107 protein-coding genes, 1 tRNA gene and 1 rRNA gene are annotated in these 115,343 nt (G+C 42.8%); 51 read left to right on the top strand and 58 right to left on the bottom strand.

Annotated elements, in window-relative coordinates; genetic code table 11:
- Positions 1 to 195: 195 nt before the first annotated feature.
- Positions 196 to 307: ribosomal RNA gene (rrf, locus tag ACVW0P_RS00545) — 5S ribosomal RNA — on the top strand.
- A gap of 320 nt (positions 308 to 627) precedes the next feature.
- The gene (locus ACVW0P_RS00540) at positions 628 to 1,701 is read left to right on the top strand and encodes an AAA family ATPase (protein ID WP_457130344.1); all 1,074 of its coding nucleotides are present in this window, start codon (positions 628 to 630) and stop codon (positions 1,699 to 1,701) included.
- Between the two features lie 65 nt (positions 1,702 to 1,766).
- On the opposite strand, the gene ACVW0P_RS00535 is transcribed toward ACVW0P_RS00540, so the two are convergent.
- Positions 1,767 to 5,492, bottom strand: coding sequence for a YobI family P-loop NTPase (locus tag ACVW0P_RS00535; protein WP_457130343.1), 3,726 nt, complete (start codon positions 5,490 to 5,492; stop codon positions 1,767 to 1,769).
- A gap of 228 nt (positions 5,493 to 5,720) precedes the next feature.
- Here ACVW0P_RS00535 and ACVW0P_RS00530 point away from each other — a divergent pair, with 228 nt between their 5' ends.
- Both ACVW0P_RS00530 and ACVW0P_RS00525 read left to right on the top strand, forming a co-directional pair.
- A complete protein-coding gene (locus ACVW0P_RS00530) occupies positions 5,721 to 6,068 on the top strand; it encodes a hypothetical protein (RefSeq protein ID WP_457130342.1) in 348 nt (115 codons plus the stop codon).
- Positions 5,989 to 6,852, top strand: coding sequence for a sugar phosphate isomerase/epimerase family protein (locus tag ACVW0P_RS00525; protein ID WP_457130341.1), 864 nt, complete (start codon positions 5,989 to 5,991; stop codon positions 6,850 to 6,852). The genes ACVW0P_RS00530 and ACVW0P_RS00525 overlap by 80 nt, the downstream gene beginning before the upstream one ends.
- 124 nt (positions 6,853 to 6,976) lie before the next feature.
- Here the strand turns inward: ACVW0P_RS00525 and ACVW0P_RS00520 are convergent, their stop codons facing one another.
- The 7 genes from ACVW0P_RS00520 to ACVW0P_RS00490 all read right to left on the bottom strand — a co-directional run bounded on the left by ACVW0P_RS00520 (position 6,977) and on the right by ACVW0P_RS00490 (position 17,636).
- The gene (locus ACVW0P_RS00520) at positions 6,977 to 7,753 is read right to left on the bottom strand and encodes a GLPGLI family protein (RefSeq protein ID WP_457130340.1); all 777 of its coding nucleotides are present in this window, start codon (positions 7,751 to 7,753) and stop codon (positions 6,977 to 6,979) included.
- A 31-nt stretch (positions 7,754 to 7,784) separates the two neighbouring features.
- Complete coding sequence (locus tag ACVW0P_RS00515; RefSeq protein ID WP_457130339.1) at positions 7,785 to 10,613, bottom strand: outer membrane beta-barrel protein; 2,829 nt, start codon at positions 10,611 to 10,613, stop codon at positions 7,785 to 7,787.
- A gap of 107 nt (positions 10,614 to 10,720) precedes the next feature.
- A complete protein-coding gene (locus tag ACVW0P_RS00510; RefSeq protein WP_457130338.1) occupies positions 10,721 to 13,528 on the bottom strand; it encodes a S8 family peptidase in 2,808 nt (935 codons plus the stop codon).
- A gap of 71 nt (positions 13,529 to 13,599) precedes the next feature.
- Positions 13,600 to 14,436: a M57 family metalloprotease gene (locus ACVW0P_RS00505; protein WP_354428330.1), complete on the bottom strand. Its 837-nt coding sequence runs from the start codon at positions 14,434 to 14,436 to the stop codon at positions 13,600 to 13,602.
- A 255-nt stretch (positions 14,437 to 14,691) separates the two neighbouring features.
- Positions 14,692 to 15,249: a dTDP-4-dehydrorhamnose 3,5-epimerase gene (gene rfbC, locus ACVW0P_RS00500; protein WP_457130337.1), complete on the bottom strand. Its 558-nt coding sequence runs from the start codon at positions 15,247 to 15,249 to the stop codon at positions 14,692 to 14,694.
- Between the two features lie 2 nt (positions 15,250 to 15,251).
- Positions 15,252 to 15,554, bottom strand: coding sequence for a DUF4286 family protein (locus ACVW0P_RS00495; protein ID WP_354428333.1), 303 nt, complete (start codon positions 15,552 to 15,554; stop codon positions 15,252 to 15,254).
- Between the two features lie 240 nt (positions 15,555 to 15,794).
- Positions 15,795 to 17,636, bottom strand: a complete 1,842-nt coding sequence (locus tag ACVW0P_RS00490; RefSeq protein ID WP_457130336.1) for a tetratricopeptide repeat protein — start codon at positions 17,634 to 17,636, stop codon at positions 15,795 to 15,797.
- Positions 17,637 to 17,739: 103 nt separating this feature from the next.
- On the opposite strand from ACVW0P_RS00490, the gene ACVW0P_RS00485 reads away from it, so the two are divergent.
- The 3 genes from ACVW0P_RS00485 to ACVW0P_RS00475 are packed head-to-tail and all read left to right on the top strand — an operon-like array spanning position 17,740 to position 21,981.
- Positions 17,740 to 19,629, top strand: coding sequence for a prolyl oligopeptidase family serine peptidase (locus tag ACVW0P_RS00485; protein ID WP_457130335.1), 1,890 nt, complete (start codon positions 17,740 to 17,742; stop codon positions 19,627 to 19,629).
- Positions 19,630 to 19,635: 6 nt separating this feature from the next.
- Positions 19,636 to 21,279 (top strand): sensor histidine kinase, encoded by a 1,644-nt coding sequence (locus ACVW0P_RS00480; RefSeq protein WP_457130334.1) that lies wholly within the window; start codon positions 19,636 to 19,638, stop codon positions 21,277 to 21,279.
- 15 nt (positions 21,280 to 21,294) lie between these two features.
- Entirely contained in the window at positions 21,295 to 21,981 is a 687-nt protein-coding gene (locus ACVW0P_RS00475) for a response regulator transcription factor (protein WP_354428340.1), read from the top strand.
- Between the two features lie 201 nt (positions 21,982 to 22,182).
- On the opposite strand, the gene ACVW0P_RS00470 is transcribed toward ACVW0P_RS00475, so the two are convergent.
- The 9 genes from ACVW0P_RS00470 to ACVW0P_RS00430 all read right to left on the bottom strand — a co-directional run bounded on the left by ACVW0P_RS00470 (position 22,183) and on the right by ACVW0P_RS00430 (position 29,431).
- Positions 22,183 to 22,374, bottom strand: a complete 192-nt coding sequence (locus ACVW0P_RS00470; protein ID WP_457130333.1) for a putative toxin-antitoxin system toxin component, PIN family — start codon at positions 22,372 to 22,374, stop codon at positions 22,183 to 22,185.
- Entirely contained in the window at positions 22,374 to 22,571 is a 198-nt protein-coding gene (locus tag ACVW0P_RS00465; protein ID WP_457130332.1) for a hypothetical protein, read from the bottom strand. Before ACVW0P_RS00465 ends, ACVW0P_RS00470 begins: the two co-directional genes overlap by 1 nt.
- 39 nt (positions 22,572 to 22,610) lie before the next feature.
- Positions 22,611 to 23,234 carry a class I SAM-dependent methyltransferase gene (locus tag ACVW0P_RS00460; protein WP_457130331.1) on the bottom strand — a complete coding sequence of 208 codons (624 nt, stop codon included), beginning with the start codon at positions 23,232 to 23,234 and terminating at the stop codon, positions 22,611 to 22,613.
- Positions 23,224 to 24,117, bottom strand: a complete 894-nt coding sequence (locus ACVW0P_RS00455) for a UbiA family prenyltransferase (protein ID WP_457130330.1) — start codon at positions 24,115 to 24,117, stop codon at positions 23,224 to 23,226. The genes ACVW0P_RS00460 and ACVW0P_RS00455 overlap by 11 nt, the downstream gene beginning before the upstream one ends.
- A gap of 60 nt (positions 24,118 to 24,177) precedes the next feature.
- A complete protein-coding gene (locus ACVW0P_RS00450; RefSeq protein ID WP_457130329.1) occupies positions 24,178 to 25,449 on the bottom strand; it encodes a metallophosphoesterase in 1,272 nt (423 codons plus the stop codon).
- A 26-nt stretch (positions 25,450 to 25,475) separates the two neighbouring features.
- A complete protein-coding gene (locus ACVW0P_RS00445) occupies positions 25,476 to 26,975 on the bottom strand; it encodes a sigma 54-interacting transcriptional regulator (protein ID WP_457130328.1) in 1,500 nt (499 codons plus the stop codon).
- 114 nt (positions 26,976 to 27,089) lie between these two features.
- Entirely contained in the window at positions 27,090 to 28,190 is a 1,101-nt protein-coding gene (locus ACVW0P_RS00440; protein ID WP_457130327.1) for a vWA domain-containing protein, read from the bottom strand.
- Between the two features lie 118 nt (positions 28,191 to 28,308).
- Entirely contained in the window at positions 28,309 to 28,533 is a 225-nt protein-coding gene (locus tag ACVW0P_RS00435) for a hypothetical protein (protein ID WP_457130326.1), read from the bottom strand.
- A 13-nt stretch (positions 28,534 to 28,546) separates the two neighbouring features.
- Entirely contained in the window at positions 28,547 to 29,431 is an 885-nt protein-coding gene (locus ACVW0P_RS00430; RefSeq protein WP_457130325.1) for a carbohydrate kinase family protein, read from the bottom strand.
- 242 nt (positions 29,432 to 29,673) lie between these two features.
- Here ACVW0P_RS00430 and ACVW0P_RS00425 point away from each other — a divergent pair, with 242 nt between their 5' ends.
- Entirely contained in the window at positions 29,674 to 30,096 is a 423-nt protein-coding gene (locus ACVW0P_RS00425) for a YybH family protein (RefSeq protein WP_457130324.1), read from the top strand.
- Between the two features lie 11 nt (positions 30,097 to 30,107).
- On the opposite strand, the gene ACVW0P_RS00420 is transcribed toward ACVW0P_RS00425, so the two are convergent.
- Positions 30,108 to 30,779 carry a hypothetical protein gene (locus ACVW0P_RS00420; RefSeq protein ID WP_457130323.1) on the bottom strand — a complete coding sequence of 224 codons (672 nt, stop codon included), beginning with the start codon at positions 30,777 to 30,779 and terminating at the stop codon, positions 30,108 to 30,110.
- Positions 30,780 to 30,916: 137 nt separating this feature from the next.
- Here ACVW0P_RS00420 and ACVW0P_RS00415 point away from each other — a divergent pair, with 137 nt between their 5' ends.
- Together ACVW0P_RS00415 and ACVW0P_RS00410 are read left to right on the top strand one after the other, a co-directional pair.
- Positions 30,917 to 31,174, top strand: a complete 258-nt coding sequence (locus tag ACVW0P_RS00415; protein WP_457130322.1) for a hypothetical protein — start codon at positions 30,917 to 30,919, stop codon at positions 31,172 to 31,174.
- Between the two features lie 184 nt (positions 31,175 to 31,358).
- Entirely contained in the window at positions 31,359 to 35,180 is a 3,822-nt protein-coding gene (locus ACVW0P_RS00410; RefSeq protein WP_457130321.1) for a two-component regulator propeller domain-containing protein, read from the top strand.
- Here the strand turns inward: ACVW0P_RS00410 and ACVW0P_RS00405 are convergent.
- The 4 genes from ACVW0P_RS00405 to ACVW0P_RS00390 form a co-directional block, all read right to left on the bottom strand.
- Positions 35,177 to 36,058 (bottom strand): cupin-like domain-containing protein, encoded by an 882-nt coding sequence (locus ACVW0P_RS00405; protein ID WP_457130320.1) that lies wholly within the window; start codon positions 36,056 to 36,058, stop codon positions 35,177 to 35,179. The genes ACVW0P_RS00410 and ACVW0P_RS00405 overlap by 4 nt on opposite strands.
- 463 nt (positions 36,059 to 36,521) lie before the next feature.
- Positions 36,522 to 37,070 carry a fasciclin domain-containing protein gene (locus tag ACVW0P_RS00400; RefSeq protein ID WP_354428358.1) on the bottom strand — a complete coding sequence of 183 codons (549 nt, stop codon included), beginning with the start codon at positions 37,068 to 37,070 and terminating at the stop codon, positions 36,522 to 36,524.
- Positions 37,071 to 37,180: 110 nt separating this feature from the next.
- Entirely contained in the window at positions 37,181 to 38,302 is a 1,122-nt protein-coding gene (hemW, locus tag ACVW0P_RS00395) for a radical SAM family heme chaperone HemW (protein WP_457130319.1), read from the bottom strand.
- Positions 38,303 to 38,390: 88 nt separating this feature from the next.
- A complete protein-coding gene (locus tag ACVW0P_RS00390) occupies positions 38,391 to 39,203 on the bottom strand; it encodes a hypothetical protein (RefSeq protein WP_457130318.1) in 813 nt (270 codons plus the stop codon).
- Between the two features lie 271 nt (positions 39,204 to 39,474).
- Between ACVW0P_RS00390 and ACVW0P_RS00385 the strand changes: the two genes are divergently transcribed.
- The 7 genes from ACVW0P_RS00385 (at position 39,475) to porN (ending at position 46,722) form a co-directional block, all read left to right on the top strand.
- Complete coding sequence (locus tag ACVW0P_RS00385; RefSeq protein WP_457130317.1) at positions 39,475 to 39,921, top strand: DUF1569 domain-containing protein; 447 nt, start codon at positions 39,475 to 39,477, stop codon at positions 39,919 to 39,921.
- Between the two features lie 73 nt (positions 39,922 to 39,994).
- Positions 39,995 to 40,981: a DUF4271 domain-containing protein gene (locus ACVW0P_RS00380; RefSeq protein ID WP_457130316.1), complete on the top strand. Its 987-nt coding sequence runs from the start codon at positions 39,995 to 39,997 to the stop codon at positions 40,979 to 40,981.
- Positions 40,982 to 40,989: 8 nt separating this feature from the next.
- A complete protein-coding gene (locus ACVW0P_RS00375) occupies positions 40,990 to 41,754 on the top strand; it encodes a uroporphyrinogen-III synthase (protein ID WP_354428366.1) in 765 nt (254 codons plus the stop codon).
- 258 nt (positions 41,755 to 42,012) lie between these two features.
- Positions 42,013 to 43,341: a T9SS ring complex lipoprotein PorK/GldK gene (gene porK / locus ACVW0P_RS00370; RefSeq protein WP_354428368.1), complete on the top strand. Its 1,329-nt coding sequence runs from the start codon at positions 42,013 to 42,015 to the stop codon at positions 43,339 to 43,341.
- 43 nt (positions 43,342 to 43,384) lie between these two features.
- On the top strand, positions 43,385 to 44,194 hold the full coding sequence (porL, locus tag ACVW0P_RS00365; protein ID WP_354428369.1) for a type IX secretion system motor protein PorL/GldL: 810 nt from the start codon (positions 43,385 to 43,387) through the stop codon (positions 44,192 to 44,194).
- A 34-nt stretch (positions 44,195 to 44,228) separates the two neighbouring features.
- Positions 44,229 to 45,746, top strand: coding sequence for a type IX secretion system motor protein PorM/GldM (porM, locus tag ACVW0P_RS00360; RefSeq protein WP_457130315.1), 1,518 nt, complete (start codon positions 44,229 to 44,231; stop codon positions 45,744 to 45,746).
- Positions 45,747 to 45,753: 7 nt separating this feature from the next.
- Positions 45,754 to 46,722 carry a type IX secretion system ring subunit PorN/GldN gene (gene porN, locus ACVW0P_RS00355; RefSeq protein ID WP_457130314.1) on the top strand — a complete coding sequence of 323 codons (969 nt, stop codon included), beginning with the start codon at positions 45,754 to 45,756 and terminating at the stop codon, positions 46,720 to 46,722.
- Between the two features lie 196 nt (positions 46,723 to 46,918).
- Here the strand turns inward: porN and uvrC are convergent, their stop codons facing one another.
- From uvrC to ACVW0P_RS00330, 5 genes are all read right to left on the bottom strand, one after another.
- Complete coding sequence (gene uvrC / locus ACVW0P_RS00350) at positions 46,919 to 48,742, bottom strand: excinuclease ABC subunit UvrC (protein ID WP_457130313.1); 1,824 nt, start codon at positions 48,740 to 48,742, stop codon at positions 46,919 to 46,921.
- 100 nt (positions 48,743 to 48,842) lie between these two features.
- Positions 48,843 to 51,080 carry a penicillin-binding protein 1A gene (locus tag ACVW0P_RS00345; RefSeq protein WP_457130312.1) on the bottom strand — a complete coding sequence of 746 codons (2,238 nt, stop codon included), beginning with the start codon at positions 51,078 to 51,080 and terminating at the stop codon, positions 48,843 to 48,845.
- 7 nt (positions 51,081 to 51,087) lie between these two features.
- A complete protein-coding gene (gene porW, locus ACVW0P_RS00340; protein WP_457130311.1) occupies positions 51,088 to 54,015 on the bottom strand; it encodes a type IX secretion system periplasmic lipoprotein PorW/SprE in 2,928 nt (975 codons plus the stop codon).
- Positions 54,016 to 54,025: 10 nt separating this feature from the next.
- Positions 54,026 to 54,352 carry a type II toxin-antitoxin system RelE/ParE family toxin gene (locus ACVW0P_RS00335; protein WP_354428379.1) on the bottom strand — a complete coding sequence of 109 codons (327 nt, stop codon included), beginning with the start codon at positions 54,350 to 54,352 and terminating at the stop codon, positions 54,026 to 54,028.
- On the bottom strand, positions 54,342 to 54,548 hold the full coding sequence (locus ACVW0P_RS00330) for a hypothetical protein (RefSeq protein WP_354428381.1): 207 nt from the start codon (positions 54,546 to 54,548) through the stop codon (positions 54,342 to 54,344). Before ACVW0P_RS00330 ends, ACVW0P_RS00335 begins: the two co-directional genes overlap by 11 nt.
- Before the next feature lie 68 nt (positions 54,549 to 54,616).
- Between ACVW0P_RS00330 and ACVW0P_RS00325 the strand changes: the two genes are divergently transcribed.
- From ACVW0P_RS00325 to atpG, 8 genes are all read left to right on the top strand, one after another.
- Positions 54,617 to 54,847 carry an AtpZ/AtpI family protein gene (locus tag ACVW0P_RS00325; protein WP_354428382.1) on the top strand — a complete coding sequence of 77 codons (231 nt, stop codon included), beginning with the start codon at positions 54,617 to 54,619 and terminating at the stop codon, positions 54,845 to 54,847.
- Positions 54,844 to 55,230, top strand: a complete 387-nt coding sequence (locus ACVW0P_RS00320; protein ID WP_457130310.1) for a hypothetical protein — start codon at positions 54,844 to 54,846, stop codon at positions 55,228 to 55,230. Before ACVW0P_RS00325 ends, ACVW0P_RS00320 begins: the two co-directional genes overlap by 4 nt.
- Positions 55,231 to 55,262: 32 nt before the next feature.
- On the top strand, positions 55,263 to 56,339 hold the full coding sequence (gene atpB / locus ACVW0P_RS00315) for a F0F1 ATP synthase subunit A (protein WP_457130309.1): 1,077 nt from the start codon (positions 55,263 to 55,265) through the stop codon (positions 56,337 to 56,339).
- Positions 56,340 to 56,386: 47 nt separating this feature from the next.
- Positions 56,387 to 56,596: an ATP synthase F0 subunit C gene (gene atpE, locus ACVW0P_RS00310; protein WP_191173613.1), complete on the top strand. Its 210-nt coding sequence runs from the start codon at positions 56,387 to 56,389 to the stop codon at positions 56,594 to 56,596.
- A gap of 102 nt (positions 56,597 to 56,698) precedes the next feature.
- Entirely contained in the window at positions 56,699 to 57,193 is a 495-nt protein-coding gene (gene atpF / locus ACVW0P_RS00305) for a F0F1 ATP synthase subunit B (protein WP_354428388.1), read from the top strand.
- Positions 57,194 to 57,274: 81 nt separating this feature from the next.
- Positions 57,275 to 57,823, top strand: coding sequence for an ATP synthase F1 subunit delta (atpH, locus tag ACVW0P_RS00300; RefSeq protein WP_457130308.1), 549 nt, complete (start codon positions 57,275 to 57,277; stop codon positions 57,821 to 57,823).
- A 32-nt stretch (positions 57,824 to 57,855) separates the two neighbouring features.
- Positions 57,856 to 59,430 carry a F0F1 ATP synthase subunit alpha gene (gene atpA / locus ACVW0P_RS00295; protein ID WP_457130307.1) on the top strand — a complete coding sequence of 525 codons (1,575 nt, stop codon included), beginning with the start codon at positions 57,856 to 57,858 and terminating at the stop codon, positions 59,428 to 59,430.
- A gap of 85 nt (positions 59,431 to 59,515) precedes the next feature.
- Positions 59,516 to 60,424, top strand: a complete 909-nt coding sequence (gene atpG / locus ACVW0P_RS00290) for an ATP synthase F1 subunit gamma (protein ID WP_457130306.1) — start codon at positions 59,516 to 59,518, stop codon at positions 60,422 to 60,424.
- Positions 60,425 to 60,801: 377 nt separating this feature from the next.
- Here the strand turns inward: atpG and ACVW0P_RS00285 are convergent, their stop codons facing one another.
- Positions 60,802 to 61,467 carry a basic secretory protein-like protein gene (locus ACVW0P_RS00285; RefSeq protein ID WP_457130305.1) on the bottom strand — a complete coding sequence of 222 codons (666 nt, stop codon included), beginning with the start codon at positions 61,465 to 61,467 and terminating at the stop codon, positions 60,802 to 60,804.
- 63 nt (positions 61,468 to 61,530) lie between these two features.
- Positions 61,531 to 61,974, bottom strand: a complete 444-nt coding sequence (locus tag ACVW0P_RS00280; protein ID WP_457130304.1) for an SRPBCC domain-containing protein — start codon at positions 61,972 to 61,974, stop codon at positions 61,531 to 61,533.
- Positions 61,975 to 62,220: 246 nt separating this feature from the next.
- On the opposite strand from ACVW0P_RS00280, the gene ACVW0P_RS00275 reads away from it, so the two are divergent.
- From ACVW0P_RS00275 to ftcD, 5 genes are all read left to right on the top strand, one after another.
- Positions 62,221 to 62,724: a MarR family winged helix-turn-helix transcriptional regulator gene (locus ACVW0P_RS00275; RefSeq protein WP_457130303.1), complete on the top strand. Its 504-nt coding sequence runs from the start codon at positions 62,221 to 62,223 to the stop codon at positions 62,722 to 62,724.
- Positions 62,711 to 64,270: a histidine ammonia-lyase gene (gene hutH / locus ACVW0P_RS00270; RefSeq protein WP_457130302.1), complete on the top strand. Its 1,560-nt coding sequence runs from the start codon at positions 62,711 to 62,713 to the stop codon at positions 64,268 to 64,270. The genes ACVW0P_RS00275 and hutH overlap by 14 nt, the downstream gene beginning before the upstream one ends.
- A complete protein-coding gene (hutU, locus tag ACVW0P_RS00265; protein ID WP_457130301.1) occupies positions 64,248 to 65,921 on the top strand; it encodes a urocanate hydratase in 1,674 nt (557 codons plus the stop codon). The genes hutH and hutU overlap by 23 nt, the downstream gene beginning before the upstream one ends.
- 158 nt (positions 65,922 to 66,079) lie before the next feature.
- On the top strand, positions 66,080 to 67,315 hold the full coding sequence (gene hutI, locus ACVW0P_RS00260) for an imidazolonepropionase (RefSeq protein WP_457130300.1): 1,236 nt from the start codon (positions 66,080 to 66,082) through the stop codon (positions 67,313 to 67,315).
- Between the two features lie 7 nt (positions 67,316 to 67,322).
- Positions 67,323 to 69,008: a glutamate formimidoyltransferase gene (gene ftcD / locus ACVW0P_RS00255; protein WP_457130299.1), complete on the top strand. Its 1,686-nt coding sequence runs from the start codon at positions 67,323 to 67,325 to the stop codon at positions 69,006 to 69,008.
- 367 nt (positions 69,009 to 69,375) lie between these two features.
- Here the strand turns inward: ftcD and ACVW0P_RS00250 are convergent, their stop codons facing one another.
- On the bottom strand, positions 69,376 to 71,295 hold the full coding sequence (locus ACVW0P_RS00250) for a glucosamine-6-phosphate deaminase (protein ID WP_457130298.1): 1,920 nt from the start codon (positions 71,293 to 71,295) through the stop codon (positions 69,376 to 69,378).
- Positions 71,296 to 71,812: 517 nt separating this feature from the next.
- Here ACVW0P_RS00250 and ACVW0P_RS00245 point away from each other — a divergent pair.
- The 6 genes from ACVW0P_RS00245 (at position 71,813) to ACVW0P_RS00220 (ending at position 76,252) form a co-directional block, all read left to right on the top strand.
- Positions 71,813 to 72,505 (top strand): hypothetical protein, encoded by a 693-nt coding sequence (locus ACVW0P_RS00245; protein ID WP_457130297.1) that lies wholly within the window; start codon positions 71,813 to 71,815, stop codon positions 72,503 to 72,505.
- 103 nt (positions 72,506 to 72,608) lie between these two features.
- Entirely contained in the window at positions 72,609 to 74,504 is a 1,896-nt protein-coding gene (locus ACVW0P_RS00240) for a DNA topoisomerase IV subunit B (protein WP_457130296.1), read from the top strand.
- A gap of 43 nt (positions 74,505 to 74,547) precedes the next feature.
- Positions 74,548 to 74,727: a hypothetical protein gene (locus tag ACVW0P_RS00235; RefSeq protein ID WP_457130295.1), complete on the top strand. Its 180-nt coding sequence runs from the start codon at positions 74,548 to 74,550 to the stop codon at positions 74,725 to 74,727.
- Positions 74,715 to 74,999, top strand: coding sequence for a type II toxin-antitoxin system RelE/ParE family toxin (locus tag ACVW0P_RS00230; protein ID WP_457130294.1), 285 nt, complete (start codon positions 74,715 to 74,717; stop codon positions 74,997 to 74,999). The genes ACVW0P_RS00235 and ACVW0P_RS00230 overlap by 13 nt, the downstream gene beginning before the upstream one ends.
- Before the next feature lie 102 nt (positions 75,000 to 75,101).
- Positions 75,102 to 75,596: a cytidine deaminase gene (locus ACVW0P_RS00225; protein ID WP_457130293.1), complete on the top strand. Its 495-nt coding sequence runs from the start codon at positions 75,102 to 75,104 to the stop codon at positions 75,594 to 75,596.
- Positions 75,593 to 76,252 (top strand): GDSL-type esterase/lipase family protein, encoded by a 660-nt coding sequence (locus ACVW0P_RS00220; RefSeq protein WP_457130292.1) that lies wholly within the window; start codon positions 75,593 to 75,595, stop codon positions 76,250 to 76,252. The genes ACVW0P_RS00225 and ACVW0P_RS00220 overlap by 4 nt, the downstream gene beginning before the upstream one ends.
- Before the next feature lie 183 nt (positions 76,253 to 76,435).
- Here the strand turns inward: ACVW0P_RS00220 and ACVW0P_RS00215 are convergent, their stop codons facing one another.
- On the bottom strand, positions 76,436 to 76,861 hold the full coding sequence (locus ACVW0P_RS00215; RefSeq protein WP_457130291.1) for a nuclear transport factor 2 family protein: 426 nt from the start codon (positions 76,859 to 76,861) through the stop codon (positions 76,436 to 76,438).
- A 171-nt stretch (positions 76,862 to 77,032) separates the two neighbouring features.
- On the opposite strand from ACVW0P_RS00215, the gene ACVW0P_RS00210 reads away from it, so the two are divergent.
- Positions 77,033 to 77,548, top strand: coding sequence for a YdeI/OmpD-associated family protein (locus ACVW0P_RS00210; RefSeq protein ID WP_457130290.1), 516 nt, complete (start codon positions 77,033 to 77,035; stop codon positions 77,546 to 77,548).
- Between the two features lie 9 nt (positions 77,549 to 77,557).
- Here the strand turns inward: ACVW0P_RS00210 and ACVW0P_RS00205 are convergent, their stop codons facing one another.
- A complete protein-coding gene (locus ACVW0P_RS00205) occupies positions 77,558 to 77,911 on the bottom strand; it encodes a hypothetical protein (protein ID WP_457130289.1) in 354 nt (117 codons plus the stop codon).
- Positions 77,912 to 78,057: 146 nt separating this feature from the next.
- Between ACVW0P_RS00205 and ACVW0P_RS00200 the strand changes: the two genes are divergently transcribed.
- Both ACVW0P_RS00200 and ACVW0P_RS00195 read left to right on the top strand, forming a co-directional pair.
- Positions 78,058 to 80,880 (top strand): DNA gyrase/topoisomerase IV subunit A, encoded by a 2,823-nt coding sequence (locus ACVW0P_RS00200; protein WP_457130288.1) that lies wholly within the window; start codon positions 78,058 to 78,060, stop codon positions 80,878 to 80,880.
- A 14-nt stretch (positions 80,881 to 80,894) separates the two neighbouring features.
- Positions 80,895 to 82,733 carry a beta-galactosidase gene (locus tag ACVW0P_RS00195; RefSeq protein ID WP_457130287.1) on the top strand — a complete coding sequence of 613 codons (1,839 nt, stop codon included), beginning with the start codon at positions 80,895 to 80,897 and terminating at the stop codon, positions 82,731 to 82,733.
- Between the two features lie 113 nt (positions 82,734 to 82,846).
- Here ACVW0P_RS00195 and ACVW0P_RS00190 read toward each other — a convergent pair whose 3' ends face one another.
- From ACVW0P_RS00190 to msrA, 6 genes are all read right to left on the bottom strand, one after another.
- Positions 82,847 to 83,185: a hypothetical protein gene (locus tag ACVW0P_RS00190; RefSeq protein ID WP_457130286.1), complete on the bottom strand. Its 339-nt coding sequence runs from the start codon at positions 83,183 to 83,185 to the stop codon at positions 82,847 to 82,849.
- A gap of 81 nt (positions 83,186 to 83,266) precedes the next feature.
- Entirely contained in the window at positions 83,267 to 84,133 is an 867-nt protein-coding gene (locus ACVW0P_RS00185; protein WP_457130285.1) for an aldose 1-epimerase family protein, read from the bottom strand.
- 34 nt (positions 84,134 to 84,167) lie between these two features.
- A complete protein-coding gene (locus ACVW0P_RS00180; RefSeq protein ID WP_457130284.1) occupies positions 84,168 to 86,609 on the bottom strand; it encodes a bifunctional YncE family protein/alkaline phosphatase family protein in 2,442 nt (813 codons plus the stop codon).
- Between the two features lie 62 nt (positions 86,610 to 86,671).
- The gene (locus ACVW0P_RS00175; protein WP_457130283.1) at positions 86,672 to 87,487 is read right to left on the bottom strand and encodes a 5'-nucleotidase, lipoprotein e(P4) family; all 816 of its coding nucleotides are present in this window, start codon (positions 87,485 to 87,487) and stop codon (positions 86,672 to 86,674) included.
- Positions 87,488 to 87,493: 6 nt separating this feature from the next.
- Entirely contained in the window at positions 87,494 to 87,997 is a 504-nt protein-coding gene (locus tag ACVW0P_RS00170; protein ID WP_457130282.1) for a hypothetical protein, read from the bottom strand.
- An 8-nt stretch (positions 87,998 to 88,005) separates the two neighbouring features.
- Complete coding sequence (msrA, locus tag ACVW0P_RS00165) at positions 88,006 to 88,551, bottom strand: peptide-methionine (S)-S-oxide reductase MsrA (RefSeq protein ID WP_457130281.1); 546 nt, start codon at positions 88,549 to 88,551, stop codon at positions 88,006 to 88,008.
- A 220-nt stretch (positions 88,552 to 88,771) separates the two neighbouring features.
- On the opposite strand from msrA, the gene ACVW0P_RS00160 reads away from it, so the two are divergent.
- Complete coding sequence (locus ACVW0P_RS00160; protein ID WP_457130280.1) at positions 88,772 to 89,431, top strand: hypothetical protein; 660 nt, start codon at positions 88,772 to 88,774, stop codon at positions 89,429 to 89,431.
- Positions 89,432 to 89,441: 10 nt separating this feature from the next.
- Here ACVW0P_RS00160 and ACVW0P_RS00155 read toward each other — a convergent pair whose 3' ends face one another.
- Positions 89,442 to 90,200 (bottom strand): LytR/AlgR family response regulator transcription factor, encoded by a 759-nt coding sequence (locus tag ACVW0P_RS00155; RefSeq protein ID WP_457130279.1) that lies wholly within the window; start codon positions 90,198 to 90,200, stop codon positions 89,442 to 89,444.
- A gap of 6 nt (positions 90,201 to 90,206) precedes the next feature.
- Entirely contained in the window at positions 90,207 to 91,277 is a 1,071-nt protein-coding gene (locus ACVW0P_RS00150) for a sensor histidine kinase (RefSeq protein ID WP_457130278.1), read from the bottom strand.
- A 295-nt stretch (positions 91,278 to 91,572) separates the two neighbouring features.
- Between ACVW0P_RS00150 and ACVW0P_RS00145 the strand changes: the two genes are divergently transcribed.
- On the top strand, positions 91,573 to 91,950 hold the full coding sequence (locus tag ACVW0P_RS00145; protein ID WP_457130277.1) for a hypothetical protein: 378 nt from the start codon (positions 91,573 to 91,575) through the stop codon (positions 91,948 to 91,950).
- A 351-nt stretch (positions 91,951 to 92,301) separates the two neighbouring features.
- Positions 92,302 to 92,811 carry a hypothetical protein gene (locus tag ACVW0P_RS00140; protein WP_457130276.1) on the top strand — a complete coding sequence of 170 codons (510 nt, stop codon included), beginning with the start codon at positions 92,302 to 92,304 and terminating at the stop codon, positions 92,809 to 92,811.
- A gap of 63 nt (positions 92,812 to 92,874) precedes the next feature.
- Here the strand turns inward: ACVW0P_RS00140 and ACVW0P_RS00135 are convergent, their stop codons facing one another.
- Both ACVW0P_RS00135 and ACVW0P_RS00130 read right to left on the bottom strand, forming a co-directional pair.
- Positions 92,875 to 95,214, bottom strand: a complete 2,340-nt coding sequence (locus tag ACVW0P_RS00135) for a M1 family metallopeptidase (protein ID WP_457130275.1) — start codon at positions 95,212 to 95,214, stop codon at positions 92,875 to 92,877.
- A complete protein-coding gene (locus ACVW0P_RS00130; RefSeq protein WP_457130274.1) occupies positions 95,211 to 95,801 on the bottom strand; it encodes a HupE/UreJ family protein in 591 nt (196 codons plus the stop codon). The genes ACVW0P_RS00135 and ACVW0P_RS00130 overlap by 4 nt, the downstream gene beginning before the upstream one ends.
- 66 nt (positions 95,802 to 95,867) lie before the next feature.
- On the opposite strand from ACVW0P_RS00130, the gene ACVW0P_RS00125 reads away from it, so the two are divergent.
- The gene (locus ACVW0P_RS00125; RefSeq protein ID WP_457130273.1) at positions 95,868 to 96,341 is read left to right on the top strand and encodes a DUF6702 family protein; all 474 of its coding nucleotides are present in this window, start codon (positions 95,868 to 95,870) and stop codon (positions 96,339 to 96,341) included.
- 115 nt (positions 96,342 to 96,456) lie between these two features.
- Here ACVW0P_RS00125 and bshC read toward each other — a convergent pair whose 3' ends face one another.
- The 6 genes from bshC to rpmB form a co-directional block, all read right to left on the bottom strand.
- A complete protein-coding gene (bshC, locus tag ACVW0P_RS00120) occupies positions 96,457 to 98,067 on the bottom strand; it encodes a bacillithiol biosynthesis cysteine-adding enzyme BshC (protein ID WP_457130272.1) in 1,611 nt (536 codons plus the stop codon).
- Positions 98,068 to 98,322: 255 nt separating this feature from the next.
- Positions 98,323 to 99,657 (bottom strand): 30S ribosomal protein S12 methylthiotransferase RimO, encoded by a 1,335-nt coding sequence (gene rimO / locus ACVW0P_RS00115; protein WP_457130271.1) that lies wholly within the window; start codon positions 99,655 to 99,657, stop codon positions 98,323 to 98,325.
- 136 nt (positions 99,658 to 99,793) lie between these two features.
- Complete coding sequence (ftsY, locus tag ACVW0P_RS00110) at positions 99,794 to 100,756, bottom strand: signal recognition particle-docking protein FtsY (protein WP_354428450.1); 963 nt, start codon at positions 100,754 to 100,756, stop codon at positions 99,794 to 99,796.
- Positions 100,757 to 100,925: 169 nt separating this feature from the next.
- Positions 100,926 to 101,087: a DUF4295 domain-containing protein gene (locus ACVW0P_RS00105; protein ID WP_354428452.1), complete on the bottom strand. Its 162-nt coding sequence runs from the start codon at positions 101,085 to 101,087 to the stop codon at positions 100,926 to 100,928.
- A gap of 74 nt (positions 101,088 to 101,161) precedes the next feature.
- Positions 101,162 to 101,344 (bottom strand): 50S ribosomal protein L33, encoded by a 183-nt coding sequence (gene rpmG / locus ACVW0P_RS00100; RefSeq protein ID WP_067063463.1) that lies wholly within the window; start codon positions 101,342 to 101,344, stop codon positions 101,162 to 101,164.
- Positions 101,345 to 101,420: 76 nt separating this feature from the next.
- Entirely contained in the window at positions 101,421 to 101,654 is a 234-nt protein-coding gene (gene rpmB, locus ACVW0P_RS00095) for a 50S ribosomal protein L28 (protein ID WP_067063465.1), read from the bottom strand.
- Positions 101,655 to 102,074: 420 nt separating this feature from the next.
- Between rpmB and acs the strand changes: the two genes are divergently transcribed.
- The 3 genes from acs to ACVW0P_RS00080 are packed head-to-tail and all read left to right on the top strand — an operon-like array spanning position 102,075 to position 104,598.
- Entirely contained in the window at positions 102,075 to 103,976 is a 1,902-nt protein-coding gene (gene acs / locus ACVW0P_RS00090; protein ID WP_354428455.1) for an acetate--CoA ligase, read from the top strand.
- Between the two features lie 3 nt (positions 103,977 to 103,979).
- Positions 103,980 to 104,357: an immunity protein Imm33 domain-containing protein gene (locus tag ACVW0P_RS00085; RefSeq protein WP_457130270.1), complete on the top strand. Its 378-nt coding sequence runs from the start codon at positions 103,980 to 103,982 to the stop codon at positions 104,355 to 104,357.
- A 55-nt stretch (positions 104,358 to 104,412) separates the two neighbouring features.
- A complete protein-coding gene (locus ACVW0P_RS00080) occupies positions 104,413 to 104,598 on the top strand; it encodes a CsbD family protein (RefSeq protein ID WP_117394098.1) in 186 nt (61 codons plus the stop codon).
- 121 nt (positions 104,599 to 104,719) lie between these two features.
- On the opposite strand, the gene ACVW0P_RS00075 is transcribed toward ACVW0P_RS00080, so the two are convergent.
- Positions 104,720 to 105,220, bottom strand: a complete 501-nt coding sequence (locus tag ACVW0P_RS00075) for a DinB family protein (protein WP_457130269.1) — start codon at positions 105,218 to 105,220, stop codon at positions 104,720 to 104,722.
- Positions 105,221 to 105,521: 301 nt separating this feature from the next.
- Here ACVW0P_RS00075 and ACVW0P_RS00070 point away from each other — a divergent pair, with 301 nt between their 5' ends.
- Genes ACVW0P_RS00070 through lpxB form a run of 4 tightly spaced genes read left to right on the top strand, consistent with a single transcriptional unit; the run spans position 105,522 to position 108,880 of the window.
- Positions 105,522 to 106,673 (top strand): acyltransferase family protein, encoded by a 1,152-nt coding sequence (locus ACVW0P_RS00070; RefSeq protein ID WP_457130268.1) that lies wholly within the window; start codon positions 105,522 to 105,524, stop codon positions 106,671 to 106,673.
- Between the two features lie 46 nt (positions 106,674 to 106,719).
- Positions 106,720 to 107,496 carry a 5'/3'-nucleotidase SurE gene (gene surE / locus ACVW0P_RS00065; RefSeq protein WP_354428465.1) on the top strand — a complete coding sequence of 259 codons (777 nt, stop codon included), beginning with the start codon at positions 106,720 to 106,722 and terminating at the stop codon, positions 107,494 to 107,496.
- Positions 107,489 to 107,752 (top strand): hypothetical protein, encoded by a 264-nt coding sequence (locus ACVW0P_RS00060; RefSeq protein ID WP_457130267.1) that lies wholly within the window; start codon positions 107,489 to 107,491, stop codon positions 107,750 to 107,752. Before surE ends, ACVW0P_RS00060 begins: the two co-directional genes overlap by 8 nt.
- The gene (lpxB, locus tag ACVW0P_RS00055; RefSeq protein WP_457130266.1) at positions 107,753 to 108,880 is read left to right on the top strand and encodes a lipid-A-disaccharide synthase; all 1,128 of its coding nucleotides are present in this window, start codon (positions 107,753 to 107,755) and stop codon (positions 108,878 to 108,880) included.
- Positions 108,881 to 108,938: 58 nt separating this feature from the next.
- Here the strand turns inward: lpxB and ACVW0P_RS00050 are convergent, their stop codons facing one another.
- The 4 genes from ACVW0P_RS00050 to ACVW0P_RS00035 form a co-directional block, all read right to left on the bottom strand.
- Positions 108,939 to 109,100 (bottom strand): hypothetical protein, encoded by a 162-nt coding sequence (locus tag ACVW0P_RS00050; RefSeq protein WP_457130265.1) that lies wholly within the window; start codon positions 109,098 to 109,100, stop codon positions 108,939 to 108,941.
- 191 nt (positions 109,101 to 109,291) lie between these two features.
- Complete coding sequence (locus ACVW0P_RS00045) at positions 109,292 to 109,477, bottom strand: hypothetical protein (protein ID WP_457130264.1); 186 nt, start codon at positions 109,475 to 109,477, stop codon at positions 109,292 to 109,294.
- Between the two features lie 320 nt (positions 109,478 to 109,797).
- Positions 109,798 to 109,871: transfer RNA gene (locus tag ACVW0P_RS00040), tRNA-Ala, on the bottom strand.
- Between the two features lie 636 nt (positions 109,872 to 110,507).
- On the bottom strand, positions 110,508 to 110,888 hold the full coding sequence (locus ACVW0P_RS00035; protein ID WP_354428491.1) for a winged helix-turn-helix transcriptional regulator: 381 nt from the start codon (positions 110,886 to 110,888) through the stop codon (positions 110,508 to 110,510).
- 83 nt (positions 110,889 to 110,971) lie between these two features.
- Here ACVW0P_RS00035 and ACVW0P_RS00030 point away from each other — a divergent pair, with 83 nt between their 5' ends.
- Positions 110,972 to 111,913, top strand: coding sequence for an NADP-dependent oxidoreductase (locus ACVW0P_RS00030; protein ID WP_457130263.1), 942 nt, complete (start codon positions 110,972 to 110,974; stop codon positions 111,911 to 111,913).
- 48 nt (positions 111,914 to 111,961) lie between these two features.
- Here the strand turns inward: ACVW0P_RS00030 and ACVW0P_RS00025 are convergent, their stop codons facing one another.
- The 5 genes from ACVW0P_RS00025 to ACVW0P_RS00005 all read right to left on the bottom strand — a co-directional run bounded on the left by ACVW0P_RS00025 (position 111,962) and on the right by ACVW0P_RS00005 (position 114,984).
- Positions 111,962 to 112,222, bottom strand: coding sequence for a hypothetical protein (locus ACVW0P_RS00025; RefSeq protein WP_457130262.1), 261 nt, complete (start codon positions 112,220 to 112,222; stop codon positions 111,962 to 111,964).
- Between the two features lie 240 nt (positions 112,223 to 112,462).
- On the bottom strand, positions 112,463 to 113,131 hold the full coding sequence (locus ACVW0P_RS00020; protein ID WP_457130261.1) for a response regulator transcription factor: 669 nt from the start codon (positions 113,129 to 113,131) through the stop codon (positions 112,463 to 112,465).
- A gap of 2 nt (positions 113,132 to 113,133) precedes the next feature.
- A complete protein-coding gene (locus tag ACVW0P_RS00015) occupies positions 113,134 to 113,937 on the bottom strand; it encodes a sensor histidine kinase (RefSeq protein WP_457130260.1) in 804 nt (267 codons plus the stop codon).
- Positions 113,904 to 114,560 carry a hypothetical protein gene (locus tag ACVW0P_RS00010; protein ID WP_457130259.1) on the bottom strand — a complete coding sequence of 219 codons (657 nt, stop codon included), beginning with the start codon at positions 114,558 to 114,560 and terminating at the stop codon, positions 113,904 to 113,906. Before ACVW0P_RS00010 ends, ACVW0P_RS00015 begins: the two co-directional genes overlap by 34 nt.
- A 49-nt stretch (positions 114,561 to 114,609) precedes the next feature.
- A complete protein-coding gene (locus ACVW0P_RS00005) occupies positions 114,610 to 114,984 on the bottom strand; it encodes a hypothetical protein (protein WP_354428501.1) in 375 nt (124 codons plus the stop codon).
- Positions 114,985 to 115,343: the final 359 nt, after the last annotated feature.

The raw sequence follows: 115,343 nt of genomic DNA, 5'->3' as shown, positions 1-115,343 counted from the left end.
TTTCTCTGATACTTACTTCTTTCAATTATGTTTAAGTTTGCTATAGTAGCAAGTATATGGTATCAAGTAGCAAGACATGGTCTTCTTCCTGAACATATGGTTACTATACTTACAAAATAAAATATTGGTTAGCTTAATAGCGCGTTTAAAGTCTTGATACTTGGTACACGCTACTAAATACTAACTATAAAATATTCAGGTGCCTATATCGGCGGTGTCCACCTCTTCCCATTCCGAACAGAGAAGTTAAGCCCGCCAGAGCCGATGGTACTGCAGTAAAATGTGGGAGAGTAGGTCGGTGCCCAATCTTAAAGTTAAACCCTTCATCCAAAAGATGAGGGGTTTCTTTGTTACATACTTTTCTCATCCGCATACCTGCACATCCCCGCATCTGCACACCCTAATGCCTTCCCTTGTTCACGTTCACGGCCGTGAACGCCGCAACTTTTCCACATACCGCTCGTAATCAACTACTTCCGTTTTTGTCGCTACTGACAATATTGTGTCACCATTAGTCTGGATCATACCCGTTATATTTGTGTATCAGGTGCTGCCTGCACCGTTACAGGCCGGGCTTTTCGAGCTTCGGCCTTCCGTTTCATACACACATCATCATCAACACACAAAATGACTGAGAACCAGCCCGCCCACCGCCCGGAGTTTATTGAAAAACTGCGTGCCGAATCCAGGGGCCAGGTGTACCGCCCGGCTAAAAGGTTAAAACTGATCGCGCCCGAACCGCCCGACCCTGACGATTGCCGCTACTTGTTTACCGTTGCCACCGGCAACCGCTGGATGGAACTTGGCGAACGCGAGCCCGAGCCTAAAATGCTTTTCGGGGAGTTTTGGCACCGGGGAGAATTTTGTATCCTGTTTGCCGATACCAACGTTGGTAAAAGTGTGCTGGCCGTGCAAATTGCCAACAGCATAGCAACGGGTATAGCTATAGCGCCCTTTGCCATGAATGCAAAGCCCGCCACAGTGCTGTATGTAGATTTTGAGTTGAGCACCCTTCAGTTTTACCGGCGCTATACGCAGGAGGGCCATCATCACAACTTTACAGATAATTTTATCCGGGCCGAATTTAATATAAACAGCGACATTGATAGTGGCAGTAATAACGACGATCAAATCTTCGCCGCTATTGAATACCGGCTTAAGCAACTCAAAGCCACAGTGCTGATTATTGATAACATCAGCTGCCTGCGCGGCGGGATCGAAAACTCCACCGTTGCGCTTAACCTGGTAAAAAACCTCAAAGCCCTTAAAAAGGATTATCACCTGTCCATCCTGGTGCTGGCCCATACACCCAAACGCCGTAACCAGGGCTCGCCCATCTCTACCGACGATATGCACGGCAGTAAGCTATTGATAAACCTGGCCGACAGCGCCTTCTCTATTGGTACAAGTGCCGCCGACCCGCACCTGCGTTACCTTAAACAAATAAAGCAGCGCAGCAGCGGGCAGATCTATGGCGAAGACAATGTAAGCCTTTGCCGAATTACAAAGCCCGGTAATTTTATGCAAATGCAGTTTGAGGGCCACAGCCACGAATACCTGCACCTGCGTACCCGCATGTTAAACCAGCATATCTTAGCCCCAAAAGTAGCCGAACTTGCTGCCAACGGCTATAGCCAGCGGCAAATAAGTAAGGAGCTTTGTGTTGCTGTAGGTTTGGTTAATAAATTAATGACGAAGTGAGACCTTTATAATTTAATTTCATAGTCCGAGCCGGGGGGCTGTAGTTTGAAATACGGGTGTCAATGTTAAATATTTTTCTTATTGTAAACTCTGATCCCATTTTTTTCGAATGCAAAACTTTTTAAATACCCTTTCATCTGTAGCTTTTTTACGATGGTTATATTGAAGTTGCTCAAAGGGAGCTTAACTTGTTTACCTCTTTGGGATAATCTTTTATAAGGCTCGTCCAAATATCCGAGTAGCTCATCGGCTAGTGATAGATTTATTTGAGATAAATACTTTTCGAACAAAACGATGCTATCAGATTTGAAAATGCTTTTACTAATTATTATGGATAATAGTGGATTTGTTATAATGTAATTTGGATCTGAAGAAATAACAGATCCTGCATAACTTGCTAAAAGAATATTACCCTCAAATTTGTCTTCAGTTAAATCACCCAAGAGATTTATTTTGTTATCGTTTGAAATAGAAGATTTAAATAAATCTATATAATCTGCGTCCGCCAAAACATATAAATTTTTATTCTTTAAATAAGAAGCGATATTATGAGTAATATATTGCCCCACCAGTTTTGGAAATGTTTCTTTAATCAACTCAAATTGCTCGGTATTTAAAGTTATCTTATTCTTTTTAATCAACTCTTCTACCTTATCATCTGATAGATTGCTTACATCCAATTTGCCAGTATAATGATAGGGATTGCTTTCAATTATAGCGTCGTAAACATCAGTTGAAAATTCGTTTTTTAACAAAGTTTCTAGTGAAAATTTTAAATTTAGTTTATCGCCTTTTTTTACAGTATCAAATTTAATTCCCCGGAGATTGTTATATACCTCGGGATGACTTAAGTAATCAAATAAATGTGAATCCACTTTATCGACATACTCAAAGTAGTTTAAAATATTTAACCAAGTTATCTTTATTTTTTTATTATCGAATAATATCGGCCAAAGATCTTTTTGATCTATACTTTGTATTGTTGAAATACTAACTAATTGGTGTTTGATAAGACTTGTTTTATTTTCGATCGACAAGTTATTCACATTAAAATTGAGAAGTTCTATAACAGCGCTTTCATCTTCTTGTGTATTGTTAACATCACTCAGAATGATTGTTTCGACGTAGGTATTAAGATCTTCAATTACATATTCAAGTAAATTTTTTGCCCCTGACGATTTTATAGTAGTGTAATTTGCAGTATCAAGTAAAGCCGTATCTAGATTGGGATTACTTGCTTTTTGTGTAATCATAATTTTAATCATATCCCTATTTAATTCATACATCCAATTTTCATAGATATATGTTAAAAGTTCCTTTGATGCATCAACGTTTGATAAAATGGGGAAATAGATATTAATATTATCCAATAATTTTTTAGCTCCAGTGAATTCATTCGGCTCTTTAAAAGTCTCTATAAAATCCGGCATGGCAGTTATAAATACAGATAAAGAGCCATTTTTATTTAACGCGTCAAGGTCTTTTCCATCGACATTTGCTGCAATCAATTTCAAGTAATCGATTTGCTTTTCTCGGGAAAAATTTGAATTATCTACGATATAGTTCCAGCCTTCGGGCCAACTTTTAAAAAGTGTTTTAAAAAATTTAGATTTTTGACTTCCGTTATAATTATATGAGTCTATATACATTAAAGCTACGTCGCTTGAGGTGCTGAGTTGTTTAAATAGCTTAGTAAGCTGCTCCTTGTAAATAATAGATTTGTTAAGGATATAATCAGTTAAATTATAATTTAATATTGCCGGTTCGATAAAATCATCTACATCTAATCGACTAATTAATTTTTCCATTTTACTAAGTTTAAAATCAAATTCACGGGGTTCTCTATTGGCAACGCTTAAGGCGAACTCCATGTCGTTGATCGTTAATTGTCCTGGATAAAAATAAGATATGAGGATGTTGTAATGCTCATTTATATAACCGCTCCTGATAAGATAGACCAATAAAGGGGCATTTTGAAATTTGTTATCAAAATAACAAATAGGATCAGAATCGTTCTTGAGAATTTGTCTGACCTTTTGCTTTTGAATCGTGTTTATTTCTAATTTTATTTTTTCAATATCTGACTTTAGTTTGTTTATTCCATTTAAAATATTTTCGTTTACGAGAGTTTCCCTTTCTTTAAACGTAGACTTTGAATTGACTTTAGTTTCAGCACTTGAAAAAGACTTTCCACTTGCAGCTTGCCTATTTTGACCGTAGCTAGGATTGTAATGATAATAAGATATATTAGATTGTTTGGTGAGCCAATCAAAATCAATTTGATTCGATCTAACTTGAGCCAAAGTTTTCATTTCACCATTAATAATTATCCCGATAGCGTCGTCAAATCCAGAAATTATTTCCACAAGATAAGCGGAGCGCAACTCTTCAATGCTTAAGTGTTTATTTTCTTCAATACCAGAAATACTTTTTTCAATTATTCTTATTTCGCTAGTTTTGATTTTAACCATTTCATCTTTGACCGTTTTAACACTTTCAAAAACTCCATAAAGAATTCCAGATTTACTGTGAAGAAATGCAAAATCATTGGGGTACATGTTTTTGTAAACAATCATTGCAAATAGCTCTTCGTCTTTTAGAGTAATATCATTGAGACTTTCACGATACAATAAAAATTCGTTGAAGATATTTTTAAGCACACGCATATCATCAATAAAAAGCGTTACATCACTTAAAAACTTTTCATTTATTTTCAAATTAAGTCCTGTATCTTCAATCTTCTTTATCATAATATCAAAAGAATTTGAAGAGCTAATTACTGGTACTATTGGGATTATGAAATCAAAAAACTTGGTTCGAGTTTTATCTTTAAACATATCATCCTTAATTACATAGATAAATACTATTCTTCTATTTACTTGACCAGATTGATTAATTAAAATGTTTAACTCCCTAAGTTTTGTAAATATTTCAGGGTCATTAAAACGATCCAAATCTTCAATAAAAACCACGTTAAATGGCGTAACTTCGAAGTAATATAATATTTCGTCTAGGTGCTTATTTAAAATCGATGTTTCACTTTTGGGGTCAAATTCTAATTCTCCTTTAGCTAAATTGATCTTATTGAATTTTGAAAAATTGAATAATCTAATAATATATCGACTTAGAAAATATAAAGCTGGCGCCAAAAGAATAAAGGCGAAATATTTAAACCAGTCACAATAAGGATCTGCTAACTTGTTCCACCAAGAAAAACTTTCCCAAAGAGCAGGAGTTAAAAGTATAGAAAGCCCTGTAACTGTAAGAAAAACTATGAAAACGTACGTGGATAATCGAAAATTGCTAAGGCTTTTTATTCTATTGAATCTAGAATCAGGAATATTTCTACCTTCAACTTTGTAAAACATTTGTTGTAGTATACTTAACTCTATAAGCCTGTGTCTTTCATCATAGTTTATTGATTTTATATCAGTTTTTGTGTTTTCAGATACTTCTCCGTCGCGAATCTCAATTTCATCTTGAAACGATGCTAATGAAATATTTAAATAAAAGTATTCTGCGTGAGATTTCTGAAAAGTTTTTAAAATGCTCGTTTTGCCCGAACCATAAGGCCCAGTTAAAGCTATGTTTTGAATGTTTTGATTTTTTAAAGCCCAATCCAATGCGTTCAGATACGGTTCACTTTTTTGTACATCGTTGATAGGAGTTAGGTCTTCGTAGTTAGTTTTTTTTTCAATAAGCGGCTCACTTATGTTTTCTAACAATCTGGAAAGTTTTGTTTGAACCAATGTGATAGTCCAAAACAATATCTTTTTTAGCTTTAATTGCATAAAATTAGGTCTTATGCTAAGTTACTTAGTTTTAATCCAACTAACAATAATTAGAGGCATTATATTATACGGTCCCCCCCTAAACCCGATAGCAGCGGATACCGGCCCTCGCGGTTAAGGCCTGGTGCAGTATAAGCGCATAGCGGGGCTACCGCACCCTAAGTACCACTACAGCACCTTTACTTGTTGGTTTATTGATTCAATTGTTTATTAGTGGATTGTTCATAGATGATAGTTCATAGACTTGAAGCCTTAACTACTAAAATCTACATGCCCCTCTTCGCGGGTACCATCAACCATAACCTGACACAATACCATCCACCGCCAACCGCAGCTACCATCAACTCCCAATACCTCCCGATAGCTATCGGGAAACCAAGATCCCACCCACCCGCCATCCCCGCAGCTACTATGAACTATGATCCATCAACTATCAACCTCCGCAACTACCATCAACTTTCCGCAAAATTCCCTACCTTACATCATAAACCAATTTATGAACAGAAGAGCATTTATATACAGCGGTGGGATGCTGGCGGCATTGTCGGCGTCGGCTGCAATGGCGGCACCCCTTAACGGACGGACGAAACCCGCGCGCGGCATACAGCTTTACATGGTTAAAGAGGATATGGAGCGCGACCCTGTTGGCACGCTGAAACTACTGGGCGCAATGGGCTACACCCAGATAGAAAGTTACGGCAGCGATAAGGGCATTTTTTGGGGCAAAACCAATACGGAGTTCAAAAAGATTGCGGCGGGATACGGCCTAAACCTGGTAAGCACCCACTACAACCCCTGCACCTTACCCGAGTTTGATAAGCTGGCAGCGGATGCCGCGGAGATAGGGATGAAGTACCTGGTATGCCCATGGCTCGGCCCGCAAAAAAGCATCGGCGCGTTTAAAACCTTCGCCGATGATTTTAACCAGCGGGGCGCCATCTGCAAAAAGCACGGGCTTCGGTTTGGTTACCACCCGCACGATTACCCCTACAAACCGGTAGACGGGCAGCTGCCTATTGACGTGCTGCTTGCCGGTACGGATAAGGACCTGGTAGATTTTGAGATGGATGTGTACTACACCGTAACCGAGGGCGCCGACCCTTACGCCTACATGCGCAACCATAAAGGCCGCTTTAAACTGGCACACCTGCGCGATGTGTTGAAGAAACGACTGCCGGCAGGGAGCAAAGAAGAATCGGCATGTGATATGGGCGAGGGGATCATCAACTTTAAAAAGTTTATTGCCACTGGGCAGGATACCGGTATGCGGTACTTTTTTGTAGAGCAAAGCCGCTTTCACCACGAAACACCCCTGCAAAGCGCCAGGAAGAACGCGGGATTTTTGAAGAGAATGAGTTGAAAGTTAGGATTAGAGTCAAGAATCAAGAGACAAGAATCAAGAGTGAAAATAAAGAAAGCCTGTACAGCTTTTAACTGTACAGGCTTTTTGTTGTCTTGATTCTTGGCTCTTGTTTCTTAACTCTCTACAACAGGTAGATCTTAAAGAAGCGTTTACCGTATTCGCCCCAACCTTCCATGGCTTTGGTGAGGGTGGTTTTAAGGGCGGCAGATGTGGTTACTTTGCCTTTTACTGGTGCACGCAGGGCGGCTTCGGCAACGGGCAGGTCGGTAACTTTGGTGGCAAACCAGGTAACGTTTTCGTGCGGCAGGGCAAGGCCCAGGATCATCCCGGGTAAACCGCTAAATGATTCCGGGCCGCCGGATAGCGGGATCTCGTCGCTATAAAAAGCCACCACATATATCGAATCCATCACAATGGCATTGGCACGGCGGCACATGTAACCTGCAATTTCGCGGGTTTCGTCGGTGATTTTCCAGTTGATCTTTCGCGCGGTATCTTTCACCAAAAAGCCTTCGTCGAAAACCTTTTTAGCGGTAACGCTTAGGTTGGTATTAAGATCTGTTTGGGTAGTGTTTATTTGTTGCGCAAGGGGCATATCGCTAAACCAGCTGTTTGATGCCGGGGCGTTATCTGCAACCGGCGAATACAGGGTTTTGTTACTGCCGAAGGTTAGCGTGCTTTTAAGCACTTTAAACTGCGGGTTGTTTTTCTTGTACTGCTCAAAAGCGGGGGCGTACCAGCTTTCGTTATCCTTATTAATTACGGCTTTAATTACACCGTACATGTTCACCCTTTTCTCAAACTCGATAGTGCCGGATGTGGTGAAATGCGCGTTTTGTGCAAATAAAGCGCTGCTGCTTATTAGGCAGGTTAGTAGTAGTAATAGGTGCTTTTTCATCGCTATATATTTCTTATTGTTGATGCTTAACTTATTTTTTTGCAGGTGTGCCGCCGCCCATGCCGCTAAAATCCCAGCTTACCGATAGCATATAATACCTGCGGATGGTAGTGTAACGGTTCTCGGTAATATAGGTGCTTGATGCGCTACGGGTAAAGCCCTGGTTTTGGTTCAGTAAATCGTTACCGCTTAGGGTCACTTTTAAACCTTCACCTTTCAGGAACGATTTGATCAAGCGGGCGTTGATAATGGTTTGGCGGAAATCGTTCGCGAAAGATTGTGTAGCCGCCGTGTATTGGTATTTTCCATCGCTGCTTACTTCTATCTTCCACGGCAGGTAAACCTGCATCCAGTAACTGGCACTAAAGCCACGGCCATTATTGTTGATATCCTTATTAATGGATGATTGCCCAACGGTATAATTAGGGCCGCCACTCAGATATAGCGAATATTTTTTTTCTTTGTTTTTAGACAGTCCTAACTCGCCGCCGTATGTATTTGACTTTGTTTTGTTGAGCACGTTATCCTGCAGGCTGTAATAGGTGTTACCATCGGTATTAAGCCTCGCGTTGATGTTAAGTCCTGCAAAACCGAGTTTACGGCTCATATCAACGTTCAAGTTAAAGTTGTATGGTTTTTCGCCGGGGAGGTTAACTGCCTGGGTGGTACTTTTACCCAATGTTTTATCGGTAACAACGTTGTTAATGATAGGGTTTGTAGTGAACCCGTAGTTGCCATTCAGCCATACTGATTGATCGCTCAGTACCTTGTACATATTGTAATAACCGTAAAAGTTATTGCTGAACGATGGCTTTAAGTTAGGATTACCAATGGTGATATTCAGCGGGTTGGTGTTTACCACAATAGGCTGTAACTGATCTATAGTTGGTTGTTGCTGGCTACCGTAATAGCCTAGGTTAAACCCACTGTAGGTAGAGATCTTGTACGAGTAATTTGCCTGCGGCGCCCAGTTGGTAAAGTTACGGCTTACCGCCATGTTGGTAACCTCGTTCTCCTGCTTGTAATCAACATTGGTAACGCGTGTGCCAAAGCGCAGGTTGCTTTTGCCTTTTTTGTAGTTAAAGTTAATGCCACCCTGGTTTGAGGTTTGGTTAAAAATGTAGTGGTTGCTTAGCGCGGTATTTAGCTGGTCGTACCCGGTGCCTCCAGGGGCTTTATCAAACGATTTCCGATCCGCATCGCTGTTATTTAAACCGAAGCCATAGTTAAACACAATAGCCAAAGCTTTGGTGAGGGGCTCGGTATAGGTTATATTAGTATTTAACCTTGATGTTTTGGTGTTATCTGTTTTACGCTGATCAATGATCTCCTGGGTGGTTGGTAAACCGGTAAGGCCAAAGTAATCTATCTCCGATTTCAGGAAGCCATCCGCTTTGTTTTCGGTGCGGCCCGCGGTTACGTTAAATGAAATGGTACGGCCCGGTTTCTTAAACTTTTTATTGTAGAAGATAGTGGCATTGTACAATTGCTGGTTTACGCTGTTATTGATGCTTTTGCTGTTGGTATTCAGGAGGGTTTCATCTGCGCGCCTGCTGGTAGAAGTATCCCTGGTGTGCGTATCGCTGTTTTTTAGCGTTGCATCCATTGAGATCTTTAGGTTTGATGTAGTATCAAGCTTTACAGAGTATGTAGCATCCAGCTTTTGCCTGAAAATGCTGTTGTTGAAGGTATTGTCGGATACGCTTTTGATCACCCGGTTTGCTGTTGGGTCGGCAGGGTTTTCGGGTAAGTTTTGCTGCGTTCTGTCATTACGGGTACCGTCAACCTCTAACGAGCCTGCTTTGTAATTGGTGTTTAACGCATATTTATCGTTCTTCCATTTATCATCATAGTGCACACCACCCGTATAGGCCTTAGGGATCCCCTGGTTATTATAACGACCATCAAACGAATCCAGTTCGTCACGGTTACCGCTGCTAAAGTACATACCGCCGTCATCACTAAACTGCATGCCATCACTGGTGCCCAGTTTATTGTTATCCTGCCAACTTAGGCCTACCTTACCGGTGTTTGCACCAACGCCGTAAACACTAAATTTCTTTTTACCCTTAAATTTATTGTAAAGGCCTTGTACCTGGTAGTAGCCATCGGTACCAATACCGGCATCTACCTTGCCAAAGTAGCCGTTCTTTTTATCTTCTTTTAGTTTTATGTTGATGGTTTTGGTTTTTTGCCCGTCATCAATACCGGTAAAGGTAGCCTGGTCGCTTTTTTTATCATAAAGCTGCACCTTATCTACCATATCGCCACGGATGTTTTTGGTTACGAGGGTAGGGTCGTCGCCAAAAAATTCTTCGCCATCTACCAGTACCTTTTGTACGGTTTGGCCCTGGGCGGTTATTTTGCCATCCTTATCTACCTGTATACCGGGGAGTTGTTTCAGCAGGTCCTCAACCTTAGAGTTTGGTTGGATGGTGTAAGCCTTGGCGTTAAACTCGGTTGTATCGCCTTTTATCTTTATGGCGGCAACCGTGCCCTTAATAATAACTTCGTTCAATAACCTCGATTTAAGGTTCATGGCGATGCTGCCAACGTTAAACGTGGTTTTTGCAGAATCTAACGTGAAGTGTTCTACATAATCGGCATAGCCGGGGTAGGTCACCAACAGGATGAATTTGCCTTTGTTAAGGTTATTTAAACTAAAAGAGCCGTTTGCCGACGCCCTTGTAAACTTACGAAGGGTGGAGTCTTTAGCATTTAATACGCTGATAGATGTATTAACCAGTTTTACATGGGCAACGCTATCAACAGATACGCCTTTTACGGAATAGTTGGTTTGCGCAAGCGCAGATAGAGAGCACATGAAGCAGATTACAAGTGCTGTAATTGTGAATTTCATACTTAGGTTTGTAAGCTACTAAGATATAACTAAAATCTTAGTAGAAGATGTTAAATCTTTGTTAAAAAGTGTTAAATCTGCTTTTAGATTACACAGTCACACTTTTGTTACGGAGCCTTGATTACTTTAGCACTAAAAATCACTTTCCCTTTTTGGGTGATAACACTGGTATAAACGCCCGGCATTACGTTTATAGGCACGGTGTTTTGCAGACCGTTAAAAGTTTTGGTTAAGCTTAACCGCCCTATCGAATTATAGAGTTTTAACTCATAATCGTTTGCTTCTCCGCTTAAAATAGTAAGCTGTGTGTTAACAGGATTGGGGTATAGCGTAAACTGGTTACTTTGCAAAAGTATGGCGCTTGCAAGCTCAGAGGTTACATTGAAACCATCGGCGGTGCTAAGCTTTGCCCTGTAATAATTAATGCCCTTTTTTGGCGATGCGTCAGTAAATTTATATGCTAACAAGCCGTTAGTAACAGTGCTTGTGCCGAAGGCCGTGTATTGATCTGTGCCGGTCAATTTCTCCCAGGTGATGGTTTTTAAATGGAGTGTACTACCTACCTGTAGGCTAAGCTCAATAGTTTTATTGTCTTTCACTTCGGCCAGTAGGGTACGGATATAGCAGCCTACGCCTTGGTTGGTAGCATCAATGGTTAGGCTTTTTACACCTTCAAAACCAATGCCTTGTGCGCTAACGGCAAAGTATGTTGATGATTGTGCATCTGCCGGGATAACAATGGAAGTATCTGTAGCTATAGTTAGCTTTTGGAGCAAATTGCCTTTTATGGTGTAAACCACATAGCCTGTAGCACCAGGTTGCGGGTTCCAGTGCAGTTGCGTGCCTGTGGTACAGTTATAGCCCACCTGCATGGTTAATGGTTTAGAGATGGTAAACTCCCTGCTAATGTGATCCTGATTGTTGATGCGCATCCTTAGCATTGCCTGTGTAAACTTATCGGGAGTTTTCCATCGGTAGCTGTTGCCGCTTAATGATACCCCGTTTGCCAGCACCTGCCAGGTTACGCCATGATCGTAGCTCACACTTAAACTGCCGGTAACATTGCCAAAGGTGCTTTGCCAGCGCAGGTAGTTATCTTCATCGCCCAAAAACTCATTTTTACCCGATGGTGTTGTCCATTCAAACTGGTTGTTAAGCTTGCTTTGATACGCCACATAAAAAGCTTGCGGGCCTTGGGTTACCCTGCTGCCGTTAATGGTGATGGTGTAAACGCCTGCCGGCGGATCTTGCAAGGTTACCTGCTCGGTATTATTCAGCGTGTCGCGTTGCCTTTTGGCAGGGGCTAACAGCGAGTCGGCAAGTGGGAAGGTGCTTAGCGACCATGGCAATAACTTTGTGCCTGTAGGTGTGGTAACTGTTAGATCGAGGTCGTTTATTAAGGCATAAGGCGCATTCAGCTTCGCGGGTGCATCGTTCCAAACTAAAGAAACTTTTAGCAGGTTACAGTTTGCCGGGACGGTTATTTGGTAACTTGTTTGGCCCTTATCAACTACGTTGCCGGTTTTAAACCTGCCGTCGGTTATGGTTCTGATGGCTTCCAACCCATTCAGTTTGCCATAACCTGTTTTAAAATCAACAGCAGGTATGCCAATATCATCGGCACTGTTTATCAAAACAGCTTTTATTAGTGCTGATGAGGGGAGTGACGTAAACTGTTTTTTATAAGCCTGCTGCAACAAAGCCACCGCGCCCGATGTAAGGGCTGCCGCACCCGATGTGCCGTCTTCACCATCGGCAACCAACTCTGGTTTAACGCGGCCATCATAAGCCGGGCCAGCCGAACTTAATGTCTCCGGTACATCTGTGCGGCCTGTGCCGCCAACCACCAATACATTTTTAGCCTGCTTAAATGTACCGGACAGGTTAGCCATATTAGCTACTCCATTATACAATCCTGTAGAAGATGTAGTTGTACCTATGTTCCCCGATGAGAACACGTGGACGATATCATCATTCTCATATACCTGTTTATCGTAAGCCCCGGCCTCGATACCGTAATAGTTTTCGATACCCGTCCCGTAAGAGTGGTTTTGCAGGCTGATGTTAAAAGTTTTAAATGCGGTGATGGTATCGGGCAAAAGCCTCGCAAAATCCGACGAGGTAAATTTTACCGCCGGGGCCGCGCCTTGGCCTTTTATGAACGAATTGCCGTTACCACCTATCAGCGTAGCCATAATGGTAGCGTGGCCGGAGTTGTTTTCGGCAGGGGTAACGGAGGTAAACGAACGGCCAAGCAAGTCAAGATCGTCTGCATCATAGCGTTCTTCTTTTACGCTTACGTTGATGCCGTTGCCGTTTATGTCTGCAAAATTGTCTGTTATTGCCGCCAGGTTATTTGCGCCGAGGTCAAGGTCGTCTATAACCAGTTCGGGATGAGGTTGCCTGTCCAGCCCTGCAAAAATTATGTCGGGTTGCTGTAGCAGGGCGGGCAGTTCTTTCAACTGTATTTTTATGTTGACCACATTGCCATTTTTAGAAACAATTGTGCCGTATTTTCTTATTTGAAGGAGGGTGCTGATGCTTTGGTTTTTAAGCACCAGGTTAACAACCTTGGTTGCATTTGGGTGGCTGCTGTTTAACAGCGCCAGGTTGTCGTCGGCTTTCCATAAAGCGTTGGCGGGTATGGCGCTGACAATGTTTTCTGTAGTGGAGATCGCACCGCGCGATGATGCTATGTAATAATTGTAAGATACCCTTTTTACAAGGTTTGTATTTTTAAGTTGGGAGGGATGGTTTACCTTAATAAGGTAGTATTGTAAGCTATCGGCTTTAAAAACCCCCGCCACAGGCGAAGCATACATTTGGGTTACCGATAAGTCGCTTAATTTTTTTTGGGCGTATGATATGTTAAAGCAGGCAATAAAAAGAAAAAGGCAAATGGTCTTTCTTATCATATCTATACAAAACAAGGGGGAGCCGGTAAAACTCCCCCTTAAAGTAAAACTATTTAGTTGATCTCGAAAGCTTAGTACAAATAGTTAAGTGCTATTTTATCATTAGCGTTAAAGGTGCGGTCGCCGCCATTAGAGCAGGCCAGCATCCATGAAGCAGCATCAGCAGTAGATGGTGTGCCCGGGATAAGGATAGCACCTATGTTTGATGCACCTTCGTTTACGGCAGTACCACCACAGCTGTAAGCGCGGTTAAAGTAATCGGTATGGCGGAAACCAATGCAATGGCCCATCTCGTGCTGTAAAACAGATGTTAAATAGTTAACATCCGGGTTACTGCCATAAGCCTGCGCGTTAGTGTTCATTTGGATCTGGCTGTATGGATTTCCTTTTCTGGTAGGGAAGCCCGATGAGCCTAAAGTAATGTAACCACCGCTTGGACCCTCATTAAACCCAATGATCTGGATTTGCCCGCCGCTGCTTACAAACTGGAATTTTAGGCTTAAATTAAGCGCATTGTAACGTGTAATTGCGTTTTGCGTGGCCGTGGCATACACAGTAGGCAAATTAGATATTGATACCGTAACCGTGCGCGGCAGGTTTTTTACCAGGTTGGTGGTTCGGTACTGCTCAGTTTCAGCAATTCGAACATTTGGGCTGGTACTTGCCTCGGTCAGGTTTTCTTCAGTTAGTAATATGTCGCCTTCTACCAGGTAACCATCATTCACTTTACGCACCTGGTCTGTACTAAAGCCAAGGTCGTTGATGTTTTTTAATACGGCTGCAGACACCTCGGTTTTTGACACCGCGGATACGTCGTTAGTGGTTTTGTTGTCTTTTGTACAGGCAAATAAAACGGTTGCGCCAAACGCAGCGATAACGCCGGTTTTAAATAATAATCTTGTTTTCATGTGTTTGAAAGTTGTTTAGTGTTTCGATAAGTTAATTATAGATGTAGTGTAGCCGGCCAGCTATGTATTGTATACGAAAGCAATATAACAAAGTTTCATCTGAGTTAACAAATAATTAATTTATTTCTCGAAAAATAAACAGTGGGGTTGTTAGAAAAGCGTAAGGCAAAAAAAAAGCAACACGTCGTCACAATTAATTCAGAAATAAAACGAATTAATTGATATGAAATAATGTATTGACTGATAAATGCTGCCTTAAAACTTAAAAGGGCTTTTGAAAGATGCGAAAGACGGTAGGGTTTGGTCTTTCGCAGATAGTATGGCATCCATTTCACTTACGCCCCAGCCAATAGCTAATTCAGGGTCGTTCCATGCCGCCGCGATCTCCGAGTCTTTATGAAAAAGGCCACCGCTAACTTTGTAAACAAAAATAGTATTGTCCTCCAGGGTAGCGAAACCATGCAGGCAGCCGGGTGGTACCCAAAGCTGTAATTTATTATTGGCACTAAGTTCTACCGCAACATGCCTGCCATAAGTAGGCGAGCCTTCGCGTATATCAACCGCTACATCTAACACCGCACCCTGCACTACCCTAACCAGTTTGCCCTGGGCATGAGGAGGGGCCTGCGCGTGCAAACCACGTACTGTATTTTTTTGAGAAAATGATTGGTTATCCTGCACAAAATCGGCATCGATGCCGGCCTCTGCAAAAGAGCGCTTGCTATAGCTTTCATAAAAATAGCCGCGTTCATCGCTTATTACTTTTGGCTCAAATATTAGTACGCCGGGTATAATGGTTTTGGTAAAGCCCATGGTTAGTCTACGGTTTTCATTAATGTATTGAATAATACAAACCGCTCGTTAAATTGTTGTTGGTGCAGGTCCTGGTGTTTAAACAGGTGCTTGGTATAATATTCCTGAAACTGTTCAATGGTATCGGCATTAAATTGTACGCAATAAGTAATACCGTCATTTGGCGAATCTACAATGGTAAGCAAACGGTACGAGCTGAAGTAACCGGTAGCCATCACCAGCGGGATGTGTACATTCTTCATCCAGTCCAGCCATTCCTGCTCAACGGTATCATCTAAAATTACGGTGTCATTATATACGATCATGGGGCAAAAGTAGTAATGATTTTTGGATTGTGCAGGTGATTATTATATCACGTTAATGAATATTCATTGCCGTTGGCTTCAGCCAACGGGAGTAATGGTGGATGCTTGGCTTTAGTCCAATTGCGACCATTTTGGCTAAAGCCGGATTTGCATTTCTTAAATCCGTCCCATAAATGGGACGGCCAAGAACTTTTGAGCCCTGCTGAACAAATATTAACTAAGGCCTATTACTTTCTCTATCTAACTCGCGTCATTCTTATCGCCCCGCAAAACCCTGAATCTTTTTCGCGCATCGTTTATCCAAAGGCTGGCGGGGTAATTCGTAATTATTTTTTGGTAGTAGCTTTTGGCGATGTTGGCATCATTTAGCTTGGTTTCGTAGATGTCGCCAAGCATGTAAACGGCGTCATCTGCCCAAAGGTCATCTGTATGTTTTTCGGAAATGGTTTTTAGTATTACCACTGCGTTGGCAAACTCCTTTTGCTGGATCAGGATGCGGGCTTTTGCCATCAATATATCAGCTTCTAAAGCATTACCCGGATATTTTTTGTCGATGCTATCCAACGTGATCATAGCCTTCGCGGGCTGTTCGGCAAAGATCTGCAGATCGGCACGGGCGTAGATCTTCAGGGCGTTGCCACTGCTATCGGCATGCAGATTATCCGAGATCAATAACGACAAGTTAAGCGCATCGTTGGCTATCAATTGCGTGGTGGCGGCCTTCAAAATATCAAGCTGGCGGCGCGCCCAGTTAAAATCGCCGGTATAGTAGGCCATTTTGGCGTTACGTAAAAGCGCTTCCTGGGCAATGTTACTGTTAGGGTTATCTTTTTCCACCTGGCTGTATAATAGGGTAGCGTCCCATGGTTGGTTGTTAAGCAGGTAAACATCGCCAAGGTCAAGCTTGCAAGCAGCAATGAGGGCGGGCCTTACACCCTGGATGGCAATAGCGCTTTCCAAAAGTAATTGCGCGTCTTTTAGTTTGTGCAGTTTAAAAGCCTGCAGGTTAGCAAGCCTTTCCATCGCGAAAACGGTGCCGCGGCCACGGCCAACTTCATCAAGCAGGCTTAGGTAATCCTTTTCAAGCCCAAGCAAATCTGCCTGTACATATTTGCCCGATGTTACTTTAAGGTTTTTGGTGTTGATGAGCTCTACCTTGGCCGAAATGTAGTTGGGGCTATCCTTATCGCCTTTGCCAATAATATACTCGTACCCGCGGATGGCGGCATCATAAGCTTCGTTAGTAACCAGTGTGCGGCATAGTTCAAAAATGGCGCTGCCATCATCATTTTGCCTGCGGCTTAAAGCAAGCGACTGGTTAAGCGCCATGTCATACTCTTTTTGCTGCAGGTATTGCCAGGTAAGCAGGTTAGGGTATATGATCTGCTGCGGGTCTTTCTGGATGCGTTTCAGCAGCGCAACTTTCAGCATCTCGTAATCTTCGGGGCCTTCGTAAACGCTGGCCAGCGTACTTTCGGCCTGGCTGATGAATACCGGGTTGGTTGGCAAAAAGTTAAGATATTCTTCGGTCAGGTCCTCCTTATCGCGCTTGTATCGGTAAAGCGTTATCAACTCAAATGCAAAGGCCGATTCGTTATGAATAAGTTTGCGGCCCTGCAAAAATATCTTGATGGCATAATCGGCATTAGCGCTCTGGTAAAACTGTGATGCAATGCCGGCAATCGCATTTTGGTCGGCAGGCAGGTTTTTGATCAAATCGTTATACAACGCATCTGCTTTAGCAGTATTTCCCTGTTGGGTATAAACAGAACCCAGCGCAATGGTGTACTCGTTATTGCCCGGATATTTACGCAGCATTTTTTTGGCGATGGTTTCGGCATCATCGTACTTTTTAAAGTTTAAAAGCACATTAAAGTACTGTTGAAAGTAGGTTTCGCCATCCTGTTTAAACAGCTTTTGATAGATCTCGAGCGCTTTTTGCTGCTCGCCGTTTGCGGCGTACTGGCGGGCCAGCTGCAAGTCGTTATTTTGGGCAAAAAGCTTTGTGCTGCAAATAAATAGTGCCAGCAATAATACACTTAGTTGCCTGATAGTTTTTTTATAGTTTAGTGCAGCCGGCATATATTATATGTAACGTAAAAAGCGGGTAAAATTGTAGTGACATTTGTACAAAGGTTAACTAAAATAACTAATTTGACCACTCTTTACAATTAGGATAAACCAAATGCTGGGTCGTTTAAGATCATTTTTATTTGTTACCATAATACTATTTGCCTGCGCATGTAAACAAAACAACGTAAGGCAGATACCTGTTAATGATTTTTTTAAGACACCCGAAAAAAGCTTTTTCAAGATCTCGCCCGATGGCAAGTACATTTCTTATTTAAAGCCTTATAAAGATAAACAAAATATATACATCAGATCGTTAGAGAGCGGGGCCGAGCAAATGGCAACCACTTTTACCGATTACTCGGTGCGCGATTACACCTGGACGTATAATAATCAGATTGTTTTTACGCAGGATATTATCGCGGTAGATGAGTTTAAGATCTACACGCTTGATGTTGCTACCCTAAAAATTAAAAGCCTGGTAAATTTGGATAAGGCACGCATCCGCATCCTTAACCGCAACCGCCAGCAGCCCGATGTTATTACCGTGGCCATGAACAAACGCGACCCGGTTAACTTTGATGTGTACCGCCTTAACGTAAAAACCGGCGAACTAAAACCATACTTGCTCAACCCTGGCAACATCACCAAATGGTACCCGGACCCGAACGGTAATATCCGCCTGGTAAAGGTTTCTGACGGGGTAAACGAGAGTATCCTTTACCGTGCAAATGACAACGTCCCGTTTAAATCTATCATCAAAAGTAACTTTAATGATAAGGTAGAACCCATTGCCTTTGCCGGCGATAGCGATAATTTCTACGCGCTATCAAACGTTAATCGCGATAAAACCGCACTGATAGAGATAAACGCTAACACAGGTAAAGAAAATAAGGTAATATATGCCAGCGATAAAGCAGATATTTTAGATGTAGGCTACTCTAAGATAAAACGCCGGATAGAGCTGGTATCATGGGAAGAGGCTAAAACGCAGAAGCATTTCCTGGATAAGGATATCGAAAAGCTTTACAGCAACCTATCTAACAAAATAAAAGGCAACCAAATAGATATTGTTGACCGCGACAGCGCCGAAAATAAATTTATTATTTCGGCCTCTAATGATAAAAATCCCGGTTCGTACTTTTTATACGAACGCAAAGCAAATAAGCTAACCAAACTGGCAGATATAAACCCGGAGATAAACGCGGCGGAGTTATCTGATATGGAGCCCATCTCATTTAAGGCTAGTGATGGTATGTTGATAAATGGCTATTTAACCATTCCTAAGGGAAAAGACAGAAAGAACCTGCCTGTAGTAGTGATGCCGCACGATGGTATCTGGGGCCGTAATTCATGGGATTACAACGCCGAGGTGCAGTTTTTGGCTAACCGTGGTTATGCAGTTTTCCAGGTAAACTTTAGGGGGTCGGCAGGTTATGGTAAAGCATTCAGGACAGCCGGCTTTAAACAGGTTGGCGGTAAAATTCAACAGGATATTACCGATGGCGTAAAATGGCTTATTGCAAACAAAATAGCCAATCCTAAAAAGATAGCCATATTTGGTGGCAGCTTTGGCGGGTTTTCGGCACTTTATGGTGTATCGTTCCACCCCGAATTATATAACTGCGCTATCGTGAAGTACGGGCTGATCAATTTTTTCACTTACTTAAAGGATGCGCCGCCATTTTTTAAGCCTTTCTTAAAAATGACCTACGAAATGGTGGGTAACCCCGAAACGGACGCCGATCAATTAAGAGCTATATCTCCGGTTTTCCATACCGATAAAATTAAAAGTCCGTTACTGATATTCCAGGGTGCCAAGGACCCGAGGGCTAACATCAGCGAGCTAAACCAGTTTGTGCGCGAACTTAAAAAACGTAATGTACCGGTAACCTATCGCCTAAAAGAAAACGAGCGTGCTTATTTTAAAAGCGAGCATAACCGTATGGAGATGTACGCCGAGATCGAAACTTTCCTGAACGCCAATATGCAGGTTAAACCTTAACCTGTTATGCAAGGGCAGAAAAATCTATATCGCAAAAATTTTTCGCTGATAACCGCTTTCCTGGTGTTGATAACAGTGAGCCTTGTTATAGCGGTTATCATCTCATACAACCTTACTGCCAAGTATGTAGAGAATGAATTTGCATCCAAAAAAATAGAGGTGCTCGATCAAACGGTTAAGCCCTACAACGATTTCTTCCAGATCAAGATCCCGGAGATAACCTCTTACCAGGGCTTTATGGATTCGGCCATCGCGGCAAGCTACTCGGCTACTGTTTTTAAAAGCTACCCGTTTGTGCGCCGTGTTTTGTTTTATGATATGCAAATAGGTAACCCGGCATCCAAAACAAAATTTAGCAACAACGCCGGGATCTCTGTAAAGGCGATTTATCAATACAAACCTAAATGGGGCAGTGTAAGGGGCGTTAAAGACATGGCCTGGTCCAATACCGACGATTTTAGGCAGATGGCTTTAAAGCTGAGCGATTTTATCAGCGTGGCAGATACATCAAGATTGCCAACACAAGACGAGATCTTCCGGACGTTTTACAATGTAACGCCCGATAAGATCAGCTACCTGAATATTCCCCGCCGCGAAGATATCCGTATTTATAAATCGTTGCTCAAGAACCAGAATGTTAAGGCTTTTTACAAGCAAAATATGATGACCTTTTTGCTGGATGCGCACCAGTTAAAAGTAAAAAATACACACCCTGAACTTTACCAGCAGGTAACCATACAACCCGTAGTATATGACCCGCTTGATGTGGAGGGAGGCCGTAAAGTAACCGAGGCCGCGCTTACCGGTGCCTTTTCTAACTTTAAGCTCTACTTTATCTCCACCCAGGAACATTTAAGCCATGAGATAGACCGCCGCTTTTTACCAATCGGCGCCATCGTATTACTTATATATTTCTTTTTGGTGTTGATTGGTTGGCTGATATATCGCAACCTGAACATCAACTTAAAGGTGTTTAAACTGCAGTACGACTTCATTAATAACTTTACCCACGAGTTTAAAACCCCGGTAAGTGTTATAAAAATAGCAGGATCTAACCTGAAGGGTGATGCCGAATTGAGCGATCGTCAGCGCCGCCATTACGGTAAAATATTGGATGAAGAAGCCGAAAAGCTCAACGAATTAATGAACAAACTGCTTTCGTTTACCCAGTTAGAGAACCGCTCTATAACCGTAAACCGCGAGGAAATATATGTTAAGGAGTTTGTGAACGGTTATATAGATACCTTTAAAATAAAATACCCCGATTTTAAACTGGAGTTTAATATAAACGGCGTCACAAAGTTCCACAGCGATCCGATACTGCTGGGCAGCATTTTCCAGAATTTGATGGAAAATGCATACAAATATTCGCACCCGGGCAAAAAAGAATTAGTTATAAATATTAAGCCCGAAAAACGCAATATTGTATTTTTATTTGCAGATAAGGGCATAGGCATGGCCCATTATGAGCAAGGCGATGTATTTAAAAAGTTTTACCGCATAGAAAACCAGTACAACCAAAATGGAAGCGTTGGATTGGGGCTTGCTTTTTGTAAAGAACTGGTTAACTTTATGAACGGAGAAATTGACGTTACAAGTAAACTTAATGTAGGTTCAACTTTTATAGTAACGTTACCGTTAGATAATTAGACAATCATTATAACAATGAATAAAGAAATTAAAATAGCATTGGTAGAAGACGATGAGAACCTTAAGTTTTTAGTATCTGAACGCCTGCAAAGCGAAGGATATAAGGTTTTAGAAAGCGGCAATGGCGAAGAAGCCGAAGCGATGATACTTGCCGAGCAACCGGATATTGTACTTTTAGATTGGATGCTTCCCGGAAAACAGGGTAGTGAGGTATGCGCCAGTCTGCGCGAAAAGGGTTTCGACAGGCTGATTATCATGATGACAGCCAAGGCCCAGGATATTGACAAAATTGGCGCCTATAACTTTGGTGTAAGCGATTACATTACCAAGCCATTTAATATGGATGTATTGGTGGCGATGATTGATAGTAAGATCAAATTCTCGCTTAACAACGAGAAGGCAGAATCGCACAAGTTTGGTAATATGGAACACCTGCCAAATACCCACTTGCTGATACGCGACGGCCGTAAAACAGAGCTTACCATTTTAGAGAACCGCATATTGCTATACTTCCTTAAAAATAAGAACAAGGTGATAAACCGCGAGGAACTGATGATGGAAGTTTGGGGTTACAATGCCGATGTAAATACCCGCACGCTGGATATGCATATTGTACGCCTCCGCAAAAAGATAGAGAACAACCCCGATTCGCCAACCTACCTGCAAACGGTGAGGGGTATTGGGTATAAGTTTGTTTATTAGGTGATTGATTTTTTGAAGTCTGCCAGGCTAATGACGGATGTGGATCCATATTCGCTAACCTGTAGCAATAATTTATCACCGGTTACGAAATATTTTGCATTTGATATTTTACTTAGCGCAAAAAGATAGTTGTCTTTTTTGTCAGATACCACGGGTTCAATATTCAGAACTTCAAAGTAAGTTGTCGTCAATTTATAAATTTCAAACAAATGTTATATCCTGTTGGTTGAAATATTTTTTAAACTTCGACCTTGATAATACATCGGATATTTCATTGAACAGACCTTCGCATGTAGCTATTTGAATGTTGTTTTTATAAAGCTTATATAAAAAAGCTGTTTGCCTACTTATAGCAAGTGAAAGCCAAATATTGCAATCTAAAACTACAATCATTAAGATCTGGCCGACCTTACCGCTCTAACTTCCGCCACAATTTCATCCATTGTTGGTATTACATCAGGTTTGGGCCTGCTGTCAAATTCTTTAGTTAATTTTAATAGATTAGGTTCAATTATTACTCCTAACTCTTTAAGCAACGATTTTATCAGCTTTGATTTTTTTTCAGGAATTTGTAAAGTTAATCTTTCCATATCCAAATATAACAAAAAGTAAAATCTTAATAAACACAATTAAATCACCTTTTTATAACCCCTCGCCACCACAAAATCGCCGAAAAAGGTTTTCTCTTCTATAATCTTATAGCCATTTAGATTAAACTGCTTTGCCACATCCGGTAGATGCCGGGACTCAACATCACATACTATTTTAAAAAACAACAACATGCTTTTTAGCATAGCATATTGCCACCACCTGCCCGTTAATTGAAAATCAGTATTAAGCCAAAGGCCGCCGGGTTTAAGTGTTTGATGGACGTGATTAAATATTACGGGTAGGTTGTCATCTGTAAAATTATCAAAAAGAAAGGGGGTTATCACCACATCGTATTCTTGTGATAGCCCTGCTTCTTCTACAGGTTGGTTAATAAATATTACTTTATTCCTGCCGATGTTTCTGTTTCGGGATAGTGCCATCATATTGGCCGAGATTTCTACATAGGTGATGTTTAAGCCCGAAGAATGTATCTTAGCAACCTCTTCCAGGATCCACCCGGTGCCGCCACCAACTATCAGGATGTTTGAATTTGGATGGATTTTTGGTAAAAGATAAACTTGGGCATTTACCAACGCCTTGCCAAAAACCAGCCGCGAAAGGCGGTCGTAAAAACTTGCCGAGTTATCGTAGTTAGCCGGCATAGCTGCCGTATATCAAACCAAACCCTACCATGATCACATATTGCAAGATCAATACACCATCCAGGTAAAAGAAATAGTAATACTCATCTTTTTCCCTTTTCGATTTAAATATCAGCCAGCCCATCAATACGGCAGTGACCGTTAAAGACCAAAAATCCACACTAAAACCATTGTTCCTGAACAGGAAAAGCAACACGATATAGCCGGCAAGCAATACCTGGCAAAAAAGATAGGCGTTCTTTTCGCCCCAGGCAACGGGGATGGTTTTAAGTCCGGCCTGGCGGTCGCTGAACAGGTCGCGGATATCAAAGGGGATTGCCAGGGCAAATATCAGCAGGAAACGTTTGGCTACAAGGATGGTAATGTCCCTTATAGAAACCTCGGCCATGTGCAGGTCTTGCGCTTCTAATACGGGTAGCAACACACAACTCATGGTCCATACCAGGGTTATTAAAAATGTTTTTAGCCCGGGGATATTGCGTAATCCGAATTTTTGCTCGCCAATGCTAAAAAGTGGCAAGCTATAACAAAACGACAGTATCGCCGAGAAGATCAATAAGATCCGCGATTCCATCGACAATAAAAAAAATAAAGGAATTAGTGATAACAAGCTTACCATGGTAAACGTTACCATCAACCTATAATGGGCAAAAAACCAGCGCACTCGCTTGTAGGGCGACCGTTCGGGATGCTTAGGCTTGCTTAATAAAATGCTGAAATTGTAGATACCGAGCGTGGAAGTGAACAGTAACGCCAATACGGCATAAACCGGTTTAGAATCGATCAGATGGAAAGTGACCAGAGCCTGCGCCACCGCGCAAAGCGACATGAAGATGTTACTGAACAGCAGAAAATCAAACGCGCTTTGGAAGGCTTTTTTCATCGGTTTTGCTAAAATACGGCAATGCAGGTGAAAAAGGAATAATTATTTATTGAAGTGGTGCTATGCTTTCAACGCTGGGTCTTCGCCGGCTTTTAGGGTGAACACGGTTATCTCGGGCAGCATACCTATCCTGCCGGGGTAGCCTAAAAAGCCGTAGCCAACGTTTACATAGATCTGCTGGTGTTTTTCGCGGTACAGGCCTGCCCATTCGCTGTAAACATATTCAATAGGGCTCCATTGAATATCCGGCGTGCGTACGCCAAACTGCATGCCATGTGTATGGCCGCTAAACATTACATCGATCTGCGGGTATTTTGGGATTACCTCGGCGCGCCAGTGCGATGGATCGTGAGATAATAAAAGTTTAATAGGCAAGTCGTCGGTCCCTTTTACGGCCTCTTCCATTTTGCCGTATTTAGGAAAGCGGCTCATTGCGCCCCAGTTGCCAATGCCCAAAATACCAAGTTCGGCACCGTCAATTTTTATTCGGCGATGCTCATCGGTCAGCAGGTCCCAACCCAAGGTTTTGTGTGCCTGATGCATATCGTGCAAGTTTTTGGCTTTATCGGCAGGGGTGGCCCATTTGCCATAATCGCCGTAATCGTGGTTGCCTAATATTGAATATACGCCCAAAGGTGCTTTTACTTTTTTAAACACGTCCATAACCCGGTTCACTTCTGATGATTGGCCGTTAACCAAGTCGCCGGTAAAAAATATCACATCGGTTTTTTGGTTGAGCAACATTTGCACGCCACCCTGCATATTGTGCACGCTATGGAAACTGCCCGAGTGGATATCAGAGATCTGCCCTATGCGCATCCCATCAAAGGCTTTTGGCAGGTTAGGCAGGTAAAGGTCTACGTTGAGTACATGGTAATCATATAAGCCCTTGCTCATGTTGTGCTTGATGAGATAAAGCGGCACAGCGCCCGCCAGGATCCCGGCTTTCATCAAAAACTCCGACCGTGGGATGGCCTTAAATCCGTTATCCTTTTCAGGACCGGCCGGGGTTTTGTTTTTGCGGATGAGGTAAATGATAAACCTGCGCAGGTCATCAACGGCGATGAACAGCACATAAAATATCTTGAATAGGAATGTAATAAAAAACAGGAACAAGAACGCCCCGCGTACCCCAACCGGCATTTTGCTGTAAATACTTAACAGCAAAATAGTGATCAGGAACAAAGAGCCAAACCAGTAGAAGCCTAAAAACGACCTTTTACGGGTAAACTGCTTTTTAATAAAGGCAGTTTGGATTCCCCGTAAAATGTAGTAGTCTATGATAATAAGTACAAGCGGTACAAGTATAAAATATAGGGCGTTTCCCTGCATCACGTTTAAGCTGGTGTATAAAAAAGTTAGTAACGGTCGTCGATGTCAAGGTCATCTTCGTCCGGCTCTAAGTTAAACAAGCTGTTGAACATATCCGAAAAAGCAAACCCATTATCTAAAAATCCTTTACTCAGCTGCGAAAACTCGGCCAAACCGTGCAGTATAAACTCCATTAACAGTAACGTTTGGTTTTCGCTCAGTTTTGGATGGAACTTTTTAACCACATCTTTTAACCCCGGCACTGCGTTAAGCGATTTTTTATAATCGACTAACGACAGGTCATCAACCAACGATAAGGTATTGCCATCACTAAACCAGTTAATGATCTCGGCATACGGGTTTGGTGTTTTTGCTTTCTTGGATTTCTCCGGGTCGGGGAAAAACTGAAGCAGCAATGTTTTAATGGCTTTGCCAATAAGGATGTTTGCCACCTTGCCCGGGCCTTCCAGCTCGCCTTCGTAAACCAACTCAATTTTACCGGTGATGGCAGGGATGACACCCAGGAAATCTGAGATCCGGACAAACGTGCTTTTCTCGCCGTTAATGATCATTCGTCGCTCGGCGTTGCTGATTAGGTTCTCGTATGAGGAAATGGTTAAGCGCGCAGATACACCCGATTTTTTATCAATGTATTCGGAGTTACGTGCTTCAAAAGCGATCTGCTCTACCATGTCTTTTACCAAGCCATCAGCTTCAATTGTGCTGCGTTGCTCATCACTAAGTAAAGCCTCCTGCTGGGTTATCTTGCGCGAGATCTCAACCGTGCGCGGGTAGTGGGTAAGTATCTGGCTTTCTATACGGTCTTTCAACGGTGTAACTATCGAACCACGGTTGGTATAATCTTCCGGATTGGCGGTAAATACAAACTGGATATCTAAAGGTAAGCGCAGTTTAAAACCACGGATCTGAATATCGCGCTCCTGCAAAATATTGAACAGCGATACCTGGATCCGCGCCTGCAGATCGGGCAGTTCGTTTATCACGAAGATCCCCCTGTGTGCACGCGGTATCAACCCAAAGTGGATAACGCGCTCGTCAGAATAGGTAAGCTTCATGGTGGCGGCCTTTATTGGGTCAACATCGCCAATTAGATCGGCAACGGTAACATCGGGCGTAGCCAGTTTTTCGGTGTAACGTTCGCTGCGGTGAATCCAGCCAATAGGGGTATCATCACCTTTGCTTTCTACCGTGCTGTGGCCAAACCAGCTGATGGGCGCCAAAGGGTCGTCAAATAACTCTGATCCTTCGATGTACGGCACATATTCGTCCAGCAGGTTTACCAGCAAACGCGCGATACGTGTTTTTGCCTGTCCGCGTAAGCCCAATAATAAAATGTTGTGGCGTGATAGGATGGCGGTCTGCAGATCTGGGATAACCGTATCCTCAAAACCTATGATGCCTTCAAAACCACCTTCTTTTTGCTGTAGCTGTTTAATTAAGTTAGCCCTCAACTCATCCTTAACCGAACGGCTCTTGTAACCGCTTTTCTTAAGCTCGCCAAGGGTTTTTATATTTTTTTTATCCATGTTGTTTATTTTGTCCGAAAGTCCGCAAGTCGGAAAGTCCGGAATATATTCTGTTGTATTTACTTGATGTAGCTTCTTTCGGACTTTCGGTCATTCCGACTTCCTGTCTTGAACCTACTTCACATTCTTCCTTCTGTTCTTGGCGTAATCTTCAAAAATGTACTCGCCAAGGTTGTTTAACGAACTGTAGAAAGCCTTGCCGCCATTAGTCTCGGTAAACTGGCGAACAAACTGCTGCAGGTAAGGGTCTTTCGCTATCATAAAGGTAGTGATAGGTATTTTAAGCCGCTTGCATTGCGCGGCCATATTAAGCGTTTTGTTCACCACCTTTCTATCCAACCCAATGCTGTTTTTATAATACTTGGTGCCCTCCTTTAAACAGGTTGGCTTACCATCGGTGATCATAAAAATTTGCTTGTTGTGCGTTTTACGGCGGCGAAGCAGATCGGTAGCCAGCTCTAACCCTGCGTAAGTATTGGTATGGTACGGGCCTACTTGCAAATAAGGCAAATCCTGCAAAGTTATAGGCCAGGCATCATTACCGAACACCACAATATCCAATGTGTCTTTAGGATACTTTGTGCGGATAAGTTCGGCCAGGGCCATTGCTACTTTTTTAGCGGGGGTTATCCTGTCTTCGCCATAAAGGATCATGGAATGCGAAATATCTATCATCAGCACAGTAGAAGTAAGGGTTTTGTAATCCATCTCCTCCACTTCCAGGTCGCGCTCGGTCATCATAAAATCGCCGCCAATGCCGTGGTTAACCTGCGCATTTTGGATAGATTGCGTCATGTCTATTTGGTCCAGGCTGTCGCCAAACTCAAACTCCCGGCGTTCAGCATTTTTTTCATCGCCCTGCCCGCTTTGCGGCGAACGGTGGTTGCCCTTGCCCGATTTTTTAAGCTTGCCAAAGATCTCCTCTAACGCCGAAGTTCGGATGCTTTGCTCTGTTTTGGCAGTGATGTTAAACTCGCCGCTTTTGTTATCCTCGTTCAGGTAACCCTTTTGCTTTAGCTCGTCAATAAAGTCGCCCATGCCGTACTCATCATTGGTGATGTTGTACTGCTTATCCAACTCGTTAAGCCACGATAAAGCCTCCCCGGCATCGCCGGCGGTGTAGTTCAATAATTCCAGGAATAGTTTTAGTAATTCTTCAAATCCGCCTTTCGGGATCTGGTCTGGTTTAAACTCTGAAAATCCAAAACCACGCATATTTTACCCTTTCGTATGAGTATAAAGTAACGGATTATTTGACTCGAAAGTTTGAAATAGCAGGCATTAAGATGAATTGTTAGTTAGTTATGACAATACATTAGGCCTTTTGTTAAATTTAACTTAAGCGTTTAATATTAATAGACCTGATAGTTACAACGTCTTCAACTTCTAAAGACCAGATATCGTTCAATTCCACATTAGATAGTGGCGCTAAATTTGGATCGTTTATAAAATTACGACAGAAAATACCGATTGTTATTTTTTTTAAGCCGTCAATCTCAATTAATCTGGCAAAAAGCTCATCCGTAAATTTTTCATACTTGTTTCTTCTGGCCTTCATTGATAGTATAGGCTTACACCAAACTTTTCTTAATACTGTCTATCTCATCGCGGTTATAAACCGGGTTGGCCCCACGCTGAGTGGTTACATACGCGCCAATAGCACAAGCATTCAGCAATATTTTGGGGATGGGTTTATTAGCGATAAGCCCTTCAATAAAGGTAGCCAGAAAAGCATCGCCGGCACCAACGGTATCGGCAACATCAACGGTAAAGCCCGGGTGTTCAAAAAACTCATAATCGTGCCAAATGATGGCCCCGTTCTCGCCGCGGGTTACGCAGATGGTTTTGGTATGATACTTTTTCTGAAACTCGGTTATCTTGCTTTTAAGGTCGCCGGTACCGCCCCCAATAAGCAGGTCGGCCTCTTCCTCGTTCATTTTTATTACGTTGGCGCGGGCCGCAAGGGTCTCTATTGTTGCCAGTGTATAATGCGGATGGCGCAGGTTTACATCAAATATTTTGGTAGCGTCCGTTTCGTCGAGCAAGTTAAGCAGGGTATCGTGCGTGGTTTTTTCGCGACAGGCCAGGCTGCCAAACACAATAATAGACGCATCCTTACCGCCATCTTTAAGATTATTATCCAATTGGATTTTGTCCCATGATACCGGTTGCGGTATGATGTAGGTTGCCTGATTTTTATCGTCGAGCTCCACAGTAACCTCACAGGTTGGCAGGTTGTTATCCCTTTGGATCATAGGCGAGTACAGGCCGTTGTCTTTCAAAAATTTCACCAGTTCATCGCCCGAAGCATCGCTCCCAACACGGCTGGCAAAAGAAACGTTAACATGCTGCTGCACCAGGTGCCTTGCAACATTCATTGGCGCGCCGCCGGCTTTCTTTTCATCGCCAAAGGCATCCCATAAAACTTCACCAAAGCACAAAACCTTATTCTTCATATAATAGTGGAACAGTAAGGCGGTAAAGCTAAAAAGGATTTATGGTAAAGCATGTTAAATTTTTAATAATACGTTGTAACATTTGTTAACAATTGTTTAACACATAGGTGTAGTATGCATTGGTTGTTCACCTGAACAATAGTGTGGTAAATCTTATAAATCATCTACCTGCAAAGCCCTTGGTGCAAATCAAAATCCCCCTAAACCTTTTAAATCTGCTAAATCCCGGTTATATTTAGGCTATGAAAAAGCTCCTCCTAATTTGTTACCTGCTTCTTGCTACCTGCTTTGTTATTAAAGCGCAGGATAAGCAGGCGATAGTGAAACTGATGCGCGATCAGCAGGTTGCCTGGAGCAACGGCAACCTGGATGGTTTTATGCAAGGGTACTGGAAGTCGGATTCGCTAATGTTTATTGGCAAGCGTGGGCCAACCTACGGCTGGCAGCAAACGCTTGAAGGCTACAAAAAAGGCTACCCTGATAAGGCGGCGATGGGCAAGCTTACTTTCAGAATTGATAAGGTACAACTCCTCGGCAAAACCGACGCCTTTGTAATGGGTGCCTGGAGCCTTGCCCGCGAAAAAGATGCCCCCGGTGGTTACTTTACCCTCTGGTTTAGAAAGATAAAAGGAGCGTGGAAGATAGTTTGTGACCATACGAGTTAAGGGGTGAATGGCTACAGACTTAAATCATCTTCCTTTTGCTCTTTGATAACCCTTTTTGCGACATTATAATAAAAATATATCAAGCATGCTATGATATATAACGTAACCAAAATGCTTATTACCGATAGAGAATCCCATCCATAAGAAATAATTGAATTCTTAATCATTACATACAACCCCCAAAATGGTAAAAAGGGTAATATTAAAAAGGGTAAATAAATAAGACCTGTTTTCCCTTTGTCAACGCCAGTTGCACTATTCAAATCCATAAGTACGGAAAAAGGTAAAAGGCGTCTTAGGTTAGCGTTAAAATACGCGTTGTTTAAATCATCTTTATCAATCTTTTGGGTGTAAAGCATTAATGATATAAATTTTATCATTTTAGTTAGGTCACTTCGATGATACGCAAGAATGCACCATTCAAAAAATACATACATAAACATGGGAGCTGAAACCTTTTTAAAAAAGCTTAAATCTGATATTTTAAAAGGGCCTAAATCAAATCCATCAAGTTTTGAATATAAAGAAACGTAGTATATTACAACTATTACAATCCCATAAATTGTCAATTGATCGCTCCGTTTATTGAGTTCTTTTATTTTTTCATAGCACTTTTCGTAATAATCAAGTATCCTTTCTCCTTGATTGTCCTCAATAAATTTTAATATATCGTTCCGATTCATTTCCTTTATAAATAGTTAAGATAAGAATAAATTCGAGATTGTCTTTCGCTGGGTTTCCATAATTATTTAAACATCTCAATTTTTGGGCAGCATCTGAGATAACGAGATGCATATTTATAGACCCAATAACGCGACCTATGAAAAAACACATCACCCTTATCCTTCTCTTTATAATAACCACCTCTTTTGCCCCGCAAAAGCAACTTACCTGGACGGCAATCGGTGATTCGATAACTTACATGAACGGGAGGCCGGAACTCTCCAAAGACCGGATCTCGAGAGGGTATATGGATGATGTGGTAGATAAGTTGCCCTATGTGAAGTATGTAAATAACGGCACTCCGGCTGGACAGCGAAAGGCATCGCCGACAATATTAATAATCTCGACCTGGTGAAATCGGATGTTCTTTTCTTCTAATTAAGAAACATTATAAATTTCGCTAAAGCGCTTAATTTGAAACATTTGTTTTTGAATTACCGTAAACGTTTCAGCCAATATAGTCCAATTTTACAGCATAGCCGGTCCAATTAAATGTGGCAAATACTTAATATGTTTAATATTTTTCTGACCTATTATTAATGACCATATCATTTTTGCGAAAATTGCATGCATTTGCTTTTAGTGTTTCCATTTTTCTCTTTTCAATACCCACTGATATTTATGGACAATATCAAAATGCTTATAAATCATCGTTAACCATCAGCGAGGGCCTTTCGCACAGCAACGTTAAATTTTTATTGAAAGATAAAACCGGCTTTATGTGGTTTGCCACAGATGACGGACTAAATAAGTACGACGGCTACTCATTTAAAATATATCGCCATAATGCAAATGATAATAGCAGCTTAAAAGCAAACAACATTAATGTTTTATACGAGGACAAAGCGGGCCACTTATTAGTAGGTACAGGCGGCGGCGGCTTAAGCATTTATGATAAAAATAACGACTCCTTTGATAACCTCAGCGCTAATAAAAATGATGAAACTACTCTTTCAAATGACGATATAACGAGCATATGCCAGGACAAAAAAGGCAATATTTGGATCGGGACTTACTCCGGGTTAAATTTATATAACATAAAAACTAAAAAGTTTAGGCGCTATTTCTATGAAAAAAACAAAGATTATTTTCCCGATCGCCACATTTATTCAATAGCTGAGGCACAGGACGGAAAACTATGGTTGGGCACAGAGGGGGGGCTGATTTTATTTGATTATAAAAATAATAAGCATACGAAATTCACGCATAGCGGTGGCGACGCTAATAGTTTGGGTAGTAACCACATTCGGTTTTTGCTAACAAAAAACAATGGCGACTTGTGGATTGCTACAGCTGACGAAGGAATAGATCTTTTTAACGCAAAAAAACAATCATTTACTCATTACAGCCACCGCGCAGGTAACAACAACACAATTGTAAATAACTCCGTTTTTAGCCTAACTGATGCGGGCGATAATAAAATGTGGGTGGCTACCGAAGAAGGGTTAGAGCTTTTCAACGAGAGCGAACAAGCCTTTGAGCATAAATACAACAGGTTTAATAACACAGTAAATTCCATCAATTACGTATTGGATGTTGACAGAACACTTTGGGTTGGCACATTCGAAACCGGAGTTATAAAATACGACAATAATATCCCTTCTTTTTTGCAGTTTTCTAATCAAAAAAGTTTGCCGGACGCACTTACTAATAACCATATTTTAAGTTTTGCGGAGGCCGGTAATGATATTTGGATAGGCACAGATGGCGGTGGCTTGCATTTTTTAGATAAATTAACACAGAAGATAACGCATGACAATGCTGGCTTAACCGGGCCAAAGGTTCTATCGATGTTGAAAGACGATCAGAAGGTATGGTTAGGGACGTATGGGGATGGGCTTGATCTGCTGGGAGATAAAACTCACAGGATAGCTCACTACAGAAAAGGAAGTTCACAAAAGGATCTTAGCAGCAACGTGGTTTTCGCGTTACTAAAAGATGACGCCGGTGATATTTGGGTGGGCCTTGATGAAGGCGGTATAAACATAATTCATAAAGGCATCGTGAACGAGCGCTTTAATTATAATATAAGAGACACAGTAAATAGTTTAAGTAATGATGATGTACGGGCAATTTACAGGGATAGAGGCAACCATATTTGGGTAGGCACTTATGATGGATTGAACTTATACAACCCGCACAGTAAAACCTTTAAACATTTTAAAGTGTACAATTCAGGGTTAACTAATAATACCATTGCAGATATTTTTGAAGATAGCAAGGGGAACTTGTGGGTGGGTACCATAGGCGGGGGGCTTAATTTTTACAACCGTAAAACTCAAAAGTTTGAGGGCTATCGTTTTGTGGATGGCTCGGTTTATTCCATTATAAATAGCATCACCGAAGATAAAAATGGTTTTATATGGGTTAGCACTACAAATGGGTTAGTACGCTTTAAGCCTGGCAACTCAGACTTTAGGCATTTTACAATACTTAACGGATTGCAAGGCCCCGAGTTTTCTAAAGGTGCAAGCCTTGTTACCCAAAATGGCAAATTGTTGTTTGGTGGCCTTAATGGTTTTAATATTATAGATCCCGATTTTCTTCCTGTAAATCACTTTGTGCCAAAAGTGGTAATAAGCGGGTTCCAGTTATTTAACAGAAATACCGGGATAGGTAAAAAATCGCCGTTAAGTAAAGCCATTTCACAAACATCGGAGGTGAAGCTGAACTATCAGCAATCTGTTTTCACAATAGAATACACTGCGCTCAACTTTACGTTGCCATCCTTAAATCAATATGCTTATAGGCTTAATGGCTTTGAAAAAGATTGGAACTATGTGGGTGCACAACGGAAGGCTACTTATACTAATTTAGATCCGGGCGACTATATATTTGAAGTAAAGGCTGCCAATAACGATGGTATCTGGAACAAAAACCCGATGCAATTGAAGATTACAATTATTGCCCCGTTTTGGAAGACCTGGTGGTTTAAGGTGCTTGTTTGTGTACTAATGCTCGCCGTATTATACGGGTATTACAAATTTCGTGTACACGATATACAAGCTACAAAATTGAAGCTGGAGAGTGTAGTTAAACAACGAACCGCCGAAATAGCAAAACAAGCAGAAGAACTCCAGGATCAATCTGAAGAATTAACCGCTATTAATGAAGAATTGCAAGCCCAATCTGAAGAACTTAGAAACCAGCGTGAACAGGAATTGGAAGCAAGGATGGAGGCAGAAAGGGCTAATAAGGCGAAAAGCATATTTTTAGCCACCATGAGCCACGAAATAAGGACGCCAATGAACGGGGTTATGGGAATGGCATCCCTGCTTTGCGAAACTAACCTTGACCCGGAGCAAAGGGAGTATGCCGATACCATCCGCATAAGTGGCGAAAGCTTGATCAATGTGATCAACGATATTCTTGATTTTTCAAAGATAGAATCGGGAGAAATGGTTTTAGATAATCACGAATTTGATTTGCATCAATGTATCGAAGAAGTATTAAAATTATTTAGCGGGCAGGCAGCCAAACAAAATATTAAGTTGTTCTGCAATTTGGAAGGCGCTATACCCGGTAAGATAATCAGCGATAAATTGCGGTTAAAACAGGTGTTGATAAACTTAATAGGTAATTCTGTTAAGTTTACCAAAGTTGGCCAGGTGTGTGTGAATGTAAAGCTCCTTAATATGGAAGCCGATCAGTTAAAGCTTTTATTTGAAGTGGTGGATACCGGTATTGGTATTTCTGCAGAAAAATTATCTCGTTTGTTTAAGCCATTTTCGCAGGGCGATTCATCTACTACCCGCAAATATGGGGGCACGGGCTTAGGCCTTGTTATTTGTGAGAGACTTGTTGAGTTGTTAGGCGGGTCAATGAAGATTGAAAGTACAATAAGTACCGGCACTACGGTAATTTTTAGCACAGCGTGCAAAGTAAACCAAGTACAGTCAATAAGCCACATTGATCCCATTGTTCCCGATCCGAAACCGATAACCGCGGAGTTCGCTTTAAAATTCCCGATGAAAATTTTAATTGCAGAGGATAATATGATCAACCAAAAAGTTATAAAGCAAGTGCTTAACAAATTTGGCTACCAACCATCTATTGTAAATAACGGACGCGAGGCTTTCGACATTGCTCAGCTTGAAAAATTTGACTTGATTTTAATGGATGTACAAATGCCAGAAATGGATGGCTTAGAGGCAACCCGGAAAATTAGACGCGAAGGGGTTGATCAACCAATAATAATAGCTATGACAGCCAGCGCAATGCCGGAAGACAAGATAGATTGCTTGGATGCCGGGATGAACTATTTTATGTCTAAGCCAATAGGTTTTGCAGAATTGATGACAAATCTCGAAAAGTCATTCAAAGACAATTTAAGCGATAGCACCACCAGAAATAGGTCTTAATAAGGTTTGCCTGCGGCCAATTCCTGCTCGGCCCATTTAATGGCAATGTGCTCGCGGTATTTGGCGTACTTTTCTTTGAATGCCATTTTTAGCAGGCTATCTATACCACCTTTAACAGCAAGGTTGTAAATGCTGGCAGCTTTGCGGGTGATGGATGCATCCCAGGCACGCAAACTCAACGAGTAGGAGCCATCAATGTACTTCATCCAATGCCAGTAGCCGGTAGGCATAAACAGGGTGTCGCCATGTTCCAGGAACACCTCGGTGCCTTCTACACCTTCAAGGGCAGGGAACTTTTTGGTGTCGGGGTTCGATACATCATAATCCTCAAGCGCGTAGGTTGCATTGGGGATACAGTATAAACGGCGTTTCCACTTATTTTCGAATAATATTACATGCTTGCGGCCGCCGAAATGGGTATGGAAGATGTGCGGAAGATCAATATCGTAATGTAAAAACGTAACGGAGTTTGAGCCACCAAAAAACATAGATGGCATGCTTTCCAGAAAACCACCCATCAGGTCTTTCGGGAATACAATATCATCCAGTAGTTGCGGTGCTTGTTTAAATATATTGAAGAAAAAGATGCGCAGTTCTGTCGGTTGCGATTTTATAAGGTCGATATAATCATCAAAGGGCATCTCTGCAGCCGATGAGTTGATAGGCTTTGATGGGTCGGCTTTAGAGTTATCGTATAAAGGGACTACCTTTTTGCCAACAACTTCTTTCAGGTATTCGGGCGTCCATTTATCGCGGGCTGGCCAGCTTTTAGTCATGCCTTTAATAACTAGCGGGCGGCGCGGGTCCAGGTAATTTTTCTTAAAATCTTCGGGGCTTATGTTATCAACAGTATCTATCGGGTGCAGTATAAAGCTCATATCTCTAAATATCGGATTTTTATCAATAGCTGTATTAGGACGCAACTATCACGAAAAAGTTATCAAAATAACAAAATAAAAACCGTGGTACTGTTAAATACAGGTTAATTTTACAAAACCTACCTGGGCTGGGCAGCTGCTAAAGCCTTATATGCACGTTTAATGGCAAGCTTTTCTTTCCAATTCGTATAACCTATCCGGAAATTCCTTTCACTAAGATCGTCAAACTTCCACTGTATGGTAAGGTTGAACAAGCTTTTGGCTTCGATGGCCCACGAAACATAACACGCATAACATCTAAACTGCCGATTGTGCTTTGGTTTCAACAAAAAAAGAAGCCCGGCGCTTTTGCAACCGGGCTTTCATAGACAGTATAAATAAGTTGCAGTTAGGAGTTTACAGTTTGCATTTCTCGCCTCACACATCTACTTAGGCTAACTGCTTACCACTAACTGCCAACTCGTTAGTTAGGCATCAACACAGTGTTCACAACGTGGATAACACCGTTGCTTTGGTTAACATCGGCAATGGTTACCCAGCTTTTGCCACCTTTTTCGTCAACAAGGTATATTTTTTTACCATCCATCATGGCTTTTAAAACGCCGCCGCTAACAGTAGTTAACTCGGCAGTACCATTACCAGCTTTGATTTTAGCTGCTAATTGCGCTGCGCTCCATTTACCTGCTACTACGTGGTAGGTTAAGATTTTTGTAAGGGTTGCTTTGTTCTCTGGTTTTACCAAAGTTTCAACAGTGCCTTTTGGCAATTTGTCAAAAGCTTCATTTGTTGGTGCAAACACTGTGAACGGGCCTGCAGATTGTAAAGTTTCTACTAAACCCGCGGCTTTAACAGCAGCAACCAATGTGGTGTGGTCTTTAGAGTTTACAGCATTTTCTACAATGTTTTTTGTTGGGTACATTGCTGCGCCACCAACCATTTTAGTTTGAGCATTTGCGTTTGGGGCTATTGCTATAGCTGCTAAAGCAAACGCCGCGATGATTAATTTTTTCATGTTTTTTAGGTGTAATTATTTGAAAGAAGATACGCCGTAAAATTGCAGGCGGTTTTAATTGCAGGATATAATTCCAACAACCATTCGCTATTGCTAATTTTTTTTGAATGTTAAAAGAATAAACTTGCCGCTATGTTATCAGCGTAAAGTTTGCCATGCGGGGTAAGGGTAAGTACATTGCCATTCTGGGCGATGCTGCCATCATCAAAATATGGCCTGGCGGCCTTTAAAACATCGTTTTTAGCGCCGGATGCAATACTATCAAGCTTGTCCAGGTCCATGCCCCAAATGGTGCGGAGCGCGGTCATGATATACTCGTTCAATCGGTTGGTTTCCGTCAGGATCTCTACTTCAGCAGGGATAGTATTTTCTACTAAGCTTTTAATGTATTTGGTGTTATTAGCTATATTCCATTGGCGGGTATCGCCGTTAAAAGAGTGTGCCGATGGGCCGATTCCCAGGTATTTTACACCCCGCCAGTAATTGGAATTATGGCGCGAATATTGGCCGGATTTGCAAAAGTTCGAGATCTCGTACTGCTCAAACCCGTTGCTTTGCATAGCATCCAGCATTATGGTGAACTGCCCGGCGCTTTGAGCCTCGCTCATGGGTTGCTGCTTTTTTTTGCTGATGAAGGTAGCCAGCGCGGTTTGCGGCTCAACCGTCATGCTATAGGCAGATACATGGGGGATGCCCAGTTCAAATACCTTATTTAGGTTGTGTTTCCATTTTACATCGGTAAGCATGGGATAGCCGTATATCAGGTCGACAGTAATGTTTTCAAACCCTGCATCCTGTGCCCGCTTTACCGATGCTTCGGCTTCGTTGGCGCGGTGCACACGGTTCATCCATTGCAGGTCCTCATCAAAAAACGACTGGATGCCAATGCTGAACCTATTTACCGGCGTATGCCTGAAGGCGTTTATTTTTTGCTGGTCCAGGTCATCGGGGTTGGCCTCGAGGGTTATCTCCGCATCTGCCGATACGGTGTGCAACTCGGTAATGATATTGATAATGCGGATGATCTCATCGGCAGAAAGCACCGACGGCGTACCGCCACCAAAATAAATGGTTTCAACAGTTTCATTGCTGAGATAGCTTTTTTGAAGGGCTATCTCCTTTAAAAGGGCATCCACCATTTCGTCCTTATACTTAGCAGATGTGCTGAAATGGAAATCGCAGTAATGGCAGGCTTGCTTGCAAAAAGGGATGTGGATGTAAATACCGGCCATCAGAGATTTTTAAAATGCAAAAGTAAGCTAAGGATTGTTTAAAAATGGACGGAGTGTTAAATCTATTTTAGGTTAAAAATGGCTTAGATTAATATCGGATTCCAAGACTATTACATATTAACTTAAGCGTTTCTTCTGGGAGTTTTTGTTTGCCTGCAAGGAACAGGTCTACTTCCTCTTGCCGACCAAGTATGGGTTCTAATATCGGCCTGAGTAAGTCGAAGTTTTTTATAGTAAGCCTAATAACATCAGATATATCCAATTGAGGTAAAATAAGTTTGGTATCTTCATAGTGATTTATTAGTGGCAGCAATGAACTTAACTCCTCAAATTCGGGTGTATCTGGTTGGGCCTCAAAAATAGCGATGGCTTTGTTTAGGGCTTGTTCATATTCAACCTTCGTTCTAAAATCCCGATTGCTTTCTAAGTAAGGTGTGCTGGAATGTAATGTTACTTCTCCATTTATATTAATATTACCTGAGTTGCCATCAGTATTTAACATTGTTTTTTCCGCATGCTTTATTGAGGAGGTCATCGGTGGTGGCGGAATAAGTACAACATTTGTTCTTTTGACTCGAAATTCTAAACCTGGATTTTGGGCCCGTTGCTGTTCAAACTCGGCCTGCATATAATCTTCCAGCTCCTTTTGCGTACCCAACCAAGAAATATAGGCAGTTTTAAGCGCGTAATTAGTGTCATAAAAAATTTGGTATTCGCCATTATTTAATGGGGAGGATGCACGAGTAAATTCTTCTGGTGATGATCTTTTAATTCGCCGGGTTATGCTTTTTGCTTCCATATAAGGAAAATTCTTAAGCCAGTTTAAAAAAACTGTTTGCGCTTCGGGATGCTGCTGAATATAATCTGCTATCTTATTCCTTGCAATTAAATTTATTTCCATAGTTCTAAGATAGAAAACCGATGACGTATTACATACCATGTAAACTGACCCTTAATTTGGCAACTTTCGTTAATTCCGTTTGTTACTTATTTGTTACTCTTAACAAATAAGATACTGAATATCAATTAGTAAATATATTCCGGCCATGCCGCAAAGATAAGTAATTCTGTTTTGTACGATGATTGGCGCATTTGCCCCGTTAAGTTGTCATAATAACCCCCTTGGATCTTGTGGGGAGTGCTTAAGTTTGCTTAACTTACACCAACGGATAATGAAAACTATATTTGACAAACTCACCCGCGACGGTTTGATAGATCGTATCAACAGTTTAACCGAGGACACCAAAGCTGAATGGGGCAAAATGAATGCCTATCAAATGGTGAGACATTGTGCTTTGTACGAGGAGATGATGCTCGGAAAAACGCAATTTAAACGAGCCATCATCGGCTATATATTTGGCAAAATAGCGCTAAGATCATTAACCAAAGATGAGAGCCTACTTAGTAAAAGTACCCCAACGGTTCCGGCCCTTGTAGAGGCATCAACCACCGGCGATTTTTTCGCGGCAAAAAAACATTGGATAGCACTGTTAGAAGAATATGCCAATTCGACTAACACGAGTATTACGCACCCCTTTTTCGGGAAGATAGAGAAAGAGCAAATTGGCTATTTGGTTTATAAACACAGCGACCATCACCTAAGGCAATTTGGTAAGTAGTTGAAATTTCGCATGCTTTAGCCTAACCGCTTTTATTTGCCTAAATTTGCCGCCATACACGGGTTATATTTACATGCGCTGGTTTATTTGTTTGGTATTTATGGTTGTTACAGGATGCACTGCTGCTTACGCGCAGGCAGATTCGGTACAAAAGCCTGCAGATAGCGTCCGCATCCGCTCAAGGTTTAAAGGCCCGTTGCCATTTTTAGATTCGGTTGCGCATGCTACAGCGGCCCGTGAAAAATTCGAGTCGGACTCCCTTGCGATGTTATATGTTCAGGCACCAGATCCTAACCGCCCCAACATGTTCGTGGATAGCATTTTAAAAGCCAATGCTTACAAAGGCGACCTGTATTTTAGCTTATCTACCAAAGCGAGAAGTAAGCAGGGATATGGGCACACAAGGCCATCGCGCGATATTTGGGTTATTGCCATTATTATCATTTTGTTATTATTTGCATCGGGCTTAAACATATTCTCCAGCAAGGATATGAGCAACGTTTTCCAATCGTTTTACAACCGAAAAAGCAGCACACAGGCGGGTAAGGAGGATAGCCCTATCAACTTTTGGACGTTTGCGGGTTTGTTCTTATTATTTGGTTTTACTTGCGGTTTGTTCCTTTATTTGTTAACCACAGGTTATTATAAAGTTTACTACACCATTGCCGGTTTCCAGCTTTTTGCAACCCTCTCGTTCGTTATTATAGCGCTGTTTGCCAGTAAGTTCCTGGTATTAAAGTTCTTAGGCTTTGTGTTTGATATCAATAAGTTAGTGTCCGAATATATCTCGGCCTTATCACTTACATATTTTAATATAACCTTTGTTTTTTTACCCGTAGCGCTATGTTTCAGCCTTATAGCCGATAAATTTATTCCCTTTTTACTGGTACTTACATTACTATTTGTGATAGTGATATTTATATGGCAGTACTTGCGTAGCAGCGTAAGTATTATTTCAAATTTTCGATTTCATAAATTTTATTTATTTGTCTATCTTTGTGCCCTTGAAATTTGCCCCATATTAATATTGATTAAGGCACTTAATATAGGATTTAGGTAGAATTAAACATGGCATTGGAAGATAGAAAGAAAAAGGTTAAAAGCATATTAGTTACGTTGCCGAAACCCGAGAATGATAAAAATCCCTATGCTGAATTAGCTAAAAAGCTTAATTTAAAAATTGATTTTAGGTCGTTTATCCACGTAGAAGGTGTGCCTGCTAAGGATTTCCGTAAGGAAAAAATCAACCTGGCCGATTTTACCGCCGTTATATTTACCAGCCGTAACTCCGCAGACCATTTCTTTCGTATTTGCGAGGAGATGCGCTTTGAGGTTCCGGTAGAAATGAAATATTTCTGCCTGTCTGAAACCATCGCCCTTTACCTCCAAAAATACATCCAATACCGTAAGCGGAAAATATTTTTTGGTAAACAAACCGCCGCCGACCTGGCCGAGGTTTTAAAGAAACATGCTGCCGAAAAATTCCTGTACCCCTGCTCTGACGTAGCGGCCGAAGAAACCCAAAAGTTCTTATTAGATAACGGTTATAACTTTACACCCGCTGTGCTTTTCCGCACTGTATGCAGCGATCTAAGCGACCTTGCCGAAGTGTTTTATGATGTTATAGCGTTCTTTAGCCCGTCAAGTATCCAGTCGTTGTACAAAAACTTCCCCAATTTTAAGCAGAATAATACCCGTATAGCAGCTTTTGGCGCAACTACACATAAGGCTGTTTTAGAGGCCGGACTGATCCTGGATATCCCCGCACCTACACCTGCCGCACCCTCCATGACCATGGCGATAGACCAATACGTTAAGCAAGCCAACAAATAATTAAAATTTAACAGTTGCCAAACCGCAACATTTTTCAGAATAGCCCGTATAACGGTGAAAGTATTTATGTAATAACGAAATATTTTTTATCGTACTCTTTGATGTACTATCGAAATCGAAGGGCGTTTTTTTTAACTATTAGCATTGTTTATTAGATTTTAAAAACATTTTTTCTGTTTGGTTACTGTAAAAGTGATATATTCGGGGGTACGTTCTGTTACATAGGATTAATAGATATTGACTGATTTTGGATACAAAATGAAACAAGTATACTTTTTAATAATAGTTTTGGCCGGTACTATATTAACCGGATGCGGCATAGGTGGCGGCGGTGGTGCTTCAAGTGGCGAGGTTATAGGGGTTAAGCAACGTTCTTTCAGGGCAACAACTCCCCTTAACATGGTTTATATTAAGGGTGGTACGTTTTTAATGGGTCAAACAGATCAGGATGTAACATTTGCACAAACAGCACAAACCAAACAAGTTACAGTTCCTCCGTTTTTTATGGATGAAACGGAGATCTCTAATACCAAATACAAGCAGTTTGTATTTTGGGTGCGAGATTCTATTGCTATAACCAACTACTTAAACGATACAAAATATTACTATCAGCCTAAAAAAGGCGCAGCTGCAGATCCAAACGGCAGGAAATACATCAACTGGAAATATGTTGAGAACAACCCGGTATTTAGTACACGTGGCAAAAACGCCTCGGCGAACCAACAAAAATTACAAGGACTTTACTACCAGGGCGATGACCGTGTGTTTGACCGTAACGAGATAGACGTACGTATGTTAAAATACAACTACGCGTTATTTACCCTGCGCGATGCATCAAACTATCGTAACGATAAAACAAAAAAACGTTCTGATTTCATTTTACGCGATACCGTAGGCGTTTACCCGGATACATTGGTTTGGCTTAACGATTTCTCGTATGCAGCCAATGAGCCAATGGTTGAGGGTTATTTTTCTCACCCGGCTTACCGTAACTACCCGGTTGTGGGTGTTACCTGGCGCCAGGCCCGTGCATTTACTGCATGGCGCACACGGTTAAGCGATGGTGCTAAAGACAAGCGCCACATCCCGCACAATCAACCATTTGCATTACCAAACGATGCTGAATTTGAATATGCAGCACGTGGCGGCAGGATAGGAACCGACTACCCCTGGGGCGGCCCTTACATTAAAAATGCCAAAGGATGTTTGATGGCCAACTTTAAGCCGGGCCGTGGTAATTATACTGATGATGGCGGTGCTTACACAGTTAACGTAAGATCATACTTCCCTAACGATTATGGTTTGTACAACATGGCCGGTAACGTTGCCGAGTGGACCTCATCTGCTTACGATGAATCTGCATCAACATTTGTGCATGACCTTGCGCCAACATTTGATTACGAAGCAAAAGCGAGCGACCCCGAAGTACTAAAACGTAAAGTTGTACGCGGCGGCTCTTGGAAAGATATCGGTTACTTCCTTCAAAACTCAACCAGTACTTTCGAGTACCAGGACACCGCGAAATCGTATATCGGTTTCCGCTGTGTAACCCCATTCCTTGGTCGCGATATCAAGGACAAACGCTAATTCAAAACAAACTAACAAATACAAATCATCTTTACTAAAGTTTATGGCTGGTAAAAAGAAACCTTTCGGAATTGGGAATATTATATCAATTGGAGCTACAGTTGTTATAATCGGGTTGCTGTTTAAAATTCAACACTGGAAGTTCGCTTCAGAATTTATAACACTTGGATTAGGTACTGAGGCTATATTGTTTTTTATCCTCGGTTTACAACGAGAAGATAAAGACGTGGATTGGGTACGTGTATATCCCGAATTGAATGAAGATTTTTCTGGCGAATTGCCAAAGTCGTCTTCAAGGCCTGCTATATCTGGTGGCGACAGTTTTTCAAACACTGCCGCTTTAGACAAAATGCTGTCTGACGCTAAAATAGGCCCCGAGCTTATTGGCAGCTTAGGCGAAGGCTTGCGCACATTTGGTGATAAGGTTAACGCCATTTCAAGGGTGACCGATGCAGGCGACGCTACAATTGCTTTTACAAACAAAGTAAAACAGGCAACTGCAAGCTACGATGGTTTAAGTAATGCTTTTGAGAAAGCGTCTGCTAATTTAAATGAAATGGCAGGCACTAACATCGATTCTAAAGCTTACCATGATCAGGTTACTAACCTGGCTAAAAACCTTTCATCGTTAAACGCGGTGTACGAACTGGAGTTGCAAGACTCGAGCGCGCACTTAAAAGCGATGAACAGCTTCTACAAAAACCTGTCGTTAACGATGAATAACTTTAACGAATCGTTAGACGATTCTAAACAGTTTAAAGATGAGGTTGGCCGTTTAGCTAAAAACCTTGCGTCATTGAATTCGGTGTATGGTAACATGCTTACAGCAATGAACCAGCCAAGGGTTAACTAACATATTAAGTATACCAACACAGATAATATAAAGCATGGCCGGAGGTAAAGAAACCCCAAGACAGCGGATGATAGGTATACTGTACCTGGTACTATTAGGGCTTATCGCCTTAAACGTACCGGACAGCCTACTGGACTCGTTCAAGAATATCACAAACAGCTTAGACCAATCGCGCGTAAACGTTACTACCGGTTTAGATAATACCTACTCGGCATTTGTGGCAACAAAGGTTAAAGAGCAACCCGAAAAAGCAAATAAACTTTTAGCTACTGCTAAAGAGGCAACTAAGGTCTCTGCTGAACTTAACGGGTATATTGAAGAACTCAAGAAAGAGTTAGTTGAAAAAGGTGGTGGTATAAACCCCGAGATCAATGACGTTAATGCGAGAGAAAGCCTTGACATATCATCAGAAGTGATGATAAACGATAAAAAAGCCGATGTGTTAAAGCAGAAAATTGAAGCTACAAAGGCTAAACTGATCGGGTTATTAGGTAAAGATGGTGCGGGTGTTAATTTTTCATTAAATGCAAACGATCCACCAAAACGTCCTGGCTATCCATCTAAAACCTTCCAAACCGGTTATTTTGGAGAAGGTATCCCGTTAGGCGCTGCTTTAACCACTTTAGCAAAAATACAGGCAGATAATAAAAATGCCGAGAACGAAGTAGTTAAAAGGATATTAGGTAAAGTTGACCAGGCACAGGTTACGCTTAACGAGTTTAAGGCTGTTGCTGTAGCGCCAACCAGCTACGTGCTATCTGGCCAGGAATATAAAGCGGACATCTATTTAACCGCTTACGATTCTAAATCTAACCCTACAATAACGGTGGGCGGTTCGCCGATACCAACAGCTAACGGTGTAGGTACTTACACAACAAGGGCAAGCGGTGAAGGTATCCGTAATTGGACGGGCTCTTTATTAGTTAAGCAAGTAGATGGCCCGCCAAAATCTTACACTGTTACAGGTAGCTATATGGTTGCAAAACCATCGGCAGTGGTATCTCCGGATAAAATGAATGTATTGTACATTGGTGTACCAAACCCATTGTCGGTTTCGGCACCGGGTGTACCGAAAGAAAGTATAAAAGTAAGCATGAGCGGTGGCTCGGTATCTGGTTCAGGTGGGCATTACACGGCAAATGTAAGTGCACCGGGTGTTGCCAAGGTGACCGTAATGGGCGATAAAGGCATGGTATTAGGCGCTATGGATTTTCGTGTAAAACGGATCCCGGATCCTAAAGCGATGTTCGCCGGCAAAAGCGGTGGCAAAACCGGCGCGGCCAACATCCGTGCGCAGGACAGGCTTTTTGCAAAACTGGAAAACTTTGAGTTCGACGCTAAATTTAATGTCACCAGGTTTAGCCTGATCATTATCAGACCACGCCAGGATGCTGTTAGCTTAACAACCACGGGTGGCGAGTTATCTGGCGCAATGCGCTCTGCTATGAACGGTGTTACGCCGGGCACTACCGTTGTATTCCAGGATATAGTTGCTGTAGGCCCCGATGGCACACAGCGCGGGCTTGACCCGATAATACTATTGGCTAATTAAGAAGATTATGAAAACAAGATTTTTGATCATTGTACTTTGCCTTGCTTGCAGCGCTTCATTCGCTCAAACCAAAAAAAGAACAACCAAAAAAGCCGGGACAAGGGCAAGGACAACAGCCCCTGTTACTTTGCGTGTTAACCCTGATAGACAGGCGACAGGCGCAAATTTAACGGCTGTTGATACTAACAGGAAAAAACCTTTTGACCGCCCGATGGATGGTTATTACAAGAAAAACAATATCCTTAGTGCAAAGGTAACCCCTTACGCTAACCTGCGCGAAGCTGATGTAATGTTTGCAAAACGTGTGTGGCGAGAGATTGACCTTCGCGAGAAGATGAACCAATATCTTGGCTCGCCAAAAGGCAGGCTGATAGATGTGTTAATGAATGCTATCGATCTTGGTGAACTTACAGCCTATGACCCATCGCCCACTAAAGATGACCCTAACGGTGATAGCTTTAGCAGGCCTTTAGGTGCAGGGCAGGCACGTGCCCGCATGGCAGATAGCTCGGTGGTAGATAAGTTTGATAAAGACGGTAACAAAATAGGATCAACGATCCAGGCAGGTGAATTTAACCCGGATAGCGTTGTTAAGTTCCGCATTAAAGAGGATTGGTATTTTGACAGGCAGCGTTCTGTATTTGAACCACGTATCATTGGTATCGCACCACTTTATAAACCTAAAGCAGCAGGTTTAGAGCTGGATTACCAACCGGCTTTTTGGATCTACTTTGATGAAGCAAGGAAAGTATTGGCAGTTAAAGAAGCGGTAAGCCGTAACAATGATGCAACAGGCTTAAGCTTCGACGATTGCTTTGTGAAGCGCATTTTTACCAGTTACATTGTGAAACAATCAAACGATAAAGACGAACGCATACGCGATTACGCACAAGGTATTGATAAGCTTTATGAGTCTGAAAGGATCAAAAAAACCATACTTGATTATGAACTTAATCTTTGGAAATACAGCGAGTAATTTAGCATGAAAATATTGAAGCCCGTATGCGTTTGCATATGGGCTTTTTTTATGTCTCAGTGCTTCCTTGTAATCCTACTGACCCTTAATTGGAACGTAGCGTAGCAATCCCCGATTTACACAGTCGCTGATGTTTCTATCGAAGATTGCCCCACGTCGCCATCTCTACTCGCGACGACGTGTTAATTGGATGACCTTATTGCAAACCCGTCACATCACTAACCGATGGATTAAAGTAATGTGTAATAGATTTAGCCTGCTTCAAATTTACCACCTCCTGCAACTCGGTTTCAGTTGCTTCGCGGATTTTTTTCACGGATTTGAAGTATTTCAAAAGCTTGTCGGCGGTAGTTGTGCCTATGCCGGGTATTAGTTCAAGTTCGGTGGCTAAGGTGCCTTTGTCCCGTTTTTTCCGGTGAGCGGTAATACCAAAACGGTGGGCCTCGTCGCGCAACTGCTGGATCACTTTAAGCGTTTCAGATCGTTTGTCAAGGTATAGCGGATACTGGTCGCCGGGATAGTATAGTTCTTCCAAACGTTTGGCAATGCCTATAACGGTTACCTGTTTATCTATACCCAGTAACCTCAAGCTTTTCATCGCTGATGATAGCTGGCCTTTACCACCATCAATAATGATAAGTTGTGGTAGCTCGGTACCCTCATCAAGCATACGGCGGTAGCGGCGGTGCACAGCCTCTTCCATCGTGGCAAAGTCATCCGGGCCTACAACGGTTTTTACATTGAAAAAGCGGTAATCTTTTTTTGATGGTTTACCATCTCTAAACACTACAATAGCCGATACCGGATACGCACCCTGGAAGTTGGAGTTGTCAAAACATTCGATATGGCGCGGCAAAGTGTTCATGCGAAGGTCCTTCATCATCAACGTAAGCAGGCGGTCCACGCGAACATCGGGGTTCAGCCTTTCGTACTGGTCTATCTTTTCTTTTTTAAAGAACATCACATTCTTTTGCGACAGATCTAAAAGTTTGCGTTTCTCGCCCAGTTTAGGCACCGTAAATTTTAGCTTCTCATCTTCTACATCGATATTAAAAGGGACGATGATCTCTTTAGAAGTGCTGTTATATCTGGTCCTGAACTCGGTTATAGCGATGCTTAACAATTCCTCGTCAGTTTCGTCAAGGCGTTTTTTAAGTTCGATAGTTTGGGTTTGGGTGATGGTGCCGTTCATCACTTTCAGGAAGTTTACAAATGCATACTTCTCCTCGGATGCGATGCTGAAAACATCCACATCGGTGATAGAAGAATTTACCACAGTAGATTTGCTCTGGTAGTTCTCCAGAAGATCTTGTTTACGTTTTAAACGATGGGCCAGCTCGAAGTTAAGCTCGCTTACCGCTTTGTCCAGGTCGCTTTTTAAGCCACGTACAACGTTGCCTATCTTCCCGTTGAGCACGTCGGTTATCTCGCCAATATTATTGTCGTAGTCGGCCTCAGATTGGAAATCCTGGCAAGGGCCTTTGCAGTTGCCTAACTGGTACTCCAGACAAACTTTAAACTTGCCTTTTTCGATGTTTTCGCGGGTAAGGTTAAGGCTGCAGGTACGCAGGGCATAAGTTTCTTTTATCAGCCCCAAAATGGTATGCATCATACTTACAGAGGCATAAGGGCCAAGGTATTTGGAGCCATCCTTAATGATGCGGCGTGTCCAGAATATGCGGGGATAATTCTCGTTCTTGATGATGATCCAGGGGTAGGTTTTATCATCCTTCAGCATCACATTATAGCGGGGCTGATGCTTCTTGATCATGCTGTTTTCCAGCAGCCAGGCATCCACCTCGGTATCTACAATAGTGAAAGTGATGTTACGGATCTTGGAAACAAGCACCCGGGTTTTGGCATTTATTTGGGTGTCTTTGTTAAAATATGAGCCCACACGGTTACGCAGGTCTTTTGCCTTACCAATATAGATGAGCTGTTTTTCGCTGTCCCAATATTGATATACACCCGGTTTGTGCGGTATATTTTTTAAAGCTTCCTTGTAATCGAATTTCTCCATCTTTTGTTGAAAGGTTGGAACGTTTTAAGGTTGGGATGTTGTTGAATCAATAATAAAGACAACCTTTAAACCTTACAACATTTCAACTTTATAACAAGTTCTAAAAGTCTAATTTATTATCCACCTCATTAGTGCCTTTTTGCTGTTGGCTGTAGGCCCCACAATCCAGCGTGATAGATACGCCGGATTTTGGCGCTACAAAGTCTACATTCTTTTTGATCCCTAAGGAAGGGTTGGCGTAAACCCTTTTCATGTAACCTGCAAATATAGGCAGTGCGGTATTGGCACCTTCGCCAAGGCGGGTAGACCGGAAGTGGATGTCGCGGTCTTCGCAACCTGTCCATACGCCGGTAACCAGTTGCGGGGTAATTCCCATGAACCATCCGTCGGAGTTATCTTGCGTGGTGCCTGTTTTGCCGCCGATGGGGTTGGTAAGGCCATATTTGGCACGTAAGCGATAACCGGTACCCTCGTCAATAACGCCTTTTAGCATGTAGGTCATCACATAAGCGGTTTGCTCGTTCATAGCTTGCACTATGCGCGGCGTATTGTTATATAAAACGTTCCCGTTTTTATCTTCGATACGCAACAGGTAGGTAGGCTCTGTCCATACACCCTGGTTGGCAAATGCCGAGTAAGCACCAGTCATATCAAAAACCGATGCATCGAACGTACCTAAACAGATAGAAGGATATGGCGGAACGTTACTGGTGATCCCCATTTTTTTGATCAGTTCCATAACCGGGACGGGCTTAACCTCGTTCATTACATAGGCGGTAACCCAGTTTTGCGAACGGGCAAGTGCGGTGCGCAAGGTGATTACACCCGGCACAGTTTCGCTTGGCGACGAACGCGGCGTCCAGTCGGCACCATAGCCGGTAATGGTGATAGGCTCATTGGCCACTTGCTGGCAAGGCGAAATCCCATCATCAATAGCCACGGCGTAAGTAAATGGTTTAGCGGTAGATCCTACCTGCCTGGTACCCATTTTTACCTGGTCGTATTTGAAATGCTCAAAGTTGGTACCGCCCACCCATGCTTTAATGTAGCCTGTAGTAGGGTCCATACTCATAAGCGCGTTACGTAGCAACATTTTGCAATACACAATAGAATCGATAGGCCTCATCAATGTATCGATATCGCCACGCCAGGTAAATAAATTCATTTTTGCAGGCTTATTAAAATCAGCACGGATCTCTTCTTCAGATGCCCCCTGCGATTTTAGGGCGATATATCTGTCTGACCTGTACATGCCTTTATCAAGCAGTGATTTAAAGTTTGGGATGCTTTTCCAAAGACTAATCCCTTTCCAGTGGGCGTTAAACTGCGCCTGCAGGGTACGCATATATTCTTTCTGCGCGTCCTCGGCATATTGCTGCATGGTGGCATCAATGGTAGTGTATATTTTTAGGCCGTTGCGGTCGAGGTCGTAAGGGGTGCCATCGGGTTTCATGATCGATTTATCAACCAATATTTTTTGCACCTCTTTTTTAAGTATAGCCCTAAAATAGGTTGCAATACCGTCGTTATGGTCTATAGGGCTAAAGGTTAAACCAAGTGGTTTGGCTTTATATTCATCTGCCTGTCCGGCGCTTAAAAAGCCCTCTTCATCCATACGGCGAAGAACAAAATTACGGCGGTTTTTAGCGTTATCGGGGTGGTTTATGGGCGAGTAAATACCAGGGCCGTTTATCATCCCAATCAATAAAGCAGCCTGGTCCGGCGTAAGTTTATCTGGTGTAGTATTAAAGTAAGTACGCGATGCCGAACTGATGCCATAAGTGTTATAAGCGCCAAAATCTACGGTGTTCATGTACAGGGTAAGAATCTCTTCCTTAGTGTAGTTACGTTCTATCTTAACCGCGGTGATCCACTCCTGTAGTTTTTGAATGACGCGTTTAAAAGGGTTGTGCGACCGCTCCGAAAAAAGGTTTAACGCCAACTGCTGGGTAATGGTACTACCACCTTGTTTTTTGCCAATAAGGTTATAAAATATTATGCTGAACGTACGCTGAAAATCTATCCCCGAGTGCTGGTAAAAGCGGGTATCCTCGGTAGCAATTAATGCATTGATAATGTTTGGCGAAATCTGTTTATAAGTAACACTTGTGCGGTTCTTGATATAATATTTGCCAATAACCCGCTTATCTGACGAGATGATCTCTGATGCCTGGTCGCTTTTAGGGTTTTCCAGCTCGGCGAATGACGGCAACGGGCCAAACACCTGGAACGCGATAAGCAATATCATCAGCACGAAAAAAGAGAAACAGGCGATCACAAAACGCCATATATACCAGTTGTAACGTTTAATATCCTGTTGCGAAACTTTATTGATCATCTGTTTTTTAGTAGTTTTGTTGATAATAGTCTGTATAACTATCCAGTTTTTTTCGGTCGGCTAATTTATTCAGATTTTCTTGTGTTATAATAAAAAAGCTGTATTTATCCTGCGGCACCTTCATAATATCCGGCATCAGCGGTAAAATCTTACGGGCATAATCTTTAACACTTGCAAGATTGGCAAAGCGGCCAATATATATCAGTTGGTTATCATACCCAACGGCTTTTAGCTGGTGTTTGATGCCGGTGCTGTTATAACTAACCCTGTTGAATTGCCCAATACCAAAACGAGATGACGACAGATTGATTGCGCCGCTGCTTACATTTATCACCAGGTAATAATTGGTACTATCGCGCAAGCTAAATATCGATGGGGTTTGCTTAACAGGTGCAACCGCAGGTAGTGTAACAACAGGTGCAGTAACCTGTGCCGATTGCGTTACCGGTGGCAAAATATCAGTTTTAGTTTCAACAGTCGTTTCTTTTACAGATTCTTTAACAACGGCAACCTCTGCAGGTTTTTCAACCTTTGGCGGAGCGGAAGTTATTTCTGAAGCTTTTGGCTCTTTTAACAAAGGTGGCGTAACCGGTTTCGGCTCTTGTTTGCGCACATCGGGTCCCGGTATATATTTTTCTGCAGGTACCCTAAACTCTGTTTCTTTTTGGTAGGGGATAGGTAGGGTAAACTGTGAGTCGTTTGTTTCACGATCAGATATTACCACGCTACGTAATGATAGTTCTGAACGGTTGGCAACGATGTACGCCAAATGCTGATTAACCAACGGGGTTATCAGTTTATCGTTGGGGTATTTGGTTGCTATATTTTGCAGATCGGTATTAAAAGGAGTTAATGGCCCCAAGTGACCCGCAGCAAAGGCGCGCAGGTAATAGATCTGCGATGCAAACCGATTATTTGGATATTCCGCCAGCAAAGCATCCGACGCGGTGATAACCTTTGCATACTGCCTGGTTGCATACAGATCGTATATATTATTATATAGTATGCTGAAGCCGGTATCCTCATCATTGATGTGCTTACTGTACTCCGGGTCTAGGATGATCCTGGCAAATGGCGTTTGCGGGTAGTTTTTCACCAACAGATCTTTATACTTATTTGAGGATGCAGGGTCTGTATCGCTGTACAGGCGGTATAGGTTATAATATATTGCCGCGGTATTATCGTTATTTGGGAAACGCCTTAAGATAAGTTCGTAGGCTGCAATAGCTTCTTTTTTATCATCCAATACATCGCGGTAAAAGTTGGCAATATCCAGATACGCATCATAACTGCGCTTGTTAGACTGTGCCAGTAACGAGGGTGTAAGCGGCAGATTCTGCAAAAGCTCCTGCCTGTAATTGCCTGCTGTAACCTTGTTGGCGTTGTTGCTGACCAGGTCATTTGCGCCGCCATCCGGGTCAGTTGCCTGTATGGCTACCGAATTGTTTTGGGTAATGTCGCTGCCCGCGCGATTGGCCCTGCGCCAGTTATCCTCTAAACGGCGGTTACCCCAAACACGCTTAAAGCTGCTAAAACCCTGGCTTACCGCGTTGGCATTGCTAAAGTAAAAGTTATCGCCATTGGGCAAACTCTCTTGTGCCGTTTGGTTTACATTGATAGCACTACGTGCCTGGGCATTATTTACTTGTGCAGGTTGCGATCTTAATATTTTTGCCTCCACCATTTTATCGATGCGGGCAAGGCGGGTTGGTTCATCAAGTTTGGCAAGCATCTGTAAGGTATCTTCGCGGTCAATTACCTGCAGCCTATCTGCCAGTACCTGAAGGTTGTCGGCCTTCTTTTTAATGATATGATAGTTAGGGTAATTTGGCGACAGGCTCACCAACGCGCTGTCATAAAAGTTTTTGGCGCCGGTGTAATCACCCTTATTCTTAAAATACAAATCGGCCATACGCAGGTAAGACAGTCCCTTTTGATTTTGATTTTTTGTACTGTAGTTGATGGATTGCCTGTAGCTTTTCAGCGCGTTATCTATTTCGCCATCGTTGTACTGGATCTGCGCTATCTGGAAATATACCTGGTCGGTAAAATCTTTATTATTAGCGTTTTTAAGTAGCGACCGCAGGCGGGTAAGGCGGCTTACTTTAACGCCATTCTGCATGTCCTCAATACGGATGCGATTAAGGTTGGCATTAAAGGCCATGTCAAATATCGCGTTGCTTTTGCTAACGCGATCATAATTGGCAACCGCGTCAATAGGTTCGTGGTTCATCTCCTGCAATTGCGCAAGGATAAATGTCCAGCGTAATTCGCGCTCTTTACCGTGTGCGTTCTCTACCGCCAGTTTCGCCATGACTTCGGCATCTGCATAGTCTTGTACGTTTATATCATACTGCAGTTTGGTGGCGTACACATCGCCGGTAATATTTTTTTTGGGGTTGACCTCAGCAAGGGCGCTATCTAAAGCGGTTTTAGCATCGTTAGGCTGATTGATGTATAGTAATGAACGCGCCTTGTAAACCAATGCCTCTTGTTTAAGCTCAATATTGCTGCCAAACGAGCGGATAACATAATTGGCATACTCTACCGCGTCAAAGTAATTTCCATCGAGATAATTGGCCTTGCTTAGTAACAGATAGGCATCGCCTAAATAATGGCTTTGCTCTTTAACGCTGATGATGGTATTGGCTTTCTCTTTAACCAGGTCCAGCTCTTTATCGGGTACATCGCTTTTGGTTATGGTATCGCGGTAAACGCTTAGCAGTTCACTGTAATCGTCAACATACCCAGCTTCATAAGCTTCTTGTTTTTGGCGAAGGATCTCTTTGGCATTAAACAAGATATTGTATTTGGCTGTTAAATTTTGCAGGCCCCGGTTAAACCCGCTCTTTTTCTCGAGAGAACAGCCGGCAACAACCACAAGTATGGCAAGCAACAATAACTTAACTAAAGAAAGGGTAGAAGTTGGCCTCAATGGTTTTTGGTTAATAGATATATTTTAATAATTCTTTAATTGCAGCGTCTGATATATTTGTTTGTTCGGCTTTATCGTATAAACTTAAAAGAATAACGGTATTTTCTGAGAAATGTAAATGCGTGATAATTCTACCTCCGCCACTTTTACCTTTCCCTTTACTTGCGATAGATAGCCGTATCTTAAAACAACTTGAACCTAAAGAGGTACCCTGTTTAGGTTCGCTTTTTAATGACCTTATTAATTCACCTAATTCGATTTTTAATGAGGGATACTTTTTTACGAGACGTTTTGCCTGCTTATCAAATGAATGAAGCGTGATAACATTATAACTCATCAAGCAATTCCTCCGCAGGTCTGCCCTTAAGTTTACCGGCCTTTATCAGCTTAACATCTTCTACAGCCTCTTTTAATTCGCTTAGAAAACGACTGTTCTCATCTGTCAACGGTTTGGTTTTCACGTATTTAAAGTTCTTTAAAACTTCTAATACAAACGAAGCTTTGTCATCCTGAATGTCCAATAAAATTTTCATAGAAAATGGATATAAAAAGTATCGCTAATTTACTAAATACTATTCAATAGGTTTAATAAATTTGCCGCATGGCACAAAATGAACAAAAGCAACCCGAAGAAGGGGGCAAAGCAGTAAACGCTTACGCCAAATATACCGGGCTGGCGTTCCAGATGATCGCTATTATCGGCATCTTTGCATTCGCCGGTTATAAAATAGACAAAGCCAACCAACACGATACCATGTGGGTAACCGCAGCGCTGTCGCTTGCCGGGGTGTTTATATCATTGTTCATCGTTATCAGATCTGTACGAAATTGAAGATTCAACCTGCACTTATATCGTTTGCCATTTTTGTGGCGGTACTTGCCGCCCTGCCTTTTGGCATTTCAATGGCAGGATACCCTAATTTATTGATGCCCTATTTCTGGGGAATGTTCGCCTACATTACAGGCCTTACGTTTTTAATAGTAATGGCCATATTATTTACCCAAAAAATAAACCCCGAAAACTACGCCCAGGTTTTTTTGGCCGGGACTACTTTTAAAATATTGGCCTGCCTGGCATTTATGGTGATATTTTTAATGAAAAACAAGGTAGAAAAGGGCGTTTTTGCAGGCAATTTCTTTTACTTATATTTCTTAAATACGGCCTTTGAAGTTTACGTGTTATTACGTAACTTGCGCAACCAAAATTTAAAGTAAAAAACTTTATTTAGATGTATAAAAGCTCAATTTTGAAATCAAAAATTTTTACACTTTTACGAATTTGTGCCGTTTTTTTAACGCTGACCGCATTTTCAATACCGGCTTTTTCGCAGGAAGAACACGCTGAACATGCCGAAGGCGCTGAAAAGAAGTTTGAGCCAAGCGAGGTTATTTTAGAACACATTGCCGACTCTCATTCTTTACACCTTTGGGGCGAAACTTCGTTACCACTTCCGGTTGTATTGTACACTGATAAAGGCCTCGAAGTATTTTCTTCATCGCGTTTCGAGCATGGCCATGCAGACTACGTTGGCAAATACTACACATACCGTTTAATAAACGATAAAGTAAATATTGTTGGCGAAAATAATACTGTTGCCGAAAGCGCAAGCATTGTAAAATGGAATAGTAGTTTAATTGACTTTTCTATCACCCGTAACGTGGCAAGCATGTGGATGGGTATCGCTTTCCTGCTTATCATCTTCTTTAGCGTATCATCGGCATACAAAAAACGCCAGGGCAAAGCACCTAAAGGTTTACAATCTTTTATGGAGCCGCTTATCCTTTTTGTAAGGGACGATATCGCCCGCCCAAACATCGGTTACAAATACCAGCGCTTTATGCCGTTGTTATTAACCGTGTTTTTCTTTATCTGGATCAACAACATGATAGGCCTTGTGCCTTTTTTCCCCGGGGGTGCAAACTTAACGGGTAATATAGCCGTAACGCTTGTGCTTTCTGTTATCACTTTAATAGTAGTAAACCTTAACGGTAACAAACACTACTGGAAACACATTTTCATCCCGGCCGATGTGCCTGTTTGGATCTGGCCTTTATGGTGGGTTATCGAGTTGGTGGGCATCATTTCACGCCCTTTCGCGTTAATGATACGTTTGTTTGCCAACATTACAGCTGGTCACATTATTGTGCTTAGCTTAATATCACTGATATTTGTGTTCAAGTCGGTAGGCATTGCGCCCGTATCAGTAGCTTTTGTGGTGTTTATGGATGTATTGGAGTTGCTGGTAGCAGCACTGCAGGCGTTCATTTTTACGCTGTTAACCGCGTTGTTTATCGGTACAGCTATTGAGGAGCACCACCACTAATTTTTTGCAAATAATTATATTAATATATACACTTTAAATTTAAAACAATGTTTGGAAGTATCGCTGCACTTGGTGCAGGTTTAGCCGTAATTGGTGCCGGTATAGGTATCGGTCAAATTGGTGGTAAAGCTGTTGAAGGTATTGCTCGTCAGCCAGAAGCTGCTTCAAAAATCCAAACTGCAATGATCATCGCTGCTGCCCTTGTAGAGGGTGCTGCTTTGTTTGGTGTGGTTGTATCTTTCTTAGGCTTGAAATAATATTTCATCCCTTCAAGAGGATTAAAAAATTAACCGTACCCGTAGCGATTGGCTGCGGGCACGGTTATTAAATTGAATGTTAAAATATATACATCATATATAATGAATCCATTAGTTACCCCCGAGATTGGTTTAGTGTTCTGGACAACGGTATCGTTCCTGGTGCTGTTTTTCTTACTTGCCAAATTTGCCTGGAAACCTATTATGGGTGCCCTTGACGAGCGCGAGCGCTTTATTGAAGACTCGCTTTCAAAAGCTGAGGCTGCTAAAGAAGAAATGGCTCGTTTAACCAACGAGAACGAAGTGCTTTTAAAACAAGCGCGTATAGAGCGTGATGCTATTTTGCAGGAAGCTAAAAAGGTGAAAGACCAGATCATAGCTGATGCTAAAGATGCTGCACACAAAGAAGGTGCACGCCAGATAGAGCTTGCCCGTATTGATATCCACAACCAAAAAACAATTGCTATGGCAGATGTAAAAAATCAGGTTGCTGCTTTATCTATTGAGATTGCGGAGAAAGTATTGCGCAAGCAGTTTGAAGACCAGGGCAAACAGGATGCATTAGTTGCAGAGCTGTTAAAAGAAGTTAAGTTATAATATTAGACATGGGATGGCAGATTTGAGACATAAGACAAGCAGTCTCACATCTCAAATGTCACATCTCAAATCTCAAGAACGATGTCAGAAATAACAGTAGCATTAAGATACGCGAAAGCACTAATTGACCTTGCCGGGGAGCAAAAAGCCCTTGAAGAGGTTAAAACTGATATGGAGCTTTTTTTGGGTACTGTAAAAAGTAGCCCGGAGTTGGGTGCTGTTTTGGCTAACCCCATTATATCGCACAGTAAAAAGGTACATATACTGGCTGATGTTTTTGGCAGCAAGGTTAACAAGGTAACTATTGCATTCTTAAACATCATGATCAATAAAGGCCGTGGCGAAGTGTTATACACTACCGCGCAGGAGTTTATTGGTTTATACGATGTGAAGAATCAAATTACTAATGCCAAAGTAATAACCGCGTCACCACTATCTGCAGAGAATAAGCAAAAAATGCTTGACGATGTGCAGAAAGCGATTGGCGGTACGGTTAAGCTTACTGATAAAGTTGACCCATCGTTAATTGGTGGTTTTGTGCTTACTGTAGGCGACAGGCAGGTTGATACCAGCATAGCCAGCAGCTTAAAACGAATGAAAAAGGAATTTGCACAGGTTGCAATCAAATAGTATTAAATTAAAATTCTAAAATAAATTCAAAAATGGTAGAGGTAAGACCAGACGAAGTATCAGCAATTTTGCGTCAGCAATTAGCGGGCTTTAAGTCAGAATCTGAATTAGAAGAAGTGGGTACCGTGCTCCAGGTGGGTGACGGTATTGCACGCGTTTACGGACTAACTAAAGTACAATCAGGTGAGCTGGTTGAATTTGATAACGGTTTACAAGGTATAGTATTAAACCTTGAAGAAGATAACGTAGGTGTGGTATTGTTAGGTAGATCTGACGATATTAAGGAAGGTGACAATGTAAAACGCACCAACCGTATCGCATCTATCAACGTTGGCGAAGGCATGCTTGGCCGTGTTGTAGATACTTTAGGTACCCCAATTGATGGTAAAGGACCGATCATCGGCGAAACGTACGAAATGCCTTTGGAGCGTAAAGCGCCTGGTGTTATCTATCGCCAGCCGGTAACTGAGCCATTACAAACAGGTATCAAAGCTATCGACGCGATGATCCCGATTGGCCGTGGCCAGCGCGAGTTGGTTATTGGTGACCGCCAAACTGGTAAAACCGCTGTTTGTATCGATACCATTATCAACCAAAAAGAATTTTACGATGCCGGCGCGCCGGTATATTGTATATATGTAGCTTGTGGCCAAAAGGCTTCTACAGTTGCAAACATTGTACGCACATTAGAAGAGAACGGTGCTATGCCTTACTCTATCGTTGTTGCGGCTAATGCATCAGACTCTGCTACCATGCAGTTCTTTGCGCCGTTTGCAGGTGCTGCAATTGGCGAGTACTTCCGTGATACAGGTCGCCCTGCATTGATCGTTTATGATGATCTTTCTAAACAAGCGGTAGCTTATCGTGAGGTTTCATTGTTATTACGCCGCCCACCGGGCCGTGAGGCTTACCCGGGTGACGTATTTTACCTGCACAGCCGTTTATTAGAACGTGCTGCAAAAGTTAACAGCAATGATAACATCGCGCAGCAAATGAACGATTTGCCGGAGTCTATCAGGCACATTGTTAAAGGTGGTGGTTCATTAACCGCTTTGCCTATTATCGAAACACAGGCTGGTGACGTATCTGCATATATCCCTACCAACGTAATTTCAATTACTGATGGTCAGATCTTCTTAGAGTCTAACTTGTTCTTAGCAGGTATCCGCCCGGCAATTAACGTAGGTATCTCGGTATCACGTGTGGGTGGTAACGCGCAGATCAAATCGATGAAGAAAGTTGCCGGTACACTTAAACTTGACCAGGCACAATATCGTGAACTTGAGGCATTCTCTAAATTCGGTTCGGATTTAGATGCGTCAACCAAAAACGTAATTGACAAAGGTGCCCGTAACGTAGAAATTTTGAAGCAAGGCCAGTTCTCTCCGGTAACGGTAGAAAAACAGGTAGCTATCATCTACTTAGGTACTAAAAACCTGATGCGTAACGTACCGGTTAACAAGATCCGTGAGTTTGAAGCAGAATATACAAGCCAGTTAGAGCAACGCCACCCTGAAGTGTTGGCAGCCCTTAAAGCAGGTAAATTTGATGACCAGTTGACAGGCGTACTGGAAACAGTAGCTAAAGAATTGGCAGGTAAATATTAATTTAAGTTGCGAGGTGCGGAGTGCGAGGTGCGTGAAAATTTATTTCGCACTTCACACTTCGCTCCCCGAACCCCCATATTAAAGAATGGCTAATTTAAAAGAAGTAAGAAACAGGATAGCATCCGTAAGCTCAACACAGCAGATCACCAAGGCCATGAAAATGGTTTCGGCAGCGAAGCTGAAAAGGGCAACCAATGCTATTGTACAGTTACGCCCGTACGCTAATAAGTTGAAAGACCTTTTGGCAAACCTATCGGCAAGTTTAGAGGATGGTGCTTCGCCATACCTGCAACAGCGCGAGCCGGTGCGTGTATTGGTTGTTGTTGTATCATCAAACCGTGGTTTAGCGGGTGCTTTTAATACCAACGTTATTAAAACTGCCAATAACTTGATTGCCGAGAAATACAGCGAGCAGTTAAGGGCGGGTAACGTTTCTATTGTTGCCATCGGTAAAAAAAGCCAGGAGTTTTTTCAGCGTCGTAAGTATAACGTTATTGGTAACAACAACGATCTGTACCTTGACCTGAACTTTATCAATGCTTCGAAAATTACCGACAGCATTATGCAAGGCTTTATCAATGGCGATTACGATCGTGTTGAATTGGTTTATAACCATTTCCGCAACGCGGCTGTACAGTTCCAGGTTGCCGAGCAATTATTGCCGGTACCAATGGCCGAAGCAAAACCAAAAGAAGAAGTGGTTAAAACTAAGGATGCTGTTATTGAAACGCAAGTTAACTACATCTTAGAACCTTCGCAGGAAGAGATAGTAGAACAGCTGATCCCTAAAAATATTAAAATTCAGTTATACCGTGCCGTTTTAGATTCAAACGCATCTGAGCATGGCGCACGTATGACAGCGATGGATAAAGCGACCGAAAATGCAGGCGACCTGTTGAAAGCCCTAAAACTTTCATACAACCAGGCACGCCAGGCAGCAATAACAACCGAACTTACCGAGATCGTAAGTGGTGCAGCAGCATTAGGTGGTTGATTTTAATCATTAAATTGACAAACAAGAAAGGCTTTCCAATTTTTGGAAGGCCTTTCTTAGTTTCAGGCAGATCGTTATTGCAATGCCGCGCGTTTAATAGACTGTAATGGTGCGCCTGGCAAACCATACTAATGATGGTGGCGCTATTTTGTCAGTATATGTAAAAATAGGAAACGCTGATTATAAGGCAGATACGAGCGTTCACGCGCGTTCATGGCCGTGAACGTGAACATTCTGCAGTTACGGGTGGCGTTTCAGGTCGTTTTCAGGGCGATTTTAGGTGCTGCTGACCGGGTGTATATAGCGCAGCTAAATAACGCTTTTTTTGTCCCTCTTACGTCATTTCACCTTTAAAGCCGGTAAATTCAGGCTGGCAATTATATCGTCGGGTGAGTCGAATAATCCTTCCACAAGTCATCAACCGATTTACCGGTAAGTTTATTCCAAGATGCTGCTGTGTAAGTATGATCGCGCATCTGGCTGTCTAATTTTTTAACGGTCCCCTTTTTGACCTTAGTTTCTACCCACACTAAAAATCGGGCGGTAACACGGTAGGCGTTATCGTAATTTTGGGTAGGCTTAAAATCCGGCAGCTTCCAATTTGCGGCAGCGTTAGCCACACCTTGCTCGTTACGCACGTAATCGGCAATGCCCTCTGTTAACCATCCCGGCCCGTCGAAACTGCCGTAGTTTTGGGCAATGTGCATCACCTCGTGGGTAACCACATCAATATCATTTGGGTGCTTAGTCATATAAGCCGGACTAAAAACCACGCGGCCATTATCGGTTGCAGCAACACCATGGTAGGCGGTATCGATAAAAAACTCCACCTTTTTAAGGCTTTTCTTGTTGTATTCGTTCACAATTTTTGGGTAAACAATAAAAAATGTGCTGACAAGTTTATCGGTAATAGCTTTATCAAAGTTAGCGTCGTTGCCGTGTACGATAAGTGTGTAGGCGTTACGTTTTATGGTATCTATGCCGCCGGCAAAGCTTGCGCCGCATATTATGGTTGTTAAAAATATTAATAGTGACTTTTTCATTCAGCAAAAATAGCTTTAATGAGCAAATGCAGTTGTATTATCGGTAAAAAGGCTGATACAAAGTTATTTTTCAGCAACGGCTTTTAATGCTTCCAGCGCTTTTGGCCAGGTTTGCGAAAAGTAGTTCATAATATCTTGATCCAAGTTAGTACCGCTCAGGTCTACCGTTAAGTGGGTTTTATTGGCATCGCCCGTAAGGGTATAGTTTTCCATGCCGCCGGCCAGCTTTTTCGCATTATCGCTGGTGAAATCTTCCACACCGTTTTTTAATTCTCCCAGCATTTTAAACGACATAAACTCGTAAGGGATATTGCGGGCAATCATAGACACCATGCCACGGTCTTCACCGTCGCTAAACAAAACCTTGCTGCCTTCTTTCCAGTCGGTAATGGCCTTTGAACCTTCACAAAATGGTGCAGTCCATTGCGGATAAGTTTCATCGCCCCAAAGTGTTTCCCAAACTTTTCTGCGGGACGCGTTGATGCTGATACTAAATTGCTCTTTCATAATCTAATATTTAATATATAACGAAGATACCCGGTGCAAATTGATTTTCAAGGTGCAATTGCGACAAGATAACAGGTGGATTAGGACAAGTTCTGTCTGAGGCGGAGAACGTTTGAGATATACTCACCCCCGCGGCGGCGGGCGAAGCAATGACCGGGTGAGCAAGTTATGCGTCTAATAAATATAGATATCAAACATTTACAAAATAAACTTGCATTTATATAAGCACTTATATAAATTGCACTTATGAATTTGTATCAAAGTTTGGGTTACCTGGTATTGGGCAGCCGCTTAAGGCGGATGAGCGAAACTTTCCTTGCCGAAATAAACCGCATCTACCAAAATGAAGGCATTGATTTTGATGCCAGTTGGTTCCCGGTTTTCTACTTGTTGTCAAAAAACGATTCGCTATCTATTAAGGAGTTGAGCGAACAAACCGAGGTATCGCACCCGGCGGCAAGTCAGCTGATAACAAACTTAAAGAACCGTAAATTAGTAGAAACCACCACCCATGCCGACGATGGCCGCAGGCAAATGGTACAATTCACAGGTAAGGGCCGCGAATTGTTGAACCAGATCCTGCCCATTTGGGAAGCCATTACCGCCAGCATGGCCGAACTGGAGGCAAGCGATGCTAAAATTGCCGAGATACTACCCGCAATATCCGCTTTAGAAGATTCCTTTCGTGCTTACAACTTACTGGGTAAAGTAAGCGCCAAATTAAACCCCGTTTCCCATGACACAATTTAATTACGGCACAGGACATTTAACTATTGGTGTTTGCCTGGATATAGCATCGGGCAAAACAAAGGGTATAATCGATGGCGAGGCCGCCGCGCGCATTCACACTTCCTGGAAAGAGGTTGAAAAAATTGTGCATACGCAATTACCCGTTTACGGTATCAATACAGGTTTTGGTCCGCTTTGCGATACACGCATTTCTGAAAAAGATACCAGCCTGCTGCAAAGTAATATTTTAAAAAGCCATAGCGTTGGCGTAGGTAAACCTATCCCCCAAGAAATCGCCAAGCTGATGCTGATAACCAAGGTGCAAGCATTGGCGCAGGGATACTCGGGCATTGCACCTGCCACGTTAGATAGGATCATTTGGCATATAGATAATGATATTATCCCGGTCGTACCCGAGAAAGGATCGGTTGGTGCCTCGGGTGATCTGGCGCCGCTTTCGCATCTGTTTTTGCCGCTAATTGGCTTAGGATATGTAAATACTGGCGACGAAAGGCATCACGCAGGCGAAATCCTTAAACAACATAATTTACAGCCATTGGTGCTGGGCCCAAAAGAAGGTTTAGCACTTATAAACGGCACCCAATTTATTTTAGCTTTCGCTATAAAGGCGGTTGAACGTTTAAACAACGCGCTTAATGTTGCTGATCTGATCGGCGCCATGTCACTTGAAGGGCTTATGGGCTCTTCACGGCCATTTGATGCGAGGCTACATGCCATTCGCCCGTATAAAGGCACTAAGTTGGTGGCGAAACGCCTGGCGTCTTTATTGGAGGGGTCGTCCATCGGCAGTTCTCATGTAGATTGTGATCGAGTGCAGGATCCATATTCGTTACGTTGTATGCCGCAGGTACATGGTGCATCGCGCAATGCCTGGCTGCATTTAAAGGAACTAACTGAGATCGAATTAAATTCTGTAACCGACAACCCGGTAATTTTTAATGCCGATGACACCATAAGCGGTGGCAACTTTCATGGGCAGCCATTGGCTTTGCCGTTAGATTACGCTACTGTAGCCGCTGCCGAACTGGGCAATATTGCTGATCGCCGCGGCTACCTCATGAGCGAAGGCCGTTACGGTTTACCAAAACTTTTAACAGATGATGCCGGACTAAATTCGGGCCTGATGATCCCGCAATACACCACCGCCGCGTTGGTTACCGAAAATAAAACTTTCTGTTTCCCGGCAAGCGCCGATAGTGTGCCTACCTCGCTCGGGCAGGAAGATCATGTTTCCATGGGCTCTATCAGCGGGCGCAAACTGCACATGGTGTTAGATAATTTGGAGTACATCCAGGCTATAGAGTTACTTTACGCATCGCAGGCGTTAGAGTTCCGCCGGCCTTTGCAAAGTACCCCGGTAATAGAGAACATGCATCAATTGGTAAGGCAGCAGGTGCCTTTTATTAAAGAGGATAGAATTTTTGCGGATGATATTAACGCCCTGCATCAACTAATTATTAGCGGGCAGCTCCGGTCGGTTGCCGATGAAACCGCTCAAAAACATAACATTAATATAAACGGCGATGACGAATTCGGAATTTATTAATACGTACGCCAACCACCCGGTTTATTATGCCCCGGTTGGTAACCAACTGCATGCTAAAAGCTGGCAAACGGAAGCACCGCTGCGCATGTTGCTTAACAACCTTAACGGGCAGGTTGCAGAAAACCCTGAGGAGTTGGTGGTTTATGGCGGTATCGGACAGGCAGCCCGCAACCCCGAATCGCTGCGGAAGATAATTGAACTGTTGCTGGAACTAGATGAGGATCATTCGTTATTGGTACAATCCGGCAAGCCGGTTGGGATCATCCGCAGCCACCCGCAGGCGCCAAGGGTTTTAATAGCCAACAGCAACCTGGTACCCGCATGGGCAACCTGGGAGCATTTTAATAAACTGCGCGCCGATGGCCTGATGATGTACGGCCAGATGACCGCCGGGAGTTGGATCTACATTGGCACCCAGGGTATTTTGCAAGGCACTTACGAAACGTTTGTGGAGGCAGGACGCCAGCATTTTAATAATGATTTGACAGGTAAACTGATCGTAAGCGCCGGTATTGGCGGTATGGGTGGCGCACAACCATTGGCCGCAACTATGGCTGGTGCCGTATTTTTAGGTGCCGATGTAGATGCTACCCGCATTCAAAAACGGATAGATAGTAAATATATTGACAGGCTAACTCACTCATACGAGGAAGCGGTAAGCTGGGTGCAGGATGCCATGGCCAAGCGCGAAACTTTGTCGGTTGGTTTGGTGAGCGATGCCGGCGATATGCTGGAACGACTGATCGCTGATGGCATTGTGCCCGATATGGTAACCGACCAAACCTCCGCACACGACCCATTGAACGGCTATATTCCTAACGGATTAAGGTTAGATGAGGCGCTTGACCTGCGCAAGGCAGATCCTGCGCAATATAAAAACTTGTCATTAGCTAGTATGGCACGTCATGTTGGCTTTATGCTGGAGTTACAAAAACGTGGGTCGATAACTTTCGATTACGGGAACAACCTGCGCGAGTTTGCCAAACAAGGCGGCGAGCAAAATGCTTACGATTTTCCCGGTTTTACACCGGCGTTTATTCGCCCGTTGTTTTGCGAGGGGAAAGGCCCGTTCAGGTGGGTAGCCCTATCCGGCGATCCCGAAGATATTTATACAACTGACAAGGCTTTGATAGACGCTTTCCCCGACAACAAACCTTTGATAAATTGGCTCGAGAAAGCGCAAAAGCAAATTGCCTTTCAAGGATTGCCTGCACGCATTTGCTGGTTAGGCATGGGCGAGCGCGAAAAGGCCGGGTTGATATTTAACGAACTGGTAGCAAGCGGCAAAGTAAAAGCGCCTATCGTGATCGGTCGCGACCATCTGGATTGTGGCTCTGTTGCATCACCAAACCGCGAAACCGAATCGATGAAGGATGGCTCGGACGCCGTATCTGACTGGCCGTTGCTGAACTTGATGGCTAATACTTCGGGCGGCGCTACATGGGTGTCGTTCCATCACGGCGGCGGCGTAGGTATGGGTTACTCGCAACATGCCGGAATGGTAGTCGTAGCCGATGGTACCGAACGTGCCGCAACTTGCCTAAAACGAGTTTTGCATAATGATCCTGCCATGGGTATCTTTCGCCATGCGGATGCAGGTTATGACAAGGCGCAGGACTGGGCAGATAGATTTGGATTGAAAGTCTGGTAGGTTTAAGTCGGAAACCGATAGTCGGAAAGCCCGAAGACAATGTAAAAAAAGGCGTCATTGCGAGGTACGAAGCAATCTCTTTGCTGTACAGAGCTGACCTGCCGATGTAGAGATTGCTTCGTACCTCGCAATGACGCGAGGGATACATGAACAACAATATGAAAAAATTAATAGGTCCATTCATACAAATACTCCCCTTAACAGGGTTGCCCTTAAAAGGCGCTTTGAAAGATGAGCAATTACATATTGTCGCTAATGGTGGTGTGCTGGTAGAGAACGGACTTATTATCGAAATTGGCGATTATAGAGAACTAACTAAAGCCAATCCATCGGCACAAATCGAAGAGATACACGGCGACCATGTTTTGCTGCCCGGCTTTATCGATTGCCATACGCATATTTGTTTTGGTGGCAACCGCGCTAAAGATTACGCTATGCGTATTGCCGGTAAAACTTACTTAGAAATTGCCAAAGCAGGCGGTGGTATCTGGGATACGGTTACACAAACCCGGGCTGCTAACGAGGCCACCCTTGTAAATAACCTGCTACGACGTGCCAATCGCCATTTGGCGGAAGGAGTAACTACTATCGAAGTTAAAAGTGGTTATGGGTTAAGCGTTGATGAAGAGTTAAAACAGCTCCGAGCTATTAAAGTGGCATCGGCACAAACTAAAGCCAAACTAATACCTACCTGCCTGGCCGCGCACATGGTGCCGAAGGATTTTAACGGATCCCAGGAAGAATATTTGGCCTATATTATAAATGAGTTGCTACCTATTCTTAGACAAGAAAACCTAACCAACCGCGTAGATATCTTTATCGAACAAAGCGCGATTGATGCTAAAAACGCTTTGATCTATTTAACCAAAGCCAAACAAATGGGCTTCGACGTGACCGTACATGCCGACCAGTTTACAACCGGTGGCAGCGCCGTTGCGATGCAGGTTGGCGCCGTATCTGCCGACCATCTCGAAGCAAGTGGCGAAGAAGAAATTGGCCTTTTGGCCTCATCAAATACCGTTGCGGTTACACTACCGGGTGCATCTTTAGGTTTGGGTATGCCTTATGCACCCGCCCGCAAACTACTTGATGCATGTGCCTGCCTTGCCATTGCCAGTGACTGGAACCCCGGCTCGGCACCCATGGGCGACTTGCTAATGCAAGCCGCCGTGATGAGCGCATCAGAAAAGTTATCTGCTGCCGAAGTTTTTGCAGGATTGACCTTTCGTGCGGCCACGGCATTAAAAATAGAAGGTGGTATATTAGCACCGGGTATGCCCGGCGATATGCAGGCCTACCCATGCGCCGATTACCGCCAAATATTATATTACCAGGGAAAATTGAAGCCTAACCTCGTTTGGGTTAAGGGTGTTACTAATGAACAGTTGAACTAATAAACCAATGAACCAACTAATAGAATGTGTGCCCAATTTTAGCGAAGGTGTAAACCTGGTTATTATTAAACAAATTACCGACGAGGTGGAGTCTGTTGAGGGCGTTCGCTTGCTAAACGTTGACCCGGGTAAGGCCACCAACCGCACGGTGGTAACTTTTGTGGGCGAACCAAAGCAAGTGATACAAGCAGCTTTCCTGGCGATGAAAAAAGCTGGTGAACTGATAGATATGAGCAAACATAAAGGCGAGCACCCGCGAATGGGCGCAACCGATGTTTGTCCGCTGATACCTATTGCCAATATAACGATGGAAGAGACCGCTGAGTATGCTAAGCAGCTGGCTAAGCGTGTGGGCCAGGAGTTGGGCATCCCTGCGTATTTATACCAGCATGCGCAGGCAGATAAATCCCGGGACAATCTCTCGGTGATCCGTGCGGGTGAGTATGAGGGTTTCTTCAAAAAAATAAAAGAGCCTAAATGGAAGCCTGATTTTGGCCCGGCTGAGATGGATGCCAAGCGGGGTGCTACCGTGATTGGCGCACGGGATTTTTTGATCGCTTATAATATCAACCTGAATACCACATCTACCCGCAGGGCTAATGCCATTGCTTTTGATGTGCGCGAGGCTGGCCGCGTAATGCGCGAAGGCGACCCGGTGAACGGCAAAGTTGTAAATGATGAGAATGGCAAACCGAGATCTATCCCCGGCACCTTAAAAAGTGTAAAGGCTATCGGCTGGTATATTGAAGAGTATGGCGTTGCCCAGATCTCGATGAACCTAACCAACATTAAAGTTACGCCTATACATGTTGCTTTCGACGAGGTTTGCAGCAAGGCTGCAGACCGTGGCATCCGTGTTACGGGCAGCGAGTTGGTGGGTTTGATCCCATTGAAAGCCATGCTGGATGCCGGTAAATATTTTTTGCGGAAACAACAACGCTCTGTGGGCGTGAGCGGAGCGGAAATTATCAAGATCGCCATTAAATCGATGGGGCTGGATGAACTTGGTCCGTTTAACCCTGACGAGCGTATTATAGAATATTTGCTACGCGATGCAACCGCAGGCAAACTGGTTGGTATGACCTTAACCGCTTTTGCCGACGAAACCGCGAGCGAAAGCCCTGCGCCGGGTGGTGGCTCCATATCTGCTTACATGGGCGCCTTGGGCGCTTCTCTGGCTACCATGGTAGCTAATCTGTCATCCCATAAAAAAGGCTGGGACGGCCGTTGGGATGAATTTAGTAATTGGGCTGAGCAGGGGCAGGCCTTGAAAGATGAATTGTTAAGGCTGGTTGACCTTGATACCACGGCCTTCAACCGAATAATGGAAGCGTTTAGCTTGCCAAAAGGAAACGATGCCGAGAAAGCTGCACGTGACAAGGCCATACAGAATGCTACGCGCTATGCTATTGAGATCCCGTTCCAGGTAATGGAAACTGCTTATGAAGGTTTAACGCTGATAAAAGCTATGGTAGAAAACGGTAACCCAAATTCGGTAACAGATGCAGGCGTGGCTGCGCTTTGTGTGCGCTCGGCGGTAATGGGGGCGTTTATGAATGTGAAGATAAATGCATCAGGCTTTAAGGATAAAGCTTTTGTAGATGATATTTTAAAACGTGGCGAAGAGATAGAGCAAAAAACAATTGCCGCCGAAGCGGAGATAATTGCATTGGTGAACGGGAAGATAAAATAAAAATCACGCCCGGTAAAGCGTCATTTAGATGCTCTATTTGGAGCCGCTCAGCACCGCCTAAAACGCCCCCCGTAACTGCAAAATGTTCACGTTCACGGCCATGAACGGGCGTGAACGCGCATATCTGCCTTGTAATCAGTATTTTCAGTTTTTACATGTACTGACAAAATAGCGCCACCATGTCGCTAAGTTCTTTCTCTATTCCCCCGCGGTATTGCAGGAACGAAGCAATCTCTTTACATAATTGTACACCTGGCATAAACGAATACTTAAGAGATTGCCGGGCTATCGCTCGCAAGGGCATGGTGGGAATGTAACGTAAAAAGCCGCGATAAATCGCGGCTTTTTACGTTACAGAATGTTTATCTTAATAATGATACCTCACAAAAGCCTCCATGGCGGCATATTCGGCCATGCCCAGCTTATCGTAGTTCTGCGCGGTTTCGCGGTTGCGATCTTCGGCGCGTACCCAAAACTCGCGTGCATCGTCACCGGGGAATACAGGGCGGTCTTTTTGCGATTGGTGTTTGAATATGGCATTACGTTTACGCAATACTTCGGCGGGCGAAAGTGGTACGGCCATTTCAATTTCGTGGGTTGCAAACTCATGCCATGCGCCGCGGTACATCCAAACCCAGCAGTCGTTTACCCAAGCCTCGGTTTTACGGAGGCGTTGTAATGATTCGATAACGATATTGAAACAAACCACGTGTGTGCCATGCGGGTCGGCAAAGTCACCGGCGGTAAATACCTGTTGTGGTTTTACCTTTTGTAGCAATTCCATGGTCTGTTTGATATCCTCTTCGCCAACCGAGTTCTTTTTGGTTTTACCGGATTCGTAGAAAGGCAACGCCTGGAAGTGGATATTGCTATCCGGCAACCCTGCAAAGCGTGCACCCGAGATAGCCTCCGTTTTACGGATAAAGCCTTTTACATCACGAATTTCCGTAGTATCTACCTGGTTTGGTAGTTTCTTATGGATGAATGTGCGCATGTCTTCGTAAATGCCTTGCAGTTTGGCGGTATCCTCTCCAACGCTGGCTTTAAAATCAATAGCGAACTCCATGTATCGTAGCACATCATCGTCCCACACGGCGGTGTTGCCCGATGTTTGATAAGCTACGTGTACATCATGGCCCTGGTCAACAAGGCGAATGAATGTACCACCCATTGAGATCACATCATCATCGGGGTGCGGAGAAAAAACAATAGACCGTTTGCTTGCGGGTTCCGCACGTTCGGGGCGCTGGCTGTCGTCTGCTCCCGGTTTGCCTCCCGGCCAGCCGGTAATGGTATGCTGCACCTGGTTAAAAATGTCAATGTTGATTTGGTATACGGGGCCTTGCTCTACCGCGAGTTGCGCCATACCGTTGCTGTTGTAATCCTCTTCGGTAAGTTTTAGGATGGGTTTGCCAACCGCCCTCGATAGCCAGATAACGGCTTTTTTCTTCAAATTGTTATCCCAAACGCAATCAGACACCAACCAGGGTGTATCAAAGCGGGTAAGGCCCGATGCGGCATCCACATCTAAAACAAACTCTACATTGTCTGATAATTGAAGGAAGGTTGCAGGCACTTCGCCAGAAATTTCGCCCTCTACCGCTTTGCGTACTATCGGCGCTTTTTTGGCGCTCCATGCCATCAGGATAATTTCGCGGGCTTTAAATATCGTTCCTACACCCATAGTTATCGCTTTGGTAGGTACGTTTTGCTTACCACCAAAATCGCGCGAAGCGTCGTTACGGGTAAGGTCGTCAAGGGTAACCAACCGTGTGCCCGAGTTTGGTGCCGAGCCCGGCTCGTTAAACCCGATGTGGCCGGTACGGCCGATACCTAAGATCTGTAGGTCGAGGCCGCCAAGTTCTTCTATCTGGCGTTCGTATTCTAAACAAAATGCAGCGACTTCATCTTGCGGCAGGGTCCCGTTGGGGATGTGTACCAGTTTTTTGTCAACGTCTATATGGTCGAACAGATTTTCGTTCATGAAGGTAACGTAGCTTTGTGCCGCATCCGGTTTCATGGGGTAGTATTCATCCAAATTGAAAGTGATAACGCCTTTAAAAGAAAGCCCATCTTCTTTATGCAGGCGAATTAGTTCGGCGTAAACCTGTATTGGTGTAACACCTGTTGCCAGGCCCAACACGGTGGGCTGGCCGGCCGCTTGTTTTTTGCGGATCAGCGCAGCTATCCTGCCTGCTACTGCTATTGATGCGGCACGCTGGTCGGGGTATACCGTAACCGGCAGTTTTTCGTAACGGGTTTCTTCTAATAAATTTAATCTTGCCATAATCAGGTTTAATATATTGCTGTATTGTGTTTTATCTGCTCAAAAAAATTGGCATAAAAAAAATCCTCACCGAAGCGAGGATTTTACTAACCAATTAACTATAAAATTTAATCCCCCCAGAAGGAACAAAAAGTATGCGTATTTTAATGACTTGTTTTTCATCATCGATACAAACTTAATAAAGATAATTCATAAAATCAAAATACTTATTAAAATAATTTAAAAAGATTAAAATTGATGCCTACGTTAAGTTTTTGATCAATAGTTGATTTTTTATCTGATATACAAGCGTAGTTATGAGTGGCGAGGGTTAATTTATTATAATTAGTTGTTTTAATTTCAATGACCGTAAGAAAAGGCTTTTGCGCCCACTTTGTGATATGGCATTGGATGTATGATCATATTTGCTGTGTGTTTATTTTTAATTAATATTTTAGGTTAAATTAATTTTATTTAATGTTCAAAATCACTTAAATTCGTTCATTGATTTAGTTACCTAATTAACTTATCCTATAACTTGAAGCAACTTAAACAAATATTACTTACGGGGGTATTGTTGTTTTGTATTTCGCTTGCACTGTTTTCGCAGGTGAGAAGGAAAGTTATTAAACAAAAACCGATTAGTGTAAAACATACAATTACACCAAAAACTTCAGCCAATGCCGCGGCGGCCATTAGTGTTCAACTTAAAAATTTCCTGGCATTGGCAGCAAATGCTAACGTTAACTTTACCTTCCCAAAAGGGTTTAGGGAGATAAAAGCGCCGGATAATGAGGATCTTTCTTTTGACTATGCCATGGAAATACCCGGCAAGGAGTTTGAGCTTTGGTTTCAGGTAAAATCACAAAAGGAAAATTACGCCAGTTACCAACGCTCTATAGGTAACAAAAATACTGCACAGGCCAACCCCGACTCTTTATACATAGGTATGGGTACTGCACAGGCACAGGCCTTTACCGGCGACAATAATTATTTTTTACGCAGCATCCCACCAAGATACCTGGCAAAATATAATGCAGATGCCGGTAGGACCTACCTGCTAAACCTGCTTGATGAGCCGGTAACAAAGCATTATAAATACGCGCTCCTTATAACTTTGCAAAAAGACCATACCGGTACTATACTGGCGGTTTGCTTTAGTAACGAAAAAGGGCCCGAGTTTTTTAAGAATATTGACAAGGCCAGCAGCTGTATAAAATTTAAGCAATAGCCCTGCAATGTTAATAAGTTGGCACATTTAAATACTAATTTAAGTGGCATAACTTTATTTTTGCATATCGGGCTAAATCAGCACCAAAACATTTGATCTTAACATGGCAGAAACAGTAAATTATGATGATGATAGTATCCGGTCGTTAGACTGGAAGGAACACATCCGCTTAAGACCGGGTATGTACATTGGTAAGCTGGGCGATGGCTCGGCTTATGACGATGGCGTATATGTGTTGCTAAAAGAGATCATTGATAACTCGATAGATGAATTTGTGATGGGATCTGGCCGTACCATTGAGGTAAGCATGAGCGACCACAAAGTGTCTGTTCGTGATTATGGCCGCGGCATCCCATTGGGTAAAGTGATAGATTGTGTATCTAAAATAAATACGGGTGGTAAATATGATAGTAAGGCCTTCCAAAAATCGGTAGGGTTAAACGGAGTGGGTACCAAGGCGGTTAACGCTTTGTCGGGCTCGTTCACTGTACAATCATACCGTGATGGCCGTACCAAAATTGCCGAATTTGAGAAAGGCGAACTGATTCGTGATGAGCCTGAAAAGGAAACCTCGCAGCGTAATGGTACCGCTATTAATTTTATCCCCGATGAAAGCATCTTCCGCCATTATCGCTTTATCCCCGAGTTTGTAGAGAATATGATCTGGAACTATGTGTTCCTGAATGCAGGTTTAACGCTAAACTTTAACGGGCAAAAATATTTATCAGAACGAGGCCTGTATGATTTGTTAGTACGTAATGCCGATGCCGAGAACCTGCGCTACCCCATCATCCACCTTAAAGGGGAGGATATAGAAATAGCGATGACGCACGGCCAATCGTACGGTGAAGAATATTACTCATTTGTAAACGGCCAGCATACCACACAAGGTGGTACGCACCAGGCAGCCTTCCGAGAGGCGGTGGTGAAAACCATCCGCGAGTTTTATAAAAAGGAGTTTGACGCGTCGGATATCCGCGCATCTATCGTAGCCGCCATCGCGATAAAAGTACAGGAGCCGGTTTTTGAATCGCAAACAAAAACCAAACTGGGTTCGCAAAATATTGGCCCGGAAGGTCCTTCGGTACGTGGTTTTATAAACGATTTCCTTAAAAAGGAACTGGATAACTATTTACACAAAAATCCGGCTGCTGCCGATGCCTTGTTGAAACGCATACTGCAATCCGAGCGTGAGCGCAAGGATATTGCGGGCATTAAAAAACTGGCTAATGATCGCGCCAAAAAAGCATCGTTACACAACCGTAAACTGCGTGATTGTAAACTGCACTTTGATGATAACCACGAGCGCAGGCAGGAAACTACCCTGTTTATTACCGAGGGTGACTCGGCCAGTGGGTCTATAACCAAATCGCGGGATGTGCAAACCCAGGCGGTATTTAGTTTAAAGGGTAAGCCGCTAAACTGTTTCGGGCTGACCAAAAAAGTGGTTTACGAAAACGAGGAATTTAACCTGTTGCAACACGCGCTAAATATCGAGGACGGTATAGATGGATTGCGTTACAACAATATAGTAGTGGCAACTGATGCCGATGTGGACGGAATGCACATCAGGTTATTGCTGATGACGTTTTTCCTGCAATTCTTCCCCGACCTGGTAAAGGCCGGGCACGTGCATATCCTGCAAACGCCGCTGTTTAGGGTACGTAATAAAAAGCAAACCATATACTGCTATAGCGACGAAGAGCGCCGTAACGCCATAGCCAGCCTTGGTGTTAAGCCCGAGATAACCCGGTTTAAAGGTTTGGGAGAGATCTCGCCCGATGAGTTTGGGTTGTTTATTGGTAAGGATATCAGGTTAGACCCGGTGTTCCTGAAAGATGCCAACATCAAAGCCCTTCTGGAGTATTTTATGGGCAAGAACACGCCAACCCGCCAGCAGCATATTGTAAATAACCTACGGGTAGAAAAGGATGACGAAAGCGTAAACCCGCTAATAGCGGAAAATTTGGATGAGGTTGAATTGCCGGTAGCGGTGTAGTTTGAATATTGTTTTTACGAAGGAATATCCTTAAATTAGATGTATGAATAAAAATAAAGCATTAGCGACTATAGGTGATATGCCACAGGACTTTGACCTGGAAGTTTTATTGGAAAAACTGATTTTCATCGAAAAGGTAGAAAAAGGCTTAAAGCAAGTCGAATCGGGTAAGATGATATCCCATGCAGATGTCAAACAGCGGGTTAAACAGTGGTCGAAGTAAATTGGACGCCGCTTGCGTTAGAGGATCTGCAGGCAATCTATGATTATATAGCTAAAGACTCGATAATGTATGCGGGTCGCTTTGTAGATAAACTTGTAACCAAAGTTGATATACTTGAAGATCATCCCAAACTTGGCAGAGTTGTTCCTGAATTCGAAAATGAAACCATTAGAGAATTGATTGACGGCAGTTATCGGATAATTTATAAAATTTTATCTGTTTACGAAATAGCGATAGTACGTGTTCATCATTCATCGCGGTTATTAATTTAGTTTGAAATAAAAACGCTATATTGTATCCCCCGTTCTGAAAAGAGCGGGGGATTTTTGTTGACTTAAAATACAATCTGTTTTTACGGATTGGTAACATACGCCATGACAAAACACGATATCAAAGTATCTTTTAAAGAATACGATACCATCACCGAACTAAATAGCACCGACCAGGCCCTATGTGCCCAAGCTGTAAAAGCGATGGCAACATCGCATTCGCCGTACTCTAAATTCAGGGTGGGGGCGGCACTGCAATTGGAAAGCGGTAAAATCATCCATGCCAGTAATCAGGAGAATGTAGCTTACCCATCGGGCCTATGTGCCGAGCGGGTTGCCCTGTTTCATTGGGGGGCCGGCCATGCTGATGACCCTATTGTTAGTATGGCAGTTACCGCGCATACTGAAGATTTTGCGTTGGTGAAGCCCGTTACCTCATGCGGTGCCTGCCTGCAGGTAATGGCCGAAGTGGAGAAAAGGCAAAACAGTCCGTTACGGGTATTGTTATATTGCATTGACGGCCCTGTGTGGGTTATTGACGACGTAAAAAGCATGATGCCTTTTATGTTTTTTGAAGAACGTTTAGTACAACCGGCATGAGGATCAGGATCATTTTACTTTTAGTTTTAGCAACATTTGGCGTAACTGCACACGCGCAAACAGGTTTCCCGTTTGATAACGAGATCCGCGATTTTAAACATCAGGACAGCCTTAAGATGCCAGCCAAAAACGGGACCCTGTTCATCGGCAGTTCATCTATCCGTAAATGGACAGACCTGGAGCAGCGCTTTAGCGATAAGCCGATCATCCGCCGTGGCGTTGGCGGTTGTACCATAGAGCAATTGGTAGATTACTACACGCCATATATCATGTACCCGTACCATCCGCGCAAGATCTTTATTTACGCAGGCGAGAATGATATCGCCGCAGGCAAAACCGGTAAATTCACTGCCCGCGAGTTTTACAAACTTTGGGCGATGATCAAACAAAACCTGCCCAATGCCGAGATCTATTTTATGGCTATAAAGCCAAGCCCAAGCCGTGCCAAGTATTTATCTGAGGTTAGGATAGCCAACGGCCTGGTGCGCGATTTTATCAAGAACCGCAAGAAAACCCATTATGTGGATGTGGCCTCTGCAATATTAAATCCTACAACCAAAATGCCCGATACTACTTTGTTTGAAAGCGATATGCTGCACCTAAACAGCAAGGGCTATGATAAATGGCAGGCGGTTTTATTACCATTGGTGAAGTAATCAAACTTTTAATATCCAACACCGAATGATGAAGTGAAAAGCATTCGATACTGGACATTCAAGTTCATTATTTGATATTTCTTTAAAGCTCCCTCTCCTTTGGACAGGGCTGGGGAGAGGCCCATAAGAAAGGCCCCCCGATATACTGGGGAGCCCGTCACACTCAAACACTAAAACTAAGTATTATTTAAAAACGCTGTACACGTTGGTGATCTTCCAACCGGTGCCGTTGTTGGCTATGGTTACATAGTTGCTGCGGGTAAAGTGGTCAAATTTCATATCCACTTTCACAACGGCTCTATCGGTGCCATTCTCTACTATCTGTGTGTTGGTGATACAAGCCTGCTCTACATTTTTCTCGCCCTTTAAAAAGTCGGTCATTTCTTTTTTGTTGAAACTTAACACCTTATTGCCGCGTTGGATATCAAACTTTGCAGATTGATCTAACACCTGGCTAAAGTTGCTTACACGGCCGCGGGTCATGGCATCAACATAGGTATTTATGGCGTGGGTTTTTGTTAAATATGCGTCGGGCACATTGCTGGCTTTTACAAAGCTGCAAGTTGCTAATAAGGCAAGGCCAAGGATAACTGATTTTAACGTTTTCATGATTGATTTAAATTAGGTTGTAATTAATGTGTGTTTGTAATTGATGAAACCGATCAGTTAATTTCTGTATATAAGATGCAAGCCAATGTCAATTAGTTACAGGTACAAGTGTTAAATTGCGGTATTTAACAATCATTTAACATTTGGGTACCGAAAGGATATATTTGACTAATGATTGATTTTACCACCATAATGCGGCAATACGGCGAGAACGGTGACAAAACGGGCTGGACTTTTGTAATTGTCCCACCAGATGTGGCGCAACAGATATTGCCCGGTAACAAAAGATCAATGAGGGTACGCGGCTGGCTGGACGAGTACCCTGTTGCGGGGATGTCGTTGATGCCGGTGGGCGGGGGCGATTTTATACTGGCTTTAAAGGCGGGGATACGTAAAGCCATCCGTAAAGAAAGCGGCGCTATGCTGCGTTTGCGGCTGGAGCATGATAAAGATTTTAAAATAGAGATTCCTGACGATCTGCAAGAATGTTTCGATTATGAATTGCCGGAAGCATTTGCCTATTTTGATAGTTTGTCAAAATCGCATCAGGGATATTTTATTAAATGGATCACCGATGCTAAAACGGTAGAGACCCGCGCCAGTCGTATAGCCAAAACCCTTAGTGCGGCCATACGGCGGATGGATTACGGGGCGATGCTGAGGGAGCAAAAGAAGTTACGAGAATAACAAAGCATTTTAAATATTGTACAGGTTCTTCACCAAATTGTACATCTTTTTAGTGCCCCCTAAAATACCTGACCAACCTCTGTTATTTCCATCTGCAAAATACGCTTCACTTAATTCGTCCAAGTGATTGTAATATTTTATCTTGACCCATTTGTTGATGAAATCCCGGCCTTGTTTACCGTATGAAATTTCAAATATCGTTTTGATTTTTATATTGGTCTCGCCTCCTTCAAAGGTTATCCCATCTGCATAAAAACATAAAGTTCCTATATCTTTCATTGCCATAACTTGAAAATCTTTCCAAGTGTTTTTAGATGGTAAAAACCATACATTTATCAGCTGATTTAAACGGTTGTCTATCATTTTAGTATATCAATAAGCCTGTTAAAGTTATCAACTGAAACTGTCATTAACAAGTGTTGAAATGTGTATAAAATTTGCTTATTAGCATATTCCCGCATCTGCACATTTCCCTATCTTTACCCATCCATAATTTTTTTAGCTACAGAATGAGCGACGATCTAAACACTCCTGATACTCCTGAAAATAATAACGAAGAAAATAAGCTTAATAAAGTCACTTCTCTTGATGGGCTATACGAAAATTGGTTCCTGGATTATGCATCCTATGTAATACTTGACCGTGCTGTTCCCCACTTAAACGATGGTTTAAAACCCGTACAGCGCCGTATCCTGCATTCGCTTAAAGAGATGGACGACGGGCGTTTCAACAAAGCCGCCAATGTTATTGGTAACACCATGAAATATCACCCGCATGGTGACGCTTCTATTGGTGACGCCATGGTGCAGATAGGGCAAAAAAACCTGTTGATAGATTGCCAGGGCAACTGGGGCGACCCTATAACCGGCGACTCGGCAGCTGCTCCACGTTACATCGAGGCGCGCCTTTCTAAATTTGCGCTGGATGTTGTTTTTAATGCAGATACAACCGTTTGGCAAGCCAGCTATGACGGCCGTAACCGCGAACCTATAACGCTTCCTGTTAAGTACCCGCTATTGCTTGCACAGGGTGCCGAAGGTATCGCGGTGGGTTTGGCTACCAAGATCTTACCACATAACTTTATCGAGCTGATAGATGCCTCTATAGCGGTTTTAAGTGGCAACAGGCCAAACTTGCTGCCCGATTTCCCTACCGGCGGTATGGCTGATGCATCGGCATATAACGAAGGCCAGCGAGGGGGTAAAGTTCGTGTACGTGCTAAAATTGTTGAGCGCGATAAAAAGACGCTTACCATCACCGAGATCCCTTTCACCACTACTACAGGCGGGCTTATCGATAGCGTAATATCTGCCAATGATAAGGGTAAGATCAAAATAAAAAAGATAGAGGATAACACAGCGCAGGATGTGGAGATCGTCATCCACCTGGCGCCGGGTATTTCGCCTGATGTAACCATCGACGCGCTTTACGCCTTTACTGATTGCGAGGTATCTATATCGCCGAATACCTGTGTGATACAGAACGACAAGCCGCGCTTTATGAGCGTGAACGATATGCTTACCGAAAGCACTTTCTTCACTAAAGAATTGTTGAAGCAGGAGCTGGAGATAAAGTTAAAGGAACTGATGGAGAAGATCTTCTTCAGCTCTCTTTTAAAAATATTTATCCAGGAAGGGATGTACAAGCACCCCGACTACGAGCAATCATCAGATTTTGAAGGGGTATTGGTGGTATTGAACAAGTTGTTCGAGCCGTTTTTCCCGCAGTTCTATCGCACTATCCTGCCCGAGGATTATAAGAAACTGATAGATAAACCGATGAGCAGCATCACCCGTTTTGATGTGAAGAAAACGGATGAGCAGATCAAAGCTTTGGAAGCCGAAATAAAAACGGTTAAAAACCACTTAAAACACCTTACCGATTATACTATAGCATGGTTTGAAAAACTACGGGAAAAGTATGGTAAGGATCGGGGCCGTAAAACCGAGCTGCGTACGTTTGACAGGGTAGAAGCTTCGCAAGTTGCCTTAGCCAACGTTAAACTATATGTAAACCGCGAGGACGGTTTCATTGGCTCTGGCTTAAAGAAGGATGAGTTTGTGTGCGACTGTTCGGATATCGATGAGATCATCGTGTTCCGTGGCGATGGCAAGTTTGTGGTGACCAAAGTGCAGGACAAGGTTTTTGTTGGTAAGGATATTGAACACGTTGCCGTATTTAAAAAGAACGATGAGCGCACCGTTTATAACATGATCTATAAAGACGGGCAAACCGGCGTAAGTTATATCAAGCGTTTCTCGGTAACGGGCGTAACCCGCGATAAGGAATATGACCTAACCAAAGGTGGCAAAGGCTCTAAAACGCTGTATTTTACCGCCAATCCTAACGGAGAAGCCGAAGTAGTTAACATTCAGCTAAAACCACATCAAAAACTCAAAAAGCTACAGTTCGACGAGGATTTTGCAGCGCTGGCCATAAAAGGCCGTGCCTCGATAGGGAACATGGTTACCAAATATCCGGTTAAAAAAGTGATCCTGAAAAGTAAGGGCATCTCTACACTGGCAGGTCGTAAGATCTGGTACGATGACATCCTTAAACGCCTGAACGCTGATGGCCGCGGTAAATACCTGGGCGAGTTTGACGGCGACGACCGCATCCTTAATGTACTAAGCAATGGTAACTACGAGTTGACCAGTTTCGACCTTAACAATCACTTTGATGATAAGATGATCGTTATTGAGAAATATGACCCGGCCAAGGTGTTTGCAGTTGTGCATTACGATGGTAAATCGAAGAACTACATGGTGAAACGCTTCGTGTTCGAGAATACGGTAATCGGTAAACAAACCAGCATTATTAGCGACGAAAGTGGTTCTAAACTCGTATTGATATCGGGCGCAGCCCAACCAATTGTGAAAATTGAGCAACTGAAAGGTAAAGGTCTTATCCCCGAGGAGGCCGACCTAAACCTTACCGACCTGATAGATGTGAAAGGTATGAAAGCCATGGGTAACCGCTTATCTGTACACCAAATAAAAAGTGTGGAGCTATTGGCCGAGCATGACGATGAAAGCGATGTGCCCGACCCTGCACCAGATTCTGTAGAAGATACAGAGATCACGATTACTGGAGACGATAAAGAGGTGACAGATACCGCACCGGCAACAATGATAGTGGCTGCCCTGCAATCTGAACCAAAGAATCCCGTTATAGAAAATCCGGTTGTACCAAAACCCGAAAAATCTGTGGAATCCAAAGAAGAACCGGTGCAATCAAAACCTGAAGAATCACCAAAGAAAAAAATAGATTTCGAAATAACCAACCCGGATGATATCGATATGGACGATAAGGGCCAACTGGGATTATTTTAATATGTGAGAAGGCTATGTTGAAAAGGATCTTAATTTATTGCGCCCTGATGTTCGGTGGCGTTACGCTGGTTAACGCGCAGGAAGTAAATCACACCTTCGCCCTTGGCGATACTGATTTTTTGCTGGATAGTAAGCCCCTGCAAATGATCTCGGGCGAGATGCATTATACCCGTATCCCTCGCGAGTACTGGCGAGAACGTATGAGAATGGCGAAAGCCATGGGCTTAAATACCATTGGTACCTATGTTTTTTGGAATGCCCACGAACCCGTGCAAGGCAAATATGATTTTACAGGTAACAACGATATTGCCGAATTTGTACGCATAGCAAAAGAAGAAGGCCTGTGGGTGGTGATGCGACCAAGCCCCTACGTTTGTGCCGAATGGGAATTTGGCGGTTACCCATGGTGGCTGTTAAAGAATAAAAACCTGAAGGTGCGCAGTAAAGATCCTGCCTTTATTAATGCCTATCGTAATTATATGATGGAGGTTGGTAAGCAATTGGCACCGCTGCAGGTAAACCATGGCGGGAACATCCTGATGGTGCAGATAGAGAACGAATATGGTTCGTTTGGTAACGATAAAGAGTACCTGGCGCAAAACGAAAAGATCTTCCGCGAGGCGGGTTTTGATGGTTTGTTGTTTACCTGCGATGGTCCCAGCCAGATGCCTGAGGGATATTTACCCGGCTTTTTACCCGCGGTAAATGGTGAGGACAATCCTGCCAAAGCAAAAGAACTGATCAATAAATATCATAATGGTAAAGGCCCGTATTACATAGCTGAATGGTACCCGGGCTGGTTTGATAGCTGGGGCAAACCGCACAGTGGCAGTAACGCCGATGAAGATGCCAAAAAGCTGGACGAGATATTATCGGCCGGTATATCCATCAATATGTATATGTTTCATGGCGGTACCACGCGCGATTTTATGAATGGCGCCAACATGAGCCGTACCGAAGCGTATGCGCCTCAAACATCAAGCTACGATTATGATGCCCCGCTTGATGAAGCCGGCAACCCAACGCCAAAGTACTATAAATTAAGAGCAGTAATTGCCAAACACCTGCCTGCCGGGCAAATCCTGCCGGATGTCCCTGAGCGTAAGCAGCGTACCTTTGGTTTAGAGGTGATCAAATTTAGCGGGGTAGCAAATTTGTTCAACAATTTGGGTAAACCTGTAGAGGCCGAGCATCCGATGAGCTTTGAAGATCTTGACCAAGGATATGGTTTTGTATTATACCGTACTACTTTGGCAAACGCCGCAAACGGCTTACTTAAAATAAAGGAGCTGCGCGATTATGCTACCGTTTACCTCAATGGCAAACGTATAAGCGTATTAGACCGCCGTTTAAAGCAGGATTCGTTGCAATTGGATAACCCCACTGCGAATAGTTTGTTGGATATTTTAGTAGAGAACAATGGCCGCATCAACTACGGCCCATATTTGACTGATAACCGCCAGGGAATTACCGAAAAAGTAACGCTAAACGGACAAGAATTACTTGGCTGGAAAATGTACCGGTTCCCGTTTAGCACAACAGCAGGGCTTAAATATATGCCTGCCCAAAATCAGCAGGGCGAATTACAACCCGCATTATACCGCGGCACTTTCTCGTTGCGCGGCGTGGTAGATACCTATTTGGATATGAAAAGCTTTGGTAAGGGCTTTGTATTTATCAATGGACATAACCTGGGCAAGTATTGGAACATTGGCCCGCAGCAAACTTTATATGTACCTGCCGCGTGGTTAAAAAAGGGCGTGAATGAAGTAGTGGTGTTCGATCAAATAAAAGGCGGTCATACCGAGTTGTCTACGTTTGACCACCCGGTATTAAATGAGGTGATAAAATGAAAATTGTAGTGGTGATCATCCTGTCGAATTATTAACAGGTTGATTATCTCATAACGAACAAAGGGCACCATATTGGCGCCCTTTGTTCGTTGTAAGTGTTTTTATATTGCTGATTACAGGATCAGGATCAATACTAAGATGACGATGATAATTGCACCAATTGAAAGGTAAACACCACCAGCACCCATAGCCTGGGCTTCATGTTTAAGGTCTTTTAGTTCTGTTTTTAATTCTTTTTTCTCTGTTTTGTTTAACTGAGATTTATCCATCGCCTTGATCTCGTTAACACGCATTTTTATTTCTTCAACACGGGCCGCTTTCTGCTCTTTGGTCATATTTGCAGCAGCTTCTTTGTAAACGTCTTTTTTGCCGTTAAGGGTTGCAGCATTACTGTTAAAGGCAGCTACAGTCAGTAGCATCGTCATGGCGATTAGATAAATTTTCTTTTTCATAGTTGTAGTTGTAAATAGTTTATTTTACAGATAAGCTTGAAAACGAACCAAATGGTTTAAAAACTATAAAATAATTGTTAATTAAATACTGATGTAAAACGATGCCTCAAAAACATGGCCCACAACAACCCTCTGTATGTTCTCTTTCACGGTTATATCTTTTGGCCCGTCGGCACTGTCGGCACAGCCCAGCCAAGGTTCAATGCACAAGAAATCGGCACCCGGCTTGCTCCATAAGCCAAGGTAATTAAAATGCGGAAACTCTACTGATAAAGTTTGATCATGCCTGGTGCTTTTAATCGTTACCATGCGCGATTTCAAGTTCTTAAACACCAGCGCATCCGCGGCAAACAGATCGCGGGTTAAGGGGAGTTGTTTATTTGGCGTTGGCACGGGGTGGGAGTTGCCGTTAAAATGGCCATCTTTATTAAGCTCGTGGCTTAGCAAGTTTTCCTGAACCTCAAACTCTATGTAATAGTCCTCGTACTTTTCCCCCGCATTAAATGGAACGTTAAACGCAGGGTGCCCGCCTACCGAAAAGTAAACAGGTTTTTTATCGCGGTTAATCAATTTATAAGTTATCCGCAGCGCGTTATCTATTAACGTGTACAGAACCTGGAAATCAAATTTATAAGGGTAAACAGCAAGTGTTTTCTCCGAATTGGGTAACGAGAAACCTGCATGCACATCATCGCTTTCCAAAACAATAAACTCTGAAGTACGCGCAAAGCCATGCCTGCTCATGGGGTAGGTTTGGCCGTTCACATGCAACTCGTTATTAAGTAAACCGCCCACAATAGGGAACAGGTTTGGCGCGTGGTAACCCCAAACATCCGGGTTGGCCTGCCACATTTGTTCAACACCAGTTTCTTTGTTTAGTAATGAACTTAGCTGCGCACCTTTGCTGTCAATGGTAATTTTCAGAAATTCGTTCTCGAGGATGGTCATGCGTTGTGATTTTGGTACAGGCTAATTTAACAACTTAATCGTCGTCGTGTTTCTTTTTCTCCAAAATAACAAAGGCGCTGCGCTTAGGTGCAGGCATTATTGCGTCCTCTCCTTTAACAGATTTCCATACAACTTCATTAAGGTCAAGGTCGGGTGCTGCATCTGCTTCCTTTAAATTAAATGCTGCCGACCTGGCGCTGCTTTTATTAACTGCCACATTTCGTTTTTCAAGGTCAACCTCTGCCGGTTTAGCAGTATATGGCTTTAGGTTAGGGGTAGCGGTAAAGCAATCGTACAACGGCATTGCTGCTGCATCGTACTGGCTCATTGGCGGCAAGCCCAAAATCAATTCTATAGTGCGCAATACGCCGGATGTGGAGTACATATTATGATTAACCATGTTGCGTTTAACATATGGCCCTGCAACAAAAACAGGCGAGCGATGCGCATCAATATGGTCGGGCCCGTTTTGGGCATCATCTTCCAGGATAAACACTACGGATTCTTTCCAGATGATGCTCTTAGATAAATGTTCCAGGAATTGCCCAATGGCAAGATCGTTATCACCAACGCATGCTATAGGGGTGTAGGCGCCCTTTTTTTGCCCGCTTGTATGGTCGTTAGATATGCGGATGCTGTTAAACTGCGGCACAGCGTTAATGGTTAACAACGAGTCGAAATCGTGTTTCCATGCAGCTACCCGGGTAACGTCCTTAACATCCATATCAAACCCCGGCGACTGCTTGCAATAATGGCCCTCAAGCGATTTTAAGCTGGCTTTTGAATGTTCGCCATCGGTAACAAACTCGCCATAGGTACGGTAACTTACCCCGGCGCGTTTACAATAATCCCAGATATACCCATCGCGCGGGTACGCGATCTTGCGGGTGCCTTCATAATCGTAGGTGCCACCGCGGCCGCCATAACTTGTTGGCCAGGTTTTTTCGGTATAGTCTGTGGCATAAGCGGCCATACTCCAGTTGTGCCCGTCGGCACTCACCTCGGCGTCTACATAAAAATTATCCATCAGCACAAACTCATTCGCAATAGCGTGGTGGTTTGGCGTAACCTGTTTGCCAAAAATACATAACGAAGTATCGCCGTTGCCAGCGGTAACATCGCCCATTACCTGGTCATAAGTACGGTTTTCTTTTATAATATAAAACACATGCTTAATGGGCGAGATCTGACCCTTACGGCGAGGAATAGGATTGTTTTTTTCTCCATTTGCCAAAGCTGCAATTTTATTGTTGAAAGGCGTATTAGCATAAACCTGTTTGGTGTATATTTTTAGTAGGGCTTCATTGGGTGCGTCGATAAATGATAATGTGCCCTTAAATAGTCCCCCTATATATTGTTCGCGGCTGTTGGTGGCCCCGGTTTGGTAACCGCTGTTATCAACCTTTTTAACAGGTTGCGGCCCTTTTGGGTTAGGCATCGAACTGAAGCCTTTGCCGTTGGATACAAGGATTTTTTTATTTAAGACCTTAACATTGGTAGGGTACCAGCCTACAGGGATAAAGCCCAGGCTTTTGCTGTTACCGGGGTTAGATACGTCAAAAACGGCCAGGCAATTGTTATCGGCATTGGCTATATAGATTGTTTTTTCGTTGGCAGATAAGGCAAAGCCGTTAGTGGTTGAGCCGGTTAAATGCGTAGGATACAATGATGTGGCTACTGTTTCTAATATTTTGTGGGTAGCAGTGTTGATAACCGAAACCGAATTGTCATTAGCGTTTGCAACAAACAGCAGCGAGCCTTTTTTATTTAACAACAGTTCGTTTGGGTGGCTGCCTGTTTTAGCAAAGGTTAACTTTTGATCGGCAACGTTATAAAACGCTACTTTATCGCCTCCCCATAACGAGATGTACAGGGTGTTCCCATCGGGGGATAAAATACAGCTGTAAGCTTCGGCAGGTAATTTTATTTTGTGTATGATAGATTTGTCGGCAGGGTTGATCACGTATAACGAACTATCCTCTTTAGTTACGGTGTACAAGCGAGTATTGGCTTTATTTACAGCGATGCCTGTAGGGCATATTTTGTTTGTTGGCCAGGTGCTGCCCAGTTTTATGGTATCGGGCACTCCTAATTTGTTGTTATTAAGATGAAAGGTAAGGATGCAATTATCGTTGCCGCCAGACGCGTACAGTGTTTTTTCATCGCTGCTGAAGGCTATGCCGTACCAGGATTTTTTTAATTCCTGCTGATCGAGTACCTTCTCATTCCGTGGATCTATTAGCTGCAGCGATTGTGTGCTTTGCCCGTTGTTAGTAACCGCCAGCAATTTGCCCGATGCTGATAGTTGAAGGTTAAGGGGCAGATCACCCAAAGGCAAAGAGCGGCCTGCCGGACTCAGTTTCCATCCGTTTGGTAAAAGTAACTGGCCGTTTGGATGTTTGCCCGGTTTATTTTGAGCGGATACGGTAATGGCGAACGCAACGATTAAGGCGCTAAGAATAATTTTTTGTTTCATACAATTGCGGTGTGCTCAAAAGTACGTAACGCAGCGGCAAATGAACAGGGCTTAACAAAAACTTAATATTGCTTATCTACCTTAACCTTCGCCCTTATGATAGAATCTTTTTGGGCGCCTGTAAGTTTATAATTGTAGTTAAATAACGCTCCTTCAAAATCGCCGTACGATGGGTTAGGGATAACGATGTATTTGTTGCCAAACTCTTTTTTCAATAGCTCGGTTGCAGCCTGGCGGTTCATCTCGTTGGGTTTGTTGTCGTATAGTTTATCAAAATCGGGCAGGTTATCGCCGCATAGGAGTACGATATTGTAGTTATTTAATACCTGCTGGCGGCGGCTCTCTTTACTTGATGTGGATTGGCGTAAAAATACATGCCCGTTATCGGTATTCGGCATATTATAACGTTGCAGGTTTTTAATGGTAGCTGCGCGCTCGTCCTCGTCGCGGTTGGTGATGTAAAACACCGCTACACCTTTTGATGCCGCATATTTAAAAAAAGCTGGTGCGCCGGGTACGGTATCTGCTACAGCTTTGCCGGTCCAGGCTTTCCAGGTTTCGGCTGTAAATTCCTGGTTATTGACAGCACGCATGGCGTCGTAAGGGCTGTTGTCTAAAACGGTTTCATCAATATCTGTTACCACGGCCAGCGGTTTACTACCAGGGTTTTTGAGTGACTCATCCAATCGCCATTTGGCCGTATTGTATGCCTGGAAACAAAGCGCTTTATATTCTGCCGCACGCTGCTGCCAAACCGAGGCCCAAACCTTGCCATTGTTAGCGATAGAAGCGGCACTGCTTTCGGTTTTTTTAGGTGTAGAGCAAGCGGACATCAACAGAATAGTTGCAATAGATAAAAAGGAAATATATTTTATCATAATAATTTAATCTTCTAACGTTAATTCATCACTCATCATGTTCCCATTTATCCAAAGAACATACAATTCAAACCTCTTTGATAATATCGCAATATCATTTATGAGGTCGATTATATCTTCGTAAAATAATCCTTTTTTGATGAGATCAATCATGAGGTCTTCGTCTTTTTTTTTAACAAAAATAATAGCGGGATACTCATAGTAGTTCCATAGCTTGGAAATATATTTTCTATTATATGACCAATCCAGCTGTTTTAATTTAAGAAATATACCAAACATTTTTTTCGCCCCGTCGGCATACATTATAGTATCTGAAAGATTCTCTATTGTAATTTTGAAGTGCTCATCATCAAACTGTTTACGATGCCCAAGAAAATAAACCGAATCAGAATTTGAATGAAAATATTTAAATAGAAATCCCCATTTTGATTGGCTGATATCTAACTCATTTATTGTGTCTTTAATGGATATTAAAGAATCGTTATGTACAATGAGTTCCAAATCTCCCATAAGTGATATCACAATAGCCCGGGCTTTATTTTAGCGGTAAATTCCTTTACAAACTTATTTAATTTGGGCTGTATCACCAAGGCGCAGTACGGTTTCAAAGGGTTAACATTATAATAATTTTGATGGTGATCTTCGGCCTTGTAAAATTCGCCTGCGGGGGTAATTTCTGTTACAATCGGTTTATCAAACACATTTTCTTCCGTCAACTTCTTGATCATCGCTTCGGCATGCTGTTTCTGTTCATGGGTATGGTAAAATATGGCCGACCGGTATTGTGTGCCCATATCGTTGCCCTGGCGGTTTACCAATGTTGGGTTATGCGTTTTAAAGAAAATCAGCAACAACTCATCAAACGAAAGTTCGCCTGCATCATAGGCAACTTCTACAGCCTCGGCGTGACCTGTATTGCCGTTACAGAGTTCCATATAGGTTGGGTTTACGGTATGCCCGCCTGTGTAACCCGAAGCCACAGATATTACTCCTTTTAAATGCTGGAAAATAGCTTCGGTACACCAAAAGCACCCGTTACCAAATGTAATCTTCTGAATGTTCATCGAAGTTTAAACGAGTGTAGCGGTGCTTTGGTTTATAATAAATATTGCAATGATAATTATGTCGGTTTGATTATATTAGAGGGTAAGAAACAAAGCGTCTAAAATCAGTTATCAAGCAGAATATGCCCTGAATTGTATGAGAAAATATATCCTTCCAATTATTTATGTAATTTCTTTCTTGTGTATTAAAAACTTAGCCGCCCAAGACGACTTAAAAGGCATGAAGGCAAAGGCCACTAAAAAAGATACAAAAATACTTAACATCGTATCATTAGACGAGAAACCCCAAAAAATAAAAATAGTCCCAGACTATGTGAACCATGTGTTAAGGATAACTTGCATGAAAGTTGCAATTAACATACTTGATTATTGGGGCGTGCCGCCAGAAATTCATGTTTTAAATAAAAATTTTATAGAAATAAGCTATGCTGTGAGAGGCGGTTCAAATTCAGGTTTATGGAAAACATTGATCTTATGTGTAAATGGCGAAAAATTATATGAAGCAATGCATGTTTTGAAATATGTTAATGTAGAAACGGGGGACTTAATGAATGATTACCACATAAAACTGTCATTAAGGGGCGACATCAAGAACAATTATAAGCTGAAGATAAATATCCACGATGATGTTCGTTCAAAGCCTAAGCCTGAAACAAATTATATTTATAACAACCGAACAATTTTGAATTTCGATACCAGGCAAAATGTTTTTTATAGTGTTAAAAAGGATATCAATGACCATTCTATTAAAAGGGCAATTGGAATGAAGCAAAAAGTAAATGGTAATTTTCCTATGATTATTTTAGGTAAGGAAAACTATTATTTTATAGACAATAAATGGTTTCAATTAACGGATACTAAAGAATTTTCCGAAATATAACCAGCAGGCATCACACCCACTTACTCAAAAACTTACTAAACTCATCTTTATACTGATCGCCAACGGTGATGTTGATCTTGCCGATATGCAGGGCGTTGCGCGTAATGGAATTGATCTTATCTAACGATACGATATAGGAGCGGTGCACCCGCATAAAACGTTTGGCAGGCAGTTTTTCTTCAAGGGCTTTTAGGCTACTGAGTGTAAGTACGGCCTTCTCGGTGTCTTTCAGGAAGATCTTTACATAATCCTTCAGGCTTTCCATGTACAAAATATCGTTGAGGGCTATGCGCACTAACTGGTACTCTACTTTTACAAACAGATAATCATCTTCCACACGTTCGGGAGCAACTACAGGTGATTCTGCAACAGCCCGTGCTGAATTTGATTTATGCACCAGTTCCACATAAGCTAACGCTTTATTTGCCGCATGTAAAAACTCTTCGTAATTAAAAGGTTTCAGCAGGTAATCAAGCGCATCTACCTTGTAACCTTCCAATGCAAATTGGTTATATGCTGTTGTGAAAATAATGCGGGGTTTGTTTGGCCCGCGGCTATCCAGCACACGGGCCAGTTCTATTCCATTTAAGTTGGGCATTTGGATGTCCAAAAATATCAGGTCTACCTTATGCTCCTGCAAGCCACCCAAAGCTTCAACCGCGCTGCCGTAACGGCCGGCCAGGTTAAGGAACGGGGTTTGCTCAATAAAAGCGCAGATGAGACCAAGGGCTAAAGGCTCGTCATCAACAGCAATACAATTTATAGTCATAATGGGTTACAAATTGATGATTAAGTTTACAATATACATATTGGTTTCGGTAGTATCATCTACCTTTAAAGTGTATTTGCCGGGGTAAAGCAAGTCTAACCTGCGAATGGTATTATTAAGGCCGATGCCCTGGTTCTCTTCGATATTGGTGCCCTTGGTTTTGTAGATGCCATTCTTCACCATCAGGCTTACCTGGTTGTCGTTTTGCTCTATAACCACATCAATAACACTTGGTTTGGTGTCGCTTACGCCATGTTTAAAGGCATTCTCTACAAAGGTGAGGAAGAGCATTGGCGCTATGGCAAAGTCCTTCAATGCGGCCGGGGTTATAAAATTCACCGTGACCCTTTCGGTCAAGCGCAGTTGCATCAGGCTGATATAATCTTTTATAAAGGCAATTTCCTGGCTTAGTAACGCGGTGCTGTTTTGGGTATCGTAAAGTACATAACGCATCATGCGCGAGAGCTGGTGAATAGCAGTGCGGGACGTTTCTACGTTAACTACTGTAAGCGCATAGATATTATTAAGGGTGTTGAAAAAGAAGTGCGGGTTTATCTGTGCCTTTAAAAATGATAATTCCGAACTTATCTTTTCCTGTTCCATTTCCTGGTGGCGCTGTTTATCGCGTTGCCAGATCTGGGTAGTGGTTATACTGGTACTGATGCCCAACACCAATGCCGATACAGCTAATGTAATAATATCATAGCCCTGCCTGCGTTCGCCTCGTTTTGGCGGCCCATGTTTCATAAAGGCCTCGGTCAACAAACGGCCCAATTCCAGGTATTTATCAAACCAACTGGTTAATACCATTATAATAGCTATAGTTAAGGCTATTAACATAAAGTAGATGCCCGTTTGGTTCTTTAATAAAAACCGCGGTACAAAAAGGTAGGCATTTAAATAGTAGGATATTATCAGCAAAAAGAAAACGAAGAATTGCTTTAACCAAAACTGGTAAGGCACATCAATGTTCCAACCAAGGGGCTGGTTAAATAACAGCACAATGCCCAGCACCACCCATATAAGTGTTTGTATAAGGATGTTAACCAGTTTGCTTTTAGATCGTTGAAACGTCATTTCCCTTTGGTTTATAATTGACAGGATATCACAATATTACAAATGATATGGCTATAATGCCAATTAAAATCTACAGGCAGCTACAGTTTATCGATGGACGGCCAATTTTCACAGATGAACTGCTAATCACTACTTTTCTCGACCCAAAAATACTTTTTACCGTCCCGAATTCACCCTTCATCTACATGTTTTGGCCCGCGGTCTATCGCGTTTTTTTAGTTGCGTAAAACGCTGTTCCTTTGAGTATTGAAAGTCAATAACAAAAAGTAAAAACATAATTTAAAACGAAAACATCATGAAAAAGTCATTCACATTAGCAGCACTATTATTAGTAGTAACAACAGGTTTATTTGCAGCAAGCCCCGCCAAAGCATTCAACAACGATGGTGGCGATAATGGCACCGTTGTTATCCAGGCCATGCGCACCGCTTTAGGTTTCGGCATATCTATCCAAAACCCGGCAAGGGCAACCGTTACCATTACTGATAAAAACAACCAGGTAATTTTGCTTGATAACCTGGGTAAAGGTAAATCGGTAGAGAAGGCCTACAACCTGGCTGAACTTGAGAACGGTAATTACACGTTAACCGTTAATAACAATAAATCAACCGTTACAAAACAACTGTACGTTTACGAAGAGTACGGTAACAAAGCTTACCTGTTTGTACAGTAACAATACAGGTAGTTATAAACGCCTCCCGATACATTGGGAGGCGTTTATAACTACCTATTATCTCAACGGCTAAAAATAGCCGTTCGTCTATGTTTGCTGCCCCGCGGTCTATCGCGTTTTGGTATCGTTTGCTAAAAATATTCCTTTGTGTGCCGCTGGTATGCAGATATTAAAATGCAGACCGGTTAAGATTTAGCAGGGGGCATAAAGGTTTCTTTAGTGAGATTTAGTTAACCTTTGTGCCCTGCTGCTTTTGTAAATGTTAGCTAAGTAATTATAAATTAAACTGTGGCATAGTTTGTGTGCCCACCTTGGGAGCATATATTCTTATAATTAAAGCATTTACACACTATGAAATTTATTAAGACGTTGATCCTATCAGCAATAGCAATGGGTACTGTAGCAATTAGCTCATGTACAAAAGACGATAACAACGCAACAGCATCGGGAACAATTACAGCAACTATCGACGGAAAAGTAACCACTTTTGATAAAAATTTAGTAGGTGGAACCAGTACAGTTAACAGCAACACGTTTACAAGCATACAAGGCGATGACGATGCAGGTAATAACCTGTCAATTACTGTAGTTGGGGTACTAACGCCTGGTAAAATATTTAAATCGAACGATGCTAACGAGCAAAACAGGCCTATCGTTATTTACACAGCCGTAAACAATGATAGCTATGTAAATGATGATAACGCTGTATCTAATATTGTGACAGTAGCAGTATCTGCAGCAGCTTCAAACAATATAGAGGGTACATTTAGCGGCGGGCTTACCACACTTGTAGTTGGTAACGGCACAGCAAAAACTAAAACTGTTACCAATGGTAAGTTTAATGTAGCACTTACTAACTAAGCAATGCAACGTTGTTACGAATAATATAAAAAAGCCACCCGGTATTCGGGAGGCTTTTTTATATTATTGCGTGGTTTTTCTTGATTCCTGCATCGGGTTGGCGCCGCTGGTTGCGCCTCTTGGTAAGGTTTGCTGCTTAAACAACTCGAACCTGGTTGGCGCAAATTCCCTTGGCCAACTGTTGTTGCCCTCATCTATATCAGCAGTTTCGCGCTCGGGGTCGAGTTTTATGGAGCGTACTTCTTTATTCTTGGCGAATACCTTGGTTATTTTCTGCTCGTTATGGCGCCAGATATAGGCCGAGATCTTTTCGGTTTCTTTACTGCCATCGGCGTAGGTCCACTCTATAACCAATGGTGATACACAGCCGCCACGGTTGGTTAGGCTAAGCTCGTAAAAGAAGTTTTTGGTGTCGTACATTTTCTTCTCATCCGCGCTTAGGCCGTTGTACATGGCCTGGTAGCTTTGGGTGGTCATTGGCGTAGCGGCAAACCTATCCCATTTGCTGTAAAAGTCCTGCAGGGCGGTATCGGCCTCCACGGTAAATTTATCGCCCGCGGCTTTATTGCGTTTGTTGCTTATGTTTTCCATATTACGGTCGAACTGTGCACGATCAAACGTAGCTTCATTAGCCGGGTTTTTAGTGTTGATGCGATAGTACTTAACACTATCTAAGGATATGTCAACAGGGTCGGTACCGTAGAACCAGCCGCGCCAAAACCAATCCAGGTCTACTGCTGATGCATCTTCCATGGTGCGGAACAGGTCGGCAGGGGTAGGGTGCTTAAAGGCCCAGCGGTGCGCGTAAGTTTTAAAGGCGTAGTCGAAAAGCTCGCGGCCCATTACCGTTTCACGAAGGATGTTTAAGGCTGTTGCCGGTTTGGCATAGGCGTTAGGGCCAAAGCGGGTAATGTTCTCCGAGTTGGTCATAATGGGCTCCAGCTCGTTCTTTGGCAACTTCATGTAATCAACAATTTTATAAGCAGGCCCACGCTGCGATGGGTAGTTAGGGTCCCAGGCTTGCTCGGTTAGGTACTGGCAAAAGGTGTTTAACCCTTCGTCCATCCAGGTCCACTGGCGTTCATCAGAGTTTACGATCATCGGGAAAAAGTTGTGCCCAACTTCGTGAATAATTACGCCTATCATGCCATTCTTAGTAGCCTCGCTATAAGTTCCGTCCTTTTCGGTACGGCCATAGTTAAAGCAGATCATCGGGTACTCCATTCCGTTTGATGCCTCGACAGAAATAGCAACCGGGTAGGGGTAAGGGAAAGTGTGTTTTGAGTAGGTGCGTACGGTATGCGCGACTACCTTGGTAGAATATCTACGGTACAAAGCATAAGCCTCGGGGCCGTAGTACGACATAGCAATTACTTTTTTGCCGCCATCAATTTGGGTAGACATGGCATCCCAAACTATCCGGCGCGAACTTACCCAGGCAAAATCCCTTACGTTTTCTGCATGGAACGTCCATGTTTTGCGGGTAGTAGCGTGGCCTTTCATCAGTTGCTTAACCTCATTAAGGTTTACTACTTCAATGGGTTGGGTAGCGCTTTGCGCGTCGTTCCAGCGTTTTAGTTGTGCCGAGCTAAGGGTTTGCGCGTAATTGCTGCACTGGCCGGTACCACCTACAACATGGTCGGCAGGTACGTTAATGTTCACTTTAAAATCGCCAAAGGTGAGGGCAAATTCGCCACGGCCTGTAAACTGTTTATTTTGCCATCCCTGGAAATCGCTATAAACAGCCATCCTTGGATACCATTGCGCCATGGTGTATAAGTAATTACCATCCTCGGGAAAGAACTCGTAACCACCGCGGCCTCCAATGGTTAGCCTGTCGCTGATGTTGTACCACCAAACCACTTTAAACTTAAATTTCTGGCCCGGCTGCAAAGTTGCAGGCAGTTCTACCCGCATCATGGTTTGGTTAATGGTGTAGGCAAGCGCGTTGCCGTTAATATCTTTTATGCTTACAATATGGTTGCCCAGGTCCAGGTTATGGCCCATAATGCCCTGTAACTGGCGCATGCTCATTTTGCTTTGCATTTTGCTTTCGTCGAACTTTAGGTTCTCGGCATCTTTTTTATGCTCGTTCTCGTCAAGCTGTAACCAAAGGTAGGTAAGTGGGTCGGGCGAATTGTTGGTGTAGGTAATGGTTTCTACCCCATCAAGGCGTTGCTTATCATCGTCAAGTTTGGCGGTTATCTCGTAATCGGCCTTTTGCTGCCAGTACTTTGGCCCCGGCGCGCCCGATGCCGAGCGGTACTCGTTTGGGTCGGTTATCATGGTGCCCAGTTGCTCAAACTTGTTGCCATGATTAGAGCCGGGATTGTTTTCGTTTTGCGCTACCGCGGATGCAGAGGCGAACAAGCAAAGTGAAAGGAAGTAGTAAATTTTCTTCATCTGAATTTTATTAATACAAAGCGCTCGATGCACATAATGAAAGCTATCCCAAATATAGCTGATGAAAGGAACAACACCCAATCGCGGCGGGGCGTTTTTAGTAATTTTATGATTACATGGGCTAAAATAAGCACGGTAAGCACAATTAGCACCTGCCCAAACTCCAACCCAACGTTAAAAGCGAACAGTTCGGCAGTGATATTGGTGCTGGTACCCAGCAGGCTTTTCAAATAGTTGGAGAAGCCCAACCCATGAATCAATCCAAACAATAAAGCCAAAATATAACTGAACCGTATAGTATTAGCAGACCGTTCTTTGTTAAGAATGTTCACCAAACTTGTAATTACGATGGTTACCGGGATCAGGAATTCGATAAATGAGGTGTTAACCTTTACCACATTGAGCGCGCTTAGTGCCAGTGTGATAGAATGCCCAATAGTGAAAGCTGTAGCCAGCACCAGCACTTTGCGCCAGTCGGCAAGGAGATAGGTGCCACAAAGGACGGTAACAAATAAGATATGGTCGTAACCCTGCCAATCGCAGATGTGTTGCCAGCCAAGCTGAAAGTATAAGCCAAAATCCTGCATGGATATTAATTAGCGATTAACAATAAAAATAGCGTTTTTTGCGTAAAGATATATTTTACAGGCAATATGCAGGCTTTATTCATTCTTTGGTTCGGGTTATTTCATCCCTTTTATGTAAGCGTTACCGAAATAAAACACAACCCCAAAACACAAGCCGTTGAGGTAAGCTGCCGCATGTTTTATGACGACCTGGAGCATGCCCTGGAGAAAGATAATAAAGTAGCGCTTGATATTGTAAAGCCTAAAGATAAAGCCCAGCTTAACCGTTTCATTAACGAGTACGTTAAAAAGCACCTCAGCATCCGCGCGGAAGGGAAAGTTTTAAACCTGAGTTATATGGGTTACGAGATCCAGGAAGATGGCGCCTGGGCCTACTTTGAAATAAAGGGCATACCATCCGTGAAAAAAATAGACATCCACGACGACCTGCTTAACACCCTGCACCCCGAGCAGATCAACATGCTGCACGTAACCATCGGCGGCAACCGCAAAAGCACGAAGCTTGATGCGCCCGATGCGGATACGAGTTTTAGTTTTTAGGAGAGGATTAAGTCAACAAATTGAACTGTCATGCCGAACTTGTTTAGGCATCCCATGAGCAAAGTCGCCTACTTGTCCTGTGAGATCCTGAAACAAGTTCAGGATGACTTGTGCGTTACTCCGTTAGTACCGTAAACTTAAAGTCGAGCGGTTCAAAATTGCGGATAAGTTCGTCTATAAATAGTTGGCCCCATTTTACATAGCTAAGGCCAAAATTTTCTGAGCGTTCCTGCAGGCTATTGTTTGGGAAGATATCGGCTTTAATAGATTCTATCTGCTCCAGGCGGGTGTGGTAATTGCGTTTTTCGGCCTTTACCATTTTCTTTTGCAGGTTATCTATAGCGTGCTTTAATCGTGCCTGTACAGCCCCGGCCGATGGCTCGAGGGTTGGGTCTATTTTATGAGATCGGAGTTTTATCTTTTCGAAAACACGTTTCAGTTCGCGCCATTCTTCGGCGAGGGTAAGGTCGTGGTTGCTGTGTTTTTTAACCCAGCCGTTTTTGATCTCGTCGGCACTTTTAAAGATCTCGGCGGGGGCAAGCTCCATGCTTTTTATCTTGGCGGCTGTTTCTTTGCGGATAACCAGCCCCGAGTTACGCAAGATCAGTATCGGGAAATCAACTTTATATTGGTCGAAGTTTGATTTAAGCTCCAGCCAGTAAACCAGCTCGGCACCACCACCTACATAAGCAATGTTGGGTAGAATGCATTCCTGATATAGCGGGCGCATCACTACGTTAGGGCTGAACCTTTCGGGCGCGGTTTTAATTTCTTGTTTTAATTCAGCCTCGGTAAAGCTGATATCGGTATTCATTACACTGTAGCGGTCGTTTTCAAAAACAAGGCGTTCGCGCAGGTTATCCTTCAGGTAAAAGAAGTTGATCTCTCGCGGGTTTACCTGGATATGAACGCCAAGCTTTTGTAATTGCTCGTTAACGGCGGTGATATTTTTAAAGCTGTTTTGCTGGATGATATCCTGCTCGATGATGGGAGCGAAGGACTCTTTCAAGCGATGATCGTCGGCATCGATAATAACCAAACCATAACGGCCAAAAAGGGCGTTAACCAGGTAGCGGGTAGCGTCGGCAAGGTGGTCGAATTTGGTGTAGGCGGTTTCTACCATTTCACCAAGTTCTGATGAGTGTCCATCTATTCCCAGCACACCTTTGTACTGGTTAAGCGCCTGGCGCATGGTGTCCGGGTTGATACGCCCCGTAGCACCCGAAGCCTCGTACCACCAGTGCACTTTTTTACCACCTATGTTGGTGTAGTTTATTTCGGCAAAATCATGATCTTCTGATGCCATCCAGTAAACCGGGACAAAGTTTTTATCGGGATGAGCTTCTTTCAGTTGTCGGCATAATTTTATGGCGGTAACTATTTTGTAAATAAAATAAAGCGGACCGGTAAATATATTAAGCTGGTGGCCGGTAGTAACGGTGTAGGTGTTGTTTTCCTTAAGTAATTCTATGCGTTTGCGGATGAAGTCCGCAGATTCTAATTCCGGTTCGCCTTTTTGAGAATTGCCAAAGTATTGTTCAAGTAAAACCTGCGCTAACAGGTCGCGGTTGGCAATTACCTTTTTATGATTGAAAAGCTCCGCGAAACCTTCAAGGGTGGGGCGCTCGCCGTAAAATGACCTTAACTCCGGAACGTTCTCCAGGTAATCAATAACCGTTTGGGAAAAATACCCGGTGTCTTTATAGTCAATACAGGCTGCGTCCATTGTTGTTTGAATTTCGGATTAGAGGCTTGGTGCATAGTTACTCACCCGATCATTGCTTCGCTCGACCACCCTCTCTTCGCTGCGCGGAAAGAGGGCTCTTTATTTTCTCACCCTCTTTGCGAAGCAGAGAGGGTCAACCAGCGTAGCGTAGTTGGGGTGAGTTAATTGCAAAGTGCTCTTAATAACCTGAACCTAATCAACGTCGAAATTAGATTTTAATATCTTAATAGCAACACGCGGTCTGTAAAATTGGTTTTATTTTACAATTTGTCCATAAAGGTCAAAGTCCTCGGCGTTGTCAATTTTAACGTTAACAAATGTACCTACTGCTGCGTAGTCGATAGAAGCGTCTATCAAAACTTCGTTATCCACCTCGGGCGAATCAAATTCGGTACGGCCGACAAAGTAACCACCGTCTTTTTTATCGATAAGCACCTTGTAGGTGTTACCAATCTTCTCCTGGTTTTTATCGAACGAGATGCCTTGCTGGATTTCCATGATGGCATCAGCGCGTTCTTGCTTTACTTCTTCGGGTACATCATCCACTAAGCTATGGGCATGTGTTTTTTCCTCGTGCGAGTAGGTGAAACAGCCCAGGCGGTCAAACTTGGTATCGGCTACCCATTGTGCCATTTCTTCAAAGTCGTGCTGGGTTTCGCCGGGGTAACCTGTTATCAGAGTGGTACGCATGGCGATGTTTGGCACGCGGTCGCGAATCTCGTTCACTACATCGATGGTCTTTTGCTTGGTCAGCCCGCGGCGCATCGATTTTAGCATGTTATCTGTAATGTGTTGCAACGGCATATCCAGGTACTTACAAATATTATCACGCTCGTTCATCACATCCAAAACCTCCATCGGGAAACCGGAAGGGTAGGCATATTGCATTCTAATCCATTCCACACCGTTTACATCACTAAGGCGGCGTAAAAGTTCATCAAGGTTACGTTTGCCGTAAAGGTCGAGGCCGTAATAGGTAAGGTCCTGCGCGATAAGGATGATTTCCTTAGTGCCGTTCTTAACCAGGCTTTCGGCATTTTTAACTAACTGGTCAATAGGCGTACTCACGTGTTTACCGCGCATCAGCGGGATGGCGCAAAAAGAGCAGGGGCGGTTACAGCCCTCGGCAATTTTAAAATAGGCAAAGTGCGAAGGAGTGGTCAGCAAACGCTCACCTATTAGTTCATGTTTGTAGTCCGCCCCGATGCTGTGTAGTATGTTTTGAAGGTCGTTGGTGCCAAAATAGGCATCAACGTTGGTTATTTCGGCTTCTAATTCGGGCTTGTAGCGTTCGCTTAAACAACCGGTTACGATCACCTTACCAACCTTACCCTGCTCTTTAAGCTCGCTATATTGCAGGATGGTATCGATAGATTCCTGCTTGGCGTTATCAATAAAACCACAGGTATTGATCACGATAATATCATCACTGCGCATTTTATCAGATTCGTGAACCACATCATAGGCGCTGCCCTTAAGCTGGCCCATCAGTACTTCACTATCGTATATGTTTTTTGAACAGCCCAAAGTAACCACGTTTACACGGGGCTTCTTTGTTAGTATCGGCTTTGTAATTTCTTTTGTTCTCATTATGTTTTTTCCACGCCGTCTTTACGAGGTACGAAGCAATCTCTTTGCTATACAGGGCGGATCTGTTTATGTAGAGATTGCTTCGTATCTCGCAATGACGCTTTTATTTATTAGTGCTTACGCGCTCATGTATTTCTTACTTAAATAAGCTGTCTACAAACGCTTGCCTGTCAAACAGCTGCAAATGCTCAACGCCTTCGCCTACACCTATATATTTTACCGGGATCTTAAACTGGTCCGAGATCCCTATCACTACGCCGCCTTTAGCAGTGCCGTCAAGTTTGGTTAAGGCAAGGGCATTAACTGCGGTAGCCTCGGTGAACTGTTTGCATTGCTCAATGGCGTTTTGCCCGGTTGATGCATCCAGTACCAGCAAAATCTCGTGTGGTGCGCCGGGGATCACCTTTTGCATCACATTTTTAATCTTAGTAAGCTCGTTCATCAAACCTACCTTATTATGTAAACGGCCCGCGGTGTCAATAATTGCCACGTCGTCGCCATTGGCAACGGCAGACCGCAGGGTATCGTACGCTACCGAAGCAGGGTCGCTGCCCATGGCTTGTGCCACAACCTTTACATCGACACGTTCGCCCCAAAGTTTTATCTGGTCAACCGCTGCTGCGCGGAAGGTATCCGCGGCGCCTAAAACTACCTGGTTACCTGCTTGCTTTAGCTTGTGGGCCAGTTTGCCAATAGTAGTGGTTTTACCCACACCGTTAACACCAACCACCATTATTACATAAGGCTTTTGTGTGCCGTACTCAAAAGTGCGGAAGTCGTTACTGTTGTTTTCGGCAAGCAGGTTCTGGATCTCGTCTTTTAACAAGTTGTTAAGTTCGGAGGTGCTTACGTATTTGTCTTTAGCTACACGCGCCTGGATGCGCTCGATGATCTTCAGGGTAGTGCTCACGCCCACGTCAGATGTTACCAGCACTTCTTCCAGGTCATCCAGCACGTCATCATCAACCGTACTTTTACCGGCAATTACTTTGGTAATCTTGGAAAAGAAATTGTCCTTGGTTTTTTCCAGGCCGGTATCAAGCGCCTGCTGTTCCTGCTGCGTGGTTTCCTTTTTCTTGAAAAAATCAAATAATCCCATAAGTAAGATGTGCAGATTTTAAATGTGCAGATATGCAAATTAACAATTAGAAGCGGGATGTTTGCTGCCGGATAAACATATCCCTGCAACATTCTGTCAAACATACATCCATAACAAAAAAAGCCCTCTCGTTAAAACAAGACGGCTTTTATATTTTTACTAAAAGTGATTACTGTTTACCAGCAATAGCATCTTTAATGTTATCGTTTGGAACGATCTGCTCTTTGAATGAATAAGCACCTGTACGAGGCGATTTGTTCATCGTGATCACTTTTGAAAACTCTTTTCCTTTACCCTGTACTTTTAGGGTTGCAACTACTTTCTTAGCCATGTTTTTATGTTTTAATAAGTTGTGCTTACAATGCCGCGTTTATACAAACGCGCATCTACAGCAAACAGCTTAAATTATTTAATCTCTTTATGTACAGTTACTTTCCTTAAAACCGGGTTGAATTTTTTCATTTCCAGTCTTTCAGTTGTATTTTTTTTGTTTTTGGTGGTAATGTAGCGAGACATACCCGGCATGCCGCTGGTTTTATGCTCTGTGCATTCTAAAATTACCTGAACCCTGTTGCCTTTCTTAGCCATTTTCTGTTATGTTTTGAGTTGCCTGCCAATCGTTAAGATATCACATCTTTACCGTAGCCCCAACAATCTATTAATATTAAATAGAGCCTTTTTTTACAAACTTGTTGATACAAGCAGTAATACCATTTTTGGTGATAGTTTTAAGTGCCGAAGTAGATACTTTTAGAGTGATCCATTTATCTTCTTCAGGGATATAAAACCTTTTAAGTTTTAAGTTTGGATAAAACTTGCGTTTAGTTTTAACGTTCGAGTTAGAAACGTTAAAGCCATTCATGTAGCCTTTTCCTGTTAAATCACAAATTCTTGACATGACAAATATTTTTTAATTCTCGTTCTTTTCCTAAAAAGAGTTTGCAAATATCAGCTTTTTTACTGAAATAAACAATGGAGTTTTTAAAATATTTCAAAAAATATTTAAACGCTGGTAATAAGCGTTGTTTACCTATAAAATGGCGCAAACGATTGCTCAATCTGTTTTACCTAAAAAATAATATATATTAAACTACAGGTAGCCTAAAGTTATTGATTATATAGAACCAAATCCTTATTGTTGTTAATCGATTTACAAACCAATAATTAAATTTAATGTTTAAATTTAACTAAGTAAAACCTTTTAGCAATTTGATTTTTTGTGATTTGATAATCTTCTTAAATTATTTTAAAAAGATTTAAGAGTCAAGCGACTATATAGTTTAAAAATTGCTAATTTACGCCACCATTATATACTACCATGCAAGTTAAGTCATTTGAAGAATACCAGCAGGTCTACCAAAAAAGTGTGGACCAACCCGAGCAATTTTGGGAAGATATCGCCAACAATTTTTTATGGAAAAAGAAGTGGGACAAGGTTTTAGACTGGAATTTTACCGAACCAAAAATTGAATGGTTTAAAGGCGCCAAGCTAAATATTACCGAAAACTGCCTTGACCGCCACCTGGAAAAGAACGGCGATACTCCTGCTATTATCTGGGAACCAAATGACCCTACAGAAGATCATCGTATTTTAACCTATAGGCAGCTGCATGATAAGGTGTGCCAGTTCTCGAACGTGCTCAAAAATAATGGCGCCAAAAAAGGCGACCGGATCTGTATATACATGCCCATGGTGCCCGAGCTGGCCATTGCTGTTTTGGCCTGTGCCCGTATCGGCGCTATCCACTCAGTTGTGTTTGGCGGGTTTTCGGCACAATCTATTGCCGATAGGATCAAGGATGCCGAATGTAACATCGTGATAACTGCAGATGGTAGTTTCCGCGGAACTAAAGAAGTGCCGTTGAAATCTATTATCGATGACGCGCTGGTACAATGCCCGACTATTAAAAGGGTAATTGTACTTACCCGCAGCCGTACACCGGTATCTATGATAAAAGGCCGTGATGTATGGTGGGAAGATGAAGTTAAAAAAGTAGAGACTCAAGGTAACAGTGAGTGCCCTGCCGAAGAAATGGATGCCGAGGATATGCTGTTCATCCTGTACACATCCGGCTCTACAGGTAAGCCAAAAGGTGTGGTGCATACGTGTGGTGGTTACATGGTTTATACAGGCTATACGTTCAGCAACGCTTTCCAGTACCAGCCGGGCGAGGTATATTTTTGTACGGCAGATATAGGCTGGATCACCGGGCACTCGTATATCGCTTACGGGCCGCTTACACAGGGCGCTACTTCGGTAATGTTCGAGGGGATCCCAACCTGGCCGGATGCAGGCAGGCTTTGGGATATTGTAGAGAAATTCAAAGTCAATATATTATATACCGCCCCAACCGCTATCCGCTCGCTAATGAGTTTTGGCGATGATGTGGTGAAGGGAAAAGATTTTAGCTCGCTAACAAAACTGGGCTCGGTAGGCGAACCGCTTAACGAGGAGGCCTGGCACTGGTTCGACGAGAAGATAGGCAAAGGTAAATGCCCTATTGTGGATACCTGGTGGCAGACCGAAACAGGTGGCTTCATGATCTCGCCGATTGCCAATGTTACGCCATTAAAGCCGGGCTACGCAACTTTGCCATTGCCGGGCGTGCAACCTGTATTGGTTGATGAAACGGGTAAAGAGATAGAGGGTAACGGCGTAAGCGGTAACCTTTGTATCAAGTTCCCTTGGCCGGGTATGTTGCGCACTACTTATGGCGACCACGAACGTTGCCGCACTACTTACTTTGCCACTTACCCCAACCTGTATTTTACGGGAGATGGTTGCTTACGCGATGAGGACGGTTACTACCGCATTACCGGCCGTGTAGATGACGTGCTGAATGTATCCGGGCACCGTATTGGTACTGCCGAGGTAGAGAATGCCATTAACATGCACAGCAGCGTGGTAGAAAGCGCGGTAGTAGGCTACCCGCACGATATTAAAGGCCAGGGTGTTTACGCCTTTGTGGTAAGCCCCAACAAGCACGGCGATGACGACTTAACCCGCAAGGATATCATGATGACGGTATCGCGCATTATTGGTGCCATCGCCAGGCCGGATAAGATCCAGTTTGTGACCGGCCTGCCAAAAACACGATCCGGCAAAATTATGCGCCGCATTTTAAGAAAGATAGCCGAAGGCGATACTGCTAACTTAGGCGATACCAGCACCCTGCTTGACCCTGCTATTGTTGAAGAGATAAAGGCAGGGGCTTTGTAAGAGATGGAACCGGCAGATATAGAAAATCATTTGCTTGAGAAACAGGAAGCATTATGCCAAAAATATAATGCGAAGTATATTCCAACTCCGTTAAATGGTATTATTGGAGTTGCCCTGGAAACTTTTACAGAGTTGGGAATGCCAGTCAATGGGTTAAGGCATTCGGGGCGAACACATGATACATGTACATGGTATATATGGGCTGGAGAATATTCTTCAAAAAGTGACTTTTTTAAACCGGTTCATATAGACCATCTTCTTGAAGTTTGTCCCCAGGCTGTAAATTATTTAGGTTTAGCACCAGGCTGGCGATTCTTATTTGATAATAAAGGGTATGAAGATGTGTGTTATGATAAAGAACTTTTAAGTGTAATAACTTAAACTAAATTCCATCCTATTCGTTCTTTCTATACATCTAAATAAGGAGAAACAAATCATGGATAAGTTAGAATTAAAGGGTGGCTGGAACGAGCTGAAGGGGAAAATAAAACAAGCCTACGGCGATTTGACCGACGACGACCTGGCCTGGGAAGAAGGTAAGGACGATGAAACGCTTGGCCGCTTGCAGCAAAAAACAGGCAAAACCCGCGAAGGCCTTATAGACTGGCTGAAAAGTTTATAAAAGGAAAAGCCTCAATTTAATTGAGGCTTTTCCTTTATACAGGCAATTTCCTCCGTGCCAACCCACATCCTTTCGCACCCCTCCCGAGGGAGAACTAAAAAGCGAACAGGCAACACTGTGTTCAATCAACCTTTGAAATGATATTTTTTAGCTGATGGATATGCCTTTGTGTATGAACCGTGAAAAAACCGATCCATTCCATACGGGTAAATTCACCAAAGCCGGGTATGGCATAATCCAGGCAGATCTCTGTAAGGTCTTTATTAACAATCACCTCCCGTAAAGGCGCTATCTGGGTTTTTAACGAGGTAAGCAGGTCACCTTTGTTTATGGTATCATTTGTCGGGAGGATCTCTTTCGGTGATTCCATTTTTATGGTGAAATCTAAAAACAGTTTGCTTACCTCTGCGGATTTTTCATCAGGGGCACGGTCTGCTGCCTTTGTATGGCCATTTAGCACACCAGCTGCATCATACGATTTGATAAGATGGTCGCCTACCTGGCCGGCTGTCCAGCTGTTTTCAAAAGGAACGGTATTGAGTTGCTCCGGAGTAAGCGGGGTAAGTAGATCAATTAACTCGTCTGTCGTTTTATCGAAACGGTTTGAAATTTCGTTTTTCATAGCATTTATAAGTTTAATTGTACAATACAAAGCTATAGGCATAACATCACTATTTAGGGGTGGGATAATGACAATCTAAGGGGGCGATTGTGCCAAAAATATTGCAGAGTTTATTTTCCTCCCTGTCATCCTGAGCGCGAGCGAAGGATCTAATAGCGAATTAGCAAATCGAATATGCATGTCGGCGAATAGATGCTTCACTGCGTTCAGCATGACAAAGGGAAAGGGCCCCCGCTGCGACAAAAAAGTATTGCTTAACAAATAAAAATTACCCTACTTTTATAGCATACCCCAAATCACAATGCCCGCAACTGATTCACAACCCGCACTCATCCAACCCAAAGCAAAAATAAACTACATCGATCACCTTAAAGTGGTGCTTACCATGCTGGTTATTCTGCACCATACGTTTATTGCTTACGGCGCGCCGGGTGGCTGGTATTACACGCAAAAAACAACGCTTGCAGCGGCCATACTACCCATGACAATTTTTGTGGCTGTTAACCAGGCGTTTTTTATGGGGTTCTTCTTTTTCCTGTCGGCGCTGTTCGTACCGGCATCGTACGATAAAAAGGGCCCGGTAAAATTTGTTACCGATAGGCTTGTCAGGCTTGGCGTGCCTTTACTATTTTACTCATGGGTATTGTCGCCGTTTTTAAGTTTTATATCCTACAAATGGGCCCAGGGGCACAATATTACCTACCTGCAATACTTAAGCGGGTTTGATGGTTGGATAAACTTCGGTGTGTTATGGTTTGTGGCCGCCCTGCTGTTGTTTACCCTTTTATATGTTTTGTACCGTGTTATAGCAGGCAGGGTAGAAAAGCCCGTTGCTTTGCCTTCGGTGACGAGAATAATTGTTTTTGCGATGTGCATAGGCTCGTTAAGCTACGCCGTACGTATTGTTTACCCGGTGGGGTGGGTGCTGAAGCCACTCGGTTTCCAGTTAGGGCATTTTCCACAATATATCTCCCTGTTTATTTTAGGGTTGATAGCCGCTAAAAATAAATGGCTTACCATTGTTGAACTTAAAACCGGCAAACAAATGCGCAACATTGCCATTTGCGTTGTGCTGATAGGATTTGTATTGTTCTTCATCGCACGCAAAACCCTAAACTTCCCGGTAGAGTGGTTTAGCAGCGGCGCGCACTGGCAGCAGGCTTGGTATGCCATATGGGAGCAGTTGGTTGGCTTCGCCATTATCACAGCGTTGCTATGCATCGGCAAGCACAAATGGAATAGCCCCTCTACTTTCCTGGCAACATTATCGCGCAGCACATTCGCGGTTTATATATTTCACCCGCTGTTGGTAATTTCATTAACGGTAGCCGTGAGCGGCTGGGCAATAGAACCAGCTATTAAATTGCTTATAGTGGCGCCATTGGCGGTGGCAGGCAGCTTTTTATTGGGGCTGGTGCTGGTTAAAATACCGGGCGTAAATAATATAATTTAATACATCGGTGCTCAAAGCTTAATTCAATTATAGTTATTTTTGCCGCATGGCAAAATCTAAACAACCCACTATACTGGTAGTAAATGATGATGGTATAACCGCGCCGGGCATCAAAGCCCTGATGCATACCATGAAAACATTGGGCAGGGTAGTGGTAGTAGCGCCGGATAGTCCGCAGTCGGGTATGGGGCATGCTATAACTATAGGTAAACCGCTCCGTTTAGATGAGGTTGATATTTACGAAGGCATAGAAATGTACCGTTGCAGTGGTACCCCGGTAGATTGCGTGAAGCTGGCAGTAACCAAAGTGTTTAACGGCGTAAAGCCTGATCTTTGTGTGTCGGGTATCAATCACGGGTTAAATAACTCCATCAATGTGCTGTACTCGGGCACCATGTCGGCAGCTGTTGAGGGTGCGATAGAAAGCATCCCTTCTATAGGGTTTTCGTTGGATGATTATACAATGGAGGCCGATTTTGAACCTTGTCAGAAATACGTAAAAGAGATAGCGCAGCAAGTTTTAACGAATGGGTTGCCTGTTGGTACGGTGCTTAATGTGAATTTCCCGGCTGGGGATAAAGTTAAAGGTATCAAGATCTGTCGCCAGGCCAACGCCAAATGGGCCGAAGAATTTGATATGCGTATGGATCCGTATAAACGCCCTTATTACTGGCTTACCGGCGTGTTTCAAAATAACGACCACGGCGAAGATACCGACGTTTGGGCGCTGGAGCACAATTATGCATCTGTTGTGCCCGTACAATTTGATATGACTGCCCATCACGCTATACCCATTTTAAATACCTGGACGTTTAATGTTTAAAAAGAATAATATTTATATAGGCTTTTTATATGGATGCGTTGCCCCCGTACTTGCCTGGCTAATCTTCGCGGTGTTGTTGAAGAACGATGCCATTATTATGGATAAACCTGCCGCGCCATACCTGATAGCTGTTTTACTGAATTTGGTAGCGTTGCGTTTTGCAGCAAGGGCACATCTGGATAAAATAGCCTACGGGATAATGATAGCCACATTTGCGTGCACGCTATTGGTGTTTGTATTTAAGATGCATGGATAGATGAAGTACTACCTGGTAGCCGGCGAGGCCTCGGGCGATATGCACGGGGCAAACTTGATGAAGGCTTTGAAAGAGCTGGATGGACAGACTGATTTTCGTTTTTTTGGCGGCGACCTAATGCAGGCCGAAGGTGGCACGCTGGTGAAACATTACGCCGATATGGCCTTTATGGGTTTTGTGGAGGTGGTTATCAATCTTAATACTATCCTGAAAAACCTGAAAAAATGTAAGCGGGATATTATGGCTTACCAGCCTGATGTTTTAGTACTGATAGATTTCCCGGGGTTTAATTTAAAGATAGCCGAGTTTGCCAAAGCGCAGGGTATAGAAGTATATTATTACATCTCGCCAAAAGTGTGGGCCTGGAACCAAAAGCGTGTACTGAAAATTAAACGCGTGGTAGATCATCTGTTCTGCATCCTGCCGTTCGAGGTAGAGTTTTACAAAAGCTGGGGGATGGAGATTGACTACGTGGGCAACCCGCTGCTGGATGCGGTAGACGCGTTTCACCCTAATGCCAATTTCCTTGCAGATAATAACCTATCCGGTAAAAAGATAGTCGCGCTGCTACCCGGCAGCCGTAAGCAGGAAATAAGCCGTTTACTACCCGAGATACTTGGGGCTATGGAGAAATTTCCGCATCATCAATTTGTTGTGGCAGGTGCACCATCATTCAATAAAGAATACTATAGCCAATACCTGGGCGATAAAAATATCCCCGTGATATTTAATGCCACCTATGATATCCTCGCTAATGCCGAAGCCGCGGTTGTGGCATCGGGCACAGCAACGTTAGAGACCGCATTATTTAATGTGCCGCAGGTAGTGGTCTACAAGGGCAACGCGCTAACTATTGGTATAGCCCGCATGCTGATTAAGATAAAATTTATATCCCTGGTAAATCTTATAATGGACAAGCAAGTGGTTACTGAACTAATACAGGCCGATTGTACTTCAATAAATATAACAGAGGAATTAAACAATCTGCTACATAACGCCCACCATCGCCAACAAATGCTGGCCGATTATGATGAACTTGATGAGCGAATGGGCACGCCCGGCGCCTCAGCCAAAACAGCTAAACTGATTGTAAAATATGCTCAAAACAAGAAAGCCCTGCTAAAATAGCCGGGCTTTCTTGTCTCAAAGGGGTGTTTTAAATAGATGTTGTAGATTATATGATTGATCAGGCGGCTACCAACTGTTGTTGAGCGGCTTTCTGTTTGTTGCTTGTTATAAACTGATTTCTCTCTCTGAAAGCCTTAAGGTCTTCCATTAATAAGTTTTTTAATTCGTTATCAAAATGGGTAACTAATTTACTTGTTGCAGGTTTGTATTGAGCTTTCATAGGTGATATATAGTGTTGTAAGTAATAGTTGTAATTTTTTATTAAGCAGCGGTGCGGCTTGTAGTTTTTAATTTTTTAAGATCGCTCATCAAGATATTCATTAACTCTTTGTCGAAACGGTTAACTAATTTGCTGGTAGCTGGTTTTTGGTAAGTTTTCATAGTTCAAAATATTTTAAAGTTTTTTAGTTTTTAGTTTTTAGTTTGTTTGTCGTCTTCGTTGTCCTGGTTTTCGCTAAGGTTATCATGTCTGCGTTTTGCTTCTTTGTATTGCCTTGCTATTTGCTCTTTGTCTCTATCGTCGGATGTTTCTTCGGGAGCTTTGGGGTTTTCCCACTCTTTCTTTTCATCCGGCTTTTCATTTATTTCGTCGATCATAATTTCATCTCCGTTTGATAAGTACTATTCCAAACTGATGCCAAACTTTTTCATCCCGATAAAAAAAATGACATCAGGCACAATATATTTTGAGATTTAAACCAAAAAGGCGTTAAAAAGGGCGTTTTTACAACGAATAATAAACAGTATGTAGTAAAAGGGTGTATGCAAAAGCAGTACATGCTGTTGTAAAGAATAGTCAACACTCCGTTTGATGGTGTATAAAGTGTCAGTTTTAGAACAGGGGGGTGTTCGGTTAGGGGCGATGGGAAAGTACTTAAACAAAAAAGCCTGACTGTTAAGTCAAGCTTTAATTAAGGTGGAGAATATCGGAGTCGAACCGATGACCTCTTGCATGCCATGCAAGCGCTCTAGCCAACTGAGCTAATCCCCCGTGTGTTGGGATGGCAAAAGTAGTAAAATTTGTGAAACGTCAAATGCTTGTTGTGATTTTATTTTAGGACTTACAAAATCTTTTAAAAAAGTAAAGCCCCTGATGGGCAGGGGCCTTTACTAACCAATTATAAACCTAAATTATGAGAAGACTTGTTTGTTATTTTTAATAGTGTAAAAGTAACACTAAGTTTTTATATGCAACGAATTTTTTTGTAATTTTTTTGTAACATTTTATCTAATGCGCCAAATAAGTTATTGCATTTGCAATAATACAACAATTCGGTTAACAAATGTTTAAAATAATGTTAATTTATTAAATAATTATGCATTTACCGGCCTTGAGTTTAAAAAAGAGTAAAATCGAATCGATTATTATGGATATTTTTCAATAAGTACTTTTTTGTTGCTTTTATTCAGCTAAAATCAGGGTTATTTTAGCATTTGGTGTACTTATTCAAATAAAAACGGCTAAAATTGTTTAATGCCGTTTTTATTTACGGTTTTTGTCTTTGTTTTTTACTTACATATAAAACTTAGCTTAAAATAAAGCAAGTGTTGCAGATTTTGCTCATCAGTATCCAATATCGTATTGTTATTGGTAACGGTGCGGAGGTTAAAGTTATAGGGTACGTTGTTATTTCAGCTTTATCTTAACTACTTCGGCACGTTCTTCGGCCAAATTATTCCCCCATCGGGCTACGGCTAACAAAAGTGGTATTAATGTTTCGCCAAAGGTAGTTAACGAGTATTCGACCTTTAAAGGGGGCTTGGTTGTAAATACAATACGGTTTATCAACCCATCATCTTCCAATTGCTTTAACTGGATGCTTAAAGTGCGCTCGGTAACCACGGGCATTAGTTTGCGTAATTCGTTATAACGCTTTTTACCATTTTTTAAATAATACAATATCACCATCTTCCACTTACCGCCAACGTAATCCATGGTAATACTGGTGCTACAGGGGTAAAATTTATCGTCTATCTTGTAGAGTTCGGTTTCTGTATCAATTGTCATAATGTAATGCTATCCATTTGGATAGTTATTGCAAAGGTATTATACTATCAATAGTTTTGCAACTATAAAAAAGATAGTATAAAATGAAAGCGTACGAACTAAAGGAAGCCGGGTCTGTAGATCAGCTTCAAATAATAGAAATTGAAAAACCAATTGCCGCTGCAAGCGAGATTGTTATTAAAACCAAAGCTATTTCCATTAATCCTGTTGAAGCTAAAACCCGGAGCGGTAAAAGCTTTTATAACGATTTTAAAAGCAAACACTCGCCCATTATATTAGGGTGGGATGTATCTGGTGTGGTTGAATCTGTTGGTGCTAATGTTACAGACTTTAAGGTTGGTGATGAAGTTTTTGGGATGGTGAACTTTCCCGGCCACGGTAAAGCTTATGCTGAATATGTGGCCGCCCCGGCAAAACACGTCGTACAGAAACCCGTGAATATTAGCCATGAAGAAGCTGCTGCCGCAACATTGGCCGCACTAACGGCTTTGCAAATTCTGCGTAACTATGTCAGGACCGGCGATAATATTTTGATACAGGCCGGCGCAGGAGGGGTAGGGCACTTTGCTGTACAAATAGCGAAAATTATAGGTGCGAACGTAACAGCGACAGGCTCGGCAACAAATACGGCGTTTATTAAAAGCCTTGGCGCTGATACCGTTATTGATTATACCGCGCAACCATTTGAACAAGGCTTAACTAACCTTGATTTTGTGTTGGATGCCACCGGTGGCGAACCTTTTAAAAAGGCATTAAATATTGTAAAAAAAGGGAGTACCGTGGTTTCGCTGCCATCTGGTGTAATTAGCGATGATATTAAAGAGGTGGCCTCAGTCTTAGGCGTTAATGCGGTATTTCAGTTGGTAGAAAGCAGCGGGGCGGATATGCGGCAAATAGCCGATTGGCTGGCAACAGGCAAATTAAAGGCAGAAGTATCGCAGGTGTTCCCGTTTGATAAATTAGGGGATGCCCATCTTGCTATCGAAACCGGGCGTACACGGGGCAAAATTGTAGTATCGTTATAAATACGCTTAGCAATTGTGATTGGGTTTGGTATTAAGTATTGTTAGTGTTTATGCTATGACAAGTTGAATACATTCGCGCACGGTTAAGTTTTTTGATACATCTCCCTTGGCAACTCTTCTCCCTGTGTTATACTCTTCTGCAACTATGCGCAACTTCTCTTCAAGCTGCCTGCATAGTTCCTCGTCCCTGTCATAACCTATCGATTTTAAAGGGGTGTTAGTTAGTAAATTATAAGAGTGATCTACCGGTAAACCACAAATATTTAAAATATCGTATTTGATTTGATTACTAATAAAAACTATATCCATCGGCCTAAAACTTTTAACAATATTTTAATTTATACGTAAATATAAGCAATACATTACTTAAAAAAATGCTTGAAAGTGTTATGTATAATTTGATTGTTATTTACTGAGAAATATTTCTCACGAAAATAAATATTTGTTTAAATATATTATATATTGAGAAATATATTAATTGGGAGTAGTCAAAAAATAGGGCGGATAGTACAAATACGTTTTTTTAAAATCACGTAGAAATACGTGGTTTTAAATAGCAACATCAACAAGCCGGTGTTTTAATGCAAAAAGCACTAATCCGGCAGTATTTCGGCATTTAACTTTATTAATCAGGGCAATACGGTGGCCTTCAATAGTGCGCACACTTAAATACAGCTCGGCGGCAATTTCGGCATTGCTAAATTCTTTACAAATGAGGTTGAGCACCTGCCCTTCGCGTTTAGATAGCGTAATGAGCATCCCATTTAATATCTCTTGCGAGTTTGAGCGGTGGTTTGCACTATTGCGCAACGCTTTTATAACATCGGCATTAAAATAAAACCCATTTTTATGTACAGTGTTTATAGTTAACAACAATTCATCCTTATCGCAGTTTTTTGCAAGGTATGATGCTGCGCCACCGTCTATCATTTGGGTTATTAAAGTTTCGTTAGCGTGTACGGTTAATATAATAACTTTTATAGCGGGGTGATGTATGTGCAGGTACTTATTAAGCTCGATACCGTTCATGCCGGGCATATCCATATCTATAATAGCAATATCCGGCTGGATCTTAAAGGTATTAAGGGTGTCAATAAATGCCTGCCCGCTTGAACACTCGGCAACCAACGTAAAATTTTCTACAGAGTTTACCAGCAATGCCAGGCTTTGCCTAAACAAATTTTGATCGTCTACTATAGCTACGCTTATCTCTGTCATGGTTACGCGTTAACTATTGGGCACTCAATTTTAATCTGGAAACCTTTTCCTGCGTATGGTTCCAGCTTATAAGTAGCGTTAATGCTTAGTAAACGGCTTTCTATATTTTGCATGCCCATGCCTTTTTTTGCCGTTTCGATATCAGCCGGCAGGCCTTTGCCGTTATCGGCATATTCAATAACTATCTGTTCGGTACCGGCATTAAAATCAATACTGGCCTTACTTGCACCCGAGTGTTTAATGGTATTATTCAGCAACTCCTCCATCACCCTATAAATAGCTGTGGATGTTGTTATAGGCAATTGTTCTAAAACCTTATCGGCGTTGTTGCCAAGTGCTATCTCTAACTTGCCAGATTGATTGATAACGGTGCAATGCTCGTTAACAGCCGCCGCAAGCCCGTAATATCTTAATGTTGTAGGCGATAGGTTATGCGATATGTTGCGCACATCCTTTACAATTTTATCAATAATGGTTTTGGTAGATTGAGTAAAATCCTGATGGTTTTTATCGTTGCCACCGCTGGGTTTAAACATTTCTATCAGTAGCCGCAAACCGGATATAGTTGTACCTACATCGTCATGCAGGTCCTGCCCAATTCGTTTGCGTTCGGCCTCCTGCGATTCTATCACCGCTTTTAATAACTCCTTCTGATGCGCAATTTGGGCCTGTTGAAATTGCTGCCGCTGTTTCAATAGCCGGTTTTGGTTACGGATGGAAAAAAGTATGAACGACACGACCAATAAAAAGGTCCCTGCCATCCCTAAGGCTACTAATATGAGGATATTGTCTGTAGTGCTCTGCATTTATAAAATCCTACGGCAAATAAAAGGTATTCAAATATTAAAACGGTGTCATGTATGGCCCAAACCAACCGGCTGATATCCGGGCTTGCAAGTAAATAATTAGAGAATATAAACATGAACAGGCAGCTTGCAAAGTATAACAAGATACCTGCATTTATCCAATTGTATATGTTATCGCCCCAACTTTCCTCGTCGTTTTGGTTTTTAAGTATAAAAAGCAAGCTATATACAATAATAATAATAGCGCCTAATGGCCTTGTGTACGTGTTAAACTCAATTTTATTTTGAATAAAAAAGTAATTTACAATACATAAGATAGTAAATCCCAAAATCAACCCTGTAAATAACTTTCGTTTTTCTTTGCTAAAAAACATGCTGTAAAAAAGCGAATGTGCTATAAACTCGATAATCCCATAAAGGTGCATCATCCAGGTAGTGGTATGGTGCATAGAAATTAATACCAAAGACAACAAGTTAAATAGCCCCGAAAATATCAAGTACCAAACAATTATTTTTAGAGGTGTTGTTAGTTGAGTAAAATTAAGCAGTGCAAATACAATGGGTATCAGCACAGTAGGAGGCACTATATAGCTGGCGTAAATATTAAAAGCAGTTACGTTCATAAGCCTTAAATATATAATAAAGCTTATAAACATAACTGGAATAATAAAATTACATGTCTAAGGTATCGCCAACTCCGGCGCCGCAGGTTGGCGGGCAGGCCGTAGTCATATCATAAATGTTACTTTGCGAATCGCCAACCGGGCCGCCAACAAGTGGAAGCGTGTGTACTTCTTCGCCCTCGGTTATTGGCACCAGCATTAGTTGCGCGCTCATGGGGTCTGTTTCATCTGTTAAACCAATAAATGCCTTTACTGCTTCGGCAGCAGGGTTGTAAAGCATAATGTTTTGAAAATCCACAATCGGGATAGTAAACGAACGGATTTCAAAATCGGGGTTGGTAGCGGTTAGATAAGCGCGCCAGTTTGCAGCCCACTCTTTAGCGGTTGCAACGGGGATGGTCCCATCAGGATCGGTAGTTGGCATATAATTTTAAGGTTAAAGGTTAAAAAATCACAATGATGCTTCTGATTATTTGCGAGGGCGTGTATTTGATGATCGTGTTTCACCTTTGTTAAAAACTAACGCCACACGCGCAAAGCCGAGGCAAGTTAATAAATTCAAATAAGTGTCTTATTAACTCGTAATCAATGAACAAAATAAACAGAACGATGACTTATACGGCCACGCTTCAAATTTAGTTGTAATAAAGAAAGCCCTCCTGTGTTAACAGAAGGGCTTTCTTTATAATGTCTCGTCCTGAAAAAAGTTGACTAATAAATGGTCAACAAAATGAGTTACAAGGTAGTTAAAGTAAAAGGTGAAGCCTCGCATTTAAAGTATAG

Source organism: Mucilaginibacter sp. UYNi724, from assembly GCF_054057495.1.
The sequence above is the reverse complement of the archived record's forward strand: the minus strand, read 5'-3'. Positions and strand labels throughout refer to the sequence as shown.

Excerpts from the sequence above, each read along its gene's own strand:
- ACVW0P_RS00540 (WP_457130344.1), top strand. The coding sequence starts at position 628 with ATGACTGAGAACCAGCCCGCCCACCGCCCGGAGTTTATTGAAAAACTG.
- ACVW0P_RS00535 (WP_457130343.1), bottom strand. The coding sequence starts at position 5,492 with ATGCAATTAAAGCTAAAAAAGATATTGTTTTGGACTATCACATTGGTT.
- ACVW0P_RS00530 (WP_457130342.1), top strand. The coding sequence starts at position 5,721 with ATGATAGTTCATAGACTTGAAGCCTTAACTACTAAAATCTACATGCCC.
- ACVW0P_RS00525 (WP_457130341.1), top strand. The coding sequence starts at position 5,989 with ATGAACAGAAGAGCATTTATATACAGCGGTGGGATGCTGGCGGCATTG.
- ACVW0P_RS00520 (WP_457130340.1), bottom strand. The coding sequence starts at position 7,753 with ATGAAAAAGCACCTATTACTACTACTAACCTGCCTAATAAGCAGCAGC.
- ACVW0P_RS00515 (WP_457130339.1), bottom strand. The coding sequence starts at position 10,613 with ATGAAATTCACAATTACAGCACTTGTAATCTGCTTCATGTGCTCTCTA.
- ACVW0P_RS00510 (WP_457130338.1), bottom strand. The coding sequence starts at position 13,528 with ATGATAAGAAAGACCATTTGCCTTTTTCTTTTTATTGCCTGCTTTAAC.
- ACVW0P_RS00505 (WP_354428330.1), bottom strand. The coding sequence starts at position 14,436 with ATGAAAACAAGATTATTATTTAAAACCGGCGTTATCGCTGCGTTTGGC.
- rfbC (WP_457130337.1), bottom strand. The coding sequence starts at position 15,249 with ATGGGCTTTACCAAAACCATTATACCCGGCGTACTAATATTTGAGCCA.
- ACVW0P_RS00495 (WP_354428333.1), bottom strand. The coding sequence starts at position 15,554 with ATGATCGTATATAATGACACCGTAATTTTAGATGATACCGTTGAGCAG.
- ACVW0P_RS00490 (WP_457130336.1), bottom strand. The coding sequence starts at position 17,636 with ATGCCGGCTGCACTAAACTATAAAAAAACTATCAGGCAACTAAGTGTA.
- ACVW0P_RS00485 (WP_457130335.1), top strand. The coding sequence starts at position 17,740 with ATGCTGGGTCGTTTAAGATCATTTTTATTTGTTACCATAATACTATTT.
- ACVW0P_RS00480 (WP_457130334.1), top strand. The coding sequence starts at position 19,636 with ATGCAAGGGCAGAAAAATCTATATCGCAAAAATTTTTCGCTGATAACC.
- ACVW0P_RS00475 (WP_354428340.1), top strand. The coding sequence starts at position 21,295 with ATGAATAAAGAAATTAAAATAGCATTGGTAGAAGACGATGAGAACCTT.
- ACVW0P_RS00470 (WP_457130333.1), bottom strand. The coding sequence starts at position 22,374 with ATGATTGTAGTTTTAGATTGCAATATTTGGCTTTCACTTGCTATAAGT.
- ACVW0P_RS00465 (WP_457130332.1), bottom strand. The coding sequence starts at position 22,571 with ATGGAAAGATTAACTTTACAAATTCCTGAAAAAAAATCAAAGCTGATA.
- ACVW0P_RS00460 (WP_457130331.1), bottom strand. The coding sequence starts at position 23,234 with ATGCCGGCTAACTACGATAACTCGGCAAGTTTTTACGACCGCCTTTCG.
- ACVW0P_RS00455 (WP_457130330.1), bottom strand. The coding sequence starts at position 24,117 with ATGAAAAAAGCCTTCCAAAGCGCGTTTGATTTTCTGCTGTTCAGTAAC.
- ACVW0P_RS00450 (WP_457130329.1), bottom strand. The coding sequence starts at position 25,449 with ATGCAGGGAAACGCCCTATATTTTATACTTGTACCGCTTGTACTTATT.
- ACVW0P_RS00445 (WP_457130328.1), bottom strand. The coding sequence starts at position 26,975 with ATGGATAAAAAAAATATAAAAACCCTTGGCGAGCTTAAGAAAAGCGGT.
- ACVW0P_RS00440 (WP_457130327.1), bottom strand. The coding sequence starts at position 28,190 with ATGCGTGGTTTTGGATTTTCAGAGTTTAAACCAGACCAGATCCCGAAA.
- ACVW0P_RS00435 (WP_457130326.1), bottom strand. The coding sequence starts at position 28,533 with ATGAAGGCCAGAAGAAACAAGTATGAAAAATTTACGGATGAGCTTTTT.
- ACVW0P_RS00430 (WP_457130325.1), bottom strand. The coding sequence starts at position 29,431 with ATGAAGAATAAGGTTTTGTGCTTTGGTGAAGTTTTATGGGATGCCTTT.
- ACVW0P_RS00425 (WP_457130324.1), top strand. The coding sequence starts at position 29,674 with ATGAAAAAGCTCCTCCTAATTTGTTACCTGCTTCTTGCTACCTGCTTT.
- ACVW0P_RS00420 (WP_457130323.1), bottom strand. The coding sequence starts at position 30,779 with ATGAATCGGAACGATATATTAAAATTTATTGAGGACAATCAAGGAGAA.
- ACVW0P_RS00415 (WP_457130322.1), top strand. The coding sequence starts at position 30,917 with ATGAAAAAACACATCACCCTTATCCTTCTCTTTATAATAACCACCTCT.
- ACVW0P_RS00410 (WP_457130321.1), top strand. The coding sequence starts at position 31,359 with ATGACCATATCATTTTTGCGAAAATTGCATGCATTTGCTTTTAGTGTT.
- ACVW0P_RS00405 (WP_457130320.1), bottom strand. The coding sequence starts at position 36,058 with ATGAGCTTTATACTGCACCCGATAGATACTGTTGATAACATAAGCCCC.
- ACVW0P_RS00400 (WP_354428358.1), bottom strand. The coding sequence starts at position 37,070 with ATGAAAAAATTAATCATCGCGGCGTTTGCTTTAGCAGCTATAGCAATA.
- hemW (WP_457130319.1), bottom strand. The coding sequence starts at position 38,302 with ATGGCCGGTATTTACATCCACATCCCTTTTTGCAAGCAAGCCTGCCAT.
- ACVW0P_RS00390 (WP_457130318.1), bottom strand. The coding sequence starts at position 39,203 with ATGGAAATAAATTTAATTGCAAGGAATAAGATAGCAGATTATATTCAG.
- ACVW0P_RS00385 (WP_457130317.1), top strand. The coding sequence starts at position 39,475 with ATGAAAACTATATTTGACAAACTCACCCGCGACGGTTTGATAGATCGT.
- ACVW0P_RS00380 (WP_457130316.1), top strand. The coding sequence starts at position 39,995 with ATGCGCTGGTTTATTTGTTTGGTATTTATGGTTGTTACAGGATGCACT.
- ACVW0P_RS00375 (WP_354428366.1), top strand. The coding sequence starts at position 40,990 with ATGGCATTGGAAGATAGAAAGAAAAAGGTTAAAAGCATATTAGTTACG.
- porK (WP_354428368.1), top strand. The coding sequence starts at position 42,013 with ATGAAACAAGTATACTTTTTAATAATAGTTTTGGCCGGTACTATATTA.
- porL (WP_354428369.1), top strand. The coding sequence starts at position 43,385 with ATGGCTGGTAAAAAGAAACCTTTCGGAATTGGGAATATTATATCAATT.
- porM (WP_457130315.1), top strand. The coding sequence starts at position 44,229 with ATGGCCGGAGGTAAAGAAACCCCAAGACAGCGGATGATAGGTATACTG.
- porN (WP_457130314.1), top strand. The coding sequence starts at position 45,754 with ATGAAAACAAGATTTTTGATCATTGTACTTTGCCTTGCTTGCAGCGCT.
- uvrC (WP_457130313.1), bottom strand. The coding sequence starts at position 48,742 with ATGGAGAAATTCGATTACAAGGAAGCTTTAAAAAATATACCGCACAAA.
- ACVW0P_RS00345 (WP_457130312.1), bottom strand. The coding sequence starts at position 51,080 with ATGATCAATAAAGTTTCGCAACAGGATATTAAACGTTACAACTGGTAT.
- ACVW0P_RS00335 (WP_354428379.1), bottom strand. The coding sequence starts at position 54,352 with ATGAGTTATAATGTTATCACGCTTCATTCATTTGATAAGCAGGCAAAA.
- ACVW0P_RS00330 (WP_354428381.1), bottom strand. The coding sequence starts at position 54,548 with ATGAAAATTTTATTGGACATTCAGGATGACAAAGCTTCGTTTGTATTA.
- ACVW0P_RS00325 (WP_354428382.1), top strand. The coding sequence starts at position 54,617 with ATGGCACAAAATGAACAAAAGCAACCCGAAGAAGGGGGCAAAGCAGTA.
- atpE (WP_191173613.1), top strand. The coding sequence starts at position 56,387 with ATGTTTGGAAGTATCGCTGCACTTGGTGCAGGTTTAGCCGTAATTGGT.
- atpF (WP_354428388.1), top strand. The coding sequence starts at position 56,699 with ATGAATCCATTAGTTACCCCCGAGATTGGTTTAGTGTTCTGGACAACG.
- atpH (WP_457130308.1), top strand. The coding sequence starts at position 57,275 with ATGTCAGAAATAACAGTAGCATTAAGATACGCGAAAGCACTAATTGAC.
- atpA (WP_457130307.1), top strand. The coding sequence starts at position 57,856 with ATGGTAGAGGTAAGACCAGACGAAGTATCAGCAATTTTGCGTCAGCAA.
- atpG (WP_457130306.1), top strand. The coding sequence starts at position 59,516 with ATGGCTAATTTAAAAGAAGTAAGAAACAGGATAGCATCCGTAAGCTCA.
- ACVW0P_RS00285 (WP_457130305.1), bottom strand. The coding sequence starts at position 61,467 with ATGAAAAAGTCACTATTAATATTTTTAACAACCATAATATGCGGCGCA.
- ACVW0P_RS00280 (WP_457130304.1), bottom strand. The coding sequence starts at position 61,974 with ATGAAAGAGCAATTTAGTATCAGCATCAACGCGTCCCGCAGAAAAGTT.
- ACVW0P_RS00275 (WP_457130303.1), top strand. The coding sequence starts at position 62,221 with ATGAATTTGTATCAAAGTTTGGGTTACCTGGTATTGGGCAGCCGCTTA.
- hutH (WP_457130302.1), top strand. The coding sequence starts at position 62,711 with ATGACACAATTTAATTACGGCACAGGACATTTAACTATTGGTGTTTGC.
- hutU (WP_457130301.1), top strand. The coding sequence starts at position 64,248 with ATGACGAATTCGGAATTTATTAATACGTACGCCAACCACCCGGTTTAT.
- hutI (WP_457130300.1), top strand. The coding sequence starts at position 66,080 with ATGAAAAAATTAATAGGTCCATTCATACAAATACTCCCCTTAACAGGG.
- ftcD (WP_457130299.1), top strand. The coding sequence starts at position 67,323 with ATGAACCAACTAATAGAATGTGTGCCCAATTTTAGCGAAGGTGTAAAC.
- ACVW0P_RS00250 (WP_457130298.1), bottom strand. The coding sequence starts at position 71,295 with ATGGCAAGATTAAATTTATTAGAAGAAACCCGTTACGAAAAACTGCCG.
- ACVW0P_RS00240 (WP_457130296.1), top strand. The coding sequence starts at position 72,609 with ATGGCAGAAACAGTAAATTATGATGATGATAGTATCCGGTCGTTAGAC.
- ACVW0P_RS00235 (WP_457130295.1), top strand. The coding sequence starts at position 74,548 with ATGAATAAAAATAAAGCATTAGCGACTATAGGTGATATGCCACAGGAC.
- ACVW0P_RS00225 (WP_457130293.1), top strand. The coding sequence starts at position 75,102 with ATGACAAAACACGATATCAAAGTATCTTTTAAAGAATACGATACCATC.
- ACVW0P_RS00220 (WP_457130292.1), top strand. The coding sequence starts at position 75,593 with ATGAGGATCAGGATCATTTTACTTTTAGTTTTAGCAACATTTGGCGTA.
- ACVW0P_RS00215 (WP_457130291.1), bottom strand. The coding sequence starts at position 76,861 with ATGAAAACGTTAAAATCAGTTATCCTTGGCCTTGCCTTATTAGCAACT.
- ACVW0P_RS00210 (WP_457130290.1), top strand. The coding sequence starts at position 77,033 with ATGATTGATTTTACCACCATAATGCGGCAATACGGCGAGAACGGTGAC.
- ACVW0P_RS00205 (WP_457130289.1), bottom strand. The coding sequence starts at position 77,911 with ATGATAGACAACCGTTTAAATCAGCTGATAAATGTATGGTTTTTACCA.
- ACVW0P_RS00200 (WP_457130288.1), top strand. The coding sequence starts at position 78,058 with ATGAGCGACGATCTAAACACTCCTGATACTCCTGAAAATAATAACGAA.
- ACVW0P_RS00195 (WP_457130287.1), top strand. The coding sequence starts at position 80,895 with ATGTTGAAAAGGATCTTAATTTATTGCGCCCTGATGTTCGGTGGCGTT.
- ACVW0P_RS00190 (WP_457130286.1), bottom strand. The coding sequence starts at position 83,185 with ATGAAAAAGAAAATTTATCTAATCGCCATGACGATGCTACTGACTGTA.
- ACVW0P_RS00185 (WP_457130285.1), bottom strand. The coding sequence starts at position 84,133 with ATGACCATCCTCGAGAACGAATTTCTGAAAATTACCATTGACAGCAAA.
- ACVW0P_RS00180 (WP_457130284.1), bottom strand. The coding sequence starts at position 86,609 with ATGAAACAAAAAATTATTCTTAGCGCCTTAATCGTTGCGTTCGCCATT.
- ACVW0P_RS00175 (WP_457130283.1), bottom strand. The coding sequence starts at position 87,487 with ATGATAAAATATATTTCCTTTTTATCTATTGCAACTATTCTGTTGATG.
- ACVW0P_RS00170 (WP_457130282.1), bottom strand. The coding sequence starts at position 87,997 with ATGGGAGATTTGGAACTCATTGTACATAACGATTCTTTAATATCCATT.
- msrA (WP_457130281.1), bottom strand. The coding sequence starts at position 88,551 with ATGAACATTCAGAAGATTACATTTGGTAACGGGTGCTTTTGGTGTACC.
- ACVW0P_RS00160 (WP_457130280.1), top strand. The coding sequence starts at position 88,772 with ATGAAGGCAAAGGCCACTAAAAAAGATACAAAAATACTTAACATCGTA.
- ACVW0P_RS00155 (WP_457130279.1), bottom strand. The coding sequence starts at position 90,200 with ATGACTATAAATTGTATTGCTGTTGATGACGAGCCTTTAGCCCTTGGT.
- ACVW0P_RS00150 (WP_457130278.1), bottom strand. The coding sequence starts at position 91,277 with ATGACGTTTCAACGATCTAAAAGCAAACTGGTTAACATCCTTATACAA.
- ACVW0P_RS00145 (WP_457130277.1), top strand. The coding sequence starts at position 91,573 with ATGAAAAAGTCATTCACATTAGCAGCACTATTATTAGTAGTAACAACA.
- ACVW0P_RS00140 (WP_457130276.1), top strand. The coding sequence starts at position 92,302 with ATGAAATTTATTAAGACGTTGATCCTATCAGCAATAGCAATGGGTACT.
- ACVW0P_RS00135 (WP_457130275.1), bottom strand. The coding sequence starts at position 95,214 with ATGAAGAAAATTTACTACTTCCTTTCACTTTGCTTGTTCGCCTCTGCA.
- ACVW0P_RS00130 (WP_457130274.1), bottom strand. The coding sequence starts at position 95,801 with ATGCAGGATTTTGGCTTATACTTTCAGCTTGGCTGGCAACACATCTGC.
- ACVW0P_RS00125 (WP_457130273.1), top strand. The coding sequence starts at position 95,868 with ATGCAGGCTTTATTCATTCTTTGGTTCGGGTTATTTCATCCCTTTTAT.
- bshC (WP_457130272.1), bottom strand. The coding sequence starts at position 98,067 with ATGGACGCAGCCTGTATTGACTATAAAGACACCGGGTATTTTTCCCAA.
- rimO (WP_457130271.1), bottom strand. The coding sequence starts at position 99,657 with ATGAGAACAAAAGAAATTACAAAGCCGATACTAACAAAGAAGCCCCGT.
- ftsY (WP_354428450.1), bottom strand. The coding sequence starts at position 100,756 with ATGGGATTATTTGATTTTTTCAAGAAAAAGGAAACCACGCAGCAGGAA.
- ACVW0P_RS00105 (WP_354428452.1), bottom strand. The coding sequence starts at position 101,087 with ATGGCTAAGAAAGTAGTTGCAACCCTAAAAGTACAGGGTAAAGGAAAA.
- rpmG (WP_067063463.1), bottom strand. The coding sequence starts at position 101,344 with ATGGCTAAGAAAGGCAACAGGGTTCAGGTAATTTTAGAATGCACAGAG.
- rpmB (WP_067063465.1), bottom strand. The coding sequence starts at position 101,654 with ATGTCAAGAATTTGTGATTTAACAGGAAAAGGCTACATGAATGGCTTT.
- acs (WP_354428455.1), top strand. The coding sequence starts at position 102,075 with ATGCAAGTTAAGTCATTTGAAGAATACCAGCAGGTCTACCAAAAAAGT.
- ACVW0P_RS00085 (WP_457130270.1), top strand. The coding sequence starts at position 103,980 with ATGGAACCGGCAGATATAGAAAATCATTTGCTTGAGAAACAGGAAGCA.
- ACVW0P_RS00080 (WP_117394098.1), top strand. The coding sequence starts at position 104,413 with ATGGATAAGTTAGAATTAAAGGGTGGCTGGAACGAGCTGAAGGGGAAA.
- ACVW0P_RS00075 (WP_457130269.1), bottom strand. The coding sequence starts at position 105,220 with ATGAAAAACGAAATTTCAAACCGTTTCGATAAAACGACAGACGAGTTA.
- ACVW0P_RS00070 (WP_457130268.1), top strand. The coding sequence starts at position 105,522 with ATGCCCGCAACTGATTCACAACCCGCACTCATCCAACCCAAAGCAAAA.
- surE (WP_354428465.1), top strand. The coding sequence starts at position 106,720 with ATGGCAAAATCTAAACAACCCACTATACTGGTAGTAAATGATGATGGT.
- ACVW0P_RS00060 (WP_457130267.1), top strand. The coding sequence starts at position 107,489 with ATGTTTAAAAAGAATAATATTTATATAGGCTTTTTATATGGATGCGTT.
- lpxB (WP_457130266.1), top strand. The coding sequence starts at position 107,753 with ATGAAGTACTACCTGGTAGCCGGCGAGGCCTCGGGCGATATGCACGGG.
- ACVW0P_RS00050 (WP_457130265.1), bottom strand. The coding sequence starts at position 109,100 with ATGAAAGCTCAATACAAACCTGCAACAAGTAAATTAGTTACCCATTTT.
- ACVW0P_RS00045 (WP_457130264.1), bottom strand. The coding sequence starts at position 109,477 with ATGATCGACGAAATAAATGAAAAGCCGGATGAAAAGAAAGAGTGGGAA.
- ACVW0P_RS00035 (WP_354428491.1), bottom strand. The coding sequence starts at position 110,888 with ATGACAATTGATACAGAAACCGAACTCTACAAGATAGACGATAAATTT.
- ACVW0P_RS00030 (WP_457130263.1), top strand. The coding sequence starts at position 110,972 with ATGAAAGCGTACGAACTAAAGGAAGCCGGGTCTGTAGATCAGCTTCAA.
- ACVW0P_RS00025 (WP_457130262.1), bottom strand. The coding sequence starts at position 112,222 with ATGGATATAGTTTTTATTAGTAATCAAATCAAATACGATATTTTAAAT.
- ACVW0P_RS00020 (WP_457130261.1), bottom strand. The coding sequence starts at position 113,131 with ATGACAGAGATAAGCGTAGCTATAGTAGACGATCAAAATTTGTTTAGG.
- ACVW0P_RS00015 (WP_457130260.1), bottom strand. The coding sequence starts at position 113,937 with ATGCAGAGCACTACAGACAATATCCTCATATTAGTAGCCTTAGGGATG.
- ACVW0P_RS00010 (WP_457130259.1), bottom strand. The coding sequence starts at position 114,560 with ATGAACGTAACTGCTTTTAATATTTACGCCAGCTATATAGTGCCTCCT.
- ACVW0P_RS00005 (WP_354428501.1), bottom strand. The coding sequence starts at position 114,984 with ATGCCAACTACCGATCCTGATGGGACCATCCCCGTTGCAACCGCTAAA.